At 65.9% G+C, this 112807-nt stretch carries 102 protein-coding genes, 8 tRNA genes and 4 pseudogenes (2 of these 114 only partly in view); 76 read left to right on the forward strand and 38 right to left on the reverse strand.

The window, feature by feature from the left end; genetic code table 11:
• Nucleotides 1–724 carry the final stretch of a dihydrolipoyl dehydrogenase gene (gene lpdA, locus RZR99_RS15425; RefSeq protein ID WP_323120648.1) on the forward strand. 1043 nt of this gene lie to the left of the window's left edge, so the window shows 724 of its 1767 coding nt (coding positions 1044–1767); its start codon lies beyond the left edge, outside the window; its stop codon occupies nucleotides 722–724.
• Between the two features lie 158 nt (nucleotides 725–882).
• Here lpdA and RZR99_RS15430 read toward each other — a convergent pair whose 3' ends face one another.
• The gene (locus RZR99_RS15430; protein WP_323120649.1) at nucleotides 883–1455 is read right to left on the reverse strand and encodes a phasin family protein; all 573 of its coding nucleotides are present in this window, start codon (nucleotides 1453–1455) and stop codon (nucleotides 883–885) included.
• Nucleotides 1456–2108: 653 nt separating this feature from the next.
• Between RZR99_RS15430 and pbpG the strand changes: the two genes are divergently transcribed.
• Nucleotides 2109–3236 (forward strand): D-alanyl-D-alanine endopeptidase, encoded by a 1128-nt coding sequence (gene pbpG / locus RZR99_RS15435; protein WP_323120650.1) that lies wholly within the window; start codon nucleotides 2109–2111, stop codon nucleotides 3234–3236.
• Nucleotides 3237–3343: 107 nt separating this feature from the next.
• Here pbpG and RZR99_RS15440 read toward each other — a convergent pair whose 3' ends face one another.
• Nucleotides 3344–4156 (reverse strand): IclR family transcriptional regulator, encoded by an 813-nt coding sequence (locus RZR99_RS15440; RefSeq protein WP_323120651.1) that lies wholly within the window; start codon nucleotides 4154–4156, stop codon nucleotides 3344–3346.
• Between the two features lie 181 nt (nucleotides 4157–4337).
• Between RZR99_RS15440 and RZR99_RS15445 the strand changes: the two genes are divergently transcribed.
• The 12 genes from RZR99_RS15445 to iscX all read left to right on the forward strand — a co-directional run bounded on the left by RZR99_RS15445 (nucleotide 4338) and on the right by iscX (nucleotide 13556).
• Entirely contained in the window at nucleotides 4338–5060 is a 723-nt protein-coding gene (locus RZR99_RS15445) for a (Fe-S)-binding protein (protein ID WP_323120652.1), read from the forward strand.
• A gap of 32 nt (nucleotides 5061–5092) precedes the next feature.
• Entirely contained in the window at nucleotides 5093–6514 is a 1422-nt protein-coding gene (locus RZR99_RS15450) for a lactate utilization protein B (protein ID WP_323120653.1), read from the forward strand.
• A gap of 171 nt (nucleotides 6515–6685) precedes the next feature.
• The gene (locus RZR99_RS15455; RefSeq protein WP_323120654.1) at nucleotides 6686–6913 is read left to right on the forward strand and encodes a hypothetical protein; all 228 of its coding nucleotides are present in this window, start codon (nucleotides 6686–6688) and stop codon (nucleotides 6911–6913) included.
• A 91-nt stretch (nucleotides 6914–7004) separates the two neighbouring features.
• Nucleotides 7005–7487, forward strand: a complete 483-nt coding sequence (locus RZR99_RS15460) for a low molecular weight protein-tyrosine-phosphatase (RefSeq protein ID WP_323120655.1) — start codon at nucleotides 7005–7007, stop codon at nucleotides 7485–7487.
• 108 nt (nucleotides 7488–7595) lie between these two features.
• Nucleotides 7596–8135, forward strand: coding sequence for a Fe-S cluster assembly transcriptional regulator IscR (gene iscR / locus RZR99_RS15465; RefSeq protein WP_323120656.1), 540 nt, complete (start codon nucleotides 7596–7598; stop codon nucleotides 8133–8135).
• A gap of 68 nt (nucleotides 8136–8203) precedes the next feature.
• Nucleotides 8204–9427: an IscS subfamily cysteine desulfurase gene (locus RZR99_RS15470; protein ID WP_323120657.1), complete on the forward strand. Its 1224-nt coding sequence runs from the start codon at nucleotides 8204–8206 to the stop codon at nucleotides 9425–9427.
• A gap of 60 nt (nucleotides 9428–9487) precedes the next feature.
• Nucleotides 9488–9895 (forward strand): Fe-S cluster assembly scaffold IscU, encoded by a 408-nt coding sequence (gene iscU / locus RZR99_RS15475; RefSeq protein WP_323120658.1) that lies wholly within the window; start codon nucleotides 9488–9490, stop codon nucleotides 9893–9895.
• A gap of 88 nt (nucleotides 9896–9983) precedes the next feature.
• A complete protein-coding gene (gene iscA, locus RZR99_RS15480) occupies nucleotides 9984–10307 on the forward strand; it encodes an iron-sulfur cluster assembly protein IscA (protein ID WP_323120775.1) in 324 nt (107 codons plus the stop codon).
• Between the two features lie 109 nt (nucleotides 10308–10416).
• Nucleotides 10417–10944 (forward strand): Fe-S protein assembly co-chaperone HscB, encoded by a 528-nt coding sequence (hscB, locus tag RZR99_RS15485; protein WP_323120659.1) that lies wholly within the window; start codon nucleotides 10417–10419, stop codon nucleotides 10942–10944.
• 60 nt (nucleotides 10945–11004) lie between these two features.
• Entirely contained in the window at nucleotides 11005–12873 is a 1869-nt protein-coding gene (hscA, locus tag RZR99_RS15490; protein ID WP_323120660.1) for a Fe-S protein assembly chaperone HscA, read from the forward strand.
• A gap of 89 nt (nucleotides 12874–12962) precedes the next feature.
• Nucleotides 12963–13304 carry an ISC system 2Fe-2S type ferredoxin gene (fdx, locus tag RZR99_RS15495; protein WP_323120661.1) on the forward strand — a complete coding sequence of 114 codons (342 nt, stop codon included), beginning with the start codon at nucleotides 12963–12965 and terminating at the stop codon, nucleotides 13302–13304.
• 42 nt (nucleotides 13305–13346) lie between these two features.
• Nucleotides 13347–13556, forward strand: coding sequence for a Fe-S cluster assembly protein IscX (gene iscX, locus RZR99_RS15500; RefSeq protein ID WP_323120662.1), 210 nt, complete (start codon nucleotides 13347–13349; stop codon nucleotides 13554–13556).
• 158 nt (nucleotides 13557–13714) lie between these two features.
• Here iscX and RZR99_RS15505 read toward each other — a convergent pair whose 3' ends face one another.
• From RZR99_RS15505 to RZR99_RS15525, 5 genes are all read right to left on the reverse strand, one after another.
• Nucleotides 13715–14428: a glycine zipper 2TM domain-containing protein gene (locus RZR99_RS15505; protein ID WP_323120663.1), complete on the reverse strand. Its 714-nt coding sequence runs from the start codon at nucleotides 14426–14428 to the stop codon at nucleotides 13715–13717.
• 270 nt (nucleotides 14429–14698) lie between these two features.
• Nucleotides 14699–16225: a lysine--tRNA ligase gene (gene lysS, locus RZR99_RS15510; RefSeq protein ID WP_323120664.1), complete on the reverse strand. Its 1527-nt coding sequence runs from the start codon at nucleotides 16223–16225 to the stop codon at nucleotides 14699–14701.
• 67 nt (nucleotides 16226–16292) lie between these two features.
• A protein-coding gene (gene prfB, locus RZR99_RS15515) for a peptide chain release factor 2 (RefSeq protein ID WP_323120665.1) occupies nucleotides 16293–17397 on the reverse strand; the annotation gives its coding sequence in 2 pieces (ribosomal slippage) (nucleotides 16293–17315 and nucleotides 17317–17397; 1104 coding nt in all).
• Between the two features lie 92 nt (nucleotides 17398–17489).
• Nucleotides 17490–19184 carry a single-stranded-DNA-specific exonuclease RecJ gene (gene recJ / locus RZR99_RS15520; RefSeq protein WP_323120666.1) on the reverse strand — a complete coding sequence of 565 codons (1695 nt, stop codon included), beginning with the start codon at nucleotides 19182–19184 and terminating at the stop codon, nucleotides 17490–17492.
• A gap of 13 nt (nucleotides 19185–19197) precedes the next feature.
• Nucleotides 19198–20262, reverse strand: a complete 1065-nt coding sequence (locus RZR99_RS15525; RefSeq protein ID WP_323120667.1) for a regulator — start codon at nucleotides 20260–20262, stop codon at nucleotides 19198–19200.
• Between the two features lie 255 nt (nucleotides 20263–20517).
• Here RZR99_RS15525 and RZR99_RS15530 point away from each other — a divergent pair, with 255 nt between their 5' ends.
• From RZR99_RS15530 to ftsB, 9 genes are all read left to right on the forward strand, one after another.
• Complete coding sequence (locus RZR99_RS15530; protein WP_323120668.1) at nucleotides 20518–21771, forward strand: lipoprotein-releasing ABC transporter permease subunit; 1254 nt, start codon at nucleotides 20518–20520, stop codon at nucleotides 21769–21771.
• 19 nt (nucleotides 21772–21790) lie between these two features.
• Nucleotides 21791–22516, forward strand: a complete 726-nt coding sequence (gene lolD / locus RZR99_RS15535) for a lipoprotein-releasing ABC transporter ATP-binding protein LolD (RefSeq protein WP_323120669.1) — start codon at nucleotides 21791–21793, stop codon at nucleotides 22514–22516.
• Nucleotides 22517–22520: 4 nt separating this feature from the next.
• Nucleotides 22521–23309: a TatD family hydrolase gene (locus RZR99_RS15540; protein ID WP_323120670.1), complete on the forward strand. Its 789-nt coding sequence runs from the start codon at nucleotides 22521–22523 to the stop codon at nucleotides 23307–23309.
• A gap of 54 nt (nucleotides 23310–23363) precedes the next feature.
• Nucleotides 23364–25916, forward strand: a complete 2553-nt coding sequence (locus RZR99_RS15545) for a DNA internalization-related competence protein ComEC/Rec2 (RefSeq protein ID WP_323120671.1) — start codon at nucleotides 23364–23366, stop codon at nucleotides 25914–25916.
• Nucleotides 25913–26743 (forward strand): alpha/beta fold hydrolase, encoded by an 831-nt coding sequence (locus RZR99_RS15550; protein ID WP_323120672.1) that lies wholly within the window; start codon nucleotides 25913–25915, stop codon nucleotides 26741–26743. The genes RZR99_RS15545 and RZR99_RS15550 overlap by 4 nt, the downstream gene beginning before the upstream one ends.
• Before the next feature lie 413 nt (nucleotides 26744–27156).
• Entirely contained in the window at nucleotides 27157–28818 is a 1662-nt protein-coding gene (locus tag RZR99_RS15555; protein WP_323120673.1) for a CTP synthase, read from the forward strand.
• Nucleotides 28815–29669, forward strand: a complete 855-nt coding sequence (gene kdsA, locus RZR99_RS15560) for a 3-deoxy-8-phosphooctulonate synthase (protein WP_323120674.1) — start codon at nucleotides 28815–28817, stop codon at nucleotides 29667–29669. The genes RZR99_RS15555 and kdsA overlap by 4 nt, the downstream gene beginning before the upstream one ends.
• A gap of 106 nt (nucleotides 29670–29775) precedes the next feature.
• A complete protein-coding gene (gene eno, locus RZR99_RS15565; RefSeq protein ID WP_323120675.1) occupies nucleotides 29776–31059 on the forward strand; it encodes a phosphopyruvate hydratase in 1284 nt (427 codons plus the stop codon).
• A gap of 82 nt (nucleotides 31060–31141) precedes the next feature.
• A complete protein-coding gene (gene ftsB / locus RZR99_RS15570; RefSeq protein ID WP_323120676.1) occupies nucleotides 31142–31573 on the forward strand; it encodes a cell division protein FtsB in 432 nt (143 codons plus the stop codon).
• Nucleotides 31574–31704: 131 nt separating this feature from the next.
• Here ftsB and RZR99_RS15575 read toward each other — a convergent pair whose 3' ends face one another.
• From RZR99_RS15575 to RZR99_RS15585, 3 genes are all read right to left on the reverse strand, one after another.
• Nucleotides 31705–32061, reverse strand: coding sequence for a hypothetical protein (locus tag RZR99_RS15575; RefSeq protein WP_323120677.1), 357 nt, complete (start codon nucleotides 32059–32061; stop codon nucleotides 31705–31707).
• Nucleotides 32062–32139: 78 nt separating this feature from the next.
• The gene (gene hslO / locus RZR99_RS15580) at nucleotides 32140–33090 is read right to left on the reverse strand and encodes an Hsp33 family molecular chaperone HslO (RefSeq protein WP_323120678.1); all 951 of its coding nucleotides are present in this window, start codon (nucleotides 33088–33090) and stop codon (nucleotides 32140–32142) included.
• Nucleotides 33091–33132: 42 nt separating this feature from the next.
• Entirely contained in the window at nucleotides 33133–33657 is a 525-nt protein-coding gene (locus RZR99_RS15585; RefSeq protein WP_323120679.1) for a gamma carbonic anhydrase family protein, read from the reverse strand.
• 136 nt (nucleotides 33658–33793) lie between these two features.
• Here RZR99_RS15585 and RZR99_RS15590 point away from each other — a divergent pair, with 136 nt between their 5' ends.
• The 10 genes from RZR99_RS15590 (at nucleotide 33794) to RZR99_RS15635 (ending at nucleotide 42916) form a co-directional block, all read left to right on the forward strand.
• Entirely contained in the window at nucleotides 33794–34732 is a 939-nt protein-coding gene (locus RZR99_RS15590; protein ID WP_323120776.1) for a ferritin-like domain-containing protein, read from the forward strand.
• A 141-nt stretch (nucleotides 34733–34873) separates the two neighbouring features.
• Nucleotides 34874–35764, forward strand: coding sequence for an alpha/beta fold hydrolase (locus tag RZR99_RS15595; protein ID WP_323120680.1), 891 nt, complete (start codon nucleotides 34874–34876; stop codon nucleotides 35762–35764).
• An 82-nt stretch (nucleotides 35765–35846) separates the two neighbouring features.
• A complete protein-coding gene (locus tag RZR99_RS15600) occupies nucleotides 35847–36677 on the forward strand; it encodes a 3',5'-nucleoside bisphosphate phosphatase (RefSeq protein WP_323120777.1) in 831 nt (276 codons plus the stop codon).
• A 75-nt stretch (nucleotides 36678–36752) separates the two neighbouring features.
• Nucleotides 36753–37388, forward strand: coding sequence for an L-threonylcarbamoyladenylate synthase (locus RZR99_RS15605; RefSeq protein WP_323120681.1), 636 nt, complete (start codon nucleotides 36753–36755; stop codon nucleotides 37386–37388).
• A gap of 58 nt (nucleotides 37389–37446) precedes the next feature.
• On the forward strand, nucleotides 37447–38109 hold the full coding sequence (locus RZR99_RS15610; protein WP_323120682.1) for a site-2 protease family protein: 663 nt from the start codon (nucleotides 37447–37449) through the stop codon (nucleotides 38107–38109).
• An 8-nt stretch (nucleotides 38110–38117) separates the two neighbouring features.
• The gene (locus tag RZR99_RS15615; protein ID WP_323120683.1) at nucleotides 38118–39320 is read left to right on the forward strand and encodes a tryptophan--tRNA ligase; all 1203 of its coding nucleotides are present in this window, start codon (nucleotides 38118–38120) and stop codon (nucleotides 39318–39320) included.
• Between the two features lie 4 nt (nucleotides 39321–39324).
• Entirely contained in the window at nucleotides 39325–39924 is a 600-nt protein-coding gene (locus RZR99_RS15620; RefSeq protein WP_323120684.1) for a class I SAM-dependent methyltransferase, read from the forward strand.
• A gap of 43 nt (nucleotides 39925–39967) precedes the next feature.
• Nucleotides 39968–40873: a 4-hydroxy-tetrahydrodipicolinate synthase gene (gene dapA, locus RZR99_RS15625; protein WP_323120685.1), complete on the forward strand. Its 906-nt coding sequence runs from the start codon at nucleotides 39968–39970 to the stop codon at nucleotides 40871–40873.
• A gap of 117 nt (nucleotides 40874–40990) precedes the next feature.
• The gene (gene bamC, locus RZR99_RS15630) at nucleotides 40991–42136 is read left to right on the forward strand and encodes an outer membrane protein assembly factor BamC (protein WP_323120686.1); all 1146 of its coding nucleotides are present in this window, start codon (nucleotides 40991–40993) and stop codon (nucleotides 42134–42136) included.
• A 3-nt stretch (nucleotides 42137–42139) separates the two neighbouring features.
• Nucleotides 42140–42916 (forward strand): MBL fold metallo-hydrolase, encoded by a 777-nt coding sequence (locus tag RZR99_RS15635; RefSeq protein ID WP_323120687.1) that lies wholly within the window; start codon nucleotides 42140–42142, stop codon nucleotides 42914–42916.
• A 274-nt stretch (nucleotides 42917–43190) separates the two neighbouring features.
• Here RZR99_RS15635 and RZR99_RS15640 read toward each other — a convergent pair whose 3' ends face one another.
• Together RZR99_RS15640 and RZR99_RS15645 are read right to left on the reverse strand one after the other, a co-directional pair.
• Entirely contained in the window at nucleotides 43191–43436 is a 246-nt protein-coding gene (locus tag RZR99_RS15640; protein ID WP_323120778.1) for a hypothetical protein, read from the reverse strand.
• A 56-nt stretch (nucleotides 43437–43492) separates the two neighbouring features.
• Nucleotides 43493–44716, reverse strand: coding sequence for a cupin domain-containing protein (locus RZR99_RS15645; RefSeq protein WP_323120688.1), 1224 nt, complete (start codon nucleotides 44714–44716; stop codon nucleotides 43493–43495).
• Between the two features lie 32 nt (nucleotides 44717–44748).
• On the opposite strand from RZR99_RS15645, the gene RZR99_RS15650 reads away from it, so the two are divergent.
• Nucleotides 44749–45300 (forward strand): FKBP-type peptidyl-prolyl cis-trans isomerase, encoded by a 552-nt coding sequence (locus tag RZR99_RS15650; RefSeq protein WP_323120689.1) that lies wholly within the window; start codon nucleotides 44749–44751, stop codon nucleotides 45298–45300.
• Here RZR99_RS15650 and RZR99_RS15655 read toward each other — a convergent pair.
• Both RZR99_RS15655 and mutS read right to left on the reverse strand, forming a co-directional pair.
• Nucleotides 45280–46530, reverse strand: coding sequence for a hypothetical protein (locus RZR99_RS15655; protein WP_323120690.1), 1251 nt, complete (start codon nucleotides 46528–46530; stop codon nucleotides 45280–45282). The genes RZR99_RS15650 and RZR99_RS15655 overlap by 21 nt on opposite strands.
• Nucleotides 46517–49192 carry a DNA mismatch repair protein MutS gene (mutS, locus tag RZR99_RS15660; RefSeq protein WP_323120691.1) on the reverse strand — a complete coding sequence of 892 codons (2676 nt, stop codon included), beginning with the start codon at nucleotides 49190–49192 and terminating at the stop codon, nucleotides 46517–46519. Before mutS ends, RZR99_RS15655 begins: the two co-directional genes overlap by 14 nt.
• A gap of 983 nt (nucleotides 49193–50175) precedes the next feature.
• Here mutS and RZR99_RS15665 point away from each other — a divergent pair.
• Both RZR99_RS15665 and RZR99_RS15670 read left to right on the forward strand, forming a co-directional pair.
• Nucleotides 50176–51429 (forward strand): hypothetical protein, encoded by a 1254-nt coding sequence (locus RZR99_RS15665; protein WP_323120692.1) that lies wholly within the window; start codon nucleotides 50176–50178, stop codon nucleotides 51427–51429.
• A gap of 408 nt (nucleotides 51430–51837) precedes the next feature.
• Nucleotides 51838–52182 carry a hypothetical protein gene (locus RZR99_RS15670; RefSeq protein ID WP_323120693.1) on the forward strand — a complete coding sequence of 115 codons (345 nt, stop codon included), beginning with the start codon at nucleotides 51838–51840 and terminating at the stop codon, nucleotides 52180–52182.
• A gap of 459 nt (nucleotides 52183–52641) precedes the next feature.
• Here RZR99_RS15670 and RZR99_RS15675 read toward each other — a convergent pair whose 3' ends face one another.
• Complete coding sequence (locus RZR99_RS15675) at nucleotides 52642–54264, reverse strand: NAD(P)/FAD-dependent oxidoreductase (protein WP_323120694.1); 1623 nt, start codon at nucleotides 54262–54264, stop codon at nucleotides 52642–52644.
• 603 nt (nucleotides 54265–54867) lie between these two features.
• Entirely contained in the window at nucleotides 54868–55155 is a 288-nt protein-coding gene (locus RZR99_RS15680) for a hypothetical protein (RefSeq protein WP_323120695.1), read from the reverse strand.
• A 422-nt stretch (nucleotides 55156–55577) separates the two neighbouring features.
• Between RZR99_RS15680 and RZR99_RS15685 the strand changes: the two genes are divergently transcribed.
• A complete protein-coding gene (locus RZR99_RS15685; RefSeq protein ID WP_323120696.1) occupies nucleotides 55578–56426 on the forward strand; it encodes an alpha/beta fold hydrolase in 849 nt (282 codons plus the stop codon).
• A 572-nt stretch (nucleotides 56427–56998) separates the two neighbouring features.
• On the opposite strand, the gene RZR99_RS15690 is transcribed toward RZR99_RS15685, so the two are convergent.
• The gene (locus RZR99_RS15690) at nucleotides 56999–58288 is read right to left on the reverse strand and encodes an MFS transporter (RefSeq protein WP_323120697.1); all 1290 of its coding nucleotides are present in this window, start codon (nucleotides 58286–58288) and stop codon (nucleotides 56999–57001) included.
• A 522-nt stretch (nucleotides 58289–58810) separates the two neighbouring features.
• Nucleotides 58811–59725: a LysR family transcriptional regulator gene (locus RZR99_RS15695; protein WP_323120698.1), complete on the reverse strand. Its 915-nt coding sequence runs from the start codon at nucleotides 59723–59725 to the stop codon at nucleotides 58811–58813.
• A 119-nt stretch (nucleotides 59726–59844) separates the two neighbouring features.
• Here RZR99_RS15695 and RZR99_RS15700 point away from each other — a divergent pair, with 119 nt between their 5' ends.
• On the forward strand, nucleotides 59845–60405 hold the full coding sequence (locus RZR99_RS15700; protein ID WP_323120699.1) for a cysteine hydrolase family protein: 561 nt from the start codon (nucleotides 59845–59847) through the stop codon (nucleotides 60403–60405).
• A gap of 182 nt (nucleotides 60406–60587) precedes the next feature.
• Here RZR99_RS15700 and RZR99_RS15705 read toward each other — a convergent pair whose 3' ends face one another.
• Nucleotides 60588–61391 (reverse strand): inositol monophosphatase family protein, encoded by an 804-nt coding sequence (locus RZR99_RS15705; RefSeq protein WP_323120700.1) that lies wholly within the window; start codon nucleotides 61389–61391, stop codon nucleotides 60588–60590.
• Nucleotides 61392–61702: 311 nt separating this feature from the next.
• Here RZR99_RS15705 and RZR99_RS15710 point away from each other — a divergent pair.
• Both RZR99_RS15710 and cysE read left to right on the forward strand, forming a co-directional pair.
• A pseudogene (locus RZR99_RS15710) lies at nucleotides 61703–62509 on the forward strand (RNA methyltransferase); the annotation flags it as partial.
• 198 nt (nucleotides 62510–62707) lie between these two features.
• Nucleotides 62708–63475, forward strand: a complete 768-nt coding sequence (gene cysE / locus RZR99_RS15715) for a serine O-acetyltransferase (protein WP_323120702.1) — start codon at nucleotides 62708–62710, stop codon at nucleotides 63473–63475.
• 115 nt (nucleotides 63476–63590) lie between these two features.
• On the opposite strand, the gene RZR99_RS15720 is transcribed toward cysE, so the two are convergent.
• The 4 genes from RZR99_RS15720 to RZR99_RS15735 form a co-directional block, all read right to left on the reverse strand.
• On the reverse strand, nucleotides 63591–64391 hold the full coding sequence (locus tag RZR99_RS15720) for a UDP-2,3-diacylglucosamine diphosphatase (protein ID WP_323120703.1): 801 nt from the start codon (nucleotides 64389–64391) through the stop codon (nucleotides 63591–63593).
• Between the two features lie 22 nt (nucleotides 64392–64413).
• A complete protein-coding gene (locus RZR99_RS15725) occupies nucleotides 64414–64905 on the reverse strand; it encodes a peptidylprolyl isomerase (RefSeq protein ID WP_323120704.1) in 492 nt (163 codons plus the stop codon).
• 100 nt (nucleotides 64906–65005) lie between these two features.
• The gene (locus RZR99_RS15730) at nucleotides 65006–65581 is read right to left on the reverse strand and encodes a peptidylprolyl isomerase (RefSeq protein ID WP_323120705.1); all 576 of its coding nucleotides are present in this window, start codon (nucleotides 65579–65581) and stop codon (nucleotides 65006–65008) included.
• 51 nt (nucleotides 65582–65632) lie between these two features.
• On the reverse strand, nucleotides 65633–66358 hold the full coding sequence (locus tag RZR99_RS15735; protein ID WP_323120706.1) for a tetratricopeptide repeat protein: 726 nt from the start codon (nucleotides 66356–66358) through the stop codon (nucleotides 65633–65635).
• 235 nt (nucleotides 66359–66593) lie between these two features.
• On the opposite strand from RZR99_RS15735, the gene cysS reads away from it, so the two are divergent.
• The 4 genes from cysS to tilS all read left to right on the forward strand — a co-directional run bounded on the left by cysS (nucleotide 66594) and on the right by tilS (nucleotide 71506).
• On the forward strand, nucleotides 66594–67991 hold the full coding sequence (gene cysS, locus RZR99_RS15740) for a cysteine--tRNA ligase (RefSeq protein ID WP_323120707.1): 1398 nt from the start codon (nucleotides 66594–66596) through the stop codon (nucleotides 67989–67991).
• A 47-nt stretch (nucleotides 67992–68038) separates the two neighbouring features.
• Entirely contained in the window at nucleotides 68039–68974 is a 936-nt protein-coding gene (locus RZR99_RS15745) for a DNA-3-methyladenine glycosylase family protein (protein ID WP_323120708.1), read from the forward strand.
• A 102-nt stretch (nucleotides 68975–69076) separates the two neighbouring features.
• The gene (locus RZR99_RS15750) at nucleotides 69077–70048 is read left to right on the forward strand and encodes an acetyl-CoA carboxylase carboxyltransferase subunit alpha (protein ID WP_323120709.1); all 972 of its coding nucleotides are present in this window, start codon (nucleotides 69077–69079) and stop codon (nucleotides 70046–70048) included.
• Between the two features lie 42 nt (nucleotides 70049–70090).
• Nucleotides 70091–71506, forward strand: a complete 1416-nt coding sequence (tilS, locus tag RZR99_RS15755) for a tRNA lysidine(34) synthetase TilS (RefSeq protein ID WP_323120710.1) — start codon at nucleotides 70091–70093, stop codon at nucleotides 71504–71506.
• Between the two features lie 108 nt (nucleotides 71507–71614).
• On the opposite strand, the pseudogene RZR99_RS15760 reads toward tilS, so the two are convergent.
• Nucleotides 71615–71851 (reverse strand): annotated as a pseudogene (locus RZR99_RS15760) (hypothetical protein); the annotation flags it as partial.
• Here RZR99_RS15760 and RZR99_RS15765 point away from each other — a divergent pair.
• The 3 genes from RZR99_RS15765 (at nucleotide 71834) to RZR99_RS15775 (ending at nucleotide 74513) form a co-directional block, all read left to right on the forward strand.
• On the forward strand, nucleotides 71834–73084 hold the full coding sequence (locus RZR99_RS15765; protein WP_323120711.1) for an aspartate kinase: 1251 nt from the start codon (nucleotides 71834–71836) through the stop codon (nucleotides 73082–73084). The pseudogene RZR99_RS15760 and the gene RZR99_RS15765 sit on opposite strands and share 18 nt — an antisense overlap.
• Before the next feature lie 114 nt (nucleotides 73085–73198).
• A tRNA-Ser gene (locus tag RZR99_RS15770) sits at nucleotides 73199–73292 on the forward strand.
• A gap of 291 nt (nucleotides 73293–73583) precedes the next feature.
• On the forward strand, nucleotides 73584–74513 hold the full coding sequence (locus RZR99_RS15775) for a class I SAM-dependent methyltransferase (protein WP_323120712.1): 930 nt from the start codon (nucleotides 73584–73586) through the stop codon (nucleotides 74511–74513).
• 262 nt (nucleotides 74514–74775) lie between these two features.
• On the opposite strand, the pseudogene RZR99_RS33335 reads toward RZR99_RS15775, so the two are convergent.
• From RZR99_RS33335 to RZR99_RS15785, 3 genes and pseudogenes are all read right to left on the reverse strand, one after another.
• Nucleotides 74776–75024: pseudogene (locus RZR99_RS33335) on the reverse strand (integrase core domain-containing protein); the annotation flags it as partial.
• A 160-nt stretch (nucleotides 75025–75184) separates the two neighbouring features.
• Complete coding sequence (locus RZR99_RS15780; RefSeq protein WP_407655456.1) at nucleotides 75185–75712, reverse strand: lipocalin-like domain-containing protein; 528 nt, start codon at nucleotides 75710–75712, stop codon at nucleotides 75185–75187.
• A 61-nt stretch (nucleotides 75713–75773) separates the two neighbouring features.
• Nucleotides 75774–77048: an MFS transporter gene (locus RZR99_RS15785; RefSeq protein WP_323120713.1), complete on the reverse strand. Its 1275-nt coding sequence runs from the start codon at nucleotides 77046–77048 to the stop codon at nucleotides 75774–75776.
• Nucleotides 77049–77138: 90 nt separating this feature from the next.
• On the opposite strand from RZR99_RS15785, the gene RZR99_RS15790 reads away from it, so the two are divergent.
• The gene (locus RZR99_RS15790; protein ID WP_323120714.1) at nucleotides 77139–78053 is read left to right on the forward strand and encodes a LysR substrate-binding domain-containing protein; all 915 of its coding nucleotides are present in this window, start codon (nucleotides 77139–77141) and stop codon (nucleotides 78051–78053) included.
• A 589-nt stretch (nucleotides 78054–78642) separates the two neighbouring features.
• Here the strand turns inward: RZR99_RS15790 and RZR99_RS15795 are convergent.
• Nucleotides 78643–79809, reverse strand: a complete 1167-nt coding sequence (locus RZR99_RS15795; RefSeq protein ID WP_323120715.1) for a lytic transglycosylase domain-containing protein — start codon at nucleotides 79807–79809, stop codon at nucleotides 78643–78645.
• Nucleotides 79810–80353: 544 nt separating this feature from the next.
• On the opposite strand from RZR99_RS15795, the gene RZR99_RS15800 reads away from it, so the two are divergent.
• Nucleotides 80354–80983, forward strand: coding sequence for a Rossmann-fold NAD(P)-binding domain-containing protein (locus tag RZR99_RS15800; RefSeq protein ID WP_323120780.1), 630 nt, complete (start codon nucleotides 80354–80356; stop codon nucleotides 80981–80983).
• A gap of 162 nt (nucleotides 80984–81145) precedes the next feature.
• Nucleotides 81146–81736, forward strand: a complete 591-nt coding sequence (locus RZR99_RS15805) for a flavin reductase family protein (protein ID WP_323120716.1) — start codon at nucleotides 81146–81148, stop codon at nucleotides 81734–81736.
• Nucleotides 81737–82529: 793 nt separating this feature from the next.
• Here the strand turns inward: RZR99_RS15805 and RZR99_RS15810 are convergent.
• Complete coding sequence (locus tag RZR99_RS15810; RefSeq protein ID WP_323120717.1) at nucleotides 82530–83459, reverse strand: EamA family transporter; 930 nt, start codon at nucleotides 83457–83459, stop codon at nucleotides 82530–82532.
• A 92-nt stretch (nucleotides 83460–83551) separates the two neighbouring features.
• Here RZR99_RS15810 and RZR99_RS15815 point away from each other — a divergent pair, with 92 nt between their 5' ends.
• The 6 genes from RZR99_RS15815 to RZR99_RS15840 all read left to right on the forward strand — a co-directional run bounded on the left by RZR99_RS15815 (nucleotide 83552) and on the right by RZR99_RS15840 (nucleotide 88867).
• Nucleotides 83552–84463 (forward strand): LysR substrate-binding domain-containing protein, encoded by a 912-nt coding sequence (locus tag RZR99_RS15815; protein ID WP_323120718.1) that lies wholly within the window; start codon nucleotides 83552–83554, stop codon nucleotides 84461–84463.
• A gap of 429 nt (nucleotides 84464–84892) precedes the next feature.
• Nucleotides 84893–85900, forward strand: coding sequence for an NAD(P)-dependent oxidoreductase (locus RZR99_RS15820; protein WP_323120719.1), 1008 nt, complete (start codon nucleotides 84893–84895; stop codon nucleotides 85898–85900).
• Complete coding sequence (locus tag RZR99_RS15825; RefSeq protein ID WP_323120720.1) at nucleotides 85897–86715, forward strand: amidohydrolase family protein; 819 nt, start codon at nucleotides 85897–85899, stop codon at nucleotides 86713–86715. The genes RZR99_RS15820 and RZR99_RS15825 overlap by 4 nt, the downstream gene beginning before the upstream one ends.
• A 156-nt stretch (nucleotides 86716–86871) precedes the next feature.
• Nucleotides 86872–87753, forward strand: coding sequence for an NAD(P)-dependent oxidoreductase (locus RZR99_RS15830; protein WP_323120721.1), 882 nt, complete (start codon nucleotides 86872–86874; stop codon nucleotides 87751–87753).
• 188 nt (nucleotides 87754–87941) lie between these two features.
• Nucleotides 87942–88361, forward strand: a complete 420-nt coding sequence (locus RZR99_RS15835; RefSeq protein ID WP_323120722.1) for a DUF2628 domain-containing protein — start codon at nucleotides 87942–87944, stop codon at nucleotides 88359–88361.
• A gap of 149 nt (nucleotides 88362–88510) precedes the next feature.
• Entirely contained in the window at nucleotides 88511–88867 is a 357-nt protein-coding gene (locus tag RZR99_RS15840; protein WP_323120723.1) for a hypothetical protein, read from the forward strand.
• A gap of 125 nt (nucleotides 88868–88992) precedes the next feature.
• Here RZR99_RS15840 and fabI read toward each other — a convergent pair whose 3' ends face one another.
• Nucleotides 88993–89784, reverse strand: coding sequence for an enoyl-ACP reductase FabI (gene fabI / locus RZR99_RS15845; protein WP_323120724.1), 792 nt, complete (start codon nucleotides 89782–89784; stop codon nucleotides 88993–88995).
• A gap of 120 nt (nucleotides 89785–89904) precedes the next feature.
• Here fabI and RZR99_RS15850 point away from each other — a divergent pair, with 120 nt between their 5' ends.
• The 5 genes from RZR99_RS15850 (at nucleotide 89905) to RZR99_RS15870 (ending at nucleotide 96445) form a co-directional block, all read left to right on the forward strand.
• Nucleotides 89905–91827: an extracellular solute-binding protein gene (locus tag RZR99_RS15850; protein WP_323120725.1), complete on the forward strand. Its 1923-nt coding sequence runs from the start codon at nucleotides 89905–89907 to the stop codon at nucleotides 91825–91827.
• Nucleotides 91828–91881: 54 nt separating this feature from the next.
• Nucleotides 91882–92925: a microcin C ABC transporter permease YejB gene (locus RZR99_RS15855; protein WP_323120726.1), complete on the forward strand. Its 1044-nt coding sequence runs from the start codon at nucleotides 91882–91884 to the stop codon at nucleotides 92923–92925.
• 1 nt (nucleotide 92926) lies between these two features.
• Nucleotides 92927–94027, forward strand: coding sequence for an ABC transporter permease (locus RZR99_RS15860; protein ID WP_323120727.1), 1101 nt, complete (start codon nucleotides 92927–92929; stop codon nucleotides 94025–94027).
• The gene (locus tag RZR99_RS15865) at nucleotides 94024–95646 is read left to right on the forward strand and encodes an ABC transporter ATP-binding protein (protein WP_323120728.1); all 1623 of its coding nucleotides are present in this window, start codon (nucleotides 94024–94026) and stop codon (nucleotides 95644–95646) included. The genes RZR99_RS15860 and RZR99_RS15865 overlap by 4 nt, the downstream gene beginning before the upstream one ends.
• 127 nt (nucleotides 95647–95773) lie before the next feature.
• Nucleotides 95774–96445 (forward strand): C40 family peptidase, encoded by a 672-nt coding sequence (locus RZR99_RS15870; protein ID WP_323120729.1) that lies wholly within the window; start codon nucleotides 95774–95776, stop codon nucleotides 96443–96445.
• 84 nt (nucleotides 96446–96529) lie between these two features.
• On the opposite strand, the gene RZR99_RS15875 is transcribed toward RZR99_RS15870, so the two are convergent.
• A complete protein-coding gene (locus RZR99_RS15875) occupies nucleotides 96530–97528 on the reverse strand; it encodes a patatin-like phospholipase family protein (protein ID WP_407655457.1) in 999 nt (332 codons plus the stop codon).
• A 355-nt stretch (nucleotides 97529–97883) separates the two neighbouring features.
• Nucleotides 97884–97977: pseudogene (locus RZR99_RS15880) on the reverse strand (ion transporter); the annotation flags it as partial.
• Between the two features lie 257 nt (nucleotides 97978–98234).
• Between RZR99_RS15880 and gltX the strand changes: the two are divergent.
• The 9 genes from gltX to RZR99_RS15925 all read left to right on the forward strand — a co-directional run bounded on the left by gltX (nucleotide 98235) and on the right by RZR99_RS15925 (nucleotide 101420).
• On the forward strand, nucleotides 98235–99641 hold the full coding sequence (gene gltX / locus RZR99_RS15885) for a glutamate--tRNA ligase (protein WP_323120730.1): 1407 nt from the start codon (nucleotides 98235–98237) through the stop codon (nucleotides 99639–99641).
• A gap of 134 nt (nucleotides 99642–99775) precedes the next feature.
• Nucleotides 99776–99851, forward strand: a tRNA-Ala gene (locus RZR99_RS15890).
• 147 nt (nucleotides 99852–99998) lie between these two features.
• Nucleotides 99999–100074 (forward strand) — tRNA-Glu (locus tag RZR99_RS15895).
• 78 nt (nucleotides 100075–100152) lie between these two features.
• Nucleotides 100153–100229 (forward strand) — tRNA-Asp (locus RZR99_RS15900).
• Nucleotides 100230–100292: 63 nt separating this feature from the next.
• Nucleotides 100293–100368 (forward strand) — tRNA-Glu (locus RZR99_RS15905).
• Nucleotides 100369–100446: 78 nt separating this feature from the next.
• Nucleotides 100447–100523 (forward strand) — tRNA-Asp (locus RZR99_RS15910).
• Nucleotides 100524–100586: 63 nt separating this feature from the next.
• Nucleotides 100587–100662, forward strand: a tRNA-Glu gene (locus tag RZR99_RS15915).
• Between the two features lie 78 nt (nucleotides 100663–100740).
• A tRNA-Asp gene (locus RZR99_RS15920) sits at nucleotides 100741–100817 on the forward strand.
• 138 nt (nucleotides 100818–100955) lie between these two features.
• A complete protein-coding gene (locus RZR99_RS15925) occupies nucleotides 100956–101420 on the forward strand; it encodes a GNAT family N-acetyltransferase (RefSeq protein WP_323120731.1) in 465 nt (154 codons plus the stop codon).
• Nucleotides 101421–101442: 22 nt separating this feature from the next.
• On the opposite strand, the gene RZR99_RS15930 is transcribed toward RZR99_RS15925, so the two are convergent.
• A complete protein-coding gene (locus RZR99_RS15930; RefSeq protein ID WP_323120732.1) occupies nucleotides 101443–102312 on the reverse strand; it encodes an AraC family transcriptional regulator in 870 nt (289 codons plus the stop codon).
• 119 nt (nucleotides 102313–102431) lie between these two features.
• Here RZR99_RS15930 and rraA point away from each other — a divergent pair, with 119 nt between their 5' ends.
• Together rraA and RZR99_RS15940 are read left to right on the forward strand one after the other, a co-directional pair.
• Nucleotides 102432–102926: a ribonuclease E activity regulator RraA gene (rraA, locus tag RZR99_RS15935; protein WP_323120733.1), complete on the forward strand. Its 495-nt coding sequence runs from the start codon at nucleotides 102432–102434 to the stop codon at nucleotides 102924–102926.
• A 47-nt stretch (nucleotides 102927–102973) separates the two neighbouring features.
• On the forward strand, nucleotides 102974–103381 hold the full coding sequence (locus RZR99_RS15940) for a gamma-glutamylcyclotransferase family protein (RefSeq protein ID WP_323120734.1): 408 nt from the start codon (nucleotides 102974–102976) through the stop codon (nucleotides 103379–103381).
• Between the two features lie 123 nt (nucleotides 103382–103504).
• Here RZR99_RS15940 and aceB read toward each other — a convergent pair whose 3' ends face one another.
• Together aceB and RZR99_RS15950 are read right to left on the reverse strand one after the other, a co-directional pair.
• Nucleotides 103505–105097 (reverse strand): malate synthase A, encoded by a 1593-nt coding sequence (gene aceB, locus RZR99_RS15945; protein WP_323120735.1) that lies wholly within the window; start codon nucleotides 105095–105097, stop codon nucleotides 103505–103507.
• Between the two features lie 68 nt (nucleotides 105098–105165).
• Nucleotides 105166–105924, reverse strand: coding sequence for a haloacid dehalogenase type II (locus RZR99_RS15950; protein ID WP_323120736.1), 759 nt, complete (start codon nucleotides 105922–105924; stop codon nucleotides 105166–105168).
• A 159-nt stretch (nucleotides 105925–106083) separates the two neighbouring features.
• Here RZR99_RS15950 and RZR99_RS15955 point away from each other — a divergent pair, with 159 nt between their 5' ends.
• Nucleotides 106084–106986: a LysR family transcriptional regulator gene (locus RZR99_RS15955; RefSeq protein WP_323120781.1), complete on the forward strand. Its 903-nt coding sequence runs from the start codon at nucleotides 106084–106086 to the stop codon at nucleotides 106984–106986.
• A 153-nt stretch (nucleotides 106987–107139) separates the two neighbouring features.
• A complete protein-coding gene (locus RZR99_RS15960) occupies nucleotides 107140–107574 on the forward strand; it encodes a universal stress protein (RefSeq protein WP_323120737.1) in 435 nt (144 codons plus the stop codon).
• 226 nt (nucleotides 107575–107800) lie between these two features.
• Here the strand turns inward: RZR99_RS15960 and aceA are convergent, their stop codons facing one another.
• From aceA to RZR99_RS15975, 3 genes are all read right to left on the reverse strand, one after another.
• A complete protein-coding gene (gene aceA, locus RZR99_RS15965; RefSeq protein WP_323120738.1) occupies nucleotides 107801–109108 on the reverse strand; it encodes an isocitrate lyase in 1308 nt (435 codons plus the stop codon).
• 379 nt (nucleotides 109109–109487) lie between these two features.
• Nucleotides 109488–111101, reverse strand: coding sequence for a DEAD/DEAH box helicase (locus RZR99_RS15970; RefSeq protein WP_323120739.1), 1614 nt, complete (start codon nucleotides 111099–111101; stop codon nucleotides 109488–109490).
• A 403-nt stretch (nucleotides 111102–111504) separates the two neighbouring features.
• The gene (locus tag RZR99_RS15975; protein ID WP_323120740.1) at nucleotides 111505–111774 is read right to left on the reverse strand and encodes an acyl-CoA-binding protein; all 270 of its coding nucleotides are present in this window, start codon (nucleotides 111772–111774) and stop codon (nucleotides 111505–111507) included.
• Nucleotides 111775–111930: 156 nt separating this feature from the next.
• On the opposite strand from RZR99_RS15975, the gene tsaB reads away from it, so the two are divergent.
• Complete coding sequence (gene tsaB, locus RZR99_RS15980) at nucleotides 111931–112689, forward strand: tRNA (adenosine(37)-N6)-threonylcarbamoyltransferase complex dimerization subunit type 1 TsaB (protein WP_323120741.1); 759 nt, start codon at nucleotides 111931–111933, stop codon at nucleotides 112687–112689.
• A protein-coding gene (gene rimI / locus RZR99_RS15985; protein WP_323120742.1) for a ribosomal protein S18-alanine N-acetyltransferase crosses the window boundary here: on the forward strand, nucleotides 112686–112807 show its 5' end (the start). It continues 376 nt past the right edge of the window; the window shows 122 of its 498 coding nt (coding positions 1–122); its start codon is at nucleotides 112686–112688; its stop codon lies off the right edge, out of view. The genes tsaB and rimI overlap by 4 nt, the downstream gene beginning before the upstream one ends.

The raw sequence follows: 112807 nt of genomic DNA on the forward strand, positions 1-112807 counted from the left end.
GATGCTGAAGACCAAGACGGTCGGCGCCGAAGCGAAGGAAGACGGCATCTACGTGAAGTTCGAGGGCGAGAAGGCCCCGGCCGACGCGCAGCGCTACGACCTCGTGCTGGTGGCCGTGGGGCGCAGCCCGAACGGCAAGAAGATCGGCGCGGACAAGGCCGGCGTTGCGGTGACGGATCGCGGTTTCATCGACGTCGACCGGCAACTGCGCACGAATGTGCCGCACATCTTCGCGATCGGCGACATCGTCGGTCAGCCGATGCTGGCCCATAAAGCGGTGCACGAGGGCCACGTCGCGGCGGAAGCCGCGCACGGCGAAAAGGCGTATTTCGACGCGCTGCAGATTCCGTCGGTGGCCTACACCGATCCGGAAGTGGCATGGGCGGGTAAGACGGAAGATCAGTGCAAGGCCGAAGGCATCAAGTACGGCAAGGCGGTGTTTCCGTGGGCCGCGTCGGGCCGCGCGATCGCGAATGGCCGCGACGAGGGTTTCACGAAACTGTTGTTCGACGAGGAGACGCATCGCGTGATCGGCGGCGCCATCGTCGGGCTGAACGCGGGTGACCTGATCAGCGAAGTGTGCCTGGCGGTCGAGATGGGCGCGGACGCGGAGGACATCGGCAAGACGATCCACCCGCACCCGACGCTCGGGGAGTCGATCGGCATGGCGGCGGAACTCTACGAAGGGGTCTGTACCGATCTGCCGCCGCAGCGCAAGAAATAAGCGGGGCGCGGCCAACCGCCGCTCGAGACAAACGGCGCTTCCCGCGGGACGGGGAAGCGCCGTTTTTATTGGGTCGCCTCGATGGGTTTTCCTCGCCGCAAAAGAAAAAGCCGCGCTGGCCAGCGCGGCTTTTTGACAGCGGGACAGCGAAAGCGGACTTAGGCTGCCGGCTTGCTGCTGCGACGCGAAGCGGCGGCGGCGCTGTTGGCGGCCTTGGTCGCGACGGCGGCAGCGGCGTTGAAGTTCGTTTCGGCGATTTCAACGGCTTGCTTGGCGGCCTTCTGCACCGTTTCGTAGGTCGTGCTGGCGGCGTTGAGCGCCGACTTCAGCGCGGCAACGGCGGTTTCCGAGCCGGCCGGCGCGTTCTTCGCGACGTTGTCGACGAGCGCCTGCACCTTGCGGTTCTGTTCTTCATACTGGGCTTCGGCGACCTTCGCGAATTCGGCTTGCGTGGCCGATGCGATTTCATACAGGTGGCGGCTGTACGACAGCACCTTTTCGGCGATCGGCTGCGTCAGGCTCGCTTGCAGCGCGAGCAGTTCCTGCGCGTCCTTCACGGACAGCACGCGTTGCACGTTTTCCTGGCTTTCCGCGAGCGTCGACTTCACTACTTGCAGATTCAGCTCGACCAGCTTCTCAACGCCTTCGAACGCCTTGGTCGTCAGACCGAACAAGCTTTCGAGGTGGGCTTTCTGTGCAGCGGCGATTTGCTCGGGGGTCAGCAAAGACATGTTCATGCTCCTGAAATTCGATCGAAGATCGCTGAGGGGGAAGGCACAACTTTAGGGAACAGGCACTGAAGAAACGCTTTGTGCATCGCAACAATGATTGCTATTTTAGGGCGTCAGAAATGAATGTCAAGTGAATTTTGTGCGCCGCACAATACCGGTAAATTATCGATAAAACAATGAGTTAAGTCGTACCAATGGGATCGGTTTCAGGGGAATTCCCACATAGTGCGCAGGCGGTGCCGTTTTGCTGAAGTGCACCACGATGGCGCGCCGGTAAACCTAACAGGCCCATGGAACGTTTATATGCGATGCTTGTCGAACCGCTCGCTATTTGCGGGTTGCTGGGCGTGCGCGTTGTCCGCCCAGCTTGTCTGGCGGGCCGTTCGGCCGGCTGGCGGCAGCATTCGTAAGATCTCCGCTTCAATTTGTCTGCGCGGTGCCGATAAGCCGATCAAGGGATCGGCGGGTCGATCGAACCGGGTGGAATCCTTGCATCCCATCGTATTTTTAGATGGAAAAGGGGAGCGCGATTGTCTTTTGGCGATCGATTCTTACATTCCGGTTTAACGAAGGCCGGTAAGTGCCTAATATTGCTTATTTTTTCCGCTTTTACTACACTTGCGGAACCCTCTCGTCGCTTTGTCCAGACCCCAATGAAAACCCAATTGTTTTCACCGCTCAAAATGATGCAGGGCATGGCCCTCGGTACCGCGGTATCGGTGGCCGTCTCCATGCTCATGGCCACGGCCGCCGTCGTGCCTGCCGAGGCCTTTGCCGCGACTGCTGCGAAAACCGCGCAGACCGCCAAGGGCAAGAAGAAGTCCGCCGCATCGGCCAAGAAATCCGTGCGCACGATCGCCGCGAAGGACGAGCCGCGGGCGAAAGTCGGCCGCAAGCGCGTGACGCTCGCGGCGAACGGGCACCACGCCGTGCGCCGGGTGGCGTTCCAGCCGCGCCCGCAGTCGGTCGGCCAGGCCTTCGGTCTGCACGAGACACCCGACGCGCTCGCGCTGCGTTCGAGCGTTGCGTATGTGGTCGATCAGAATTCGACCGAGCCGCTGTTCGACAAGAATTCGCGCGCCGTCGTGCCGATCGCGTCGATCTCGAAGCTGATGACGGCAATGGTGGTGCTCGATTCGAAGATGCCGCTCACCGACCAGATCGATGTGACCGACGAGGATCGCGACTATGAGAAAGGCACCGGCTCGCGCCTGTCGGTAGGCTCGGTGCTGTCGCGCGAGGACATGCTGCACATCGCGCTGATGGCGTCGGAGAACCGTGCGGCGGCCGCGCTGTCGCGCTACTACCCGGGTGGCCGTCCGGCGTTCATCTCGGCCATGAACGCGAAGGCGAAGTCGCTGGGCATGAACGACACGCATTTCGAGAATTCCACCGGGCTGTCGAGCCAGAACGTGTCGAGCGCGCGTGATCTGGTGAAGATGGTGAACGCCGCATACCAGTATCCGCTGATCCGCCGATTCTCGACCGATCGCAGCTACGACGTGTTTACCGGCAAGCGGACGCTCGCCTATAACAGCACGAACGCGCTGGTGCGCAATCCGTCGTGGGACATCGGCTTGCAGAAGACCGGCTTCATCAACGAAGCGGGCGAGTGCATGGTGATGCAGACGACGATCCACGGCCGCCCGATCGTGATGGTGCTGCTCGATTCGTTCGGCAAGTATTCGCGTTTCGCCGATGCATCGCGCGTGCGCAACTGGCTCGACAACGGCGGCGGCGAACGCCTGACCGCGGCGAACGCGCCCGCCGGCGGGACCTGATCTCGCTGCGCGATACGCGACGCCTGAAACACAAAGCCCCGCAATTGCGGGGCTTTGTGTTTCAGGCGTCGTCTGGCGGTGTGAGTCGGGCGTACCGGGCCGAAGGCTCACGCATGCTTGTGCAGCGCGGCCGCCTCGGTATCCCTCGGGGCGGTGTGATAGCCGAGCGATGCCGAGATGGTCAGCGCGGTATGGCTCAGTTGACCGAGCCATGCATCCTGCAGGCGGTCGGCCGGTGCCGACAGCGACAGCCCCGCGACCAGCTTGCCCGAGTCGTCGTAGATGCCGGCGGCGATGCAGCGCACGCCGAGTTCCAGTTCCTCGTTGTCGCGTGCGCACGATTGCTGACGCACCAGCGTGAGTTCGCGCTCGAGCTTCGTCAGATCGGTAATGCTGTTCTGCGTATGGCCGGCCAGGCCGGTGCGGGTTGCGTAGGCGCGCACCCGCGAGGTTTCGTCCGCGGCGAGGAAGAGCTTGCCCACGGAGGTCAGGTGCAGCGGCGCGCGGCCGCCGATCGCCCGCACCACCTGCATGCCGGAGCGTTCCGAATACGCGCGCTCGATATAGACGATCTCGTCGCCCTGGCGTACCGAGAGGTTGACCGTCTGACCCGTCAGTCGATGCAGCTCGCGCATCGGCATCAGTGCCGCGTCGCGTACCGACAGGCGCGCCTTGACCAGATTGCCGAGTTCGAGCAGGCGCATGCCGAGCCGGTAGGTGCCCGGATCGGAGCGGTCGACGAGGCGGCATGTGACCATGTCGTTCAGGATCCGGTGCGCCGTGGACGGATGCAGTTCGGTGCGCAGCGCGAGTTCTTTCAGGCTGACCGGATCGCTGTGGCCGGCGAGTGCGTCGAGGAGCCGCATCATGCGCTCGATCACTTGGATCGACGTTTTGGATTCCGGGTTCGGGTTGCTCATCGTGGGAAATCGATCGACGCATCAGACACTGGGGAAATCGATTGTATCTCGTATAGTGAAAAAAGCGAACGGCGTTCGAGGAACTCCTCGTTTGCCGGAACCGCGATTCCGACGGGCATTTCGCGTTGGTCGTGCGCTGCAAAGCGCGGATAATGAGCGCAGTTTTCTCGAAGGAGCTTCCATGCGAGTCGGTTTGTTCGTCACGTGCCTCATCGATCTGATGCGGCCCGAAATCGGTTTTTCGGCGCTCAAGTTGATCCAGCAGGCCGGGTTCGAGGTCATCGTCCCGCCCGCGCAGACGTGTTGCGGCCAGCCCGCGTACAACTCGGGCGACCGGGCGCTCGCGCGCGATCTGGCGGAGAAGGCGCTGCGCGAATTCGAGCAGTTCGATTACGTGGTGGTGCCGTCGGGTTCGTGCGGGGGGATGCTGAGCGTGCACTACGGCGACCTGTTTCGCGACGATCCCGATCTGATGGGCCGCTACGGCCGTTTGCGCACGAAGGTGTACGAGTTGACCGACTTTCTCGTGAACGTCGCGAAGGTCGCGCTCGAGCCGGGCGAATTCGCCGGCCCGGTGACCTATCACGATGCCTGCTCGGGGCTGCGCGAACTGGGCGTGAAGGCGCAGCCGCGCGCGCTGCTCGCGCAGCGCGGCGTCGAGGTGCGGGAGATGAAGGACTGCGAGCACTGCTGCGGATTCGGCGGCACCTTCGCGGTGAAGTACGGCGACATCTCGACCGCGATCGTCGACGAGAAATGCGCGAACGTTCGCGCGAGCGGCGCGCAGACCGTCGTACTGGGCGATCTCGGCTGCATCCTGAATATCGAAGGGCGTCTGCGCCGGACCGGCGATCGCGACACGCGCGTGCTGCATGTCGCGCAGGTGCTGGCGGGCGACGTCTGAGCCGCCGATTCACGCATTCACCACGAGCCGCCATGCAAGTTCAATCGATGCAGTTCAAGGCGCGCGCGGGCCAGAAGCTCGCGGATCAGCGCCTGCAGGAAAACCTCAAGAAACTGTCGACGAAATTCGTCTCCGCCCGCGCCGATTCGATCACGCAGATCGATTTCCCGGCGACGCGCGCCGAACTGAAGGCGCGTCGCAATCGCGCGCTCGACAATCTCGATGTCTGGCTCGACGCATTCGAGCGCGCCGCCGAGCGACGCGGCACGACGGTGCTGTACGCGGAGTCGATGCGCGACGCGGCCGGGCTGGTCGCCGACATTGCGCGCCGCCACGATGTGAAGAAGGTGATCAAGACGAAGTCGATGGTGTCGGAGGAGATGCGGCTGAATGCCGTGCTGGCCGAAATGGGCGTGCAGTCGATCGAGACCGACCTCGGCGAATACATTCTCCAGATCAACGACAACGAGGCGCCGAGCCACATCATTGCGCCTGTCGTGCACAAGGACAAGGACGAGATCGCCGACCTGTTCGCGAAAACCCACGGCCGGCCGCGTCTGTCGGAGATTCCCGACATGACGCGCGAGGCGCGCGAGGTGCTGCGGCCGCATTTCCTGTCGGCGGACATGGGGGTGACGGGCGGCAACTTCGTGATCGCCGAAACGGGCTCGGTCGCGCTCGTCACCAACGAGGGCAACGAGGGAATGTGCACGGTGATGCCGCGCGTGCATGTCGCGGTAACGGGGATCGAGAAGGTGCTGCCGACGCTCGAGGATCTGGCGACCGCGATGCGGCTGCTGCCGCGCTCGGCGACCGGGCAGAAGACGTCGAACTACCTGTCGCTGCTGACCGGCCCGCGCGGGGAAGGCGACCACGACGGCCCCGAGCACATGTACGTGGTGCTGGTCGACGGCGGCCGCAGCGGCCTCATCGGCGGAGCATTCCAGGAGATGCTCCGCTGTATCCGCTGCGGCGCATGCATGAATCATTGCCCGGTGTACCAGAAGGTCGGCGGGCATGCGTACGGCTGGGTGTACCCGGGGCCGATGGGCTCGGTGCTGACGCCGAGCTACGTCGGGCTCGACAGCGCACTCGACCTGCCGCAGGCGGCGACGCTGTGCGGCGAATGCGACAGCGTATGCCCGGTCGGCATCCCGTTGTCGGGGCTGCTGCGCACATTGCGCGAGAAGCAGGTCGAGCGGCATCTGCGTCCGTGGCGGGAGCGGGCGGCGCTGACGGCGTGGGGGTTCTTCGCCCGGCGGCCGGCGCTCTACGCGCTCACCACCAAGCTCGCGGTGCGCATCCTCGAGCGGGCGGGCGGCGGCGCGGGACAGCGGCGCGGCATCCGGCGGTTGCCGCTCGCGGCCGGCTGGACCGATACCCGCGACCTACCCACTCCCGCGGGCCGGACCTTCCGCGAGCTTTACGCGGCTTCGCGCAGCCATCTCGGTTGAGTTGCATCAGGCCGGCCGGGCGCCGGACGGGAACCTCCCGGCCGGACTGTTCATCCACGAGCAACACTCCATTCACTATTCAAGCATTTATCTCGATAGATGCGGTCTATAGAATGTCGATATGTCAGCGTCGGGTATGGATCCGGCGCCCCTGTCGAGAGAGGTTGCATCATGAAAAAGACCATATCGATGTATTGGCCGCTGGCGATTGTTCTGCCCCTGGCGGCGGCTGCCTACCTGCATACGCTGGGCAACAGTCAGCCGCGCGAGCCGCTCGCGGTTCACGAGGCGTCGGCCGAGTTGGCCCGTACGGTGTCGTTCGGGCTCGTCGACGATGCCGCGCCGCTCCGCCCGGCGATGACGAACGACGCGTCGAATCCTGCGGCCAAGGCGCTTTGAAGCGCAGGCCGTCGGCAGCGGGATTGGACGCGTCTTTGTATAATGTCGTGTTGTCCACCTGCGCGGCTCGTTGCCGCATTCCGGTTGCGTGATGAAATCCGTCGGGATCTGTTTCGTTTGTCTCGGCAACATTTGCCGATCGCCCACCGCCGAAGGGGTCATGCGCCATCAGGTTGCGGCGGCGGGGCTGACGGATCGGATCGAGATCGATTCCGCAGGGACGGGCGACTGGCACATCGGCGAGCCGCCCGACGGACGTGCGCAGCAGGCGGCCAAGGCGCGCGGCTACGATCTGTCGGCGCTGCGCGCGCGGCAGATCGGTCCGGCCGATTTCGAGCGTTTCGACCTCGTGCTGGCGATGGATGCCGCCAACCTGGCGGAGCTGCGCAAGCGATGTCCGCCGCAGTATCGCGAGAAGGTCCGGTTGCTGGTTGATTTCGCGAGCGATGCCACGGCTCGCGAAATCGCGGACCCGTACTTCGGCGGCGCACAGGGCTTCGAGCGGGTACTCGACCAGTGCGAAGACGCCTGCCGAGGTCTGCTCGGCAGCTTGCGCGAGCCCGGCGCCGGCTGATTTCCTGAATCGCTCCGCGAATACCCTTTTCAAGACAGGGATACTTGACTAAAAACGTCAATTATTTATACTTGACCAAAATCGTCAAGATTGCTGCCCCCAAACATCATGAGACTCACCACGAAAGGTCGTTTCGCCGTCACGGCGATGATTGATTTGGCACTGCGCCACGAGCAAGGCCCGGTGACGCTGGCAGGCATCAGCCAGCGTCAGCGGATCTCGCTGTCCTACCTCGAACAACTGTTCGGCAAGCTGCGCCGGCACGAGATCGTGGAATCGGTCCGCGGGCCCGGTGGCGGGTATAACCTCGCGCGCCGCGCGCAGGACGTGACGGTGGCCGACATCATCATCGCAGTCGACGAACCGCTCGATGCGACGCAGTGCGGCGGCAAAGGCAAGTGCGAAGGCACGAAGCTGCCCGACGGCCACTGCATGACCCACGAGCTGTGGTCGACCCTGAACCAGAAGATGGTCGAGTACCTCGATTCGGTGTCCCTGCAGGACCTCGTTGATCAGCAGCGTTCCCGCGAAGGCGCCCCTGCGGTGCTGCGCGACCGGCGTGCGCCGGAACCCGCCGCACCGAGCGTCGAGCCGGTCCGCACGATGCCGCTCGGACCGAATTCGGTCTTCAACATCGCGAGCTCATGATTTTCGCCGCGTGCCCGCGGCCAGTACAAAAAATAGTCCCTGCATTGAACGAATACCCGGAGCGACAGATGAACAACGAGATTCCCCACCTGCCCATCTATATGGACTACAGCGCAACGACCCCGGTCGACCCGCGCGTCGTCGACAAGATGGTGCCGTATCTGCGCGAGCAGTTCGGCAATCCGGCGTCGCGCAGCCATGCGTACGGCTGGGATGCGGAGCGGGCCGTCGAAGAGGCGCGCGAGCAGGTGGCGGCGCTGGTGAATGCCGACCCGCGCGAAATCATCTGGACGTCGGGCGCAACCGAGTCGGACAACCTCGCGATCAAGGGCGCCGCGCACTTCTACCAGGGCAAGGGCAAGCACATCATCACGGTGAAGACCGAGCACAAGGCCGTGCTCGATACCTGCCGGGAGCTGGAACGCGAAGGCTTCGACGTCACCTACCTCGACGTGAAGGACGACGGACTCATCGATCTCGACGTGTTCAAGGCCGCGCTGCGTCCGGACACGATCCTCGTGTCGGTGATGCACGTGAACAACGAGATCGGCGTGATTCAGGATATCGCGGCGATCGGCGAGATCTGCCGCGAGAAGGGCATCATTTTCCACGTCGACGCGGCGCAGTCGACGGGCAAGGTCGAGATCGATCTGGCCAAGCTGAAGGTCGATCTGATGTCGTTCTCGGCGCACAAGACCTACGGTCCGAAGGGCATCGGTGCGCTGTACGTGCGCCGCAAGCCGCGCGTGCGGATCGAAGCGCAGATGCACGGCGGCGGCCATGAGCGCGGCATGCGCTCGGGTACGCTCGCGACGCACCAGATCGCCGGCATGGGCGAGGCGTTCCGGATCGCACGCGAGGAAATGGCGACCGAGAACGAACGCATTCGCGCACTGCGCGACAAGCTGCTGCGCGGACTGTCGGAAATCGACGAAACCTATGTGAACGGCGACATGGAACAGCGTGTTCCGCACAATCTGAACATCAGCTTCAACTTCGTCGAAGGCGAATCGCTGATCATGGCGATCAAGGACGTTGCGGTGTCGTCCGGATCGGCATGCACGTCCGCGTCGCTCGAACCGTCGTACGTGTTGCGCGCGCTCGGTCGCAACGACGAACTCGCGCACAGCTCGATCCGCTTCACGGTCGGCCGCTTCACGACGGAGCAGGATGTCGACTACGTGATCAATCTGCTCAAGAGCAAGCTTGCGAAGCTGCGCGATCTGTCGCCGCTCTGGGAAATGCACCAGGAAGGCGTCGACCTGTCGACGATCGAGTGGGCCGCGCACTGAATCATTTCGCGGGCGCCCGGCTGGGCGCCACGCTGACGAACGAAGCAAGGAGTCTCAGTCATGTCATACAGCAACAAGGTTCTGGATCACTACGAAAACCCGCGTAACGTCGGTTCCTTCTCGAAGGACGACGACGCGGTCGGCACCGGCATGGTCGGTGCGCCCGCCTGCGGCGACGTGATGAAGCTGCAGATTCGCGTCGGCGCGGACGGCGTGATCGAAGACGCGAAATTCAAGACCTACGGCTGCGGTTCGGCGATCGCGTCGAGCTCGCTCGTCACCGAGTGGGTGAAGGGCAAGACGCTGGATGAGGCGCTGACGATCAAGAACACGCAGATCGCCGAGGAACTGGCGCTGCCGCCCGTGAAGATCCATTGCTCGATCCTCGCGGAAGACGCGATCAAGGCGGCGGTGGCCGACTACAAGAAGCGCCACGACGGCGAGCAGAACGGCAAGGCCGCGGCCTGAGCCGGTTGGGCGAACGACGCAGCAGGTTTTCAGAGGCAAGACGCGGGTGCGCGCCGCGATGGCGGCATGCACCGCGACCAAGGACATCATGGCAATTACACTGACCGAAAAAGCAGCGCAGCACGTGCAGAAATACCTGACGCGGCGCGGCAAGGGGCTGGGCCTGCGGCTCGGCGTGCGCACGACCGGCTGTTCGGGCCTTGCGTACAAGCTGGAATATGTCGATGCCTTTGCCGATGAAGATCAGGTGTTCGAAAGCCACGGCGTGAAGGTGGTCGTCGATCCGAAAAGCCTCGCTTATATCGACGGCACGGAGCTGGATTTTGCGCGCGAAGGCCTGAACGAAGGCTTCAAGTTCAATAACCCGAACGTGAAGGACGAGTGCGGCTGCGGCGAATCGTTCCGCGTGTGACGGCGATCCGCGCAAGGCGGGCGAGAGGCGGCGCGGGCCGCCTTTTTAATGTGCGGCGCGCGATATCCGGTGCGTCGCGGGCATATCACCACAGGTTGGGCGCTACGCGATGGTCTCGCTGAAAGACAGCCATTTCGATCTCTTTCATCTGCCGGCACAGTTCGCGCTCGACGCGGCCGCGCTGGACAGCGCGTATCGCACCGTGCAGACGCAGGTGCACCCGGACCGGTTCGCCGCCGCGGGCGACGCGCAAAAGCGCGTGGCCATGCAATGGGCGACGCGCGCGAACGAGGCTTACCAGACGCTGCGCGATCCGCTCAGCCGCGCGACGTATCTGCTGACGTTGCGCGGGGTCGACATCGGCGCGGAGAACAACACCGCGATGGAGCCCGCCTTCCTGATGCAGCAGATGGAATGGCGGGAAGGCATCGAGGACGCGGCGGCCGCGCGCAACACCGCTGCGCTCGATGCGCTGCTCGCGGAGCTGCGCGACGAGCAGCGCCGGCGTCTCGACAAGCTCGGCGCGCTGCTCGACAGCGGTGCCGATCAGGGCGCGGCGGAAGCGGTGCGGCAGCTGATGTTCATCGAGCGCGTCGCAGCGGAAATCGGCGCTCAGATCGAGCGCCTCGAACATTAACCGCGTGCGCTGAGCGCACGCGACGCAAGCGGGGCGAATCGCCCTTCAACGAAGAAACAGATGGCTTTACTGCAAATCTCCGAACCCGGCATGGCGCCCGCGCCGCATCAACGGCGGCTCGCCGTCGGCATCGACCTCGGCACGACGAATTCGCTTGTCGCCGCGGTGCGCAGCAGCATCCCCGAAGTTCTGCCCGACGAAGCCGGTCGCGCGCTGCTGCCGTCGGTAGTCCGCTACCTCGAGAAAGGCGGCCGGCGCATCGGCTACGCCGCGAAGGACGAAGCGGCGAGCGACCCGCGCAACACGATCGTATCGGTCAAGCGCTTCATGGGGCGCGGCCGCAGCGAGGTCGAGGGGGCGGCGAACGCGCCCTACGATTTCGTCGATGCGCCCGGGATGGTGCAGATCCGCACGATCGACGGGGTGAAGAGCCCGGTTGAGGTGTCCGCGGAGATTCTCGCGACGCTGCGCCAGCGCGCGGAAGACACGCTGGGCGACGATCTGGTCGGCGCGGTGATCACCGTGCCCGCGTATTTCGACGATGCGCAGCGGCAGGCAACCAAGGACGCGGCGCGTCTCGCGGGCCTCAACGTGCTGCGCCTGCTGAACGAGCCGACCGCCGCCGCGATCGCCTACGGCCTCGACAACGGTTCGGAAGGCCTTTATGCCGTCTACGACCTGGGCGGCGGCACGTTCGATCTGTCGATCCTGAAGCTCACGAAGGGCGTGTTCGAAGTGCTCGCGGCGGGCGGCGATTCCGCGCTAGGCGGAGACGACTTCGATCACGCGCTGTTCGCACACGTGCTCGCGCAGGCCGGCATCGATGCGAAGGCGCTCGCGCCCGAAGACGTCCGCCTGCTGCTCGATCGTGTACGCACCGCGAAGGAAGCGCTGTCCGACGCGCCCGATGCGGTGCTCGACGTCGTGTTGTCGAACGGCGCGCATCTGACGCAGACGATCAGCGCTCGGACGTTCGCGTCGCTGGTCGAACCGCTCGTGCAGCGTACCCTGGGCCCGACCCGGAAGGCACTGCGCGACGCGCAGGTGGCGCCGGCCGACATCAAGGGCGTGGTGCTGGTCGGCGGCGCGACCCGGATGCCGGTGATTCGCGCGGCGGTCGAACAGTACTTCGGCCAGCCGCCGCTCGTCAATCTCGATCCCGACCAGGTCGTCGCGCTCGGCGCAGCGATCCAGGCGGACCTGCTCGCGGGCAACCGCGGCAGCGGCGACGACTGGCTGCTGCTCGACGTGATCCCGCTGTCGCTCGGTGTCGAGACGATGGGCGGGCTGGTCGAGAAGATCATCCCGCGCAATTCGACGATTCCCGTCGCGCGCGCGCAGGAATTCACGACCTTCAAAGACGGCCAGACCGCGATGGCGATCCACGTCGTGCAGGGCGAGCGCGAACTCGTGGCGGACTGCCGTTCGCTTGCTCGCTTCGAGCTGCGCGGCATCCCGCCGATGACGGCGGGTGCGGCACGGATCCGCGTGACCTACCAGGTCGACGCGGACGGCCTGCTGTCCGTGTTCGCGCGCGAGCAGCACTCCGGTGTCGAGGCGTCGGTGGTGGTGAAGCCGTCGTACGGGCTCGCGGACGACGACATCGCGAAGATGCTCGAGGACAGCTTCAAGACTGCGGAAATCGACATGCGCGCTCGCGCGCTGCGCGAGGCGCAGGTCGATGCGCAGCGTTTGATCGAGGCGACTGACGCGGCGCTTGCCGCCGACGGCGAATTGCTCGATGCGGACGAACGCGCGTCGATCGATGCGTTGCTTGCCGCGCTGCGCGCGCAAGCTTCGAGCGATGCGACGGATGCGATCGAAACCGCCACGAAGGCGCTGGCCGAGGGCACCGACGAATTCGCCGCGCGCCGGATGGACAAGGGCATCAAGCGCGCGCTCGCGGGCCGCAAGCTCGACGAGATCTGAGCCCGAGATGCGTTTCGCGCGGCCGTCGGCCGCGCGGAGCAACGATAGACGGCGCGGCTGCCGCGCACCTGCTGAACAACGGAACGAACATGCCTCAAATCGTAGTGTTGCCTCACGTCGAACTGTGCCCGGACGGCGCGGTGATCGATGCGACGCCTGGCAAGAGCATCTGCGACAACCTGCTCGACAACGGCATTGAAATCGAGCATGCATGCGAGAAATCGTGCGCATGCACGACGTGTCACGTGATCGTGCGAGAAGGATTCAACGAACTCGATCCGTCGGAAGAGGACGAGGACGATCTGCTGGATCGCGCGTGGGGCCTCGAGCCGACCTCGCGCCTGTCGTGCCAGGCGATCGTCAAGGAAGATTCGGAACTGGTGGTGGAGATTCCGAAGTACTCGATCAACCACGCGAAAGAGAATCACTGACCGCGGGCCGGATCGGCAACGGAAAGCAACAGGAGCGCGACGATGAAATGGACCGATTCACGCGAGATTGCGATTGCGCTGGCGGACAAGTACCCGGATATCGATCCGAAGACGATCCGCTTCACCGAACTGCGTCAGTGGGTGCTCGATCTCGACGGCTTCAGCGACGACCCGAATCATTCGGGTGAAAAGATCCTCGAGGCGATCCAGTTGCACTGGATCGACGAGTCGGATTTCGACGACGAGGATTGACGAACGGCGAGGATTGACGAACGGCGAGGGCGGTGCCGGCGCCGGCGCGATGCGCCGGCCTCCATGCAAAACGGCTCGTGAGCGATCACGAGCCGTTTTTTTGCGGGCGCCGGATGACGGGTGCGCTATGCGTGGTATCGCCCCCGTCCCCCAGAATGTCAGGCAGCGACGAGCGAGCCGTTCTCGATCCGCACACGCTGTCCCTGGCCGAACGGCGGCGCGCTGCGATACGTGAACGTGCGGGTCGAACCGTTTTCCATCTGCACGCGCACTTGATAATCCGTTTCGCTACGGACCTGCTTTTCGACCGAGTTGCCGGCAAGGCCGCCGCCCAGCGCGCCGAGGACCGTCATCGCGGCACGGCCGTTGCCGTGGCCGAACTGGTTGCCGAGGAAGCCGCCTGCGGCCGCGCCGCCGATCGCACCGAGGCCGGTGCTCTGGCCGGCCGTACGGATCGGATCGATCGCGACGACGGTGCCGCAGCTCTGGCAGTACGCCTGCTGCGGCTGGTACGGCTGCTGCGTGTACTGCGGCGGTTGCGGCGGCGCGGCCGGCCGGCGGTGGACCACCTTGGGCGCGGGCTTCGGCGCCGGCTGCGCGGCGGCTTGCTGCTGCTGAAGCTGTTGCTGCTGTTGTTGCGCCGCCTGTTGCTGAGCCTGTGCCGCGAGCGCGGCGCTGGCGGCCGCGGCCGTATCGACAGCGGGCTGCGAAGCCAGCGTCTGGGGGGGCTGAGCGTCGGTACCGTTCGCTTTCGGGAACAGTCCGGTGACGGCGGCCGTCGCGGCAAGGCTCGCGACGATCACGGCACCCGCCGCGGTGGCGATGAGCGGATGAAGGCGCTGGCGTTTCGGTGTGGTGTTTTGGTCGTCCATTTTTGACTCTCCTGGCGCACGCGACGCGTGCGTTATTTTGTGCGGCTAGTGTCGATCAAACCCCCGTGCCCGAGGGTTTCAAGTTGTAACCAATTGGTTGCGCGGTAGCCCCGTTCGCGACGCGGCCGGGCATGCGCAAGCCGATCCGGCAAGGCGGACAAACGGGGTGGGATAGGGAAGCGGCGCGTCGCGCCAGGCGGGATTTACGGTCGGTTACAAAGCTTTCGGGCTGCGCGCCGCGTTGCACGGCGCGCAGCGTGCCCGGATGCGTCAGTCTTCGCGGCGCAGGTGCGGGAACAGCAGCACGTCGCGGATCGTCGGGCTGTCGGTCAACAGCATCACGAGGCGGTCGATGCCGATCCCGCAGCCGCCGGTCGGAGGCATCCCGTACTCGAGCGCGCGGATGTAGTCGGCGTCGAAGAACATCGCTTCCTCGTCGCCGGCATCCTTCTGCTCGACCTGCTTCTTGAAGCGGGCGGCCTGATCTTCCGGATCGTTCAACTCCGAGAAGCCGTTGGCGATTTCGCGGCCCGTCATGAAGAGCTCGAAGCGCTCGGTGATGCCCGGCGTGGTGTCCGATGCGCGCGCGAGCGGCGACACCTCGACCGGATAGTCGATGATGTAGGTGGGCTCCCACAGCTGGGCTTCGGCGGTTTCCTCGAACAGCGCGAGCTGCAGCGCGCCCACGCCGGCGTTCAGGAATGCCGGTTGCGCCACGTCGACGCCGAGCCGCTTCAATTCGGTGCGCAGGTAGGCCGGATCGGCGAGTTGCGTGTCGGTGTAGTCGGGCGCGTACTTCTGGATCGCCTGCGCGATCGTCAGGCGATGGAACGGTTTCGCGAGATCCAGTTCACGGCCCTGGTACTGGATCGTCGCGGTGCCGAGCGAGTCGATCGCGGCCTGGCGGATCAGCTGCTCGGTGAAGTCCATCAGCCAGCGGTAGTCGGTGTACGCCGCATAGAACTCCATCATCGTGAACTCCGGATTGTGGCGCGGCGACACGCCCTCGTTGCGGAAATTCCGATTGATCTCGAACACCCGCTCGAAGCCGCCGACGACCAGACGCTTCAGGTACAGCTCGGGTGCGATGCGCAGGAACATTTGCATGTCGAGCGCATTGTGGTGCGTGACGAACGGTTTCGCGCTCGCGCCGCCCGGGATCGGGTGCAGCATCGGGGTCTCGACTTCCATGAAGTCGGCGTCGCCCATGAACGTGCGGATCGACGCGATCGCCTTCGTGCGCGCACGGAACGTGTTGCGGGTCTCGGGCGTGACGATCAGGTCGACGTAGCGCTGGCGGTAGCGGGTTTCCTGATCGGCGAGGCCGTGGAACTTGTCCGGCAGCGGGCGTAGCGCCTTCGCCAGCAGGCGCAGTTCGGTGCACTTGACCGACAGCTCGCCCTTGTTGGTGCGGAACAGCACGCCGCGGGCCGCCACGATGTCGCCCAGATCCCATTTCTTGAACGCTTCGTAGGTGTCCGCGCCGACGTCGGCGGGCGTGACGAAGAACTGGATCTGGCCCGACCCGTCCTGGACCGTCGCGAAGCTCGCCTTGCCCATCACGCGCTTGAGCATCATCCGCCCGGCAAGCGACACCGCCAGCGCTTTCGCCTCGAGCGCTTCCTTGTCTGCGTCGGCATGCGCCGACTGCAGGTCGGCCGCATGGTGGGTGGGCTGGAAGTCGTTCGGGTAGGCGATGCCTTGCTCGCGCAGCGCGCGCAGCTTGTCGCGGCGTTCGGCGATGATCTGGTTTTCGTCCGCCGACGGAGCGGCCTGCGGTTGGGTGGGTTCGGTCATGGTGGTCGGAGTTCGGTGGTAATGCGTCGGGCGTAGCGGCGGCGCGGCGATGCCGCGCCGGGGGCGGTTACACGCCCTGTTTCAGGCTCGCGCTGATGAAATCGTCGAGATCGCCGTCGAGCACGGCCTTCGTATTGCTCATTTCGACGTTCGTGCGCAGATCCTTCACGCGGCTCTGGTCGAGCACGTACGAGCGGATCTGGTGACCCCAGCCCACGTCGGTCTTGCTCGACTCGAGCTTGTCCTGCTCGGCCTGGCGCTTGCGCATTTCGGCTTCGAACAGGCGCGATTTCAGCATCGCCATCGCTTCCGCGCGGTTGCGGTGCTGCGAGCGGTCGTTCTGGCACTGCACGACGATACCCGTCGGCATGTGGGTGATCCGCACCGCCGAATCGGTCTTGTTGATGTGCTGGCCGCCCGCGCCCGAAGCGCGGTAGGTGTCGATGCGCAGGTCGGCCGGGTTCACCTCGACCTCGATCGAATCGTCGATTTCCGGATAGACGAACACCGACGAGAACGACGTGTGGCGGCCGCCCGACGAGTCGAACGGCGATTTGCGCACGAGGCGGTGAATGCCGGTCTCGGTGCGCAGGAAGCCGTAGGCGTATTCGCCCGTGACCTTGATCGTCGCGTTCTTGATGCCGGCGACGTCGCCGTCGGACTCTTCGAGCACCTCGGCCTTGAAGCCCTTGCGCTCGCAGTAGCGCAGGTACTGGCGCAGCAGCATCGACGCCCAGTCGCACGCTTCCGTGCCGCCGGCGCCCGCCTGGATATCGATGAAGCAGTTGTTCGGATCGGCGGGATTCGAGAACATCCGGCGGAATTCGATGTCGCCGACGCGCTGTTCCAGCGCGGCCGCTTCGCCTTCGCTCGCGACGAGGGTGTCTTCGTCGTTTTCTTCGCGGGCGAGCTCGAAGAGATCCTGCGCGTCGCGCAGATCGTTATCCAGCACGGTCAGCGTCGCGACGACGCCGTCCAGCAGCTTCTTTTCGCGACCGAGCGCCTGGGCGTTCTTCGAGTCGCTCCAGACGTTCGGATCTTCGAGTTCCTTGTTGACTTCGACTAGACGTGCAGCCTTGACGTCGTAGTCAAAGATACCCCCGAAGCTCGCCCGCGCGCTGGCGCAGGTCGAGCAGGGAGCTTTCGATCGCGTTGAGACGTTCCGCTTCCATGATCTTGTTCGCTTTTCCGGCTTCGTAAAAAGAGGAAATTATAGCCGATCGGGAGCGGCGGCCGGGCGGGAAAGCCGTCCGGCCGCGGGCGCTCAGGCGGCGTGCTCGACGATCAGCTGCACGCGCGCGACGCCGTTCCAGACGTCGCGGGTCAGCCGGTAGGCAACCGTCGCGTGCGCGGGCAGCGGCTCGGTGTGGTTGAACCAGATCGCGTTGAAGCGCTGGCGGCCGCGCAGCAGCTGCAGCTTCAGGTGCTTGTCCTTGACGAGCGCCTGCGACGCGACCTCGAATTCACCGGAGAAAAGCGGGGCCGGAAAGCCCTGGCCCCAGACCGCCGCGTCGAGCAGTTCGACGAATTGCGGCGTGAAGTAGGCATCCTCCAGGTCGCCGTCGGTCTCGATCACGCGGGCGAGCGCGTCGGCGGACAGCCATTCGCGCGCGACCGCCTCGAACGCGGCGGCGAAGCGCGGGACGTTGGCGGTGTCGAGCGTCATGCCCGCCGCCATCGCGTGGCCGCCGAACGTGACGATCAGGTCCGGCTCGCGCTTCGAGATCAGGTCGATCGCGTCGCGCAGATGGAAACCGGGAATCGAGCGGCCGGAGCCTTTCACGCGCGTGCCGCTGTCGTCCGCGTGCGCGAACGTGAAGGCCGGGCGGTGGAATTTTTCCTTCAGGCGGCCGGCGACGATGCCGATCACGCCCTGGTGCCAGTCGGGATTGAACAGCGTGATCGTCGCCGCTTCGGCGGGATCGACCGACGCGAGATCGGCGAGCGCCTGCTGCTGCATGCCGGCCTCGATTTCGCGGCGTTCGCGGTTCATCGTGTCGAGCTCCTGCGCGAGCGCCCATGCGCGGCCGACGTCGTCGGTGGTCAGGCACTCGATGCCGAGGGACATGTCCGACAGGCGGCCCGCCGCGTTCAGGCGCGGACCGAGGCCGAAGCCCAGATCGAAGCCCGAGGCGGCGCGCGCGTCGCGGGCCGCGGCGCGGAACAGCGCGGCGATGCCGGGCTGCATGCGGCCGTTGCGGATCCGCTGCAGGCCTTGCGCGACGAGCACGCGGTTGTTGCCGTCGAGCCGCACGACGTCGGCGACCGTGCCGAGCGCGACCAGATCGAGCAGGCCGTCGAGCCGGGGCTCGGGCCGCGCCGCGTCGAAGGCGCCGCGCTGCCGCAGTTCGGCGCGCAGCGCGAGCAGCACGTAGAACATCACGCCGACCCCGGCGATGTGCTTGCTCGGAAATCCGCAGCCGGGCTGGTTCGGGTTGACGATCGCGCGGGCGGCGGGCAGCGCGTCGCCCGGCAGGTGGTGGTCGGTCACCAGCACGTCGATGCCGCGCGCGTTTGCGGCGGCGACGCCGTCGACGCTGGCGATGCCGTTGTCGACGGTGATCAGCAGGTCGGGCTTGCGTTCGGCGGCCAGCGCGACGATCTCGGGCGTGAGCCCGTAGCCGTATTCGAAGCGGTTCGGCACCAGATAGTCGATCTGCGCGCCGAACATCCGCAGGCCGCGCACGGCGACCGCGCAGGCGGTCGCGCCGTCGCAGTCGTAGTCGGCGACGACCAGCATCCGGCGGCCCGCCGCGAGGGTGTCGGCGAGCAGGGCGGCGGCGTCGCCGCAGCCCTTCAGCTGCGCGGGCGGGATCAGCCGCGCGAGCGCGGTTTCGACGTCGTCGGGCGACGTGATGCCGCGCGCCGCGTACAGGCGGGCCAGCACCGGGTGAAGGCCGTGGCGGGCGAGCGCGGCGGCGTCGGTGGGGGAGGCGGAGCGGTGGACGATGCGGGTCATGCGTGACGGAGTGTTATTCGAACAGGGAGGCGAGCGTACGGCGGCGCCAGAATTTGCGCAGGTCGCCACGGTTGACGGCCAGCGTGACGGAGCCGGTATCGCCGCACAGCGTGAACGCGAGTTCGCCGAGCCGGCCGCCGGCGAGCGCCTGCAACGCGGGGGCGAACCAGTCGCGCTCGAGCGCGGTCAGCGCCGCGCTCCAGTTGCCCCAGTCCTGTTCGAGGAACGGGAGGGTCAGCGGGTCGAGCTCGATCAGGGTGGTACCCGCCGCGGCGAGCCGCGCGTCGAACCCGGCGGGCGGTGCGCCGGCGGCGGTTCGCGCGGCGCGCGCGAGTCCGAGCGCGGCGGGCGCGGTCGACAGCACCCGAGCGAACGGACTTGTGACCGGCCGGAATGCGCCTTGCGCATGAAACCAGATCGAATTGACCGCGGGGTAGCCGCGTGCCTCGCGCGCGGTGTTGACCGGGTGCTCGAACCAGGCCATCTGGATTTCGTTCTGCAGCTTCATCCACAGCCGCGAGCGTTCGCCCGTCCGGGCCTCGTGCGGCAGCCAGATCTCGATATTGCGGCCGCTCGCGCGCAGCGGCGCGGCGCCCGCGAGCGTGCTCAACTGCGGACTCGACAGGTACCAGCGCGCGGGGTGCGGCGCCTGCAGCGCGACCCCCAGTTCCTCGATCAGCGGCCGCGCGACGGCCAGCAGCGTGGCGGCCTCGTCGTCGGACAGGTCGAGCGACGCGGGGTCGATCAGCACCAGATGGTCGCGGGCGATCTGCACGTGAACCGGCTGTACGCAGGCCCACACGGCGTCGCCGGGCGCGCCGCCGTCCGCGGCCAGCATGTACGGCGCGAGCGGCGCGTCGTCGAGCGCGTCGCCGGCGATCGCGCCGAACTGCCGGGCGAGCCAGCGCTCGTGCGGCAGCGTGCGCTGGAAATCCTCGCCGGCGGTGCGTTCGACGAGGCTTGCGCGGGCGAGCAGTCTGTCGAGCGCGGGGCAGTCGGGCGGAAGGCGGGACAGCGCGGCGTCGGCGGCCGACGGCAGCGCGAAGGGCAGCAGAAAATGGAGGCGTTGGACAGGCATGATGGTGCGCATTGTAGGGCAAAGCGGGGGGCTCGCCGCGAACGCGCGGTTGGTAGAATCGGACGTCGTTCCGCCGCGGGCCGGCCGGTCGCGGTTGCGCCTCGGCGATCCGGCACGCTTTCAGGGTCGGTTAAGTATTGTGTGGCACACTTCGCGCGTGATCGGGAGCGGTCCGGTCCGCCCGGACCGCATCCGGCGGTCGGACCGCCCGCTGGCGGCGGCCGCATCCGGTGCAACCAGCAAGAAAGGATTCGCTTGAAACTTCCGTACGAATGGCAGATCGGCTGGCGCTATACGCGCGCCGGCAAACGCACGACCGGCAACGGTTTCATTTCCTTCATCGCGCTCGTGTCGATGCTCGGGATCGCGCTCGGCGTCGCGGCCCTCATCGTCGTGCTGTCGGTGATGAACGGCTTCCAGAAGGAGGTGCGCGACCGGATGCTGTCGGTGCTCGCGCACGTCGAGGTGTTTTCGCCGACGGGCTCGATGCCCGACTGGCAACTGACCGCGAAGGAAGCGCGGCTCAATCCGGCGGTGATCGGCACCGCGCCGTACGTCGAGGCGCAGGCGCTGCTGACGCGCCAGGACGCGGTGAGCGGCGTGATGCTGCGGGGGATCGAGCCGTCGCTCGAACCGCAGGTGTCGGATGTCGGCAAGGACATGAAGGCGGGTTCGCTCGGCGCACTGGTGCCGGGCCAGTTCGGCATCGTGCTGGGTGATGCGCTCGCGGGCAATCTCGGCGTGACGGTCGGCGACAAGATCACGCTGGTCGCGCCGGAGGGCACGATTACGCCGGCGGGCATGATGCCGCGCCTCAAGCAGTTTACGGTGGTGGGGATCTTCGAGTCCGGCCACTACGAGTTCGACAGCACCCTCGCGATGATCGACATCCAGGATGCGCAGGTGCTGTTCCGGCTGCCCGCGCCGACCGGCGTGCGGCTGCGGCTGAAGGACATGCAGCAGGCGCCGCAGGTGGCGCGCGAGCTGTCGCGCTCGCTGTCGGGCGACCTGTATATCCGCGACTGGACCCAGCAGAACAAGACGTGGTTCTCGGCGGTGCAGATCGAGAAGCGGATGATGTTCATCATCCTCACGCTGATCATCGCGGTGGCGGCCTTCAATCTGGTGTCGTCGCTCGTGATGACCGTGACCAACAAGCAGGCCGACATCGCGATCCTGCGCACGCTCGGCGCGCAGCCCGGTTCGATCATGAAGATCTTCGTCGTGCAGGGCGTGACGATCGGCTTCGTCGGCACCGCCACGGGCGTCGCGCTCGGCTGCCTGATCGCATGGAGCATCCCGTGGCTGATCCCGATGATCGAGCATGCGTTCGGTGTGCAGTTCCTGCCGCCGTCCGTGTACTTCATCAGCGAACTGCCGTCCGAGCTGGTGGCGGCCGACGTGGTCAAGATCGGTCTGATCGCGTTCGCGCTGTCGGCGCTGGCCACCCTCTATCCGAGCTGGCGCGGTGCGAAGGTTCGCCCGGCGGAGGCGCTGCGTTATGAATGATCAGGTTCTGGAATACACGATGGATCAAAACAAACCGCGCCGCGCGGGCGGGCACGACTACGTGCTCGAAGCGCGCGGCATCACGAAGGCGTTCGTGCAGGGCGGCCTCGACGTATCGGTGCTGAACAATGCGGAAGTGTCGGTCCGGCGCGGCGAGAAGCTCGCGATCGTCGGCGCGTCCGGCTCGGGCAAGAGCACGCTGCTGCATGTGCTGGGCGGCCTCGACGAGCCGAGCGCGGGGCAGGTGTCGCTGCTCGGCAAGCCATTCACGCAGCTCGCCGAACGCGAGCGCAACGACCTGCGCAATCGCGCGCTCGGATTCGTCTATCAGTTTCATCACCTGCTGGCCGAATTCACCGCGCTCGACAACGTCGCGATGCCGCTGCGGATCCGACGCCTGACCACCGAGGAATCGCGGCATCACGCGCAGGAGATGCTGGAGCGCGTCGGTCTCGGCGGGCGGGCGAAACATCGTCCGGGCGAGCTGTCGGGCGGCGAGCGCCAGCGCGTCGCGGTGGCGCGCGCGCTTGTCACGAAGCCGGCCTGCGTGCTGGCCGACGAGCCGACCGGCAACCTCGACGGCTCAACCGCCGACACGGTGTTCAACCTGATGCTCGAGCTGTCGGAGACGCTCGACACGAGCTTCGTGATCGTCACGCACGATCCGGATCTCGCCGCGCGCTGCGACCGCATCCTGCGCCTGCGCGACGGCGTGCTGCACGAGGAGCCGGTCGTGCCGGTCTGACGCGATGTGGATCGACACGCACTGCCATCTCGATGCCACGGAGTTCGACGCCGATCGCGACGTCGTGGCGGCGGAGGCCCGGGCGGCAGGCGTGTCGCGCATCGTGATCCCGAGCGTCGGGCGCGGCAATTTCGCCGTGGTGCGCGAACTGGCGCATCGCACCGGCGGCTGTGCCTACGCATTGGGCATCCATCCGATGTGCACCCCGCGCGCGAACGAGGCGGATCTCGATCTGCTGCGCATGGAGATCGAGGCGAGTCTCGACGACCCCCGTTTCGTCGCGATCGGCGAGATCGGCCTCGACTATTTCGTGCCGGGCCTTGACGAGGCCCGGCAGCAATTCTTCTATCAGGCCCAGCTGAAGCTTGCGCGCGATTTCGATCTGCCCGTGCTTTGCCATGTGCGCAAATCGCAGGATCGCGTGCTGGCGGGGCTGCGGCGCTTCAACGTGCGGCGCGGCATCGCGCATGCGTTCAACGGCAGCTTTCAGCAGGCGCAAGCCTATCTCGCGCAGGGCCTGCATCTCGGCTTCGGCGGCAACGTGACGTTCGGCCGCGCGCTGCAGATCCGGCGGCTGGCGGCGCAATTGCCGCTCGATGCGCTCGTCGTCGAGACGGACGCGCCCGACATCGCGCCCGAGTGGCGCTACAAAGGCCGCAATACGCCGGACCAGGTGCCCGGCATCGGCGCGGCACTTGCCGAACTGCGCGGCATCGGCGCCGACGCGCTCGCTCTATCCACTTCGGCCAACGCGCTCGCCGCGCTGCCTCGGCTCGCCCTTTCGTCCGCATAATCGATCGCGTGATTCGGGCACCCGCCGCCGCGGAGCCCGTGAACGGGAGGCGCGATGCGGGCGATATCGGGCGCGTTCGCGCTCGGGGTTTTCACGTTGCAGCAACAGTCGGCATTGCCGGGGGCGGCGGCGTGGGTGGCCGGCGCCGCGCTGTTCGCCGTGCTGGCGGCGGGTGCGATGCGGGTGCGCGCGGGGCAGACATCGAGTGCGATCCGGTGCACGGCCGCGCACACGGCGCTGCTCGTCGCGGCGGGGCTGGCCGGATTCGGCTATGCGGCGGGGCGAGCGCAAGCCCGCCTGAACGTCGAATTGCCGACGCGCTGGGAAGGGCGCGACATCGTCGTGACCGGCACCGTGCGCGGCATACCGTCGCGTCAGCCGGACGGCGTGCGGTTCCTGTTCGACGTCACGGCGAATAGTACGGAGCTGGCGCGATTTCCGGGCACGCTGCGGCTCGCGTGGGTTGCGCGCGGCGCCGCACATGCGCCGCCCGCACTCGCGCCCGGCGACCGCTGGCGTTTGACCGTGCGGCTCAAGCGGCCGCACGGCAATGCGAATGCCGGCGTGCGCGACGCGGAAGCGGGCTGGCTGGCGCGCGATATCCGGGCGCTGGGCTACGTGACGGCGCCGCAGGAGGCTCGGCGTCTGCCGGCTGTCGCGGGCGGTCCGGGGGGCGCGATCGACCGGCGCCGCGCCGCGCTAGGCGGCCGGATCGGCGAGGTGCTGGATGGCGCACCGCATCGCGGTATCGTCGCCGCGCTGGCGATCGGCGCGCAGCACGATATCAGCGTGTCGGATTGGCAGGTGCTGCGGCACACCGGCACCAGCCATCTGGTGGCGATCTCCGGACTCCACGTGGGTATCGTCGGCAGCTTGTGCGGGTGGCTCGTCGCGAGCGTCTGGCGACGTTCCGGCTGGCTGGGACGCAACTGGCCGCTCGTGGTGTCCGCGCAGAAGGTTGCAGCGCTCGGCGGGCTGCTCGGCGCCGCCGGCTATGCGGCGCTGGCCGGCTTTAACGTACCGGCGCAGCGCGCCTGGTGGATGCTGGCTGTCGCCAGCGTCGCGTATCTGGGCGGACGCGGCATCGCGCCGTCGTCGGTACTCGCCTGGGCGCTGCTTTGCGTGCTGCTGGTCGATCCGTGGGCGGCCGTGGCGCCCGGATTCTGGCTGTCGTTCGGCGCGGTCGCGGCAATCCTGTTCGTCGTGTCGGGGCGTTTCGGCGGCGGCTGGCGCGACACCGATTCGCTTCGCGACGAAGCCGATGCCCCGCTTTCCCGTTGGGCCGGCTTCCGGCGTGTTGCGGGGCGCGCCGCGCGCGGAGTCTCCCGACGAGTACGCGAAGCGGCGCGCGTTCAATATGCGGTGACGATCGCGCTCGCGCCGCTGACGGTCGTCTGGTTCTCGCAGATTCCGCTGCTGGGGCCGGTGGCGAACGCATTTGCCATTCCATGGGTCAGCGTGCTCGTGGTGCCGCCGGTGCTCGCCGGCATCGTGCTGCCCGCGCCGCTCGATGCGCTCGCGTACCGTTTCGCGCACGCACTGGTGAGCGGCATGATGCAGCTGTGCGCGTGGCTGGCCGAGTCGCCTCGTGCGCTCTTGTGGCTGCCCGAGCCGGGCGGGTTCGCGCTTGCCGCCGCGGTCGCCGGCGCCCTGTGGGCATTGTTGCCGCGCGGCTGGCCGTTGCGCTGGGCGGCGCCGCTCGCGTGGCTGCCGTTGCTCGTGCCCGCGTCGACGGCGCCGCTGCCCGGCGCGTTCCGGCTGACCGCGCTCGATGTCGGACAAGGCGGCGCGGTGCTGGTCGAGACGGCTCGGCACACGCTGTTGTTCGACGCCGGCCCGGGGCCCGAGTCGACGCATGCGGGCGAACGGATCGTCGTGCCGTTCCTGCGGGCGCGCGGCATTCCGGTGCTGGACGCGCTGGTCGTGAGTCACGCGGATGCCGATCACGCCGGCGGAGCGCCTGCGGTGCTGGCGGGGCTGCCGGTCCGGCAACTGGTCGGCGGACTGCCGCCGTCGCATCGTTTGTGGCGGACGGCGCGCGCGGCCGGCGCGGAGCCCACGCCTTGCGCGGCCGGCCAGCGCTGGCGCTGGGACGGTATCGACTTCGCGATGCTGTGGCCGGAAGGCGGGCCGAGGCCGGGCGCGTCGAATCCGCAGTCGTGCGTGCTGCGCGTCTCGGCGGGCGGACATGCGGCGCTCCTGACCGGCGACATCGACGCGCGCGGCGAGCGGACCCTCGTCGCGCGGAATCGAGAGACGCTCGCGGCGCAAGTGCTGGTGGTGCCCCATCACGGCAGCCGGACGTCGTCGACCGAACTTTTCCTCGATTCCGTGGAACCGCGTTTTGCGGTATTTCAGGTAGGCTATAGAAATCGCTTCCGGCATCCCCATCCGACTGTCTGGGCGCGCTACCTCGGGCGCGGCATCGCGTTGCCGCGCACCGACCGCGATGGTGCCGTACGCATCGACGTGAACGGCGTCGCAACGACGGATCGCGCGACGGCACGGCCGGCCTTCGTGCTGGAACGCTATCGCGACGCGCACCGGCGCTACTGGATGGACGGTGGCGCAGCCGGCGGCCCGACGACAGGAGACAGCGGCGCTTGAAGGACATCATCCATTTTTCGCATGCGAACGGCTTCCCGGCATCCACTTACCGGACGATCTTCGCCGAACTCGCCGACGAATACGAGTTGCGCTTCATCGAACGGATCGGCCACGACCGGCGCTTCCCGGTGACGCGAGACTGGCCCTACCTGGTCGACCAGCTGCTCGAGGATATCGGTCGCGTGTACGAGCGACCGGTCTGGCTCGTCGGGCATTCGCTGGGCGGCTATCTGTCGCTGATGGCGGCACTCAAGCGGCCGCAGTGGGTGAGGGGCGTCGTGATGCTCGATTCGCCGGTGATCTCGGGCTGGCGCAGCAGCGCGCTGCGGGCAAGCCAGTGGACCGGGCTCGACGAGCACCTGTCGCCAGCCGCGGCCACCCGCAACCGACGCACCCATTGGGCGAGCCGCGAGGACGTCTGGCGTCATTTCCGCGACAAGGCCGCGTTTGCCCGCTGGGACGAGCGGATGCTGTCCGACTACATCGACCACGGGATTCCGCAGACCAGTCCGGGCGGCGAGCGCTCGCTCGCGTTTGACCGGCAGATCGAATACATGATTTACCGGACGCTGCCGCACACGCTCGGCGCGCGGCTCGCGCACGGTGCGCCGGTGCCGGTCGGCTTCCTGGCCGGCACCCGCTCGCGCGAGGTCCGTCAGATCGGTATCGACGCCACCCGCCGCGCCGCGCGGGGGCATGTCGAGTGGCTCGAGGGCAGTCACCTGTTTCCGATGGAGCGGCCGCTGGAAACGGCGCGCGCGCTGCAGCGCATGCTGAATGCGCTGCGGGTCGCGGAAGGACACGGGGCGAAGATCAAGCGCGCCTGACGGGGCAGGCGCGCGTTCATATGACTGCAACGGACATGCGCATGCGCTAAGCAGGTCGCGGGCAGGGGGCGAGGCGCACCGTTGGGGCGTGCCGAACAGCCGGCGAAGCACGCCGTCGCGTGGTCGGTTTCAGGCGGGTCTCCTCGGCGCGGGTCCGGGCTCCGGGTGCCTCGGTCCGCAGGAAGACCTTCCGTGGGCGGGCAGGTCGCGCGTCGCGCGGTGCCCTTTGCCAGCGCGGCGGCATTGGCGGCGTCGCGCGCACCGAGAGCGGCTTTTCCGGGGGCGGCCCATCCCCGTTCAATATGTGAGCGGACCCCGCCCGCGAGGCTGGCGAAAGGGCGCGATCGAGCATCGATTGCTGAGAGAAACGCGGCCTTTACGGTATAATCCGTTTTTCCCGCGAGCACTCAGCGATGACCAAATATGTTTTCGTCACCGGCGGCGTAGTTTCTTCCCTCGGCAAGGGTATTGCCGCCGCCTCCCTCGCCGCGATCCTCGAATCGCGCGGTCTGAAAGTCACCCTCCTCAAGCTCGATCCGTACATCAACGTCGATCCCGGCACGATGAGCCCGTTCCAGCACGGCGAAGTATTCGTGACGGAAGACGGCGCGGAGACGGATCTGGATCTCGGCCACTACGAGCGCTTCATCAGTACGAAGATGCGCAAGGCCAACAATTTCACGACGGGCCAGATCTACGAATCGGTGATCCGCAAGGAGCGCCGAGGCGATTACCTCGGCAAGACCGTGCAGGTCATTCCGCACATCACGAATGAAATCCAGGCGTTCATCGAGCGTGGGGCGGCGTCCGCCACCTGCGGCGAGCCGGATGTCGCGATCGTCGAGATCGGCGGCACGGTGGGCGATATCGAATCGCTGCCGTTCCTCGAGGCGGCGCGTCAGATGAGCCTGCGCCTCGGCCGCAACAGCGCCTGCTTCGTACACCTGACGCTGGTGCCGTTCATCGCGACGGCGGGCGAGCTGAAGACCAAGCCCACGCAGCACAGCGTGCAGAAGCTGCGCGAGATCGGCATTTTGCCGCACGTGCTGCTGTGCCGCGCCGACCGCCGGATCCCGGACGACGAATCGAAGAAGATTTCGCTGTTCTCGAACGTGCCCGAGGATGCCGTGATCTCGGTGTGGGACGTCGACAGCATCTACAAGATTCCGCAGATGCTGCACGACCAGGGCCTCGACAAGATCATCTGCGAAGAACTCAAGCTGTCGCCGCGGCCGGCGCAGCTCGACATGTGGGCGTCGCTCGTCGACAAGCTCGAGAACCCGCAGCACGAAGTGACGATCGGCATGGTCGGCAAGTATGTCGATCTCACCGAGTCGTACAAGTCGCTCATCGAGGCGCTGCGCCATGCGTCGATCCACACGTCGACCAAGGTCAACATCGAATACATCGATTCCGAGGAACTCGAGACGAACGGCGCCGCGAGCCTTGCGCATCTCGACGCGGTGCTGGTGCCGGGCGGTTTCGGCCGGCGCGGCACCGAAGGCAAGATCGCCGCGATCCGCCATGCGCGGGAGTCGAAGGTGCCGTATCTCGGCATCTGCCTCGGCATGCAGCTCGCCGTGATCGAATTCGCGCGCGACGTGGTCGGCATGAAGGCCGCGAACAGCACCGAATTCGACCCCAACACGCCGGAACGCGTGGTCGCGCTGATCACCGAGTGGTACGACCGGGAAGGCAAGGTCGAGAAGCGTACCGAGGATTCGGATCTGGGCGGCACGATGCGACTCGGTTCGCAGCGCTGTCCGATCAAGCCGGGGACGATGGCCGAAGAGATTTACGGCAAGGATGTGAACGAGCGCCACCGCCACCGTTATGAAGTCAATAACCGTTTCGTGCCCCAGCTCGAAGCGGGCGGCCTTATCATCAGCGCCCGTACCCCGAGCGAAGACCTGCCGGAAATGATGGAATTGCCGCGTACGATGCACCCGTGGTTCGTCGGCGTGCAGTTCCACCCGGAATTCACGTCGACGCCGCGCGACGGTCATCCGCTCTTCAAATCGTTCGTCGAAGCCGCGCTGGCCAGCCAGCAGGCGCGCGCCGGAGTGAAAGCATGAAACTGGGCGATTTCGAGGTCGGCCTCGACCGGCCGTTCTTCCTGATCGCCGGCACCTGCGTGGTCGAATCGGAGCAGATGACGATCGACACGGCGGGCCGGCTGAAGGAAATCTGCGCGAAGCTGAACGTGCCGTTCATCTACAAATCGTCGTACGACAAGGCCAATCGCAGTTCCGGCACGTCGTTCCGCGGGCTGGGGATGGACGAGGGCCTGCGGATCCTGTCCGAGGTGAAGCGTCAGCTCGGGCTGCCGGTCCTGACCGACGTGCATGCGATCGAGGAAATCGATGCGGTCGCGTCGGTGGTCGACGTGCTGCAGACGCCCGCGTTTCTGTGCCGCCAGACCGATTTCATCCATGCGTGCGCACGCTCGGGCAAGCCGGTCAATATCAAGAAAGGCCAGTTCCTCGCACCGCACGACATGAAGAACGTGATCGACAAGGCACGCGCCGCCGCGCGCGAAGCCGGCCTGTCCGAAGACCGCTTCTTCGCGTGCGAACGCGGCGTGTCGTTCGGCTACAACAACCTCGTCTCCGACATGCGTTCGCTCGCGATCATGCGCGAGACGGGGGCGCCCGTCGTGTTCGACGCGACCCATTCGGTGCAACTGCCGGGCGGGCAGGGCACCAGCTCGGGCGGCCAGCGCGAATTCGTGCCGGTGCTCGCGCGCGCGGCCGTGGCGACGGGTGTCGCGGGGCTCTTCATGGAAACCCATCCGAACCCGGCCGAGGCGAAGTCGGACGGCCCGAACGCGGTGCCGCTCAACCGCATGGGCGCGCTGCTCGACGTGCTCGTCACGCTCGATCAGGCGGTCAAGCGCACGCCGTTCCTGGAAAACGATTTCAATTGATGAACTCGGCGGCCGGTTCGCGGGTCAGTCGCAGAGGCGACCTTCGAGCGCATGCCGGCCGTCGCAGGTTGTAAGGCAGAATCCATCGTCATCCTCAGAGGAAACCATGAGTGCAATCGTAGATATCATCGGCCGCGAGATTCTGGATTCGCGCGGTAACCCCACCGTCGAATGCGACGTGCTGCTCGAATCGGGCACGATGGGCCGCGCGGCGGTGCCGTCGGGCGCGTCCACCGGTTCGCGCGAAGCGATCGAGCTGCGCGACGGCGAAGCCGGCCGTTACGGCGGCAAGGGCGTGCTGAAGGCGGTCGAGCATATCAACACCGAAATCTCCGAAGCGATCATGGGCCTCGACGCGTCGGAACAGGCGTTTCTCGACAAGACGCTGCTCGAACTCGACGGCACGGACAACAAGTCGCGTCTCGGCGCGAACGCGATGCTGGCCGTTTCGATGGCGGTCGCGAAGGCGGCCGCCGAGGAAGCCGGCCTGCCGCTGTACCGCTACTTCGGCGGCTCGGGCGCGATGCAGCTGCCGGTGCCGATGATGAACATCGTCAACGGCGGCGCGCACGCGAACAACAGCCTGGATATCCAGGAATTCATGATCGTGCCGGTGAGCCAGCCGACCTTCCGCGAAGCGCTGCGTTGCGGCGCGGAAGTCTTCCACGCGCTGAAGAAGATCCTGTCGGATCGCGGCATGAGCACGGCGGTAGGCGATGAAGGCGGCTTCGCGCCGAACTTCGGCAGCAACGACGAGTGTCTGTCGACGATCCTGCAGGCGATCGAGAAGGCCGGCTACCGTGCCGGCGAAGACGTGCTGCTCGCGCTCGACTGCGCGGCGTCGGAGTTCTACCACGACGGCAAGTACCAACTGGCGGGCGAAGGCCTGCAGCTCTCGTCGGCGGAATTCACCGACTACCTCGCTACGCTGGCCGACAAGTTCCCGATCGTGTCGATCGAGGACGGCATGCACGAAAGCGACTGGGCCGGCTGGAAGCTGTTGACCGAGCGCCTCGGCAAGAAGGTGCAGCTGGTGGGCGACGACCTGTTCGTGACGAACACGCGCATCCTGAAGGAAGGCATCGACAAGGGCATCGCGAACTCGATCCTCATCAAGATCAACCAGATCGGTACGCTGACCGAAACGTTCGCGGCGATCGAGATGGCCAAGCGCGCGGGCTACACGGCAGTGATCTCGCACCGCTCGGGTGAAACCGAAGATTCGACGATTGCCGATATCGCGGTCGGCCTGAATGCCGGCCAGATCAAGACGGGTTCGCTGTCGCGCAGCGACCGCATCTCGAAGTACAACCAACTGTTGCGCATCGAGGAAGATCTCGGCGATATCGCCAGCTACCCGGGCAAGTCGGCGTTCTACAACCTGCGCTAACGCGTTACTATCGGTCTTTGTCATCCGTGACGCCGCTCCGCGAGATTCGCAGAGCGGCGCTTCTTATATCTGCGACTCATTCATGCGGCTTGTTACCGTCGTCCTGATCGCCTTGCTGGTGTTGATTCAGTACCCCCTGTGGTGGGGGCATGGCGGCTGGCTGCGAGTCCACGAATTGCGGCAGCAGCTTGACGATCAGTTGCAGAAGAACGCCGACGGGAAGCTGCGCAACGAGCGTATCGCCGGCGAAGTGCAGGATCTCCAGAGCGGCACGGCGGCGATCGAGGAGCGCGCGCGTTACGAGATGGGGATGGTCAAGGACGGCGAAGTGTTCGTGCAATTCGTCTCGCCGAATTCACCTGCGCCGGCGGCAAACGGTACGCCCGCGGCTGTCACGTCTACCCGCGGCGATGTATCGGCGGCGCCCGTTCGGGTGGTGCCGAACCCCGTGTCGCGGGCAAAATCCGAGAAGCGGCACCCCGACAAGACGGCGGCGAAACCCGCTCATCATTGATCGCATGCGTGCCTCGTCATCGTCTCCGGGCAGGAAGCGGATGGTTCGGATCACATGATAAAAAAGCGCGGCCTGTGAAGTCCGCGCTTTTTTGTTTCCCGATGGTTTTTAATCGGAGTGAATCGAGTGGTTTACCACCACCAGCCGGGGTAGCCGTAGCTGAACCCGGTATTCCAGCCGTTGCCCCAGCCTCCGCCGTAGTAGCCGCCGTAATAGGTGATGGGCGGCGGCGCGGAATAGCTCCAGGCGCGCGCGGCCGCTTCGGCGGCGATCGCCTGATTCTGTTCCGACAGAACCTGCCGATCGATCGTGTCGTAGCGCTTGCGCTCGTCCGGCGTCAGCGTGTGCACCGGGCCGGCCGCGCCGGGCTGGTTGTCGGGCAGGCGACTCAGGATCGTCGCCGACGGTTCGACCGCGCAGCCGGCAAGCGCGAACGTACCCGCGAGAACCGCCGCGAACGGGGCGGTGCGAAAAAAGAACGATTTCATTTCTGGTCCTCCAACGACATCCTGGTGCATCGATCCGGCCGGACCGGAATGGTTGCGCGCGCGGGGCGCGCGCAACGCTCAGTGCCGTTGATCGGCGGCGGGGGAAATGCCCGTGCCGAGCGCGGCCGTCGCGAACAGTTGCGCGACATCGACCGGATCGAATTCGTAACGCTGATTGCAGAATTCGCAGTGAATTTCGACATGACCGCGCTCCTCGATCACGCCGTCGACTTCCTCGCGCCCGAGCATGCGCAGCATCGCCCCGACCTTCTCGCGCGAGCAGGTGCACTGGAAGCGCGTCGCAGTCGGTTCGAAGTGCTGCACGTTCTCCTGCCAGAACAGACGCCGGAACACGGTCTCGGGTTCCACTTCCAGCAATTCTTTTGCCGACAGCGTGCCGCCGAGCGTACAGACCCGCTCCCAGGTATCCGCATCGGTTTCGCCTGCGCGCGGCACGATGCCGCCGTCGCCCGGCAACTTCTGCAGCAGCATGCCGACCGCGCGATCGTGATCGGCGGCGAGCCACAGCCGGGTGTCGAGCTGCTCGGAATGGTGCATGTACTGTTCGAGCACTTGCGCGATCGATTCGAGCGGACCCTGTTCGCCGTTGAGCGGCACGATGCCCTGGTACGGCTGCTGCCCGGGTAGCTTGTCGGACGGGTCGAGGGTGATCACGCAGCGGCCGTGGCCGCTCGCGTTGATCAGCTCTGCGAAGGTCATGTCGTCGCCGATCGTCTGCGCGACGTCGCCCGAGAACTTGGCGGTCGCGCGCATCGACAGATCTGAACCGCACTGCACGACCAGCATCTTGACCGGGCCGTCACCGAAGATCTGCATGATGAGCGTGCCGTTGAACTTCAGGTTCGCGGACAGCAACGCGCAAGCCGCCATCATTTCGCCGAGCATCGTGCGAACCGGGGCCGGATAGTCGCGGCGCGTCAGGACTTCCTGCCACGTGTTGCGCAGCGAAACGATTTCGCCTCGCACAGGGGCCGCGCTGAACATGAATTTCTGTAACTGGTCGCTCACTCTTTTTCCTCGATAGTCGGACAATCCGTGCGTTGCGTCGGCTCAACCGATCCGCACGAGCTGCTCCTTGAAATAGGCACGCCGTTCGGCGTAGTTGCGGGTGTTCGCATGCATGCGCGCGATGTCCTCGTCGGACAGCGTGCGCACGACCCTGGCGGGCGCCCCGAGAATCAGCGAATTGTCGGGGAAAGTCTTGCCCTCCGTGATCACCGCGCCGGCGCCAACCAGACAGTTGCGGCCGATAACCGCCCGATTCAAGACCACCGCCTGGATCCCGATCAGCGAACCTTCGCCGATCGTGCAGCCGTGCAGCATCGCCTGATGGCCGATCGTGACGTTCGGTGCGATCGTGAGCGGGCAGCCCGGATCGGTGTGCAACACCGCGCCTTCCTGCACGTTGCTGCCCGCGCCGACCGTGATCGGTTCGTTGTCGCCGCGGATCGTCGCGCCGAACCAGACACTGGCGTTTTCCTCCAGTACGACCTTGCCGATGATCGCGGCGGTGTCCGCGACGAACACGCTTTCGTGAATGGTCGGGGCAGTGTCGCCGAGCTTGTAGATGGTCACGAAGTCTCCCTTGGGTCTGGTATGGGGCGCCGGTACAATGGCGCGGATTGCATGGCCGCGCGTGCGTCGCGGCCTGACCGTCTATTGTAAAGGGTTGCGCGCGGGGCTTCCCCGTGTGCTCCAATGCCGGCTCTCCATGTCTGACCCGAATTCCCCTCCCGAATCCGCGCGCTGTGTACGCCGCGAAGCCCTCGCGGCGCTGGGCGAAGCCGATCCGGTACGCAAGCGCGAGCAGGTGCGCGCGCTGCATGCCGATTGGCTCGCGGGCCGCGCGGTTGTCGAACCGGCGCACGTTCTGGCCGAGCCGCCCGGTCTGCCGGGGCGGCCCGCACGGCCCGAACTCGTCGAACCGCGCAGGCTCCAGCGGCGCAGCATGCGCTCGGAGGCGGGGCGGGCGGTACTGCTGCACGCGCTGGCGCACATCGAGTTCAACGCGATCAACTTGGCGCTCGATGCCGTTTGGCGCTTTGCCGGGATGCCTGTCGCGTTCTATGCGGACTGGCTTCAAGTGGCGGCGGAGGAGGCGCACCACCATGCGCTGCTGGTCGCGCGCCTCGACGAATTCGGACACGCATACGGCGATTTTCCCGCTCACGACGGCTTGTGGGAGATGTGTGAGCGCACATCCGTCGACGTGCTCGCCCGGATGGCGCTCGTCCCGCGCACGCTGGAGGCACGCGGACTCGATGCATCGCCGCCGATTCGCGCGCGGCTCGCCCAGGCGGGGGACCCGGCGTCGGCCGAGATTCTTGACGTGATCCTGCGCGACGAGATCGGGCACGTACTGATCGGCAATCGGTGGTTCCGGTATCTGTGCGCGCAGACCGGCGCCGATCCGCACACCACCTATCTTCGGTTGGCGGACCAGTATCACGCGCCGCGCCTGCGCGGCCCGTTCAATTTCGAGGCCCGACGCGAGGCGGGCTTCGATGCGGTCGAGTTGGAAGCGCTGTGGCTCCAGGAGCAGCAGGAGCGCGAGCCGCCGACGGGCGAAGCCGGCAACTGGACGGCTGACGAATCCTTGCCGCCGGGTGGCCGAGCCGAAAGCCGCCAGCGATCGACGGGCAGGATGTAAGGGGTCGAATCCCGCGCGATTCGACTGCCGGGTTGTGGCCATAGAGAAGTGCCTCGATACGCCCATCCGCCGGACGGCGCCCCTGCACGCCGGCTCATCGCCCGATATAATCGAACGACCATTCTTTTTTGAGTTGCCGCGATGAACCGCACCGATTCCATTTCCGATTTCGTCGCCGTGCGTGGCGTCAAACTGCACGTGCGGCGCTGGGGGCGGCCCGATGCACCGACGCTCTATATGCTGCACGGCTGGATGGATGTCGCGGCGTCGTTTCAGTTCGTCGTCGATGCGCTCGCCGGCGACTGGCAGGTGCTCGCGCCCGACGCGCGCGGTTTTGGGCTGTCCGATTGGCCGGTGGCGGCGCAGGGCGGCGGCCATTACTGGTTTCAGGAATACCTGTCCGATCTGGACGCGCTGATCGATCACTACACGCCCGACGGCGAAGTGAATCTGGTCGGGCACAGCATGGGGGCGAACGTCGTGTGCCTGTATGCGGGGGTGCGGCCCGAGCGGGTGCGCCGGGTGGTCGACCTGGAGGGCTTCGGTCTCGCGCCGGCGCGCGCCGAGCAGGCGCCGAAGCGCTTGCGGGCATGGCTGGACGACTTGCGCACGCCGCCGACGCTGAAACCCTACGCGTCGCTGGACGAGGTTGCCGCGAGGCTGACCCGCACCAATCCGCGCCTCGATCCGCGCCGCGCTGCATTTCTGGCGGAGCACTGGTCGGCGCGCGACGACGACGGCCGCTATCGCCTGCTCGCCGACCCCGCGCACAAGCAGCTCGGGCCGACGCTGTACCGTCTCGATGAAGTGATGGCGATCTGGACGAAGGTGCGCGCGAAGGTACTGCACGTCGAGGCCGTCAATTCGCCGACGCTCGCGATGCTCGCGGGCGCGATTCCGCTGCCGGAATTCAAGGCGCGTTTCGGCGCGTTTCCGGACTGGCGCGAGAAGCTCGTCGAAGACGCGGGCCACATGGTGCATCACGATCAGCCCGAGCAGATCGCCGCGCTGATCGAAGCTTTCTGCGCGTAATACGCGGCGTGCGGGATACGACGAGGGAGGCGGCGAATTTGTCGCATTGCAGTAGAATGAGCAGGATTCTCCGATCCCGATGATGAACGCCGATCTCCACTGCCATTCCAACGTTTCCGACGGTCAGCTGTCGCCCGCCGAAGTCGCGCGCCGCGCGCAGGCGGGCGGCGTCACGCTGTGGGCGCTGACCGACCACGACGAGGTGAGCGGCCAGCGCGAAGCGCGCGAAGCTGCCGAGGCGCTCGGCATGCGCTATCTGAGCGGGGTCGAGATTTCGGTCACGTGGGCGGCGCGCACGGTGCACATCGTCGGTCTGCATGTCGATGAGTCGAGCCCGGCGCTGGTCGACGGCCTGTACCGTACGCGTCACGGACGCGCGGCGCGCGCGGTCGCGATCGGCGAGCAACTGGAGACGCTCGGCATTGCCGGCGCGTACGAAGGCGCGCTCAAGTACGTATCGAATCCCGACCTGATTTCGCGCACGCATTTCGCGCGCTTCCTGGTCGAGAAGGGCTATGCCGCTTCGACGGCCGACGTGTTCGACCGCTATCTCGGCGACGGCAAGCCGGGTTACGTGCCGCACCGCTGGGCGAAGCTCGCCGATGCGGTGTCGTGGATCAAGGCCGCGGGCGGCGAGGCGATCGTCGCGCACCCCGGCCGCTATGCGTTCACGCCGATCGAGTTCGACGCGTTCTTCGCCGAGTTCATCGATCTCGGCGGCAAGGCGATCGAAGTGGTGACGGGCAGCCACACGCCCGATCAGTACCGCGAATACGCGGACGTGGCCCGGCGCTTCGGCTTCGAGGCGTCGCGCGGCTCGGATTTTCACGGGCCGGGCGAAGGCCGTATCGAACTCGGCAGCCTGCCGCCGCTGCCGTCCGATCTCACGCCTGTCTGGGAACGCTGGCTGTAGCGCCGCGTCGGCGGCGCGCTCCGGCTCCGCCCAGAGAATGGCGGGGCGTTTGTCTACCCATTCCTATCGTCCCCCATGTCCCAGTTCTTCAGGATTCATCCGGATAATCCACAGCCGCGCCTGATCAAGCAGGCCGTGGAGATCATCCGCCAGGGCGGCGTGATCGCGCTGCCGACCGATTCCAGCTACGCGCTCGCCTGCCATCTCGACGACAAGGACGCGGTCGAACGCGTGCGCCGGATCCGTCAGCTCGACGACAAGCAGCATCTGTCGCTGCTGGTGCGCGATCTGTCCGAACTGGCCAATTTCGCGATGGTCGACAACCGCCAGTACCGGCTGATCAAGTCGGTGACGCCCGGTCCTTATGTGTTCGTGCTGCAGGCGACCAAGGAAGTGCCGCGTCGGTTGTCGCACCCGTCGCGCAAGACGATCGGGCTGCGCGTGCCGGATCATGCGATCACGCTCGCGCTGCTCGAATCGCTCGGCCAGCCGCTGCTCGGTACGACGCTGATCCTGCCGCCCGACACCGACCCGCTGAACGACCCCGACGAAATCCGCGAGCGACTCGAGAAGCAGCTGGATCTCGTGATCGACGGCGGCGCGTGTCCGCGCGAGCCGTCGACCGTCATCGACCTCACCGGCGATGCGCCGCAGCTCGTTCGGGCAGGGCGCGGCGCGCTCGAGCCGTTCGGTCTGACGGCGGACGCCTGACCCTCCGATGCCGAACCGTTCCGGTTCGGTCCGATCCCGCTTGTTACAATAGCGTGCTATGGATGCTTCCCTGATACAAACGATCGCCGTCTACGCGCTGCCCGTGATCTTCGCCATCACGCTGCACGAAGCCGCCCACGGCTACGCCGCCCGCCTGCTCGGCGACAATACCGCCTACGTGATGGGCCGGGTGTCCTTCAATCCGATGCGCCACATCGATCCGATCGGCACGATCGCGATTCCGCTCGTGCTGTATTTCCTGACGAGCGGCGCGTTCCTGTTCGGCTACGCGAAGCCGGTGCCGGTGTCGTTCGGCAACCTGCGCAATCCCCGCTGGGGCAGCCTGTGGGTGTCGCTCGCGGGGCCCGGCTGCAACTTCGTGCAGGCGCTGCTGTGGGGCTTCGTCCGCATCGGGCTGTCCGCCGCCGCGATCGACGAGCCGTTCTTCACACGAATGGCCGCGGCCGGCGTCGGCGTGAATCTGGTGCTCGGCGTGCTGAATCTGTTTCCGCTGCCGCCGCTCGACGGCGGACGCATCCTGACCGCGCTGCTGCCGACGAAGCAATCGATCCTGTTGTCGCGGATCGAGCCGTACGGCTTCTTCATCGTGCTCGCGCTGGTCGCGACGGGCCTGCTGACGAAATTCTGGCTGCGCCCGCTCGTCGGCGTCGGGTACGACATCGTGACGGCCATCCTGACTCCCTTCGCCTCGCTTTTCTAACGACAATCATGTTCCCAGACCGTATTTTTTCCGGCATGCGACCTACCGGGTCGCTCCACCTCGGCCACTACCACGGCGTGCTGAAGAACTGGGTGAAGCTGCAGTCCGAATACCCGTGCTTCTTTTGCGTGGTCGATTGGCATGCGTTGACGACGCACTACGAAACGCCCGAAGTGATCGAGAAGAACGTCTGGGATGTGCTGATCGACTGGCTCGCGTCGGGCATCGATCCGTCGCAGGCGACGCTGTTCATCCAGAGCAAGGTGCCCGAGCACGCGGAGTTGGCGTTGCTGCTCGGCATGAGCACGCCGCTCGGTTGGCTCGAACGGGTGCCGACCTACAAGGAGCAGATGGAGAAGCTGAAGGACAAGGATCTGTCGACCTACGGCTTTCTCGGCTACCCGGTGCTGATGGCGGCCGACATCCTGCTGTACCGCGGCTCGCTCGTGCCGGTCGGCGAAGACCAGGTGCCGCACGTCGAGATGACGCGCGAGATCGCGCGCCGCTTCAACTATCTGTACGGTCGCGAGCCGGGCTTCGAGGAGAAGGCGCTCGAGGCTGCCAAGAAGCTCGGCGGCAAGCGCGCGAAGCTCTATCGAGAGCTGCGCAATGCCTACCAGCAGGAGGGCGACGACGAGGCGCTCGAACAGGCGCGCGCGATGCTCCAGGAGTCGCAGAGCCTGTCGATGAGCGATCGCGAGCGCCTGTTCGGCTATCTCGAGGGCGCGCGCAAGATCATTCTCGTCGAACCGCAGGCGCTGCTGACCGAGGCATCGCGGATGCCCGGCCTCGACGGCCAGAAGATGTCGAAATCTTACGGCAACACGATCGGCCTGCGCGAGGACGCGGAGACGATCTCGAAAAAGGTCCGCACGATGCCGACCGATCCCGCGCGCGTGCGCCGCACCGATCCGGGCGATCCGGACAAGTGCCCGGTGTGGCAGCTGCATCAGGTCTACACCGACGCGCCGACGCACGACTGGGTCCAGCGCGGCTGCCGGTCGGCGGGCATCGGCTGTCTCGACTGCAAGCAGCCGGTGATCGAAGGGATTCTGCGCGAGCAGCAGCCGATGCTCGAGCGCGCGCAGAAATACATGGACGATCCGTCGCTGTTGCGCGCGATCGTTGCCGACGGCTGCGACAAGGCGCGCAAGCACGCGACCGAGACGATGCGCGACGTGCGCGAGGCGATGGGCCTCTCGTACAGCTGAACCGATGCCGCCGAGCGCTTCCGTGCCGGGCGACGCACATGGGCTGACGGCCGAGCCGTCGAGCTGGGTGCGCGCTTGGTCGCATCTCGTGCCTGCGGGCGGTGCGGTGCTGGATGTGGCTGCCGGCCATGGCCGGCATGCGCGCTGGTTCGCCGGGCGCGGCCATCCGGTGCAGGCGCTCGAGCGCGATCCGGCGGCGCTGGCGTCGCTGGCCGCGGTGCCGGGTGTCGCGGCGCTCGCCGCCGATCTGGAGGACGCGCCGTGGCCGCTCGCGGACAGCGCACGTTTCGCCGGGGTGGTGGTGACGAACTATCTGCATCGTCCGTTGCTGCCGCGGCTGGTCGCCGCGCTGGCGCCGGGCGGCGTGCTGCTGTACGAAACCTTCGCGCGCGGCAACGAAACGGTCGGCAAGCCGTCTAATCCCGCGTTCCTGCTCGCGCCGGGCGAATTGCTGGACGCGGTGCGCGGGCAATTGCGCGTGGTCGCGTTCGAGGAGGGTTTCCTGCCGGCGCCGCGCGCGGCGTTCGTGCAAAGAATTTGCGCGGTGCGTGAGTGCACTGCACAAGAAGGGGCGGGATTTCCGCGTTACGGACTGACTGCCTAATCCGCTACAATCGACGTTTACTGGTTTAAATTCATTGCGTTTCATGGCTAACGGCACTCAAGGCGGTATTCAAATCCGCGGCAGCATCCCCGCGATCGTCACCCCGATGCTCGAAGACGGCAGCCTCGATCTGCCGGCCTTTCGCAAACTGATCGACTGGCATATCGAAGAGGGGACGGATGCCCTCGTCGTGGTCGGCACGAGCGGCGAATCGGCGACGGTTTCGGTCGAAGAACACATCCTGATGATCAAGACCGCGGTCGACCACGCCGCGAAGCGCATCCCGATCATCGCGGGCGCGGGCGGCAACTCCACCGCGGAAGCGATCGAGCTGTCGAAACAGGCGAAGGCGGTCGGCGCCGATGCGACGCTGCAGGTCGTGCCGTACTACAACAAGCCGACCCAGGAAGGCATGTACCGTCACTTCAAGGCGATCGCCGAAGCGGTCGACCTGCCGGTGATCCTGTACAACGTGCCCGGCCGGACGGTCGCGGACATGTCGAACGAAACGATCCTGCGGCTCGCCGATGTCCCGGGCATCGTGGGCGTGAAGGAAGCGACCGGCAACATCGATCGTGCCGCCCAGTTGATCAAGGCCGCGCCGAAGCATTTCGCGATCTACAGCGGCGACGATCCGACCGCGATCGCGCTGATGCTGCTCGGCGGCCACGGCAACATCTCGGTGACGGCGAACGTCGCGCCGCGCGCGATGAGCGAGCTGTGCCGCGCGGCGCTTGCCGCCGACGCGAAGACGGCCCGCGAGATCCATCTGAAGCTGCTGTCGCTGCACAAGAATCTGTTCATCGAGGCGAATCCGATCCCGGTGAAGTGGGCGCTGCAGGAAATGGGCAGGATTCAGGGCGGCATCCGACTGCCGCTGACGCCGCTCGACGCGCGCTGCCACGAGGCCGTGCGTAGCGCGCTGCGCGAATCCGGCATCCTGAACTGATCCGGACGCGGCCGCCCTCGGGCGGCCGCACTGGTATTGCACCGATTAATTTCGACACTGACCCGGCGATCTTCCGGCGTCGCTCATGACACGCGTTCTAGCAAGACGAAGGACTTCATGAAACATTCCGCCTTTTCCTCTCGCGCCATTCAGGTTTCGATCGTGGCGCTTGCGCTGGGCGCGCTCGCCGGCTGCGACACGCTGAACGACTATCTCGCCCCCGATCGGGTCAATTACCGTTCGACCGGCTCGGCTCCGCCGCTCGCAGTGCCGCAGGATCTGACGGCCGTGCCGCTCAGCCCCGGCTATGTCGCGCCGCCGACGAACTCCGGCCTCGGCACCGCCCCCGTGCGCGCCGTGACCGCCGCGGGCAATGCGACGGAAGGCCAGCCGAGCGCGCAGGATCCCTACGGGATGCATATCGAGCGCGACGGCGATCACCGCTGGCTCGTCGTCGACGGCCGCACGCCCGAACAGCTGTGGCCGCAGCTGAAGGAATTCTGGCAGGACAACGGGTTCTCGCTGAAGACCGATGCGCCGTCAACCGGCATCATGACGACCGACTGGGCCGAGAACCGTGCGAACATCCCGGACGACTGGTTCCGCCGCACGATCGGCAAGGTGATCGACTTCGCGTACTCGTCGGGTACGCGCGACCGGTTCCGCACGCTCGTGACGCGCACCTCGGACGGCAACACCGACATCTCGATCACGCACAGCGCGATGGAAGAAATGATGACGGGCGCGCAGGGCGGCACGTCGTCGCGCTGGGAAGAGCGGCCGCGCAATCCGGTGCTCGAGGCGGTATTTCTCGCGAAGCTGATGGAGAAGTTCGGGCTGACCGATGCACAGGCGAAGCAGTTGCTCGCCGACGCGCGTCCGGCGACGGCGCCCGCAACGGTCGTCGACACGAACTCGGGCGCGGCGACGCTCGATCTGTCCGAGTCGTTCGATCGCGCGTGGCTGCGCGTCGGTCTCGCGCTCGACCGCACCAACTTCACGGTCGACAACCGCGACCGGGAAAAAGGCCTCTACTACGTGCGCTACGCCAATTCGATGGAAGAGCTGAAGCGCGACGGCCTGTTCGGCAAGCTGTTCTACGGCGGCCCGACGGCGGCGAAGCCGGGCAAGGAATTCCTCGTCAACGTGCGTCCTCAGGGCGATGCGAAGACGCAGGTGGCGGTCGTCGATGCGAGCGGGCAGGTCGACAACTCGTCCGATGCGCAGCGCATCATTTCGCTGCTTCACGCGCAGCTGAACTGAGCGGTGCGATTCACCAGCCTGGGCAGCGGCAGTGAGGGGAATGCGTTGGTCGTCGAAGCCTCCGACGGCACCACGACCACGCGCGTCCTGCTCGACTGCGGCTTCTCGGCGAAAGAGATCGAGCGGCGGCTGGCGCGTGTCGATCTGCGCGTCGACCAGCTCGACGCGATCCTCATCACCCACGAACACAGCGACCACATCGGTAGCGCGCTGACGCTCGCGCGTCGCGCATCGCTGCCGCTGTACATGAGCTGGGGTACGGCGCGCGCAGTGGGCGCCGATACCGCCGACGTCGATCTCCACGTGTTGTGGGGCGACGAAGCGGCGCCGCTCGGCGATCTCTGCCTGCAGCCCTATACCGTGCCTCATGACGCGCGTGAGCCGCTTCAGTTCGTCTTTACGGATGGTGCGCGCCGCTTAGGGATCCTGACGGACGTCGGCGTCGCCACGCCGCATATCTGTGCAATGCTGAGCGGATGCGACGGGCTCGTACTCGAATCCAATCACGATGTCGCGATGCTGGCCGGGGGGCGTTATCCGCCGTCGCTGAAGGCGCGGATCGGGGGCAACCACGGCCACTTGAGCAACGACGCCGCGGCGGGCATCCTCGCGTCGCTCGACCGCAGTCGGTTGCGGCACCTGGTAGCGGCCCACCTGAGCCACCAGAACAACCTCCCCGAGCTTGCACAGGCCGCGCTGGCCCAGGTGCTGGGCGCGCGCCCGCAGGAAGTGCGGGTGGCGTCGCAGGACGAGGGCTTCGGCTGGCTCAGCCTGCTCTAGGCTTTCGATCGTTGACGCGCGTCCATGACGAATCCGCGCGCGCATAAAAAAACCGGCCCGAAGGCCGGTTTTTTTTCAGCTGATGCTGACGACTTACTGGCTTGCGCCCGAAGCCGGAGCAGCCGTCGCTGCCGAAGCAGCCGACGCCACAGCAGCAGCTGCATCGCTCGCAGCAGCAGTCACGCTCGATGCTGCGTCCGTAGCTGCAGCAGCAGCCGTCGAAGCAGCCGAAGCAGCGGCAGCCGAAGCGTCGCTAGCAGCCGAAGCAGCTTGATCAGCGCTCTTGTTGCAAGCAGCCAGAGCAACAGCAGCCAACAGGGAAGCTACGAGGAGGGATTTCTTCATGATCACGTCCTTTTATGGTTAAAGGTAAGCAACAGCGCGAAACAATACCGGTAATGTGCTCCAACACCGACCTGGGCCGCTGGTGGAGATGCACTTCAAGAGCGTGAATCTTCCCTACGGCTTGGGCGGAAATTATATGCACTTTCCTATCGACCGTCGACAAATCCGGGGTCAATACGTTGTCTTTCCCATACAAATTGTGTCTTGCAGGGACATACAGGCCAAGCAACTTTACTCCAGCTCACCCACCCGTATCCAGCCCGCACGATACCACTCGTGCAATAACGCTGTCATTGAAGGGTCGCGGGAGAGTGTTACAAAGCGTTTCGCCTCCATCCGGCGTGTATTGGCCAGCTCCGGCAGCCATTTTGAGGCAGTTCCAAGCGGATTTTCCTCGCCGTTGATGAAGTACGAGCGCGCGTTATACAACAATGCGGCCTTTCTGTCGAGCCGGACGCCGCGTCGGGCCGCCTGGGCGGTAAAAGAGGCCTCGCCCAGTTGCCGGACAGGGGGCTCGAACACGACGTTCGATTTGGGTTCGCTCAGATAGCAACCGAGGAATTCACCGATGTCGCGTTCGGTCCATTTGATGCTGTTGACGATCGCGGCGACACGCTCGACCATCGCGGGCGGCAGTTGGGCCGGGGTCGCGACCGCGGGCTGCGCGGGATCGCGATACAGCGCATCGCTGCGCGCGCCTGCACGCAGGCTGCCGCGTTCCGCCAGATGGTAGAGAAACTGCGCGCTCAACTCCCCGGCGGACGGCGCCCGGAAGCCGATCGAGCAGGTCATGCATTCGCCTTCGGCAATCCCGTCGTGCGCGATGTGCGGCGGGAGGTATAGCATGTCGCCCGGTTCCAGCACCCATTCGTCGGTCGGCTCGAAGTGTTCGAGGATCTTGAGCGGGACGCCTTGCTGCAGCGACAGGTCGCGCTGGGCGCCGATGCGCCAGCGTCGCTTGCCGTGCACCTGCAGAAGGAACACGTCGTAGGAATCGAAATGCGGCCCGACGCCGCCTCCGTCCGTCGCATACGAAATCATCAGATCGTCGAGACGGGCGTCGGGGATGAAGCGAAAGCGCTCAAGCAGTGCACGTGCGCGGTCGTTATGCAGATCGAGGCCCTGGATCAGCAGCGTCCATTCGCGGCGCTTGACGGACGGTAGCTGGTCGAGTTCGAAGGGACCGTGTTCCAGTTGCCATCTGTTACGAAAATGCGTGATGAGGCGCGCCTCGGCGTCGTAGTCGCCGGCCAGTTCGAACAGTTCGTCGCGCGACAGCGGCGCGCGGATGCCGGGCACGGCCTGGCGGATGAGCAACGGTTTTTTTTGCCAATACCGGCGCATGAATTGCGCGGGTGTGAGTTGACCGAGCAGCGCCGTCGGCAACTCGGGCAGCGGCGCGCCGGAATCGTCGCGGACAGGGCCGGACGGTTCGGCTGGGGACCGTTTGAGCATCGTATAATGAGATTTGTAATTGGGAGAATTGGATGAAAATCGCAAAAAACACTGTGGTCTCGGTCACTTACAAGCTGTCGGACTCACAGGGCAATCTGATCGAGGAAAGCGACGAGCCGATGGTTTATCTGCACGGCGGCTATGATGGCACGTTCCCCAAGATCGAGGAACAGCTCGACGGCCATGAGCCGGGCTTCGAGACGCAGGTTCAGCTCGAACCGCAGGACGCCTTCGGCGATTACGATCCGGAGCTGGTGAAGATCGAGCCGCGCGACCGCTTTCCGGAGCCGCTCGAAGTCGGCATGCAGTTCGAAGGCACGCCGGAAGACGGCGACGAGGAAATGGATTCGCTGATCTACACGGTGACCGACGTGGCGGAAGACAAGGTCGTGCTCGACGGCAATCATCCGCTGGCCGGCATGGCGCTGCGCTTCGCGCTGACCGTCAAGGACGTGCGCGAGGCGACGGAAGACGAGATCGAGCACGAGCATGCGCATGGTGCGGAAGGTCTCGAGATCGTCGACGAAGACGATGAAGAAGGCGAAGCAGGGGACGACCGCAACTCAGGGCGCACTCTGCACTGAACCCGACGAGGCGGCGCCCGGCATGGAGTCGGGCACGCGATAGTCGTGATCGTGATGATCGTAACCGGGCGGCACCGCGCCGCTCGCGCCGGAGTCGGGCAGATCCGGCCAGGACGGGATTTCCGGCATCGGCGGCAGCGGCGTATCGTCGCGCGGCGTGACGGGCAGGGCGGGCGGCTGAGGCAGATGCTTCGGCACCTCTTGCAAGCTGATGCTGAACATCGGCTGGCGCGCCGGATTGACGCCGATCCTCAGCCATTGGGCGAGTCTCTGATGCGGCGCAACAACCACCCGGGTCAGATTGCCCACCAGATCCCCCTTGTCGTTGTGCAGCGGCCGGTCGATCCGGAACCCGTCGGGCAGCGCATCGCTGCCCGCATGCACGACGAGAATCGAGCCGCGGAAAATCGTCGAGGCCTTGACCAGCGAGCGTTTCATTTCCCGAAAGCCGTCCCGTGTGCGCGGCCGGTTGAAGCGCAGCCACGCAAAACGGTCGGATCGCTCGTAACGCTCGAATTGCGGATCGCCTTCGAGGAGGATCACGAGCGCGCGCGCGTCGCGGCGTTTCGCATACTCGGCCGCATGGTCGATCCAGAAAGCGTTGGCGATCACGCGGTCTTCGAACTCGCCGTTGCGACCGCCCGCGGTCAGGTAGCGGTTGTTCGGCGCAGGAGCGTTGAGACCGATGAAGACCGTGTCGCCCTGCACCCAGCGGACGTTCTCCCGATAGGGCCGAAAGCGCGGAACCTCGCTCTCGCGGGTCAGTTGCAGCGGCGTCTGGCCGAACGACGTGGGATCGGAGAGCAGATCCTGCCGCAGGAAGTCGAGCCGCTCGACAGGGTCGTAGCCACCGAGCGACGGTGCGCCGCAGATCGCCCAGTCGGACTGCCCGGGGAGAAACACGAGCGGTGCGCGCGATGCGTTGAGCAGCGCCATCCGCTGCTCGTACAGCGAGTCGCGACAGGGCTCGCGCGGGCCTTTCAGGTTGCCGTCATAGACGATGAACGACACCGTGCGATCGCGGCCGATCGCATCGAACAGGCGTTGTGCGGGGGCCTCGTCCGCGGGGGCTTCCATGACGCCGGTGAGGACTGCGAACGAGTAAGGCGCGGTGCCGCGCGAATCCGGCGCGGCAACGGCGTGGCCCGCCATCGCGGCCGCGAGCAACGCGGCGAGCGCGTGCGTGCGCAGCCTGCCGCGCGGCGGCCGGCGGCCGTCAGCCCTTTGCATCCGTTCCGCCTGCCCGGGCGAGCGCGTGCAGCTCATAGAGCAAGTCGAGCGCATCGCGGGGCTTCAGATCGTCCGGGTCGAGTTCGAGCAGGCGCTCGAGCGCAGGATGCGGCGCCGCGGCGGCCGGGGGCTCGTCGGCGTCGTCGTCCGTGTCGCCGTGCGCCGGCGGCGCGGCGAACAGGTCGAGCTGCGGCGTGACCTGCGCGGCGGACTGCTGTTCGAGATAGGCGAGATGCTTGCGGGCGGCGCGGATCACCGGTGTCGGCACGCCGGCCAGCTGGGCGACCTGCAGGCCGTAGCTCTGATTCGCCGGCCCTTCGTCGACCGCGTGCAGGAACACGATGCCATGACCGTGTTCGACGGCGGACAGGTGGACGTTGGCCGCGTGCGGAAACTCCGTGGGCAGTTGCGTCAGCTCGAAGTAGTGGGTCGCGAACAACGTGTAGCACGCGTTGTGCGACAGCAGGTGGCGTGCGATGGCCCAGGCGAGCGCGAGGCCGTCGAAGGTCGACGTGCCCCGGCCGATTTCGTCCATCAGCACGAGGCTTTGCGGCGTCGCGTCGTTGAGGATCGCGGCGGCTTCGGTCATCTCGACCATGAAGGTCGAGCGGCCGCCGGCGAGATCGTCCGCGGCGCCGATCCGCGTGAAGATGCGGTCGATCGGGCCGAAGCGGGCCGCTTTCGCCGGGACGTAGCTGCCGACGTAGGCCATCAGCGCGATCAGCGCCGTTTGACGCATGAATGTCGACTTACCGCCCATGTTCGGGCCGGTGATCAGCAGCAGCTTGCGCTCGGGGTTCAGCCGGCAGTCGTTCGCGATGAACTGTTCGACCTGTGCTTCGACGACCGGATGGCGGCCCTGTTCGATCTCGATGCCGATCTCGTCGGAGAACTCGGGGGCGACCCAGTCGAGCGCGCGGGCGCGTTCGGCGAAGGCCGCCAGCAGATCCAGCTCCGCCAGGCCGCCCGCGACGCGCTGGCATTCGGCGATGAACGGCAGCAGCGCCTGCAGCACGCCGTCGTATAGCGCGCGTTCGCGCGCGAGCGCGCGCTCCTGCGCGGACAGCGCCTTGTCCTCGAAGGTCTTCAGCTCGGGCGTGATGTAGCGCTCGGCGTTCTTCAGGGTCTGGCGGCGGCGGTAGTCGTCCGGCACCTTGTCGGTCTGGCCGCGCGTGACCTCGATATAGAAACCGTGGACCTTGTTGTATTCGACGCGCAGATTCGCGATGCCGGTGCGCGCGCGTTCGCGCGATTCGAGATCGATCAGGAACTGGCCGCAGTTCTCCGAGATGTCGCGTAGCTCGTCGAGATCGGCATCGTAGCCGCGCGCGATCACGCCGCCGTCGCGAACCATGGCGGCGGGTTCGGCGGCGATTGCGTGGGTCAGCAGATCCAGGCATTCGGCGGGCGGTTCGAGCGCCGCTTCGAGACGGCCGAGCGCGGCCGCGTTCGGCGCGATCTCGGCGACGCGCCGGCGCAGCGCCGGCAGCGCGGCGAAGGTGTCGCGCAGGCTGGACAGGTCGCGCGGACGGGCCGACAGCAGCGCCAGGCGGCCGGTGATCCGCTCGACATCGGAAATCTGCCGCAGCGCGGCGCGCAGGGGATCGAGGCCCGTGTGCGCGGGCGCGTCGAGCAGCGCGCCGATCGCCTGCTGGCGCGTGCGCGCGGCGACCGACGCGCGCGGCGGATGATGCAGCCAGTGGCGCAGCAGCCGGCTGCCCATCGTCGTGCAGCAGGTGTCGAGCAGGGAGTAGAGCGTGGGCGACTCGGTGCCGCGCAGCGTTTCCGTGAGCTCCAGGTTGCGCCGCGTCGACGGATCGAGCCCGATATATTCGGATTCGTTCTCGACCTTGAGGCTGCGCACGTGGCGCAATTGCTGGCCCTGCGTCGCGGCCGCATAGAGCAGCAAGGCGCCCGCGGCGCCGCACGCGCTCGTGAGCGAATGCGCGCCGAAGCCGTCGAGGCCCGCGACGTCGAGCTGGTCGCACAGGCGCTGGGTGCCCGAGGCGATGTCGAAGTGCCAGGCCGGTACGCGCGTCATGGCGCCCGCGCCGGCGGGTACGGCCCCGACATCGGCGTCGGCCGCCAGGATCTCGGCCGGACGGATTCGCTCGAGCGCCGCGCCCAACTGGTCGGGCGCGAGTTCCGCGAGCCGCAGCGCGCCGCTGGCGAGGTTGAGCCACGCGAGCCCCAGATTCGCGGGGACGCCGCGCTTGTTATGGCCGACGCACAGCGCGAGCAGGTAGACGTCGTTCTTGTCGGAGAGCAGCGCGGCGTCGGTGAGCGTACCCGGCGTGACGACGCGGACGACTTTGCGTTCGACCGGGCCTTTCGACGTGGCCGGGTCGCCGATCTGTTCGCACAGCGCGACCGATTCGCCGAATTTCACGAGCTTCGCGAGATATTGCTCGACCGCGTGGTGCGGGACGCCCGCCATCTTGATCGGCGTGCCGGCCGACGCCCCGCGCTGCGTGAGCGTCAGGTCGAGCAGGCGCGCGGCTTTTTCCGCGTCGTCGTAGAACAGTTCGTAGAAATCGCCCATCCGGTAGAAGACGAGCGTGTCGGGGTGGTCGGCCTTGATGCGCAGGTACTGCTGCATCATCGGCGTGTGGTTCGCGAGCGAGGCGGCTGTTTCGGCGGGTGCTGCTGTCTGAATGCTCATCTTGAAAATGATTGGATGCGTATACGAAATTGAGTGTGAGTTTACCTTGTTGGGAGACGGGCAGGAGTTGGCTAAATGGCTAATTGGGGCGGGAGAGGGAGTGCCGGGGGAATCCTGGATGCCGATTGGACTGCCTAGGGGAGTTTGCCTGGTTGCGCGCGTGGGTGAGCGGGTCGTCGGCCCACATGTTCGTCGGGCGGCGGAAAGGCTCTCCCCGTTAAGTGCAAGGCGATTGCCTCACGCGACGCTCGCGTCCGCGTGTTCTGGCGGGCGGTGCTGGGCAGGCGAGACTACACCGCAATTCGAGCCGCGATCGGATCAGCGTCGCGTGTTCTGCGGATCCACGTGGACGTCGTGCCGATCCCACACTTAGCCACGACGGAACAGGCGTCGATCGTGCGTGAGCGGATCACTTCCGCCGGGATAGTCGGGCCCTTCCGACCATCCGATTCGCGAATCGGTGCGGGGTGGTCATGCGAACCGTCCGTGAAAGATTCAACGTCGAGTGTCGACGTATTTCGGGAGCGAATCTCGATCGCCGAACCGCATTGGGACGCGATTCTCGGCTTCTACATAATCCGGGTTACCGATCGAAAGCGGATCGTTTGCTACGTGGACGTGCTCGGGACTCGAAAATGATATTCATCCGGAAAATACATTCACAATGCCGGGCACTGTTCGTGGTTGCTTGTTTAATTGGTAATGATATTGAAATTTATTTTGCTTGTGTGATTTGTCGGTAATTTAATTTTAATTAATAAAAAAATGATATTTGATTGATCTTGATATTTGAATTTGACGTTCTACGATTCATTGCGTGTTCCGGAGTGATTGCTTGGTTGGGTGTTGATATGTTGGCGTCGATTATTAATTGTCATTTATTGACTGTCAATATGTTGGGCGAGAGACACGAATAAGGCTGCGTCTTTTGCGGGCCATAACGATTTCTACCAGATGTGAGAAGAGAAAATTCCGGAGGGGAAATGAAAGCGAACATCCGTTTCAAGGCGGTGCTCGGCTTGTATGTCGTCGGCGCCGCCTTCACCGGTTTGTGCACACCGGCCTATGCCTGGACCGATGGCAATCCAAGTGGTGCTAGCCAATGCGCGGCCGTGGATATCAACGATGCGGGTACTGTGATCGCGAACTGTGAGGTCAACAATACCGCCGTGACTTATGTCACCGTCGCCGGTACCGAGACACAGTTGTCCGCGCTGCCGTCAACCCCGGGCGGTGTGCCTTGCGCCAGTCAGGCGATCAACAATGCGGTCGCCGGAACAGAAACCATCATCGGCGCCTGTCAAGATGGGAACGAGGTCTGGCAAGCGGTATCGTGGGTGGCCGGCTCGCCCGCGTCGCCCAGGCAGTTGATGCCCTATCCAGGGACGCTTGGAATTTTGGACCCGGGGGTCCGGACGAGCGCGGCCGATGTCAACGCCCAAGGCATCACGGTGGGCGTCAGCGTGGACGGCAACGATATCGCGCTCCCGGTGTACTGGTCGGGAAGCGGTACGGCTACGCCGTTCAATACCGCTTTACTCGCCCCTCTAGCCAATTGCGCACCAGCCAGCATCAACGATGCCGCGACGCCGTCCGTGGTCGGGAACTGCCCCGCCGGCAGCAGCGGCAAGTCCGTGGCGGTGCTGTGGCCGACGCTGTCGTCCAGCTATGCGAGCTTGCCGGTTCCGAGCGGTGCGAGCTATTGCGCGGCCAGCCAGATCAATCTGAGCGGCCAGATTCTGGGCGAATGTATTTACGGGACCGATACGCGCCGCGCAGTGCAGTGGGGACCCGGTGGCACGGGCCCCGCAGTCTTGATGACCGTCAACGGTGGAACGATCTTGCATACGACCCGCATCGCCCAGAACGATTCGGGCGTCGTGGCCGTCAGCTTTCTGGCGGGCGGATCGCTGGCGGGGTTCTCGGAACCCGCTGTCTGGAATCCGGCCGGCGGCAATACGAATGCGAGCGGGCTGACGCTTCCGTCGGGCGCGATACATGGGGGCATCGGTGCGATCGGGAACAACGGAAAAATGGTAGGCAACTTTGAAACCTGGGCGGGTGATACGCATCCGATGCACGTCGAGTCCGGCAGTAGCACGGTCGTGGACGACGGCTCGCCGGAGGGTGGGCCCAATGCAGTCGTCACGGCGCTGTCCAAGTCGGGCACGAAGGAGGCGGGGGTCGGAGAGAGCGGTGCCGAAAATGCCCAGGCGATTTATCAATCCGTGCCTTAAGGATCAAGACGCTCCGTATCAGCGAGCGGCGTTCGTGCAGGACACCGCTCGCCGGGTCGAGGACGTCATGGGTCCAGTGGACCTGCGGCGGGAGAACAATCTAACCGCACCGGACGACACGTTCGTCGTTCAATAGGATTCACTATGGATCGCCTTCGTCTAATTTCGCAGGCCAGCGTTATGGCGGGCATCGTGTGTTATCCGCCGCGCGTTGCATCGTGATCAATCGATGTCGGCACCCAGGTCGGCTCAGGCTGCTCGGCGGCCGTGGTCGGCGACCATGAGCGGATCGTCGGAACTTGCCAGAACAGGGTCTGCCGGAACAGCCGCCGCGATCGGGCGGGTACCGAAGTCATCGCCTTCTACGAGGTTCCGCTCCGCTTCGGGAGGACGCCAAGGGAGAAGCTTATGAAATCCGTGTCGCTGGGCATATTGGTTTTCGCCGCACTTGCAACATCGATCTTCACTTCCAACGCGGGCGCCTACCCAATTAAAGGTGATTATGTGGCTGCTGCGGAAAGCTGGCAGCAATCCAATGCTTCGCTGGCGAAACGCATGATGGACGCGGACTACGAGGCGTGGCAGAGGAGTGAAAAGAGGCGGGCCGCCGGTTGTGTGCTGAGCTCCGCAGAAACAAAGGCGGCGTTCCAAGGTTTTCGGGAAAGTCAGGAAGCGCGATTTGGTATCGACGGGCTGATGGTGTTTTTCGACAGCATTCTCCGGAAGAAAACTGAATGCGCGGGATTTTTCTAACCATCATGCCGATCGGGAGCCTTGTCCCATACTCAATTTACCGAACCCATTTCCTGAATAAGGGGGAAATCATTCACTCAGTTCGGGATGCTTGATGCGGGTATGGCGACTAAGCGAAGTGAACATGTCCGCATAAGTGGCGGCATAGAAGCCTTGTCAGGAAAGATGCGGGTGCGGCAGCCCGAATGCTCATCTCGATGCAGGGGCGCAAGGAAGCAGTCGATCGATGAAGCCAGGGTTGCCGATACCGGAGGCAGGTCGGCGCGGGCGAATGGGGCTCAGCCGGGCTGATGTCGTGCAGCCGGTCGTCTTGCTCTGACGGAAACTGATCCGACGGCAGAATGTACGGGTCGTCGAATCAGTTCCGGCAGCTATCTCGTCGGCGCGAGCCCCGGACGGTACGACACGGCGGCAGGGCTGCGTTGAAGCCACGTCCCCGCGAAATCCCGGGGGGCGCCCTCAGGACGCGTGCGCCGACGCCAGACTGAGCGCCACCGCTTGCGCGACTTCGATGCCGTCGATGGCTGCCGAGTAGATGCCGCCCGCATATCCCGCGCCTTCGCCGGCCGGATACAGGCCTTCGACGTTCATGCTCTGATAATCGTCTTTGCGTCGAACCCGGATCGGCGACGAAGTGCGCGTCTCCACGCCGGTGAGCACGGCATCGTGCATCGCGAAGCCGGCGATCTTCTTGTCGATCTGGGGCAGGGCTTCGCGGATGGCCTCGATCACGTAGTCCGGGAGCGCGGTGCTGAGATCGGTCGGGCGCACGCCAGGCTTGTACGAGGGCTCCACGGAGCCGAGCGACGTCGACGGCCGGCCCGCGATGAAATCCCCGACCAGCTGGCCCGGCGCGCGGTAATCGCTGCCGCCGAGTTCGAATGCGCGCTCTTCCCACTTCCGCTGGAACGCGATGCCCGCCAGCGGACCGCCGGGATAGTCTTCCGGCGTGATGCCGACGACGATGCCCGCATTCGCGTTGCGTTCGGCCCGGGAATACTGGCTCATGCCATTGGTGACCACACGGCCCGGCTCGGAGGTCGCCGCGACCACCGTGCCGCCAGGACACATGCAAAAACTGTAGACGGCCCGCCCGTTACTGGCGTGGTGGACCACCTTGTAATCGGCCGCGCCGAGTTGCTTGTGGCCTGCAAACTTGCCGAAGCGGCTGCGATCGATCAACCCTTGCGGATGCTCGATGCGAAAACCCAGCGAAAACGGCTTGGCTTCGATGTACACGCCGCGATCGTTCAGCATCTGGAAGGTGTCGCGCGCGCTGTGGCCCACGGCCAGCACCACATGGTCGCACTGGAGCGTTTCCCCGTTCGACAGCTTGAGCGACCGTACCTTGCCCCGATCGATTTCGATGTCGTCGACCCGGGTTTCGAAGCGGACTTCGCCGCCCAGTTCATGAATGGTCGCGCGCATTTTTTCCACCATGCTGACGAGGCGGAACGTGCCGATGTGAGGCCGGCTCAGATACAGGATGTCTTCCGGTGCGCCCGCCTTGACGAATTCGTCCAGCACCTTGCGGCCATAGTGGTTGGGGTCCTTGATCTGGCTGTACAGCTTGCCGTCGGAAAACGTCCCGGCCCCGCCTTCCCCGAACTGCACGTTGGATTCCGGATTGAGTACGCCCTTGCGCCACAGGCCGAAGGTGTCCTTCGTCCGCTCACGCACGGCTTTGCCGCGCTCGAGGATGATGGGGCGGAATCCCATTTGCGCCAGGAGAAGCCCTGCGAAGAGGCCGCACGGCCCCATGCCAATGACAACCGGGCGCAGGGAGGCGATGTGCTCGGGGGCCTTCGCGACAAAGCGGTACGCCATGTCGGGCGTCAAGCTGCAATGCGGTTTGCCGGCGAGTTGGGCGAGCGCGGCCGCTTCGTCCTTGACTTCGACATCGACGATATACGTCAGCTTGATGTCGGAGCGCTTGCGTGCATCGTGCGCACGGCGGAACACGGTGTAACGGACGAGCCCGTCTTCCGCCACGCCAAGGTCCGCGAGGCGCGCGCGAATCGCGGCTTCGAGCGCGCTTTCGGGATGGTCGAGGGGGAGTTTAACTTCGCTTAACCGTAACATGAGTACTCGAATGCAGTCGCCACGGAACCGTGGCGGTGTTGATACAGTGGGGGTCGACATGCGGGTGGCGGTACTGTTCGCCCTGCGGGCATCTCGGATGCAAATCATTCGTCGCCGGAAAAGCTGCACGAGGCGCTGCGCACCGACCAGACCGGACCACTCGGGCGATTGCAGGGCCGAGCACGAAGCAACCCTCATGCGGGGAAGATTTCTCCGCTCTCGGGCAATCGGAAAGCGAAAAGCGCTCCGGCATGACCCTGCCGGCGGGTGATTTGCGCGCAAGCCACGCCATGCGGGCTTGGCCGCCCATGTCGCTCAAGCTGGCCAACATAGCACATCGATATCCATGCCCACAAAAATGCGGGTGCCTGAGGAAAAGGGCGGTGGCGCCGTGCTCCGCACGCAGCGTCGCTTTTCGTGGCGCAGCGATTATAGGAAAGCGCTCCCCGCGCTGCAAACCTATTTCGGTCTGATCTGCAACACGGGGACGCCGCTGCGCCATCGAAGCCGATCGGCGGGTGCTGTCCGGGATCCGCGATAAACGAGAATGGCCGGCCACCGGCCGGCCACGCACCAGGAAAAGGCGACGACACCGACGTGGCGTCAGTCATTCACCGTGACGCCATTGCCGTGCACGCCGATCCGCACGTGCTCGCTCTCCAGATCGGCTCGCCTGACGACGAAGCTGTCGCCGGTGCGCAGGCGTTTCGGATTGGGGATGCCGGATGCGCCCGTCAGCGCACTGCTCCAGACGGGCGCCGCGGCGGTGCCGCGGTTGTAGTCGACGTGTACGTCCGCGTCGTTCGGCCCCGGATTGCGAATCGTCACCGGGGAATTCACGCCGAAGTCGAACAGAAGCGTTGCTTCGGCGGCGATGTTTTGCTGAGGCATGCTGGGCTCCTCGAAAGAGTGGTTGCATCTTCATCGCGGCGGCGACGCACGCATGCGCGTCGGCCCGACGACGTTCAGACGACGCCACACCCGTTTGCGCGGGTCTGGTGGCATCAGGTTAAGCAGGGGCGTCGCGCGAGAAAATGCACCGTTCGTTACGGGAGGTTCGTCCCGGAGAATCGACGGATATTCCGGGCGATGCCCGGACTCATGCCGCGATTGAAGATCGCTCGGCGGTTCCTGATCGTGCCTGCCGCTTCTGCAAAATCGATTCGCCGTTTCATGATCGACGGCCTGTTCCGTAGGATGTCTTCCGCCACATCGCGGATTGCTTCGTCGTTGACGGCCGAACCCGACAAAGCCGTGTTTTCCCGGTACATCCGTTAGTATGGTTGCCTCCTCTTCTCGTGACGAAGCCCGCCATGCCGCCCGACTTTGCCGCCCGCGCGGGGTTGCCCGACATGTCCGACGAACCCGTACGTACCGTCTGTCTTCGCCACGGACGAATCGCCTATGTGCTGTCTGGGGCGGGCGAGCCGACGGTCGTGCTGGAAACTGGACTTGGCGCGGAAAGCGCCGAATGGCGCGTGGTCCGTGCCGCGCTCGCGCGGCGCTACGGCGTACTCAGCTATGACCGGCCTGGACGAGGTCGCAGCGATCCGCCGCCAGCCGTGCGCAGCGCGGCCGGCCTGGCCGACGAGTTGCGAGACCTGTTGCGGGCCGTGAGCGCGCCCGGCCCCTACCTGCTGGTCGGCCATTCGTTCGGCGGTCTTCTGGTGCGGACGTTTGCCGAACGCTATCGCGCCGACGTGTGCGGGCTGGTCTTGGCGGAGTCGATGCACGCGCGTCAGTTCGACCTGTTCGCCGGTGCATTCGACGACGCGGATGTCCCCGAATCGCCCGAGCGATCCCGGATGCGCGCGTTCTGGACCGGAGGCTGGCGCGATCCGGAGGCGACGCCTGAACGCATCGATCTGGAGGCGAGTCTGCGCGAATCGGCCGGATTTTCTTCGCTGGGAGAATTGCCCGTCACCGTGGTCACAGCGAACGCGTTCGCGCGCTCACGGCTCTTTCCCGACGCATCGCGCGGCTCATTGCAGGCGCGCTGGGACGGTCTTCAGCACGATCTGCTGCGCTGCTCGGCGCGGGCCGTGCACATCAGCGTTCCGGCCAGCGAGCACTTCGTGCAGCGTGATGCGCCGCAGGCACTCGTGGAGGCGATTGTGGCGACCATCGGGCGGATGCGCGCCTCTCGCGGCGAGGGCGTCTGAACACCTTGCCGGTGGAACTTGAGCGTAACGCGCCGTGCTTGGATTGCCTTCGGATTCCTGATCGCCATTCGGGAGTCGCTTCCGGCATGGGATATCTTCCCGGCATCCAGATGCCGGCACGGTCATCACGGACACGATGGTCCAAGATCCTGACCGACCGTCGACCGGATCCGCGATTCTCATTCGGGCCGTGTTCCTCCGGGACCGAGTCGATCGCGCGCTGCGTCAGGGTTTCGCATCGGCTCCCGATACGGCATGCAGGGTCTCCGACGGCCGCTCGTCAAAGTCTTTCCGGGAGTGCCCGGCGAAACGCCCGGGACGGGCGAAACCGCAAGCCGGCGCGACGTCGCCCTCCCTTATCGCTCGCCATCGCGCACCTTTCCCGCACGCGCATGTTCAGCGAGTAATCGAGCGGCGCGCAGCCGATTCGCGCATGGAACCCGGTGCGCGGCTTTCGTTCGGCATAGTCCTGCCTTCCGGGGTTCGCCGAGCTCGCGGAAATCCGGCGGGACGCTCGGTCGCGAAACGGGCCACTTCCGTTGCAGGGGATGCCCGGCCTGCGTCGGCTTCGGCTACGGCGCCAGCGCGCGGACGGAGCCGCTGGGCACGCGCTCCTCGGCAGGCTTCACGAGCGTCCACAGCAGCACGACGCCGATCAGGTCGCCGAAGCCCAGCATGACGAAGAACGGCGTGTAGCCGATCGTGGTCACGAGCGCGCCCATCATCAGCGTGAAGATGAGGTTGCCGGCACCCGCCGACAGCCCGCCGAAACCGGTGATCGTCGCCACTTCATGACGGGGAAACAGATCGGCCGACATCGAGATGACGGTGATCGACAAGGTCTGATGCGCGAAGCCGCCGAGGCAGAGCAGGAGGATTGCCGTTGCGGGATCCTTCACGTAGCCGACGCCCGCCATCGCGGTCATGATCAGCGCGCCGAACGTGAACACCAGCCGCTTGCCGTTCAGGATCGTGATGTTGAAGCGCCGGTTCAGATAGAGCGAGACGGCGCCGCCCATCATGCAGCCGACATCCGCCGCGACGAAGGGGAGCCACGCGGTCATCGCGATCGCCTTCAGGTCGAAGCCGCGTGCCTGGTGCAGATAGAGCGGCATCCAGAAGACCAGCGTCATCCAGACGGGATCCGCGAAGAACCGCGGCAGCACGATCCCCCAGAAATTGCGCTGCGCGAAGATCCGGCGCAGCCGCGGGCGGGGCGCATCGCGATCCGGGGCGGCGGGCTCGTCGACGTTGATGTGCGCCATTTCCTCGGACGACAGCTGCGGATGCTCGTTCGGGTGCCGGTAGTAGCGCAGCCACAGCGCGGACCACACGAGGCCGACCGCGCCGGCGACGACAAAGGCGACGTGCCAACTGTAGCGCAGGATCGACCATGCGATCAGCGGCGGCGCGGCGATCGCGCCGATCGATGCGCCGATGTTCACGATGCCGGCCGCGAGTCCGCGTTCCCGAGGCGGAAACCAGTACGCCGCCGCGCGCATCCCGGCGGGCTGGAACGACGCCTCGGCAAGCCCGAGGGCGCCGCGCAGCACGAACAGTCCGATCCAGCCGTCGGCCAGCCCGTGCGCCATGCAGGCGATCGACCAGCCGACGCCGCACAGCAGGAAGCCGAAGCGAAGCCCGATGCGATCCATCATGTAACCCGTCAGCGGTCCGCCCAGCGGATAGGTGACGAGGAACGCGCCGGTGATCCAGCCGTACTGCGCGGTGCTGATGTGGAGATCCTGCATCACCGTCGGTGCGGCGACGCTCAGCGAACTGCGGGCCAGGTAGTTCGCCACCGTGCCCAGCGTCAGCAGCGCGATCATCCACCAGCGAAGGCCTTTTATTTTCGAGGTCATTGCGGCTTGTCTCCGAGAATTTGGGTGTCATGAGACCGGTGCGTCGGCGCGCGACTGCCACGAAGGGCGGTGCGGTGCGTGCGGACCAATCCTGGGTGCGACGGGGATTTCGGTCGCAGCAAATTAACACGAATCATACGATGTCTGTTCATCGTAGAATCGACTGAAGGGTTTGCAGGGATGCCGACCTACCTATTAGGCCGCTCGATAGATGTTTTAGTGAATGTTCTGTATTGACTGAGTGTGTTTTATTGATTGAATGGCGATTTTTAGTTTCTTTGATATAAGACGTCGTATAAATTGTGTGATATTTGATCCGATGGTCGAGAGCGGGTGAGCGTGACGGCGCGCCCCTCATGAAGGGGGGGCTCGGTGAAAGGCGTCGCCGCGCCGCGGCGTTCGCGGGAGAGGCCACCACCTGCGCCTGAAAGGGGCTGCCTGGAGGAAAAAGACTGGTCAGCCCGAGGCGGTTACACGGGTCCAACCTGCGCGCCTGCGCCGAGGGGGGGATGCGGGCTGTCGCTACCAGCCGACCCGCCCGGCGCGGAATGCATCGCCGCGCGCGACGACGCGTTGATCGCGAAGGCCCTGCATGACGATCTGCACGGCCTTCAGGCGCGCGATGTCGGGCAAGGCGATCAGCGCAAATGCCCGCTTCGCGGGAATCGGCAGATCGACGACCTGGACGCCGTCCGGAACGGGAAACACCGCGAGACGCGGCAGGATCGAATAGCCGATCCCATGCCTGACCATTGCCGTGATGCCGGTGTCGGTCGCGAGGGTGCGCGACGGTTCGGCGGAGAAGCCGGCCGCGCGGCATGGTTCGAGGATCGAGCGGGCGCCGGAGCAGTCGAGCTGGAGATACGGCAGGCCGTCGAATTGGGCCCACGAGATCGGCGCGCGCAGCGGCAGCGACGCGGGCGCGACCAGCGCGTAGGTATCCGCCACGTAGGAGTGGGCTACCAGACCTTGACTCACCGGCAAGTGCGCGACGCCGATCCCGGCGCGGCCCGTTTCGACGGCGTGCGTCACATCCTCGCGCTCCTCGCATCCGTCGTCGATGTCGATGCGTATGCCGGGCGCGGCGGCGGCCAGCGCCTCCAGCGCATGCGGCAGCACATGGGTGCTGATGCTACGGAAGCAGGCGATGCGCACCCGGCCGACGATCTCCGCCGGACGGTCCGCGAAATCCGCCAGGCTGTCGGCCAGGCGTACGATTTTCCGCGCTTTCGCCAGCACGCCGTGGCCGGCCTCGGTCGGCGCGCAGCCGTTGCGCGAGCGTGTCAGCAGCCGCGCGCCGAGGCTTGCCTCGAGCGTCGTGATCGCGTGGCTGATCCGCGACTGGGTGCATCCCAATTGGACGGCGGCCGCGCCGAATCCGCCGGTGTCGGCTACGGCGATCAGCATTTCCAGCTGGCTGAGCTTGGGTTTGGGCATGACGTCCATCGAAATTTTTCATGGATGAGCGCCCACTATCGGGGATTTCGGTTGTCGCGGAATCGATCGCGGCCGGATCATGCGGCCTTGACCATCTCTTTTTTTGAAAGGAACCCAGGATGAGTTCGCTGCCGCGGGATACCGTGCTGATCGTGATCGACGTACAACGAGCGTTCGACGACCCGCGTTGGGGTCAACGCAACAATCCCGGCGCGGAGCGCCATATCGCGGCACTGCTGTCGGGCTGGCGGCACGCGGGGCGGCCGGTGGTGCATATCCGGCATCGCTCGACGGAGCTGGACAGTCCGCTCCGCCCGGATCGCCCGGGCTTCGAGGTCAAGCCCGAAGCGCAATCGCAGCCGGGCGAGCCGGTGATCGACAAGGCGGTCAACAGCGCGTTCATCGGCACGGATCTCGAGCGGCGCCTGCGCGACGGCGGTGCGACGACGCTCGTGATCGTGGGCCTCACGACCGATCACTGCGTGTCGACCACGACGCGCATGGCCGGCAATCTCGGGTTCACGACCTATCTTGTCGCGGACGCTACGGCGACGTTCGAGCGCCGCGGCCCGGACGGCCGGCATTTCAGCGCGGAGCAGATGCACGAGACCGCGCTGGCGAGCCTGCACGGCGAGTTCGCGACAGTGGTTGACACCACCGACATTCTGGCCCGACTCTGAACGAAGGGAGACGCGCTTCGACGGCGGTTGTACGTGCCGCCGGATGCGGTCGTGAGTGCCGCCGTCGGAGGCGCGAGGCGGGCGCGGTGCACGGCGGCGTTCGCGCGTCCCCATGAAAAACGGCCCGCGTCGCGGTGGCGACGCGGGCCGTGTCGGCGCCGTCGGGGCCTGGCGCGGAACGCTTATTCCGCGGCCGGACGCAGGTGCGAGTAGCGGTTCAGGATCGGGATCATTTGCGCGTACAGTTTCGGATTCGCCGCGACGATCTCATGGCGATCGAGGAAGTCGGAGTCGCCCATGTAGTTGCCGACGAGGCCGCCCGCTTCGGTGATGAGCAGGCTGCCCGCCGCCATGTCCCACGCGTTGATGCCTTGTTCGAAGAAACCGTCGAGGCGGCCCGCCGCGACGTTCGCGAGATCGAGCGCGGCGGCGCCCGGGCGGCGCAACCCGGTGCAGGCCTGGGTCATTTCGATGAACAACTGGCTGTACGCTTCGAGGCCGTCCTTTTCGCGGAACGGGAAGCCGGTGCCGACCAGCGCGTCGGCAAGGCGGTCGCGGCGGCCGACGCGGATGCGGCGGTCGTTCAGGTACGCACCGCGACCGCGCGTGGCGGTAAACAAATCGTTGTTGTTCGGGTCGTAGACGACGGCCTGCGTGATCACGCCCTTGTGCGAGAGCGCGATCGACACGCAGTAGTACGGGAAGCCGTGGATGAAGTTGGTCGTGCCGTCGAGCGGGTCGATGATCCACTGGAATTCGGATTCGTTGTCCGACTGGCCCGATTCTTCCGCGAGGATCGCGTGGTCGGGGTAGGCGGTTTTCAGCGTCTCGATGATGGCGTCTTCCGACGCCTTGTCGATCTCCGTCACGAAATCGTTGTGCTGCTTCTTGCGGATCTCGATCAGATCGAGATCGAGCGATGCGCGGTTGATGATCTGTCCGGCGCGGCGCGCAGCCTTGACAGCGATATTGAGCATGGGATGCATGGGCCTGAATCCTGAAGCAGGCGGCGCGGGGCCGCCACAATATAGGGTGATCGAACCGGGCGAAGAGCGGTGCTCGGGTAGATGCACGGCGCATCGGGAGCACGCATTTCGTCGACGGAGGACGCGAATTGGCAAAGAACGGCGTGCGCGCCGTGACTCCGGCGGCGCACGCAAAAACGTGATTTTACCTGAGTCGCGGCGCCTTTTTGCGAATCGGGGGCGGGGAAACCCCCTGATTCGTCCGGATGAGTGCGGCGGCCGGCGGAGTTAGCGATACCATACCGGCTTCCGATCTATTGAACCGAACCGTTTTGGAAGACTCGCAGAAACCGTCCGCGCCTTTGTCGGGCGCGGCTTCTCCCCATCCGGCCCGACCCGGGCGCGGCGGCTTTACGTCCACCCGCTTCGTGCTCGTCGAGCCCAGCCATCCCGGCAACGTCGGGGCGGCGGCGCGCGCACTGAAGACGATGGGGTTCTCCCGGCTGGTGCTGGTCGCGCCGCGCGTGCCGCATGTCCAGAGCGATCCGGAAGCGATCGCGATGGCGAGCGGCGCCGACGACGTGCTCGCATCGGCACATGTCGTGCCGACGCTCGCCGACGCGCTGAACGGCGTGCACTGGTCGATCGCGCTGACCGCCCGGTCCCGCGAGTACGGGCCGCCTAGGCTCGCGCCGCGGGCCGCGGCGGGCGAGGCGTGCCGGCAGGTGGCGACGGGCGACATCGCGCTGGTGTTCGGCAACGAGCGCACCGGCCTGTCGAACGAGCACGTCGAGCGCTGCAGCGCGCTCGCGCATATCCCGGCGAACCCCGCGTACAGCTCGCTCAATCTGGCGCAGGCCGTGCAGGTGCTGTCCTACGAACTGCGCATCGCGTTTCTCGACCCGTCCGGCGAGCGCGTGCCGGACGCCGATGCGGGCACGCTCGCGCCGAGCGACGAAATCGAACGGATGTATGTCCATCTGGAAAACGCGCTGATCGCGCTCGAATTTCTCGATCCCCGCCATCCGAAGAAACTGATGTCGCGTCTGCGACGGCTGTTTGCCCGCACCGGCCTCGAGCGCGAGGAGGTGAATATCCTGCGCGGCATCGCCAAGCATGCGCTGCTGAAGGCGCGCGGCCCGGACAACAACGAATAGGCGTCGCCGCGCCGCCGGACGAATACCCCCTGCGGCGTCGGGGTGAACGCGGCGCGTCCAGCGCGCCCGCGCGAGTGGTCCTACAATCGACCGCACATCATGAAACGTCATAAGCAAAGCAGTCAAACCGATATCGGCCATGCCCGGCAGCCTCGTGCCGGGTTCCCTTTCCGCGACCCCATGTTCACGAGACTTCGCGAAGACATCGCCACGATCCGCGAGCGCGATCCCGCCGCCCGCAGCGCCTGGGAAGTGCTGACGTGTTATCCGGGCCTGCACGCGCTCGTGCTCCATCGCGCTGCGCACGCATGCTGGCGCCGCGGCTGGCACTGGCTCGGCCGTTTCGTATCGCAGTCGGGCCGGTTCCTGACCGGCATCGAGATCCATCCGGGCGCGGCGATCGGCCGGCGCGTGTTCATCGATCACGGGATGGGCGTGGTGATCGGCGAGACCGCCGTGATCGGCGACGACTGCACGATCTACCAGGGCGTGACGCTCGGCGGTACCTCGCTCACGCGCGGCGCGAAGCGTCATCCGACGCTGGCGCGCGGCGTGATCGTCGGCGCGGGCGCCAAGGTGCTCGGCGGATTCACGGTCGGCGAGGGCGCGAAGATCGGCTCGAACGCGGTGGTCGTGAAACCGGTGCCGCCGGGCGGCACCGCGGTCGGCAATCCCGCGCGGGTCGTCATGCCGGCCGATGCGCAACGCGCGCCGGAGCGCGCCGCATTCTGCGCATACGGGATCACGCCGAATGCCGACGATCCGATGTCGCTCGCGATCCACGGGCTCATCGATCATGCGGCGAAGGAGACCCAGCGGGTCGACGAGATCGTCGCCGCGCTCGAGCGTCTCGGTACTCGGCTGGAAGCGCTGCAGGGCGCGGACGGCGCGCAGCTGGATCTGCGCCGGCTGTCGGCCGCGCTGGAGGGCAGGGCGCTCGAACGTTGAGCCGGATGCGGGCGCCCGGTCGGCCGCGCGCGCCTGTCGTTGCGCCGGAAGGCAGCGTCGCGCGGGGCCGGGCAGTCGGTCGCTGGCGGAGCCGTTCAGCTCGGCGCCCGCCGCGTCAATCGAGCGGCAGCGCGCGAATCCCGTCCGCGTCCACGCACAAGTAGCCGCCGCGGTGCGGGCCGTGATCGAGTTCCCAGTCGGGCAGCACCCAGCGTGCGCCGCCAGCGTCGTCATGACGCGCGGGCCGATGCGTGTGTCCATGGATGAAGGTTTGCGCGCCGCTGAGCCGGAATAATGCGGCGACACCCCGCGCGGTCACGTCGTAGCGCGGCGAGGCGGGGCGGATTCTGCCCGCCTCGCTGTTGGCGCGCATCCGTTCGGCGAGGCGGCGGCGCCAGCGGAACGGACACGCGAGGAACAGCCATTGCGCGAGCCGGTTGCGCGCGAAACGCCGGAATATCTGATAGCCGCGGTCCGCCGTGCACTGCGCGTCGCCATGCGCGAGCACGATGCGTTTGCCGAACGCCATGATCACCGACGGATCGGGCAGCAGCATTGCGCCGGCGGCCTTCATGAAGCGCCTGCCGAGCAGGAAATCGCGGTTGCCGTGCATGACGTAGAGCGCGATGCCCCGTTCCGAGAACGTGTGCAGCAGCGCGGCCATGCGGGCGGCGAACGGATCGTCGTCGAGGATGTCGTCGCCGATCCAGTATTCGAACAGGTCGCCGAGAATGAACACGGAGTCGGCGCTGTCGGCGGTGAAGCGGACGAAATGCTCGAACGCCGCGACGGTGTTCGGGATCGACTCGCTCAGATGCAGGTCGGAAATGAACAGAAACGGGCGTGCCGCATTCGCGAGCTGATGCTCGCCCGGCACGCCCGCGGAGACGCTTCGCGGTGGTGTTTCCTGCAGCATCGAAGGGTCTCCTCGCGCCGCGTCAGACCGCGACGGCTTTTTCGATCACGACGTCGTCGTTCGGCACGTCCTGGTGGAAGCCCTTGCTGCCCGTCTTCACGGCCTTGATCTTGTCTACCACGTCCTGGCCTTCGACGACCTTGCCGAACACCGTGTAGCCCCAGCCCTGCGGCGTCGGCGACGAGTGGTTGAGGAAGTCGTTGTCGTTCACGTTGATGAAGAATTGCGCGGTGGCCGAGTGCGGATCGTTGGTGCGGGCCATGGCGACCGTGTAGGTGTCGTTCTTGAGGCCGTTGTTCGCCTCGTTGTCGATCGGCGCGTCGGTCGGCTTTTGCGTCATGCCCGGCTCGAAGCCGCCGCCCTGGATCATGAAGCCGTTGATCACGCGATGGAAGACGGTGCCGTCGTAGTGACCCTTCTTCACGTAGTCGAGGAAGTTCTCCACCGTCTTCGGCGCTTTCTCGGCGTCGAGTTCGAGCTTGATGACGCCGTGGTTCGTATGCAGTTCAACCATGATGATTCCTTCGATGAGGTGGTTTAAATGGCGCGCGGCCGGTCTGGACGACGCGGCCGCGCACGGGAGCCGGGCCTCGCAGCCTGCGGCTGGATGAGGCTTACTTCGAAACGATCGTCGCCGATTCGATCACGATCGGCTTTTCCGGCACGTCGCGCATCGGGCCGCGCACCGTCGTCGTCGTGGCTTCGATCTTCTTGACCACGTCGAGACCCGACACGACCTTGCCGAACACCGCGTAGCCGTTGCCGTCCGGGTTCGGATAGTCGAGCCCCGCATTGTCGACGGTGTTGATGAAGAACTGGGCGGTGGCCGAATCCGGGTCGCTCGTGCGTGCCATCGCGATGGTGCCCGTGAGGTTCTTCAGGCCGTTCTTGCTTTCGAGCGGAATCGGCGCGCGGGTCGGCTTCTCGTCGAAGTTGGGCTTGTAGCCGCCGCCCTGGATCATGAAGCCCTTGATCACGCGATGGAAGATCGTGCCGCTGTACTGGCCGGACTTCACGTAGTCGAGGAAGTTGGCGACGGTCTTCGGCGCTTTCTCCGGGTACAGCTCGACGCGGATGTCGCCCTGCGTGGTCTTGAACTGCACGACGGGATGCGCGGTAGCCGTTTGGGCGAACGCGGGCGCGGTCGCGAGGAGGGCGGCGCTGCCAAGCGCCAACAACAGACGTTTCATAACGATCCTCTGGGTGGGTGAAAGCAAGACGCGAATGCCGCGCGCCGCGGCTTACTGCGACGGCGTGGCGTAGTAGGGCGGGGTCGCCAGCGCGGCGCCCTGGCCGCCGCCGAACTGGAAGGTCGGCGACAGCGGCAGCGTGGTGGCCGACACGTTCGAGGCGGCCTGCTCGGCGCGCGCGCGCGTCGACGACGACGGGGCCGGCGCTTTCGCCTTCGGCGGCGACACGATCTTCTGCAGGTCGGCGAGGCGCTGCGCGGTGGTGCCGCTCGTGCGGCCGAGCGTCTGCGCGCGCTTGTACGATTCGGCCGCGAGCCGCAGGTACAGGTCGCCGAGATTCTCGTACGCCAGGCCGTAGCTCGGATTGGTCTGCGTGGCCGTGACGAGCGCGGCGCGCGCCTCGTCGTAGCGGCCGTGCTTCGCGTAGAGCGCCGCCAGGTTGTTGTAGGGCTCGGGAAGCTCCGGGTACGCCTGGGTCAGCTCGACGAACTGCTTGATCGCGTCGTCGTCGCGATTCATCCGGGCGAGCACGGTGCCGCGCTTGAACTGCGCCTGCACGTCGCGCGGGTTCGCCGCGATGCGCGCATCGAGCTGGGTCAGCGCCTGCGCCCAGTTCCGGTTCGAGATCGATGCGTCGATCTCGGGCGTGCCGTCGGTGGTCGACACGGCCTTCTGGGCATGGGCCGACACGGCCGGAAGGAGCATGAGCGCGGCGCCGAGGACGGCGGTCGCAACGAGGGTCGCAGCGCTCGGCGCGCGGCCGCGGGAAGGTTTCATAGGCTCAAATCGGAATGTTATACTGCGACCCATTCTAACAAAACGTCTGCGCGTTCCGGCGAGCCGCAGATAGTCTTTTGCCTCTCGTGGCCGTCACCGCTGTGCTGTAGTCTTGACCGCCGCATGTCACACCGAGGAAGCGCGCGGCCTGCGGCCGCGTTCGAGGTTCCGATCGGGCTTCACATGCAGGGCGAACATCGCCAAGGCGGTTTCCTTCGGCTCACGTTTCATCTCTATGGAATCACTGCGCATCTACAACACGCTCGCGCGTGACAAGCAAGTTTTCGTGCCGCGCCAGCCTGGCGAAGTACGGATGTACGTCTGCGGCATCACCGTGTACGACTATTGCCACGTCGGCCACGCGCGCATGATGGTCGTGTTCGACCTCGTGCAGCGCTGGCTGCGTGCGCTCGGCTATCGGGTCACGTACGTGCGCAACATCACGGACATCGACGACAAGATCATCCGCCGCGCGGTCGAGAACGGCGAGACGATCAAGGCGCTGACGAGCCGCTTCATTGCCGCGATGCACGAAGACACCGACGCGCTCGGCATCGAGCGGCCCGACCTCGAGCCGCGCGCGACGGAATTCATTCCGCAGATGCTCGGGATGATCGAAAAGCTCGAGGCGAACGGCTACGCTTATCAGGCGAAGGACGGCGACGTCAATTTCTCGGTGCGCAAGTTCGCGGGCTACGGCAGGCTGTCGGGCAAGTCGCTCGAGGACCTGCGGGCGGGCGAGCGGGTCACCGCGAACGACGCGAAGGAAGATCCGCTCGATTTCGTGTTGTGGAAGAGCGCGAAGGCGGGCGAACCCGACGACACCGGCTGGGCGTCGAAGTACGGGCGCGGGCGCCCCGGCTGGCATATCGAATGCTCGGCAATGGGCTGCACGCTGCTCGGCAACCATTTCGACATCCACGGCGGCGGTCAGGATCTGCAGTTCCCGCATCATGAAAACGAGATCGCGCAAAGCGAAGGCGCGACCGGGCAGACATTCGTCAATTACTGGATGCACAACGGTTTTGTGCAGGTGGATAGTGAGAAGATGTCGAAATCGCTCGGCAACTTCTTCACGATTCGCGAAGTGCTCGCGAAGTTCGATGCGGAAGTCGTGCGCTTCTTCATCACGCGTACGCATTACCGTTCGCCCCTCAATTACAGCGACGTGCATCTCGACGATGCGCGCGCGTCGCTGACGCGCCTGTATACGGCGCTGAAGGACGTGGCGCCGGATGCGGCCGCGCTCGATCGGGACGAAGCACATGCGCGGCGTTTTGCCGCCGCGATGAACGACGATTTCAACACGCCGGTCGCGGTGGCCGTGTTGTTCGAACTGGCAGGGGAGGTCAATCGCTCGCGCGATCCGGCACTGGCCCGTCAGTTGAAGCATCTCGCGGGGCTGCTCGGCCTGTTGGGCCGCGAGCCGCGCGCATTTCTGCAGCAGGCGGCGGGGGAGGCCCAGGCGGGCGCGCTCGCGGTCGAGGATATCGAGGCGAGGATCGCCGCGCGGGTCGCGGCGAAACAAGCAAAGGACTATGCCGAAGCGGACCGGATCCGGGCGGAATTGCTCGATGCGGGCGTCGCTCTTGAAGACAAACCGGGCGGATCGACCGAGTGGCGTCGCGTATGAGCGCGCCTCGTCTGTCCCACTGATCGACTCGCCAGGTAGGAGGCAAGATGGCAACGGCCAGAAAGGCGCCGGCTAAACGCGCGACGCCGCAATCGTTGGCGGCGGTGAAGACCGCCGGCAAGCGCACGCCGGCCGCGCAGAAAACGGCGGCGAAGCACGCCGCGCCGAATGGCGCGGTCAACGGTGCCGCCCATTCGCCGCGTCCGCGCGGCGCGGCGGCGAAACCCGCGCGCGCAAAGCTGAACGGCGAACTCGTCGCCGCGGCCGAGCGTGCAGCGGCCGCCGACATCGACACGTCGGGCCGTAAGGCACGCGTGTCCGAGGCCGCCGTGCCCGTGCAGGTGAGCGAGGCCGACATGGTCGCGCGCCCGCCGTACTGGGACAAGGCCTGCGCGGATCTCGTCAAGCGCGACCGGATTCTCAAGAAGCTGATCCCGAAGTTCGGCCCCGCGCATCTGGTCAAGCGCGGCGATCCGTTCGTCACGCTCGCGCGCTCGGTGGTCGGCCAGCAGATTTCGGTGGCGGCGGCGCAGTCGGTGTGGGAAAAGATCGAGGCGGCCTGTCCGCCGAAGATCGCGCCGCAGCCGGTCATCAAGCTCGGCCCGGACAAGCTGGTTGCGTGCGGGCTCTCGAAGCGCAAGTCCGACTACATCCTCGATCTGGCACAGCATTTCGTGTCGGGCGCGCTGCACGTCGACAAATGGACGTCGATGGAAGACGAGGACGTGATCGCCGAACTCACGCAGATCCGCGGCATCGGCCGCTGGACCGCGGAGATGTTCCTGATCTTCAATCTGTCGCGGCCGGACGTGCTGCCGCTCGACGATCTCGGCCTGATCCGCGCGATCAGCGTCAATTATTTCAGCGGCGAGCCCGTCACGCGCAGCGAAGCGCGCGAAGTGGCGGCGAACTGGGAGCCCTGGCGCACCGTCGCCACCTGGTACATGTGGCGCAGTCTCGACCCGCTGTCCAACGATAGCTGAAACAGGCTATTGCATTCCGTAAATCGATAGTTGCGACTCGGTTTTGATGCCGTCGCGCGCGGTTAGAATACGCGCTGCCGCAAGACCCAAGGATCCAAACACATGAAAACCACCTTTCTGGATTTCGAACAGCCGATCGCCGAACTCGAGGCAAAGATCGAAGAACTGCGTTTCGTGCAGGACGACTCGGCTGTCGATATTTCGGAAGAAATCGAGCGGCTGTCGAAGAAGAGCCAGCAGCTGACGAAGGATCTGTACGCGAACCTGACGCCTTGGCAGGTTTCGCAGATCGCTCGTCATCCGCAGCGCCCGTACACGCTCGACTACATCGGCGAGCTGTTCACCGATTTCCATGAGCTGCACGGCGATCGCGCGTTCGCGGACGACCAGTCGATCATCGGCGGTCTCGCGCGGTTCAGCGGCCACGCCTGCATGGTGATCGGCCATCAGAAGGGCCGCGACACGAAGGAGCGCGCCGCGCGCAACTTCGGCATGCCGCGTCCGGAAGGGTACCGGAAGGCCGAGCGCCTGATGCGTCTCGCCGAGAAGTTCGGCTTGCCGATCTTCACGTTCGTCGACACGCCGGGCGCGTATCCGGGCGTCGGCGCGGAAGAGCGCGGCCAGTCGGAGGCGATCGGCCGCAATCTGTACGTGATGGCCGAACTCAAGACGCCCATCATCACGACGATCATCGGCGAAGGCGGCTCGGGCGGCGCGCTCGCGATCGCCGGCGCGGACAACGTGCTGATGCTGCAGTTCTCGACCTATTCGGTGATCTCGCCGGAAGGCTGCGCATCGATCCTGTGGAAGAGTGCGGCGAAGGCGCCGGAAGCCGCGGAGGCGCTTGGCCTGACCGCGCATCGCCTGAAGGCGCTCGGCTTGATCGACAAGATCGTCAACGAGCCGCTCGGCGGCGCGCATCGCGATCCGAAAGGCATGGCTGCGCTGCTGCGCCGCGCGCTCGCCGATACGCTGCGTCAGTTCCAGGGCATGAGCATCGACGCGCTGCGCGAGCGCCGCTTCGAGCGTTTGATGGCCTACGGCAAGTTCAAGGAAACGACGCCGGGTGCGTAAGCACCGCTGGGTCGTCCGTCAGGCGCTTCGCGCCACGCTGCTGTGATTCCCCCCAACGAGTTCTCCGCCGAGCGCGTCGTGATCGACGCGGTCGGCGCGGCGTTGTCCGCGCTTCCCGCCGACGCGACGATCGCGCTCGCGTACAGCGGGGGACTCGACTCGACCGTGCTGCTCGATGCCGCGGTGAACGCGGCGGGGGCATCGCGCTGCGTCGCGCTGCACGTGCATCACGGCCTGAGCCCGAACGCCGACGCATGGCTCGCGCACTGCGCGGCCGAAGCGGCGGCGCGGGGCGTGCGGTTCGACGCGGCGCGCGTCGAGGTCGCGCGGCTGACCGGTCAAGGGGTCGAGGCGACCGCGCGCGAGGTGCGCTACCGCGCGCTCGAGACGCTGGCCGAGCGGTACGGAGCGACCGTGCTCTGGCTCGCGCAGCATGCGGACGACCAGGCCGAAACGGTATTGCTGCAGCTGCTGCGCGGCGCGGGGATCGCGGGGGTCGCGGCGATGGCGCCGGCGTACCGGCCCGCCGCGTCGGCGCTCGTGCGCACCCGTCCGCTACTGCATCTGCTTCGCGCGCAGCTCGAACGCTATGCGACGCATCGCGCGCTGCGTTGGATCGATGACGAATCGAACGCGGACACCCGCTATGCGCGCAACGCGCTGCGCATCGACGTGTTGCCGGTGCTCGCGGTGCACTTCCCCGGTTTTCGCGACGCGCTCGGTCGCACCGCGCAGCATGCGGCGGCCGCGCAGCGTCTGCTCGACGAACTGGCCGCGCTCGACCTGCGGGAGACGGTGCGCGACGAAGGGCGCGCGCTGTCGCGGGCGGCGCTGAGCGCGTTCGACGATGAACGCGGCGCGAATCTGCTGCGCTATTGGATGCGTTCGCTGGGTTTGCCCGGCGCATCGGCCGCGCGTTTGGCCGAGATGATGAAGCAGCTGCGTGACGCGCGCGATACGCATGCGTTGCGGGTCGACCATGCAGGGCAGTGCCTGCGCCTGTATCGCGACGACGTTTACTGGGAAGCGGGCGACAGTGCCGAGCCGGCCGACGAGCAGGCGTTGACGGTTCGCGAGGACAGCACGCTCGCGTGGCACGGCGAAGAAATCTGGCATTTGCCCGCGTGGCGCGGGACCTATCTGTTTCACCCGGCCGTCGCCGACGCGCGCGACGCCGTGCCGGAGGCCGTGCTGGCGCGCGGCGGGCTGACGGCGCGATCGCGCGTGGGCGGCGAACGGATGCGCACGTCGCCCACCGGCCCGGGACGGACCCTCAAGAATCTGTTCCAGGAGCGCGGCGTGCCGGCGTGGCAGCGCGATGTGCCGCTGCTTTACGCGGGCGGGCAGCTGTTGTTCGTGCCGAATCTCGGGGCGAATCGCGACGCGGCGGTCGTCGGCGCGGGCGAGGCGGGCGGATACCGGCGCATCGAATGGCGGCCCGACCTGCTGATCGCATGAAAACCGTCGCGCTTGCCGCGCCGTTTCCGGCACCGGGAACGCGTATGAAAAAGGGCCGCAATCGCCCGCCTGGCTTGTCAAGCAGACATTGATCGGGTACGCTCGGAAGTTTGCTCGGCTCGATTTTCGAGCGTTTTGTGCAGGTTTTCCGCGTGACGTACCCGGTTTGCGCGGCCTGATCCGCCTTCCGGGCAAATTCGCCACGCCTGCGTGCTGCGTTCCAGCCGTTCCCCTCGTCGTCCGTCCACAGCCAAAAGCCGCGTGACTGAACGGCACTGCGGTCTGTCCAGTTCGCCCGCGCGGCCTTTCCTTCAGTTCAGAACGACAATGGCACTCATCGTACATAAATACGGCGGCACTTCGATGGGCTCGGTCGAGCGCATCAAGAACGTCGCGAAACGCGTCGCGAAATGGCATCGGGCCGGTCACCAGATGGTGGTCGTCCCGTCGGCGATGTCCGGCGAAACGAACCGTCTGCTCGGTCTCGCGAAAGAGATCTCGAGCCAGCCGAGCCCGCGCGAGCTCGACATGATCGCGTCGACGGGCGAGCAGGTCAGCGTGGGTCTGCTGTCGATCGCGTTGCAGGAAATCGGCGTCGACGCGGTGAGCTACGCGGGCTGGCAAGTGCCGGTCAAAACGGACAGCGCCTTCACGAAGGCTCGTATCCACTCGATCGACGACGCGCGCGTGAAGCGCGATCTCGATGCGGGCAAGGTCGTGATGATCACGGGCTTCCAGGGCGTGGATCCGGACGGCCACATCACGACGCTCGGCCGCGGCGGCTCCGATACGTCGGCGGTGGCGGTGGCGGCGGCGCTGTCGGCGGACGAATGCCTGATCTATACCGACGTCGATGGCGTCTATACGACCGATCCGCGCGTCGTCGAAGAGGCGCGCCGGCTCGATCGCGTGACGTTCGAGGAAATGCTGGAAATGGCGAGCCTGGGCTCGAAGGTCCTGCAGATCCGCTCGGTCGAGTTCGCCGGTAAATATCAAGTGAAGACGCGCGTGCTGTCGAGTCTCACGGATCCGCAGATTGCGCTCGACGAGGAAATGCGCTCGGGCACCCTGATTACTTTTGAAGAAGACGAGACCATGGAAAAGGCAGTCATTTCCGGCATCGCGTTCCAGCGCGACGAAGCCCGTATCGGAGTGATGGGTGTGCCCGACAAGCCGGGCATCGCCTATCAGATCCTGGGCCCGGTGGCCGATGCGAACATCGACATCGACATGATCATCCAGAACCAGAGCGTTCAGGGCAAGACCGACTTCACGTTCACGGTCGGCCGCGGCGATTACCAGAAGGCGATGGATATCCTCACCAATCAGGTGAAGGGCCATGTGAATGCCGAGCAGGTGCAGGGCGACCCGAAGGTGTCGAAGGTGTCGGTGGTCGGCGTGGGCATGCGCTCGCACGTCGGCGTCGCGAGCACGATGTTCCGCACGCTGTCGGAAGAGGGCATCAATATCCAGATGATCTCGACCTCCGAGATCAAAATCTCGGTGCTGATCGACGAGAAGTACATGGAACTGGCGGTGCGCGCGCTGCACAAGGCATTCGAACTCGACCAGGGCTAATGAAATTTCTGTGACGCGTCCGAAGAAAGTGCGTCGCAGAAATTGACCTCGGCCCCGTAACCCTATATTATCTTGGTTTCGTCGCACTGCCTCCCTGGTGCGAGCGAAGGTTTGGGAGACGTGGCCGAGAGGTCGAAGGCACTCCCCTGCTAAGGGAGCATCTGGGCCAAAACCTGGATCGAGGGTTCGAATCCCTCCGTCTCCGCCAAAAGCGGTGAGAAAGCCCCGTAAGTTTAAGGACTTACGGGGCTTTTTGTTTTTCGGTTGTATCGGACAGCCAAAGAACCCGCCAAACGATGAACACCTGGATAGCGCATCGTTGCTGCATCGATGTCTTGCTCATGTGATCGTGAACCGACGATTGCCAAGGCAGTCCGATCACCGGCGCGCACAACTGCTCAGGATCGAGTGCGGCCGCAGGTCGTCACTGGGCGCCCTCTATAATGGCGTCAGCAAATTCCGGCTTCCTCAAGCTGGACCGTGGGGGAACGCAACACGTATGACGGTCGCGTTCCGCGCAGCACGGAAATCAGCACAGTTCATAACTTCAGAGGTCAAAATGTTGAAGTGGCTATTCGGTGCCAATCAGTCCGCTAGAGCAGCCGAGGAGATTCCGGTCGAACGGCCCGCGGCCCTCGCCATTTCACCGGCATCGTATTTGAGCCCTGGTCTAGCGGTCGTCGAGAATTGGGATTGGCCGTCGCCGGATGAGATTCGCGGGAGTCTGCTGAGCAATGATTGCGGCGACGTGTGGCGACGAATTCCGAACGGCCACAAGTGGCTCAACTACTTCGATTCCTATGAGGCGCTATTTTCCCGTTTCCGCGGCAAGGCGCCCAGGGTGCTCGAGATAGGAGTGGACCGTGGTGGCTCGCTGGTCCTGTGGCAGAAATACTTCGGCGCCGATAGCCAGATCGTCGGCATCGACATCAACCCCGACTGCGCGGCATTTAACGATCCCGCGAATGGCGTCCATGTACGCATCGGCTCACAAGACGACCCCAAGTTTCTTGGAGCGGTTGTCGATGAGTTCGGCCCGTTCGACATTATCATCGACGATGGCAGCCATGTCGTTTCGCATCAGATCGCGTCGTTCAATGCCCTCTTTGATCGGGGGGTCAAGACGGGCGGGATCTACATGGTCGAGGACCTCGAAACGTCCTATTGGGGCAAGCGCAGTGGCCAAGCCGACCTTCCGGTAACATTCATCGATTTCGCGCGCTCGGTGCTTGATCTCATGCATCAACCCTATGTCGACCATGACTACATGACCTTCCGAATTGAGGCGACGCCTGGAACGTCGCTCAAAGTGCCGCGCATCGCCAAGCTTGTCGACCAAATCCGATTCTTCGACTCGATCGCTGCGTTTTATCGCACCGATCGATTGCCACCGGTGGTGGAGTACTTGTTTGAAGCGCCGCAAGCGTAAATTCTTTGTCGTGCCAGTTGCCGCGCGTCGCGAGGCGCGCCAGCCAGCTGTCCTTGCTGTTTCGGGTACTCACGACTTGCCTGCTTCCTCCCATGTGACCCACTTCGGTGTTCCAGGCCAAATCTAGAGCGAATTCTGAGGCGTTTCGGGTTCCGCCTGATTCGGCGAAAGTACCGGCTGACGGACGAATTCGCCTGGCGCCAACTCTTTGGGAGCAGCGTGAGGTTGGCTCTCGTTGTAACCCCGATGCCTCGACGATCGGCTTGGCTTCACCCAACATCTCGAACCCATGCAGGGTCAAGCACTCGTCGTGGAATGAGTCGTTAAACGCTTCGATGTGGCAATTGTCTGTCGGCTTACCTGGCCTGACGAAGTCGACTTTTTGCTCTGTCGCGATACACCCACACGTCGAGCAGGCGCCCAGAAAATGTGCTGCCGTCGTCGACAAACAGATGCCGAGGAGCCCCGCCCCGAGCGGCGATTCGACTCGGTGCAGACGCCACGTGTTCACCTTTCAACCGTTGTCCCAAAGCGGATCAGGGGCGGCGTGATCAGTCACGGGGCACGTTACGGATCACGCCGTTTCTCATGGACCGACGATCGCAGTCGACCGGTGCCATTGCCGACATCGACGACATCGATGGCCGGACCGCCCTCCGATCCCGACGCCTTTACATCGAGCGCACCCGCTTCCAGACCGAGATTGGAATATCACCGTTCGGGCGGGGCACCACGCGATAACTCAACTCGTCGCCCTTCAGTTCATAGTGGCGGACCTGCCGCTCGCCTTCCCAGTTGGGGTACAGCGACTTCCGAATCGAAAACGTGAGCGTTCCGGCCATGGTGTCGGCGCTGATCATGCCGAAGTGCGAGCTTGCTCCCATCACCGCCTCCTTGAATTCGTCCGGCGTTCCCATGGGCTTGTCACCCGACGCGAAGCGGGGACGCTCGGTCTTGTAGATCTGCAAGGTATAGCGCCCCTCGCGGTCGATCATCAGCAACCCGGCGGGCGCGGCGCCGAAATCCCGGCCCCGGGTGCCGTCGGGGTGAAGGACGTCGGCGGCCACCAGCGACCAGGTGCCGACCAGCATGGGATCGATCATCATCGAATCGGCGGCGTTCGCGCCGGGTGCGCCGAGTGTGCCGGTCACGCAAAACGTACCGATCAGCGCGGCTTTGAGCAGGGTGGTTGCTTTCATGTTCGGAGGGTCTCCAGGGGGGGGCGGGAAAACGTCGTGTCACGACGTGCGGTAGCGTCGCTCAGGCCGACGATGAAACCGTCTCGACATCGGCGCGAAGCGGCGGGTGCTCGGATTGGAGGAACTGGCCGACGCCGGCGCGTCGGCTCGCGAAGGCGACGACCGGAATGAGGATCAGCATCGACGCGGCTTGCCAGAGATACAACTGGCGATACAGATGCCGTCCGGCACTCATCGCGACGATGCCGTAGACGACCAAGCCCGCGACACCATTGAGCACGTTGAACGTTGCGCCGACGCGCCCCTGGTAGAGCGGGTCGGTCGCGCGTTGCGCGGCGCTCAACGCGATCACGCTGCTCTGAAAACTGACGCCGAGGCCGACATAGGTCGCGAACGCGACCGCCAGCCCGTGGCATTGCGCGAAGACCAGCAGGCTGAGCGCGGCGACAAGGAACGCCAGCATCAGGACGGTGCGGCGGCCGAGCCGATCGGCCAGCCGGACCACGAAGAACCCGCTCGCGATCGCGCCGAGTGCATAGCCCGCATCGATCTTGCCGAACGCCGCGGCGTCGAGATGCAGTTCCTCGCGCACGAACGGAGCCAGCATGGCATTGATGCCGAAGATCACGGTCAGGTTGGCGAGCATGAGTCCGTAGAAGAAGGCGATCGCGGGGCGTTGCGCAATGTGGCGCAACCCTTCGCGCAGATCGCTCGCATGTCGGCGCGGACGGCTTGCGGCGGCGCGGGACAGCGGCGGCGCGGCGTGCATTCGGCGTGCGACGACGAAGCCGGTCAGCGCCGACAGCAGATAGGTCGAACTGGCCACGCCGATCGTCGCGGCCGCCCCGATGGTGGCGAGCGCCAGGCCGGAGGCGGCGGCACCGAATATCTGGCCTGTCTGGCCGGTGACGACGGTCAGTGCGTTGAGACGGAAGATTTCCTGCGAGGTGGCCTCGCGTGCGAGCGCCGCCCGCCACGACAGCGTCTGGATCTCGTTGCCGAGCGCGATCAGAAAGCTGACCGAATACGCGAGGCTCGCCGTTGCATACCCCATGGCATAAAGCCCGCCGTAGCCGGTCAGCACGATCCACCGGAGCACCTCCGCCCGCCACGCGAGGCGTGCCGGCTGACTGCGATCCACGGCCAAGCCGATGGCGGGCGACAGCAGCAGGCTGGGAAGAATGGTCATGACGAGGGTGATCGCGGCGCTCGACGCGCGTCCCGTGATCTCGATGATCAGCCAGGTGTTGATGAGGAAGAAAAAGCCCGTGCCGATCTTGGCGCTGGCGATCGTCGCTCCGTAGAGACGTACGGTCTGGGGTGTCACGCCGCCCATCCTGAAAGAACCGAATGGGCCGACAATAAGCGCTTTAGAATGGTAAGAAAATTCGATAATCCTGAAGCGACATATTCGGAAAACTGAACCATGGGCCGAATCAATCTCGACATGGACGTGCTGCGCACGGTCGTTACCGCGCAACAGCTGGGGAGCTTCAATCGTGCGGCCGACCGGCTGGGCCGTTCGCAGTCGGCGGTCAGCCAGCAGGTTCGCAAGATCGAGGAGCAGGTCGGCGAGCCGTTGTTCCAGAAGCAGGGACGGGGGCTCGTGCCGACGGCGGCCGGCGAGATCGTGCTCGCCTATGCGCGCCGGATTCTGGATCTCAACGACGAAGCCGTTTCCGCGGTGCGTGGTTTCGCGATCGATGGGCAGGTGCGCGTGGGTCTGCCCGCCGATTTCGCCGAAACGTGGTTGCCCGCCGTGCTGGGGCGCTTCAAGCGGGCGCATCCGGCGGTTCGCGTCGAAGCGGTGGTGGACGGCAACGCGAGCTTGCTCGTGAGCCTCGACAAGGGCGACCTGGATCTGGTTCTCGCGCTCGGCAACGAAGCCCGCCAGGATGCCGAACAGGTGGGCGTGCTGCCGCTGCACTGGATCGGCCCGCTCTCGGTCGAGACGCTGTGGGCGCGGGGAGAGCCGATTCCGCTCGCGATGTATCAGGCGCCGTGTTTTTTTCGGCGGCACGCGCTCGCGGCGCTGGACGGCGCCGGTCTGCCGTGGCGGATCGCATTCACGAGTCCGAGCCTGCATGGCTTGTGGGCAGCGGTGGAAGCGGGCCTGGGCGTGACGCTGCGCACGGCCATCGGCTTGCCGGATCGGGTGGGCATCGTCCGCGACGCGACGCGATTGCCGCAGGATCTGCCGAGCCTCGCCGTCTCGCTGCACGACGGCGGCCGACCCCTGCAACCGGCGGCTGCCCGGCTGCGGGACGTCGTCCTCGAGATCCTGGCGGATACGCTGCCGGAACTGGCGGGTCCGCAAGCGGTACGGACTGCGGCGCGTTAAGCGCGCGCGGGGGATCGCTCCGGAGTGGGGGGCCGTGTGCGTTGCGTGTCCCGGCGCAGATGCCCGATGCCGGCGCATCCGGCGCCGACTGGGTGTCGCCAAGGGAGTGCCCGCCGGACGATGAGCGGCGGCGGTCTTGAGTCGGTCGTCGGCGGAGCCAAGAGCCTTGCACAATATCGCCGCGTCGACGACGAGATCGCGATAGGGTTCGGAAACTCACGGGGCTGCCGATAGCGGTCCGACTGGTAGCCGATATTGATCCAGTGGAGAGTTTCGCATCGACGGCATCCATGCGCGATGCGTGAAGCAGGGCGTTGCACGCGGCGAAGGCGGTCGAATGACGATACGGTGTGGCGCCTATGTCCAGCCGCTCGCAGCCAGACAATCAGACGGCCATGCAACCGCGTCGCCGGCTTGCAGCGCATTGGCGAACACGGTAGCCGACGGTATGCCGGAGCTTCCTGGGTCGCGAGCGGGTCCGTGCGCGGCGGCACCGTATGCGCATGAGCCTGCATCGATCCGGGCGTCACGAGGGAGATGGTGTGCGTTCGCGTGCCGCTGTATTCGCACCGAACCGATGCGGCGCCCGCTAATGCGAGATGTACCAGAGCGCGTCGGTGGAGGGCGGGGATTTGGCCGGAGCCGGAGCGGACGTCGCAACCGGAGCCGCCGGCGGCGCTACCGTTGCGGGGGCAGCGGCCGGTCGCGCCATTGACGACGTTGACGATTGCGTCGCATACCAGAGCGCATCCGTTGTCGCCCCTCGGGTAGCGCGCTGAGCCGAGCCCGCTTGCGCGGCCGAAGGCGTGACGGCCGCCGCGCCCGCCCGCGCAGTGCCTGCGGGCGGGTTCGCCGGGGCCGACATCGTGACCGCGCCACGCACCGCGCGGGCTTCGTAGGCGCCGAGCTGGAAGATCAGCGCGCGTTCCGGCCGGTCGATCACCAGATAGGGGAATTGCGGTGCCGCGTACAGCAGCACGCGGCCGGCGGGCGTCTCCGCGAAGATCGCGGGCACCTTCTTCATGTCCTCGAACTGCAGGTACACCTTCGCACCGTCGTCGAACACCTGGAACGGTTTCGCTTGGTCCGCGCCGCTGACCGTCCAGCCGAAGTTGTAGCTGCCGGGCGCGGCCGGGGTCGCCGCCGCGCGCGGATCGACGGCCGGGGCCGCGCGAGGGCGGCCCGCGGGGCGGGCGGCCGGCGAGAGGAGGCTCGCGAACGGATTGTAGGTCGGCGTGGGCGCCGGCGTGTCGGCGGGCAGGCTGTATGACGGCGGCAGCGGCGGCGGCAGCGCCGACGAATCGGCGACCGTCATGATCGCGCCGTAGACCTTGCGCGCATAGGCGAGCCGCTTGTCGGGATCGCCGGCGTTGTACGCGCCTACCGCGGTCCAGGTCGGGCCGAACTGGCGGATGTTTTGCGCGAGGATCCAGGTGCCGATATAGGCGTTGACGCACGGGTCGTAGAGATTCTGCTCGTGGACCCCGTAACGCGCGAGCGTCGGCAGCCAGATGCTGTTGATCTGCATCAGCCCGATGTCGTAGGTGCCGTTGGTGTTGGTGTTGATGCTGTCCGCGCGCATGCCGGATTCGACCCGGGCGATCGCGCGCACAAGGCTGATGTTCACCTTGTGGAACGCCGCGGCGTCGTCGAGGCAGTCCGCGCGCGCGGTTCCGCACAAGCCCAGCGCCGCGACGAGCACCTGGCCGATTTTCGACGGAAGTCCCGCGATCAGACTGCGTTCCTGCGACTGCATGGCGCCCTCGACTCTCTCATATTGATCGTCCCGATCTTGTGGCCGCTCGGCTCGGTGTGCCGGCGCGGGCGTCGAATACCGACGCGGGACGGGACGCCATCGTGCACTCGCGGCGTTCGTCCCGTCCGGGAGCCGGGCGTTTCGATTGCGTTGGCGTCCAGGCGTGGATTTTGTCACGTCGGGCGGGAAGCGTGTCAAGCGCGATTGTCGATAGATCGTTCGGCCGGGCCGCCTTTCAATTGGAAAGGATTCGTGACGGATAGACTTGGCCCTATTTCGATGCGGCGTTGAACGGTCGTTTTCCCGAGCCGAAGCGGGCGGCTTCGCGTTGCGTCTACCCGGGATGCAGCGCGAAAGCCGCCGTGACATCGACGCGCGGAACGCCCACCCCCCGAGCATGGCGGCACGTCGTGCGCCGGTGCCGGTCGAGTGGGTAAACTGCGCGCATCGGGGCATCGTCGGCGAACCGCGACAATGTCGCGCCCCCCGATCGGTGGCCGCGATCGATGCGGATGCCGCTGCGGCGGACAGGGAGGAATTCGAGATGAAACTGCTTCTGGTCGGATCGACCGGACTCGTCGGGCGTCAAGTGTTGGACCTGGCGCTCGCCGATCAACGGGTCAGCGGCGTGGTGGCGCTCGCGCGCCGCGCATTGCCGGCGCATCCGAAGCTGCTGGCACCGGGCGTGGACTTCGATCGCCTGCCTGACGACGCGCACTGGTGGCGAGCGGATGCGGTGATCTGCACGCTCGGGACCACGATGCGGGCCGCCGGATCCAGGCCGGCGTTCCGCCGGGTGGACTACGACTATCCGCTCGCGGTCGCGCGTCTCGCGAAGCAACACGGCACGCCTGCCTATGTGCTGAATTCGGCGCTCGGCGCCGATGTGTCGTCGCGGGTCTTCTACAGCCGGGTGAAGGGCGAGCTCGAGCGCGATCTGACCGCGCTGGAATTCGCGTCGCTGGTGCTGGTCCGGCCGGGCCTCATCGGCGGCGCGCGCGACGAGGCTCGCCCGGGCGAGCGCGCATCGATCGCTGCGCTGACGCTCTTCGGGTCGCTGCTGCCTCGCCGCTGGCGGATCAATCCGGCGCCCAAGATCGCGCGCGCACTCGTCGATGCCGCCTGCAACCCGGCGCCGGGTATTCGCGTCGTCACATCCGAGCATCTCGTTTGACGTTCCGGCGATCGCGTGGCCGATGCGCGACCCGAAACGCCGCACGGCCGATCGGGAAACCCGGCAACATGACGGACTGCGCGCGGCGGGTACGACCCGACCGTGCGCGGGCCGGTCACGATCGGCGCCTGCCCGGATCGCATTTCTTGTCGAGGAACCTGAATGGACAGTCATATCGCCCCGATAGAACTGGCAAAGGCCTACCGCCTCATCAACCACGGCCCGACAGTGCTGGTATCCGCCCGCCACCGCGGCGTGGACAACGTGATGGCCGCCGCGTGGTCGTGCGCGCTGGATTTTTCGCCGCCGAAGCTGACGGTCGTGCTGGACAAGATGACGAAGACACGCGAATTCATCGAGCATAACGGTGCGTTCGTGATACAGGTGCCGACGGCAGCGCAGGTGCAGCTCACGCACGAGGTCGGCACCCTGAGCCTCGTCGACGAGCCGGACAAGCTGCCGCGATCCGGCGTCGAACTGTTCGACATGGCCGGCCACGATCTGCCGTTCGTCGCGGGCTGCTCGGCCTGGCTCGCCTGCCGGCTCATTTCCGAACCGCACAACCAGCAAGCCTACGATCTATTCATCGGCGAAATCGTCGGCGCCTGGGCCGATACGCGTGTGTTCACGAACGGCCATTGGCACTACGAGGACGCCGATCCGGCTTGGCGCAGCCTGCACCATGTTGCCGGCGGCCACTTCTACACGATCGGCGATGCGTTGTCGGCCAAGACCGGCAAGGGGGGGGATTAGGCGCGTTCGGCGCGCATCGCTGATCGATGTACCTCGGTTGGAATGGATACTTGGAGGGGGAGTGGGACGTTGCGAGCGCCTCGAATGAGCGCTTCAGGTTCCGGGACTTCGTGATTTCGGCGCGGCAAGCCAGGATCCCGTGGGCGTTGATATGTCGAAGGGGCGCCACGCATCGCCGGGAAGTCGGATGTTTCGAGAGGGCGCGCGGTGAAGGCAATCGAAAACGTAATCGCCGTCATTCGAGATTCTTTTGACATCTGGGTGACCGGTCTCTTCTCGGCGTTCAGTGGACGGCATTCCATCCCGTCGTTCGTAGAGCATGGCAGTATCCGGGGCCGCTTGAGAAGTTGTTCCGAGACGGAGAATCGGACTCGCCGCGCCGGAAACAGACCGCTCCCTATCCGCGAGTAGCGCTCGGCCATGCTTCACGATTCATGGCTGGGCGGCTCAATGACACGGGATGCCTGAGCAGATCATGGAGCAATGTTTTGCTCCGTGGCCGCAGCGAGTGAGCGATGAAAACGATCTGTATCTCGTGGCCGACTGTTGCGGCACCCGGTCATTTGCGGCGTCGAAGACGGAACGCTCGCGGCGCCGTGAGGGACGGGCGGTTGTTTTCGGCGAGTCTGTCCGATGGCTCAGTCCTTCAACCCGCCGTACACACGAGATGACGGATGCCTTTACGCGATGCTTCGGTGAATCCGAGCTTGCCGCGGGTGCCCGGTTGGCGTGGATAGAGACGCGGCATGTCACGGCTTAATCGTGCGACCGGGCCGGCTATTTGCCGGCGTCCTCACCCCTGCCTGACCGCCGCCACGCTTGCTCCCACCACCAACATCACGCCGACAATCTGCATCCCCGACAGCGCCTGCCCCAGCACCGCAAACCCGATGCCCGCGGCGATCGCCGGCTCAGCGCTCATCAGCATCCCGAACGCGGAAGCCTTCATTCGCCGCAGCGCGGTCAATTCGAGCACATAGGGCAACAGCGGTACCAGCACCGCAAGATAGGCGACCGATACCCATTGCCCGCGCGGAATATGTCCGCCGCTTTGCATGATCCCGAACGGCGTAGCGACCAGCGCGGCGGCGATCAGCGACATCGACAAGCCCTGCAGCCCCTTGAACTGCTTACCCACCCGCTTCATCAGCACGATATAGGCGGCCCACCCCAGTGCCGCGCCGGCCGGCAGCATCAGCAGGTCGGGCGACGCAACCCACATGCCGTCCTGACGCGCGAGCAGCACGACGCCCGCCGCGGCCAGCACCGGCCAGACCAGCATCGACGGTTTGCGCACGCCGAACGCGGCGACCGCCAGCGGACCCATGAAATCGATCGCGACCGCCAGCCCGAGCGGCACATGCCGCAGCGCCGCGAAGAAGCACAGCGTCATCATGGCCATCGCGCCGCCGAGCGCAATCGCCGACATCCATTGCGCTCGCGTATAAGTGCGCAGCGGCGGCCGCACGATCGCCGCCAGCACCAGCGCGGCGAAGCAAAGCCGCAGCCAGGTCGTGCTGAATATGCCGTAGGCCTCCATCACCGGCTGCGACAGCGCCGCGCCGAGCTGGATGCTGCACATCGAGCCGATCGCGAGCAGCGGGGCGGCCCATGCGGCCGCGCGATCCGCATGCGCGTCTCGCGCGGGATATTCCGCCGGGCGGTCGGACGGCGACGCGGCCGCGATCCGATCGGCTTTCACTGCGCACACGTCATCATTCATTCCGGCATCCCCTGATCGGCCAGCAGGAATGCTAACGGCTCGTTTCGACCTGGTATAAGCTCGTTTTTTTTATGCGGGCATCAACAAATCTTATGGTCCGAGATCTCGACAGCAGCTTGCTGCGTACTTTCCTGGTCGTTGCCGAAACCGGCAGCATCAGCGAAGCGGCCGACGTGCTGCACCGGACCCAGGCGGCGGTCAGCATGGCGCTGCGCAGGCTGGAGGAGGAGTTGGGCCGGCGCTTGCTGGACCGTTCGTCGCGAGGCGTCAAGCTGACGGCCGCGGGCGGCATGCTGCTGCCGTACGCGCAGAAGATGCTCGGCATCGGGATCGCGGCGCGCGCTGCGCTGGATGCCGGGCAGGTGTCCGGGACGGTGCGGCTCGGCGTGCTCGAGGACATCGCCGTCGGCCACCTGCCGCACGCGTTGCGGCGCTTCGCCGCGGCGTTCCCGGACGTCGCGCTCGAAATCGTCGTGGCGGCCAGCCCTGCGTTGTCGCAAGCGCTCGCGAACCGGGCACTCGATCTCATCATCGGCGATCCGGGGCTCGTTGCCGCGACGCCGATCGCGGCGTGGCGCCATCCGCTGCATTGGGCGGCGGGGCCGACTTTTGAACACGACCCGAATCGCGGCCCGCTGCCGCTCGTCGCATTCGGCGGCACCTGCCTGTGGCAGGACCGGTGGCTTGCCGGCCTGAGGCAGGCGGGGATTGCCTGGCGGGTGGTCTGCACCAGCACGAGCCTGTCGGCGATGCAGTCGGCCGTCGAAGCCGGGCTGGGCGTCGCGATCCTGCTGGAGCGCAACATCCGCAGCGATTCGATGCGGGTGCTCGAACCGGCGTCCGTGGGCTTGCCGGTGCCGCCGTTCGCCGAATTCGGGCTGTTCAGCCATGGCGATCTCGCGGGCTGCGCATCGGCCGTGCAGGCTTTGCAGACATACCTGTTCCACGAACTCAGGCTCGGTTCGGCGGATATCGCGATGCGCGACGCCACAGCGCATGCGTGATCCGGTTCGTGACAGCGGGGCGGCCGGAATCGCGAGGCGGCGGCGGAAGCCGAATACGACCGTATGGTAATGTTATCTGTCGTCGTATCAGATATCAATCAGCTGAGATATCGTCGCATCGGGCCTCCACGGCCGTATTCAATGCATGAGAGGTGCATCGAAAGCGTCAGGCTGCGACTTCGGTCAGTGGTAATCGGGCGAGGGTAATCCCTCTATCGCATGCTGATTACGTGATTTATAGTCTGTCGTCATATGACATAGGGTGTGCGGTCAGCGCTGCAGGTTCGTGAATGGCCCGGACCTCGGGCAACAGGGCTCCGGTTGTTTCTTCCGGAATCCCGATCCGACTCTCCGCCCGAGGCGGCCCGCACCGCTCTGCGCAACGCATATGCGTCGCCGCCCGCCTATCCTTGTGAGCCGATCCGATCGATGCCAACCCGTTCCCCGATCCTGTTGACCCATGCCATCACGATGCGCCGGCACTTCTTCGGCGAGCAGGCGGAGACGGAGCTTGCCAACCTCGGGCCGCTCGCCACCAATCCCGGTGACGAAGCGTTCGATGCCGCCGCGCTGATCGCGGCCGCGCAGCGCGCTCGCGTGATCGTCGCCGACCGCAACACGCCGGTGCCCGCGGCCGTGTTCGACGCGCTGCCCGAACTCGTCGCGGTGGTGCGCGTCGCGATGGACATCCGCAACATCGACGTCGCCGCCGCGTCGGCGGCCGGCGTGCTGGTCACGCACGCCGGGCCGGGCTTCGTTGCCGCGGTGGCGGAGCTGATCGTCGGCTTCATGGTCGACCTCGGGCGCGGTTTCGGCGCGTGCGCGCAGGCCTATCACCGCAACGAACGGCCGACGCCGCGCATGGGCCGCCAGTTGGCGGGCGCGACGCTCGGCATCATCGGCTACGGACACATCGGCCGCTATCTGGCTCGCCTGGGCCTGGCGTTCGGCATGCGCGTGCTGATTCACGATCCGTACCAAACGCCTGCGCCGCCCGAGGAGGCCGTGTCGTTTGCCGCGCTGCTGGAACAGGCCGATTTCGTCGTATGCGTCGCGCCCGCGACGCCGCAGACCGAACGGCTGATGAACGCCGACGCATTCGCTCGGATGCGTCCCGATGCGTATTTCATCAACGCGTCGCGCGGCGAACTGGTCGACGACGATGCGCTTCACGCCGCGCTGGTCCGGAACCGGATCGCGGGCGCGGCGCTCGATGTCGGTCGCGACAGCGACCAGCGGCCGGCGCTGGGCCTCGCGGCGTTGCCGCAGGTGATCGCCGCGCCGCATATCGGCGGCCTGACGCCGCAGGCGAGCGCCTATCAGGCGCATGAAGCGGTCAGGCAAACCGCCGCCATCCTGCGCGGCGACGTGCCGGATGGGGCGGCGAATGCCGCATCGTGGACGCGTCGCGCGGTGCTACCGGGAGCGCCCGCATGAGCGAGCCGCTGCCGGCGGGCGCCTGCGATTGCGCGATTCACGTCTACGACCCGGCGCACGGCCCGGATGCGCACCGGCTCGGCCGGGTGTTTCCATGGGCGACCGTCGCCGCCTATCGCAAGGTGCAGGCGCGACTCGGCACGGCCCGCACGGTGGTCGTGCAGGCCAATGCCTACACCTTCGACCACCATGTCCTCGAACATGCGTTGGCGGCCTTCGGCGACAGCGCGCGCGGCGTCGCGATCGTCGGCCCCGAAACGCCCCGCGCGGAATTGATCCGGCTGCATGCGGCCGGCGTGCGCGGTGCCCGTCTGCATTTGCTCGGCGAGCGGCTGCTGATGGGCTGGGACGCGGTGCCGGCGGTGGCGTCGCGCATCGCCGAACTGGGCTGGCATCTGCAGATCCAGCTCGACGGGCGGACGCTGCCGGAGCACGAAGCAATGCTCCGGCAGTTGCCGTGCCCGCTGGTGATCGATCACATCGGCAAGTTTCTCGAACCGGTGCCGCCCACCCATCCGGCGTTCCGGTCCTTGCTGCGGCTGCTGAACGGCGGGCGCTGCTGGCTCAAGTTGTCCAGCCCGTACGAGGTATCGCGGTGCGGGCCGCCCGACTGGCCCGATGTCGGCGAGCTGGCGCGGGAGGCCGCGCGCGCGGCGCCCGCGCGCATGCTCTGGGGCAGCAACTGGCCGCATGTCGGAACCGATACGCCGCCCGACGATCCAGCGCTGCTGGACGCGTTGACGCATTGGGTGCCGGACGCGCGCCAGCGCCGCCGGATCCTCGTCGACAATCCCGCCGAACTGTACGGCTGGTAACGCCGCCGGTTGCCGCGCCGGCGCGGCCGGACGGCCTTCGGTGTCCTCCCCCGCGCCGCGCGGGAACAAAGAGTAAAGTGTCGCAACCGGCGCCCGCGGCTGGCGTCAGCTGCGTCGACGGGTTCGACGGCGCTGTCATTCGGGAGGTGGGGAGACATGGAAATCGGCTTCATCGGTCTGGGCGTGATGGGGTGCCCGATGGCACTCAACCTGGCGTATTCGGGCACGCCGCTGGTGGTCTGGAACCGCTCGCGCGACAAGAGCGAACACCTGCGCGACGCGGGCGCCCGCATCGCGGAGAGCCCAGCCGACGTTTTCGCGCGAACCCGCATCGTGATCCTGATGCTGGCGAGCGACGCGGCGATCGATGCGGTGCTCGGCCGCGGCACGCCCGGGTTCGCGCCGCTGGTCGACGGACATACGGTCGTCCACATGGGCACGACGTCCGCCGATTATTCGCGCGGCCTCGAGGCGGATATCCGCGCGGCGGGCGGCACCTATGTGGAAGCGCCCGTGTCCGGCTCCCGCAAACCCGCCGAGGCGGGGCAACTGGTCGCGATGCTGGCGGGCGACCCCGACGCGGTGGACGAAGTCCGGCCGTTTCTCAAGCCGATGTGCCATGAGGCGATCGTGTGCGGTCCGGTGCCGTCGGCGCTGCTGATGAAGCTGGCCGTCAACCTGTTCCTGATCACGATGGTGACCGGCCTGGCCGAGTCGGCGCATTTCGCCGACCAGCACGGCCTCGACATGAAGCAGTTCCTGGCGGTGCTCGATGCGGGGCCGATGGCAAGCGCGGTGTCGCGCGGAAAGGCGCTCAAGCTCGTCGAACGCGATTTCGACGTGCAGGCGTCGATTGCCGACGTTTTCAAGAACAATCGTCTGGTCGCGGAGGCGGCGCGCGCGTCGGGGGTGGCGTCGCCGCTGCTCGACGTGTGCCACGCGCTGTACGGCGAAACGGTGGCGCTCGGACACGGCCAGGCCGACATGGTGGCGGTCGTGCGCGCGATCGAGGCGCGGACCGACGCCGGCCGGACGTAGTGCCGGGCGAAGGGCCGGCGGCCCGGCGGCGTGCCGGGAATGAATCCCGGCCATCCCGTTCGCCGAACGCAAACGAAGAAAATCCCGGCAAGCGACATCCCGGCGTCAGAATCGGCGGGTACGTTACGCGTCGCGCCGGCGGCGGCCGCACGCGGGTGCGATCCCGCCGCATCGAACAGGAACCCAACATGACGGACAAGCGGGAGACCGCCGACCTGACGCCGAAGTGGCGCGAGCGTTTCGCTTTCTTCGACGCGCACGGCGCGCCGTCGTCGGCCGGCTATCGCGTCGCTTTCAAGGCGCTGCCGTTCGGCAAACGGATGCTGATCGGACTCAACGGCCTGGGCATGCTGTTCGGGCCGTTCTATTACTTCGCGCTCGGACTCTGGCGCAAGGGGCTCGCGCTCGGCGCGCTGGTGCTCGCGGTCAATGTGGCTGAAGGTCTGTTCATGATGACGACCGGTATCGATGTCCCGCTGGGCATCGATACCGGCCTGAGCGTCGCCTGTTCGCTGCTGTTCGGCATCTGCGCGAATTACGCGTATTACCTGAAAGAGACGCAGGGAAGCAACGGCTGGAACCCGTTCGAGGGGATGCGCTTGATGTGATGCGGTGCCGGACCGCCCGAATGTTACGAAAAGTGGGCCATTCGTTTCGGTTGCGATGCGGCGCATCAGTTCTTACAAAGTGGAAATATGCGCAGCGCCGGGTTGCCGCTATAGTCGAATCACCAACGAATCAACCAGAAGGGGAGTCCATGAAAACCTTGCGTGTTGCCTCGCTCGTGACCGGCATGGCCGCGTTGCTCGTATCCGGTGCCGCGATGGCAGGCGTCAGCGTCGGCATCAATCTCGGCGTGCCCGCGCCGGTATATGTCGCTCCCGCGCCGGTGTATGCACCGCCGCCCGTCTATGCGCCGCCGCCCGTCGTGTATCAGCCGGCGCCGGTGTATGCGGCGCCCGCGATCGTGATCGGCTGGCATGGCGATCGCTACTGGGACGGGCGCCGCTACTGGGGCCGCGACGAATGGTATCGCCGTCACCCGCCCGGCCGCGGCGGCTGGAACCACGGCGGCCCCGGCTGGAACAACGGCCACAACGGCTGGCGTCATTGAGCGCATCCGGCCGGCGCCGCGCGGCACGGCCGCGCGTATCGAACACCGGCCGCATGTCCCGCGCCCAATGAAAAACCGCCCGGCATCCGGGCGGTTTTTTTGATGCGCCGGATGCGGCCGCGGGCTTACTCTTCCAGCCCGGCCATGCCACCGACCACCGCGCTGAAACCGCTGTCCACGTGCATGATCTCGGCCGTCACACCGCTCGCGAGATCGGACAGCAGGAACGCGCCGGCATTGCCGACCTGATCGATCGTCACGTTGCGCTTGAGCGGCGCATTGTGCTCGACGAATTCCAGGATCTTGCCGAAGCCCTTGATGCCGCTCGCCGCGAGCGTCTTGATCGGGCCCGCCGAGATGCCGTTCACGCGGATGCCTTTCGCGCCGAGCGACACGGCGAGGTAGCGCACGCTCGCCTCGAGCGCGGCCTTCGCGACACCCATCGTGTTGTAGTTCGGAATCGCCTTTTCGGCGCCGAGATAGGACAGCGTCAGCAGGGCGGCGTCGTTCGACAGCATCGGCAGCGCGGCCTTCGCGAGCGCGGGGAAGCTGTACGCGGAGATGTCGTGCGCGATGCGGAAGTTCTCGCGCGACAGGCCGTCGAGGAAGTCGCCCGCGATCGCTTCGCGCGGCGCGAAGCCGATCGAGTGCACGAGGCCGTCGAGGCTGTCCCAGTGTTGCCGGAGCGACACGAACAGCGCGTCGATCTGCGCGTCGTCGGCGACGTCGCAAGGGAACACCAGCGTGCTGTCGAATTCGGCGGCGAACTCGGTGATGCGATCCTTGAAACGGTCGCCGACGTAGGTGAAGGCGAGTTCGGCGCCTTCGCGCCTGCATGCTTTCGCGATGCCGTAGGCGATCGAGCGGTTCGACAAGACGCCCGTCAGCAGAATGCGTTTACCGGCGAGGAAGCCCATGAATTCTCCTATTGAAGCGCGCGCGCCCGCGTGCTTCGGCGGGCGGCGGATGGCTGTGATCGGTTTTGAGTGGGTAGAATTCTCTCACATTGCGATTCCCAACCGACCGACAAGGCCCTTATGACGACTGGTTCGCCCGCGGCTCCGTGGCCGCGCCCGCCGCGCCGAGCGGCATCGCCACGAACCGCGGGCGCGCTGCGCCACTTCGCCCGCCGCATCGCCTGCGCTGCGGCGGGCGGCCTCGTGCTCGCGCTGTCGGCCGCGCAGCCCGCGCACGCCGTCTATGCGATCGCGCAATACGGCGAGCCGAAATACCCGCCCGGTTTCAAGCATTTCGATTACGTGAACCCGGATGCGCCCAAGGGCGGCACGCTGGTGCTGGCCAATCCGAACCGGCTTACGTCGTTCGACAAGTTCAACCCGTTCACGATGCGCGGCAACCCGGCGCCCGGCCTCGATTTCCTGTTCGAGAGCCTGACGACCGGCAGCAGCGACGAGCCCGCGAGCGCGTACGGGCTGCTGGCCGACGACATCCGGATCGCGCCCGACGGCCTGTCGGCGACGTTCCATCTGAATCCGAAAGCACGCTTCTCGAACGGCGATCCGGTCACGGCGGCGGACGTCCGGTATTCGTTCGACACGCTGAAGAGCCCGCAGGCGGCGCCGCAGTATCCGGCCTACCTGGCCGCCATCGCGCGGGTGGTGGCGGTCGATCCGGCGACCGTGCGCTTCGAGTTCAGCCGTCGCGACCGCGAACTGCCGCTGATCGCGGGGGGCATCCCGGTGTTCTCGCGCAAGTGGGGGCTCAAGCCGGACGGCACGCATGTGCCGTTCGACCAGCTCGCGTTTCAGGAGCCGATCGGCAGCGGGCCGTACGTGATCGAGCAATACGACGGCGGCCGCACGATTTCATACAAGCGCAGCCCGGCCTACTGGGGCGCGGCGCTGCCGGTGCGGGTCGGCACCAACAACTTCGACCGGATCGTCTACAAGCTGTACGGCGATCCGGTCGCCCGCCTCGAAGGGTTCAAGGCGGGCGAGTACGACGTGATGGTCGAGTACATCGCGCGTAACTGGGTCCGGCGCGATGTCGGCAAGGGCTTCGACACGGGCGAGCTGGTCAAGCGCGAATTCCGCCAGCACAACGGTTCGGGGATGCAGGGCTTCCTGATCAACCTGCGTCGGCCGAAGTTCCAGGACGTGCGGGTACGCAAGGCGCTCGATCTCGCGTTCGATTTCGAATGGCTGAACCGGCAGCTGTTCTACGGCGGCTACACGCGCCTCAACAGCTATTTCGCGGATACCGACCTGCAGGCGACCGGCATGCCGAGCGAGGGTGAGCTTGCGCTGTTGAATCCGCTGCGCGCGCAGCTCGATCCGGCCGTGTTCGGGCCGATGACGGTGCAGCCGGACACCGATCCGCCCGGCTCGCTGCGCGCGAACCTGCTGCAGGCGCGCGCGCTGCTCGCGCAGGCCGGCTGGACCTACCGCGACGGCGCGCTGCGCAATGCGAAGGGCGAGCCGTTCGTGTTCGATATCCTCGACGATTCCGGCGCGGGTGCGGGGTCGACGATGGAGGCCGTCGTCAATGCGTATGCGCGCAATCTCGCGAAGCTCGGCATCGTCGCGCGGCTGCGCGTCGCCGATTTCGCGCTGCTGCAGAAACGGCTCGACGCATTCGACTACGATATGACGTCGATCGTCTACAGCGCGGTGCAGGTGCCGGGCTCCGAGCAGGCGCTGCAGTTCGACAGCCGCTACGCGGACCAGCCGGGCTCGAACAATCTGATCGGCCTGAAGTCGCCCGCGATCGACGCGATCCTGAAAGCGCTGATCCAGGCGCAGACGCGCGAGCAGCTGCTCGATGCGACCCATGCGCTCGATCGCGTGCTGATGCACGGCTACTACGCGATTCCGCAGTGGTTCAGCACGAAGCACCGCGTGGCGTTCAAGCGCACGCTGGGCTATCCGGCCACGCTGCCGCTGTACTATCTGGCCGAAGGCTGGATCGTGTCGACCTGGTGGATGAAACCCGCCCCGTGATCCGGGCCCGACCGCACTCAACCGAGCCCCGCTCGACTACCGCCGAAGACGCCTATGTGGAGCTACATCCTCAAACGCCTGCTGCTGATGATTCCGACGCTGCTCGGCGTGCTGACGGTCACGTTCGTCGTGATCCAGTTCGTGCCCGGCGGGCCGGTCGAGCAGGCGGCGCAGGAATTGCGCAAGGGCGCGTCGCTGCAGGGCGGCGCGCCGCTCGGCATGCGCAGCTATTCCGGCGTCGATGCGCAGCAGCTGGCGCAGTTGAAGGCGCTCTACGGCTTCGACAAGCCGCCGCTCGAACGCTACGGGCTGATGCTCAAGCGCTTCGCGCGCTTCGATCTCGGCCAGAGCTATTTTCATCATCAGAGCGTGTGGTCGCTCGTGGTGTCGAAGCTGCCGGTATCGATCAGCATCGGCGTCTGGACATTCCTGCTCACTTATCTGATCTCGGTGCCGCTCGGCATTGCGAAGGCGGTGCGCAACGGCTCGACCTTCGATCTCGCGACGAGCCTGATCGTGCTGGTCGGCTACGCGATTCCCGGCTTCGTGCTCGGCGTGCTGCTGCTCGTGCTGTTCGGCGGCGGATCGTTCTGGCAGATCTTTCCGCTGCGCGGGCTCACGTCGGACAACTTCGCGCAACTGAGCCTGCTCGGCAAGCTGACCGACTACCTGTGGCACATCGCGCTGCCGATCATCGCGTCGGTGGTGGGCAGCTTCGCCGTGATTACGATGCTGACCAAGAATGCGTTTCTGGACGAGATCCGCAAGCAGTACGTGCTGACCGCCCGGGCGAAAGGGCTGTCCGAGCGCCGCGTGCTGTGGAAGCACGTGTTCCGCAACGCGCTGCTGCCGCTGATCGTCGGTTTTCCGGCCGCGTTCATCGGCGCGTTCTTCACCGGGAGCCTGCTGATCGAGACGCTGTTCTCGCTCGACGGGCTTGGGCTGCTGTCCTACGAGTCGGTGGTGCGCCGCGATTATCCGGTCGTGCTCGGCACGCTGTATCTGTTCACGCTGATCGGACTCGCGACCAAGCTGATCTCCGATCTCTGCTACGTGTGGGTCGACCCGCGCATTCAATTCGAACACCTGGAGCGCTGATTTGAGCCGAGCCGCCGTCTCTTCCGCACGCATGGACGCCGCCCGCGCGCGGCTGTCGCCGTCGCCCGCCCGGCGCGTCTGGCTGCGTTTCAGGCAACAGCGCCTCGGCTACTGGAGCCTCGTGGTCTTCTTGATCGCGTTCGCCGCGAGCCTTGCCGCGCCGCTTTGGTCGAACGACAAGCCGCTCGTGGTGCGCTACGACGGCCACTATTATTTCCCGGTGCTCGCGGACTATCCGGAAACGATGTTCGGCGGCGATTTCCCGACGCCGGCCGACTATCTGGACCCGTACGTGCAGCGCAAGCTCGCGGCGCCCGGCAACTTCGTGCTGTATCCGCCGAATCGCTACTACTACGACACGCTCAATTATTTCTCGACCAGCCCGAACCCGGCGCCGCCGTCGCGCGCGAACTGGCTCGGCACCGACGCGCAAGGGCGCGATCTGCTCGCCCGGCTGGTCTACGGATTTCGCGTATCGGTCGAATTCGCGCTGATCCTCACCTTCATCGGGACGCTGATCGGGATCGCGACGGGCGCCGTGCAGGGTTTCTTCGGCGGGCGTATCGATATCGTCGGACAGCGGCTCATCGAGATCTGGAGTTCGATGCCGGAGCTGTACCTGCTGATCATCTTCGCGTCGATCTTCGAGCCGAGCTTCCTGCTGCTGATCGTGCTGCTGTCGCTGTTCGGCTGGATCGGGCTGTCCGACTACGTGCGCGCCGAATTCCTGCGCAACCGGAGCCAGGACTACGTGCGTGCGGCGCGGGCGATGGGACTGTCCAACTGGCAGATCATCTGGCGGCATGTGCTGCCGAACAGCCTGACGCCCGTGATCACGTTCCTGCCGTTCCGGATGAGCGGCGCGGTCCTCGCGCTGACGAGCCTCGATTTCCTCGGGCTCGGCGTGCCGCCGCCGACTCCGAGCCTCGGCGAGCTGCTGGCGCAGGGCAAGGGCAACCTCGATGCGTGGTGGATCTCGCTCGCGACGTTCTGCGTGCTGGTCGGCACGCTGCTGCTGCTGACGTTCATGGGCGATGCGCTGCGCAACGCGCTCGACACTCGCATCGCGGATACGACGCGGGCGGCGGGAGGCGGCCGATGACCGACCTGTATCCGGACGGCGCGGACGTGCCGCTGCTGTCGCTCGAGGATCTCAGCGTGCGCTTCGGCGACGCGCTGGTGGTCGATGGCGTGTCGCTCTCGATCGGCCGTGGGGAGCGCGTCGCGCTTGTCGGCGAGTCGGGTTCGGGAAAGAGCGTCACCGCGCTGTCGATCCTGCGGCTGGTGCGCGACGCCGAGGTGAGCGGCACGATCCGCTTCGCCGGCGAGGATCTCGCGGACAAGAGCGAGCGGCAGATGCGAGGGCTGCGCGGCGCCGACATCGCGATGATCTTCCAGGAGCCGATGACGGCGCTCAATCCGCTGTACACGATCGGCGAGCAGATCGGCGAGACGATTGAGCAGCACGACGGCGTGACCCGGGCCGAGGCGCGCCGGCGCGCGATCGCGCTGCTCGATCGCACCGGCATCGCGGAGCCCGGCCGGCGCATCGACAGCTATCCGCACCAGTTGTCCGGCGGCCAGCGGCAGCGCGCGATGATCGCGATGGCGCTGGCGTGCCGTCCGCGGCTGCTGCTGGCGGACGAGCCGACCACGGCGCTCGATGTCACGATCCGCGCGCAGATCGTCGAGTTGCTGCTCGAGCTGCAGCGTGTCGAGGCGGAGCAGCGCGGGATGGCGATCCTGCTGATCACGCACGACCTGAATCTGGTGCGGCGCTTTGCCGAGCGTGTCGCGGTGATGGAGAAGGGCCGGCTCGTCGAGAGCGGGCCGGTCGAGCGGATTTTCGCGGCGCCCGAGCATCCGTATACCCAGCGGCTGCTGCACAGCCGCCCGCAGCGCACGGTGATGCCCGTGCTGCCGATCGCGCCCGTCGTGCTCGAGGCGCGCGGGGTAACCGTGCGGTTCAGGCAGAAACTGCCGGGGCTGGCCGGCTGGTTCCGTTCCGGGCACTTCACCGCGGTGGAGGCGGTGAGCGTGTCGGTGCGGCAGGGCGAGACGCTCGGCATCGTCGGCGAGTCGGGTTCCGGCAAGTCGACACTTGCGATGGCGCTGCTCGGTCTGCAGAAAGCCGCGGAGGGCGAGATCGAGTTCCAGGGACGGGCGCTCGCGAGCTATCGCGGCCGCGAACAAGCCGCATTGCGCTCGACGATGCAGGTCGTCTTTCAGGATCCGTTCAGTTCGCTTTCGCCGCGGCTGACGATCGAGCGGATCGTCGCGGAAGGGCTCGCGCTGCATCGCCCGGAGCTGTCCGCCGACGCGCGCCGCGACAAGGTGATCGCGGTGCTGCGTGAGGTCGGCCTCGATCGCACGGTGCTGCAGCGTTATCCGCACGAGTTTTCGGGCGGACAGCGGCAGCGCATCGCGATCGCCCGTTCGCTGGTGCTCGAGCCGCGCGTGCTGATCCTCGACGAGCCGACCAGCGCGCTCGACGTGTCGATCCAGCAGCAGGTGCTGAAACTACTCGCGGGACTGCAGCAGAAATACAACCTGGGCTACGTCTTCATCAGTCACGACCTGGAGGTGATCGGCGCGATGGCGCACCGGGTCGCGGTGATGCAGGGCGGGATCATTGTCGAAACGGGGGAGGTGACGCAAATCTTCACGGAACCGACACATCCTTACACTCGAAAGCTGCTGAAAGCTGTCTGGCGAGCGTAAATGCCCCAATGGAGTGCGTATCTTGATTGAAAATTTCAATTTATTTTGACAAACAAATACTTCGTGGCTAGTATCGACCGAAATTTTCCGCCAATCAGCTGATTTTTAGGCACAAGTCATCGACCCAATGCAGCACCGATATCTAACCCAGGCTTGCACGCGCGTCGTCGCCGGGATGTTTATTGGCGTCCTGATCGCTGCAGCTCCCGGCGTGTTCGCCGACGAAGTCAGCGGTTTTAGCCAGAATGCCGCATTTTCGACTCAATCCGGGTCGAATTCCTCCCCCCAGAACGTCCAAACCACTGCATCGTCCTCGAATGAGGGGGGTGCGAAGTCATTCCTGTCCGGTATGGCCGGCAAGGCGGGTGACGTGGTGGTCGGCGCGCTGAACATGATTGGCGTGCGTTATCGCTGGGGCGGCAATTCACCGGATTCGGGGCTGGATTGCAGCGGGTTCGTCCGCTATGTGTTCCAGGACACGCTCGGCATGTCGCTGCCGCGCCGCGCGGAGGAAATGAGCCGCGTCGGTGAAAAGGTCCGGATGAGCGAGCTGAAGCCGGGCGATCTCGTGTTCTTCAACACGATGCGCCGTACGTTCTCGCATGTCGGTATTTACATCGGCGACAACAAGTTCGTGCATTCCCCGTCGACGGGCAGCACGATCCGCGTGGACGATCTGGACAGCAGCTACTGGGAAAAGCGCTTCACGGGCGCGCGTCGCATCGAGACGCAGTTCACGACGAAGCCTGATGAATTGCGTCAGCGCGTGAGCGCGACGATCGGCAACGGCAACAACTAAGCCGACCGCCGTTCTTCGCAGGATCGAAACCCCGCCTCCTTCAGGATGCGGGGTTTTTGTTTTTGCGGGGTCCGCCCTGGGGACTCAGGCGGCCGTGCGGGCGGCGGTCAGCTTGCGCTGCAGTTCCGGCATGATGCGTGCCACGGCTTCCTCGCCGGCGAGGATTGCGGTGTTGCGCTGGTTGAAGTCGCTGCCGCCCATGGCCGCGAGGTTCGGCCGGATCACGACGTCGGCGTATTTGTCGAGTTCGTAGGTCTTGATCGTCTGGCCCATGATCGTGAAGGTTTGCAGCAGCATCTCGATCGGATTCTGGGTGGGGCCGCCTTCGGGGCGGGCGGAGATGTCGACGGCGATCACGAAGTCGGCGCCCATCTTGCGGGCGAACGAGGCGGGGACCGGGCTGACGAGGCCGCCGTCCACGTATTCGCGCTCGCCGATCTTCACCGGTTCGAAGATCGACGGCACGCTGCACGATGCGCGTACTGCGAGCCCGGTGTTGCCGCGTTGGAACAGGATGGCTTGGCCGCTGTTCAGGTCGGTGGCGACGATGCCGAGCGGCTTGGCCATTTTCTCGATCGGCCGGTTGCCGAGCGTCTTGTTGAGGAAGTTCTGGAGGGCGACGCCTTGCAGCAGGCCGCGCGATCGGAACGGTGTGGCCCAGTCGCTGATCGACGTTTCGTCCATCGACAGGGCGAGCTTGTTGATCTGCAGCGCGTTCATGCCGGATGCGTAGAGCGCGCCGACCACTGAGCCCGCGCTGGTTCCGCTGACGATTTCGATCGGGATATTGCGAGCCTCGAGCGCTTTCAGTACGCCGATGTGTGCGAAGCCGCGTGCGGCGCCGCCGCCGAGCGCGATGCCGATCCGTAGCGGTTTGGTGCGTGGTTGCGGCGGGGTGGCTGCGGTGTTGTCCGTGGGGGTTTTGCTGCCGAGCGATGTGCAGGCGGCGAGTGTTGCCGATGCGCAGGCGATCGAAAAGGTGCGGCGGGACAGGCGAGGGGACGACATCGGGGGATCTCCGGCTACGCGGCGCGATACGCGCCAATTCAACGGCCGGCACGCGCAACGGATTCGCGCGGCCATGCGCGACGCCGGCGGACGGCTGCGGCGGGCACATCATAAAGCAAGCGGCGCGATGCGCGCGAAACCCGGATGAGACGAATCTTGTCCGACCGGCTGCCGGCTGCCGGCTGCCGGCTGCCGGCTGCCGGCTGAACGCCGGATAGCCGAGCAGGGGCGTATGGAAACTGGAGTGGTGACGTGGGGTAGGGGGGTGGACCAGACGTCCGAGCGTGGCGAGGATGGAGCGGAGTGGGGGCATACCACTTCGTTCTGTGGTGCGATGTCACGGTGCCTGCGCGCGCCTATCCGCGTTCTGAACGTGGTGGACACTTAGGCGCTGGGCCAATGAGTGTGATGAGGGCACCTGAAGCTTGGATCGAGAAAGCGCCTTTCTTTTGGTTACTTTTCTTTGGCAAGACAAAGAAAAGTGACCCCTGCCCCGGGGAGGGGCGACGCTGATAGACCGACAAGTCAGTCAAATGCCGACCAAGGCGATCAAGTCCCCTGAAGAGGAAGATGCCGAAGAGGAAGATGCCGAGAAGCGAAGCCCGAGACAACGACCTCCCCACTGGGCGAGCTCGAACGCCCGACCGAACGACGAGTATAATTTCCCCCTTTCCGTTCCGGGCCCGCCGCGCTTGAAAGCCGGCCGGCGCACCCGCGCACCGCCCGCGATTCCCGCGCTGTTTTATTTCCCGCCCTGCGAAGGGCCACCGAGTTACCGTCTATGACCCGTCCTGTACGCACCCGTTTCGCGCCGAGCCCCACGGGCTTCATCCACCTGGGCAATCTTCGTTCCGCGCTTTATCCGTGGGCATTCGCCCGCAAGACGAAGGGCGCATTCGTGCTGCGGATCGAGGACACCGACGTCGAGCGTTCGACGAGCGAGTCGGTGGACGCGATCCTCGAGGGCATGAAGTGGCTGGACCTGGATTTCGACGAAGGTCCGTTCTACCAGATGCAGCGGATGGATCGCTATCGCGAGGTGCTGGCCCAGATGCTGGAGAAGGGGCTTGTCTACCCGTGCTACATGTCGACCGAGGAACTGGACGCGTTGCGCGAGCGCCAGCGCGAGGCGGGCGAGAAGCCGCGTTACGACGGCACCTGGCGTCCGGAGCCGGGCAAGACGCTGCCCGAGCCGCCGGCGGGCGTGCAGCCCGTGCTGCGCTTCCGTAATCCGCTGACGGGGGCGGTCGAGTGGGACGACGCGGTGAAAGGCCGGATCGAGATCTCGAACGAGGAGCTTGACGATCTGGTGATCGCGCGCCCGGACGGCACGCCGACCTACAACTTCTGCGTCGTGGTCGACGACCTCGACATGGGGATCACGCACGTGATCCGCGGCGACGACCACGTGAACAACACGCCGCGTCAGATCAACATCCTGCGTGCGCTGGGCGGCGAAGTGCCGGTGTATGCGCACCTGCCGACCGTGCTCAACGAGCAGGGCGAGAAAATGAGCAAGCGTCACGGCGCGATGAGCGTGATGGGGTATCGCGATGGGGGCTACCTGCCGGAGGCGGTGCTCAACTATCTCGCGCGGCTCGGCTGGTCGCATGGCGACGCGGAAGTCTTCTCGCGTGAGCAGTTCGTCGAATGGTTCGACCTCGAGCATCTCGGCAAGTCGCCGGCGCAATACGATCACAGCAAGCTCAACTGGCTCAACAATCACTACATCAAGCAGGCGGACAACGCGCGGCTCGCCGAACTGGCGCTGCCGTTTCTGTCCGCGATCGGGATCGACGCGGCGACGATCGCGGGCGGCGCGGATCTGCCGGGCGTGATCGGCCTGATGAAGGATCGCGCATCGACAATCAAGGAGATCGCCGATGGCGCGGCGATGTTCTACCGCATACCTGCGCCCGAAAAGGACGCGCTCGCCCAGCATGTGACGGACGCGGTGCGTCCCGCGCTGGCCGAACTGGCCACGGCACTGAAGGGCTGCGAATGGACGAAGGAGGGCATTGCCGCCGCACTGAAGGCGACGCTCGCCGCGCATGGGCTGAAGATGCCGCAGCTCGCGATGCCGGTGCGCCTGCTCGTCGCGGGCACCACGCATACGCCGTCGATCGACGCGGTGCTGATGCTGTTCGGGCGTGACGCGGTCGTATCGCGTCTCGAATCCGCGCGTTGAACGGACCTGCGGCCACGCATTGCGTGGTCTTGTCGCACCGCCTGCGCTCGGCGATGCAAAATTTTTGCCGGAATGACAAATAGGGTATTTACAAACCTCGAATCAGAACCTACAATCTCGCTTCTGTTCTGCAAGGGGGTATAGCTCAGCTGGGAGAGCGCTTGCATGGCATGCAAGAGGTCAGCGGTTCGATCCCGCTTACCTCCACCATCAGAGCAGAATGCGGTACGGTTTGCGAAGCAGGATGTGACAGAAAATGCTTCACAAACGAGATGAAAGAAGTTAGAATTTCGTTCTCTGCTGTTGACGAAAGTTAAAGGCAGAAACAACGCAGTAAGACAAATCTGCAAAGATTTTGTCCCCTTCGTCTAGAGGCCTAGGACATCACCCTTTCACGGTGAGTACAGGGGTTCGAATCCCCTAGGGGACGCCAGACATCAGCGGCGTTTCAATAGAAGCGAAGCGGGCCTGCAGGAGCGTAACCAACGCCTGCGGGTCACGATGCAAAACTGGAGCGGTAGTTCAGTTGGTTAGAATACCGGCCTGTCACGCCGGGGGTCGCGGGTTCGAGTCCCGTCCGCTCCGCCAAATCGAAGCCCGTTCAGGCTGCATGTGAACGGGCTTTTGCGTTAAAGGTGTAAGCAGTACGTTGTCCCCTTCGTCTAGAGGCCTAGGACATCACCCTTTCACGGTGAGTACAGGGGTTCGAATCCCCTAGGGGACGCCAGACATCAGCGGCGTTTCAATAGAAGCGAAGCGGGCCTGCAGGAGCGTAACCAACGCCTGCGGGTCACGATGCAAAACTGGAGCGGTAGTTCAGTTGGTTAGAATACCGGCCTGTCACGCCGGGGGTCGCGGGTTCGAGTCCCGTCCGCTCCGCCAAATCGAAGCCCGTTCAGGCTGCATGTGAACGGGCTTTTGCGTTAAAGGTGTAAGCAGTACGTTGTCCCCTTCGTCTAGAGGCCTAGGACATCACCCTTTCACGGTGAGTACAGGGGTTCGAATCCCCTAGGGGACGCCAGACATCAGCGGCGTTTCAGTAGAAGCGAAGCAAGCCTGCAGGGTCGTCACCAACGCCAGCGGGTCACGATGAAAGATTGGAGCGGTAGTTCAGTTGGTTAGAATACCGGCCTGTCACGCCGGGGGTCGCGGGTTCGAGTCCCGTCCGCTCCGCCAAAAATGGAAGCCCGTTCAGGAATGCCTGAACGGGCTTTTTGTTTTCCGGCCCGGCCGCCGTACTATTCGTGCAAATCGGCATTGCATCCTCGCTCGGCTGCGCTATCGTGGCGATGACGCGTCATTTGCTCCCACGCCATGCTCGATCCGACCGATGTCCGTCTGCTCTACCTGCTGCGTCCCGCCGAGCTGGGCGATTTCGAGTTCGCCGAGGCGCTGACGCATCGCAACATGGGTGCGTACTACCAGCGCCATGGCCTGCTGTGGCGCGCGGATCTGTTTTTCGCCAGTTGGTGCGATTCGGAGAATTTCATTCTCGAGCTGGACGGCGAACGGATCGGTCTTCTGAGGATCACCGAGGAGGGGGATTCGCTGCACGTTCGCGACGTACAGGTTGCGCAAGGGTACCGGCAGCAAGGCGCGGGTACCCATTTGCTCGACATGTCGCATCGCTGGGCAAAGGTGCGCGGGTTGCGCGAGACGCAGCTGCGGGTGTTCGTCGACAATCCGGCCGCCCGGCTGTATTTGCGGATGGGCTACCGGCCGGCAGGGCCGAGGCTCGCGCAGCTCGGTGCGATTCGGCACATGGCGCGACCCGTCTAGCGGGACTTCCCGGGATGTTCAGCTAGCGCCGGGCACCGCGGGCGGCTTCCGGCATCTCGGCCGCTGCGTCATCCCCCGCGTCATGTTCGGAACCGCGCAGCATGAACGCACGCGGGCTTGCGCCGAATGCGCGTCGGAACATCGCGGAAAACGCACTCTGGCTTTGATAGCCCAATTCCCGCGCGATGTGCGACAACGGTCGGCCCTGATTGAGCAACGGAATCGCGCGCGCAAGCAGCGCCTGCTGACGCCACTGCGAAAAACTGACCCCCAGCTCCTGTTTGAACAGCCGCGCGATCGTTCGCGTACTGGCGCCGACCCCTGCGGCCCAATGCTCGAGCGATTCCGTCTGCGCCGGTTGGGCGAGGACCGCTTCGCACAGCGCGCGCAGCCGCTTCTCGCTGGGCATCGGCACGGCAAGCGGCAGCGGTTCGGCCTGCGTCAGTTCGTCGAGCACGAGCGAGTACAGCAGCGTTTCGCGAGTGCGGTTGGACGGTTGAGCTTCCAGCGCGACGATCAACTCCCGCAGCAGCCCCGAGACCTCCACGACGCGGCATGCATCGAGTCCTTCCGGCACCGCCGATTCGTCGATGTAGAGCGTGCGCAGATAGGCATCCTCGACGATCACGACTTCATGGGTGATATGCGGCGGCACCCAGATCGCGCGCGAGGGCGGGACCATCCACGTCGTGCCGACGGTCGCGATCCGCAGCACGCCACGCGACGCATACGCCATCTGCGCCCACGCGTGGGTATGCAGCGGGATGCGGACGCCGGCGGCCACCGCCCTGGCCCGTACGCGCATCGGATGGGCGGGAGTCGGCGCGAATTCGGGCGGAATATCGACGGTGTCGGATTCTGGCGGCGGCGAAACGGGAACGGACGGACTCATGGGCGATCGATGCGGTGCGGCGGGCGTGCCTTATTGTAGGGGGTCGCGCGGGTGCGCCGCAGCGGGATTTTTTCGGCCGATAATGCCGTGACCCGATCGATCAGTCTGGAGACGACGACATGACCTTTGCCACCACCGACCTCTGCGATGCGCATGAGGACCGGCTTGCCGCCGGCACGCTGCGCGTGCTCGATCCCGTGTTCCGCTCGTTCGGACGCGAAGCGCGCTTCAGCGGTCCCGCTGCCACGCTCAAGCTGTTCGAGGACAACACGCTGGTGCGCGCGGCGCTCGAGCAGGACGGCGCTGGGCGAGTATTGGTGGTCGACGGCGGCGGCAGCACGCGCTGCGCGCTGGTGGGCGGCAATCTCGGCGTGCTTGCCGAAAAGAACCGCTGGGCGGGCATCGTCGTGTACGGCTGCGTGCGCGACACGCAGGAGCTGAGCGTGTGCAACCTTGGCGTGGTCGCGCTGGCCGCGCATCCGCGCAAGAGCGACAAGCGCGGTGCCGGCGTCAGCGACGTGCCGGTGACCGTGCTCGGTACACGCATCGCACCGGGCAACTGGATCTACGCGGATCTCGACGGTGTGCTCGTCAGCGACACGCCGCTCGCCTGATGCGGCGGATCACCGAATCCTCAGCGAGCGACCAGGAAGGGGATGCCATGCGCCACGTATTTGTCTACGGAACCTTGCGAGCGGGAGAGGTCAACGATATCGGCCAGGCGGCCGCACGCCACGGTCTGGCGGCGCCGCAACTGATTGGTGCGGCGGCGGTGACGGGCCTGTTGTACGACTTCGGCAGCTATCCGGGCATGATCGCGGCGCACGACGGCCAGGATCTGGTCTGGGGCGATGTCTACGCGATCGACGAGCAATTGGTGCCGGTGCTCGATGAAATCGAGCACGTCTATCCGGGCCGGGCTGGACTGTTCACATCGCACGAGGCCCCGGTGCAACTGGGCGGCCGTCGTTACGATTGCCTGTTCTACCCGGTGGCGGAACACGCGGTGACGGACCAGCCGCGCATTGCGTCGGGCGACTGGGTGCAATACCGGCGCGAACGGACGTAACGCGGGACGGCGTACCCGGCACGCGACAAAAAGGCGCCGTGCGGCGCCTTTTTGTCGGGACGAGCCCGCCGCGCAGTCCGGCCGGGCAGCGGATCAATCGCTGCTCGACCGGCGCGGCGTCGGTCAGATCTCCTCGTAGAGCGGCAGCGTCAGGAACTCGGTGAACTGTTCCGACGTCGACATCTGTTCGAAGATCGCGGCCGCGCGATCGTAGGGCTGCGTGTCGCCCGCGACGACCTTCTTCACGTTGTCGAGTTCGACCTTTGCATACTCGCGCACGAGATCCGCGGTGACCTTGCGGCCGTCCTCGAGGGTGCCCTTCGACGAGCGGATCCATTGCCACACCTGCGAGCGCGAGATCTCGGCGGTCGCCGCGTCTTCCATCAGGTTGTGGATCGGCACGCAGCCGTTGCCCGCGAGCCACGAGCCGAGGTAATGGATGCCGACGTTGATGTTGTTGCGCAGGCCCGCTTCGGTGATCGGCGCTTCGGGCTGGAAGTCGAGGAGATTCCTGCCCTCGATCTGCACGTCGTCGCGCTGCTTGCCGATCTGGTTCGGCTTGTCGCCCAGCACCTTGACGAACTCGTCCATCGCGAGCGGCACGAGGCCCGGGTGCGCGACCCAGCCGCCGTCATAGCCGTCCGTGGCGTCGCGCGCCTTGTCCGAGCGCACGCCGGCCATCGCCTTGTCGTTCGCTTCCGGATCGTTCTTGATCGGGATCAACGCGCTCATGCCGCCGATCGCCGGCGCGTTGCGGCGGTGGCAGGTCTTGAGCAGCAGCAGCGCGTACGCACGCATGAACGGCACCGTCATCGTGATTTTCGCGCGGTCGGCGAGACAGAAATCGCGGTCGTTCTTGAACTTCTTGATCGCCGAGAAGATATAGTCCCAGCGGCCCGCGTTGAGGCCCGAGCTGTGCTCGCGCAGTTCGTACAGAATTTCATCCATTTCGAATGCGGCGAGGATGGTCTCGATGAGCACCGTCGCGCGGATCGTACCGCGCGGCACGCCGACGCCTTCCTGCGCGGCGACGAAGATATCGTTCCACAGGCGGGCTTCGAGATGGCTTTCCATCTTCGGCAGGTAGAAGTACGGGCCCGAGCCGCGCGCGAGCAGTTCCTTCGCGTTGTGGAACAGGTACAGCGCGAAGTCGAAGATGCCGCCGGACACGCGCTGGCCGTCGACCGTCACGTGCTTCTCGTCGAGGTGCCAGCCGCGCGGACGCACGATCAGCGTCGCGATCTTGTCGTTCAGCTGGTACGACTTGCCGTTCTGTTCGAGCGAGATCGTGCGGCGCACCGCGTCGCGCAGATTGATCTGGCCGTCGATCTGATTGGTCCAGTTCGGCGCGTTCGAATCCTCGAAGTCCGTCATATACGAATCCGCGCCTGAATTCAGCGCGTTGATGATCATCTTGCGCTCGACCGGACCCGTGATTTCGACCCGGCGGCATTGCAGGTCGGCCGGCAGCGGCGCGACCTTCCAATCGCTCTCGCGGATCGTCTTCGTGTCGGCGAGGAAGTCGGGGCGCTCGCCCGCGTCGAGGCGCTGCGTGCGTTCGGCGCGCGCCTTCAGCAGCGCCTGGCGGCGCGGCTCGAATGCGCGGTGCAGCCGCGCGACGAGCTCGAGTGCATCGGGCGTGAGGATCGCCTCGTAACCGGGCTGGATGTCGCCGGTGATCGCCATGCCTTGCGGCAGCTTCAGCGTAGTGGTCATGTGTCTCTCCTTGGTCGGTCAGTTGCGGTTTGCGATGAGGGGTGGAAAATTCGGCAGCGTCGCCGGCCTCAGGCGCCCGGGCTGGGGCGCGTACGGCCTGCGGATCTGCCGGCGGGAGCCGGGGCGGTGAGGAAAGCGAACAGGTCGGCCATGCCGGCGCCGGTGCCGTCGGGCGGTGCGTCGAGTTCCTCGAACGGCGTACCGGTGCGGTTGAGCCAGAACGTCGTGTAGCCGAACCAGCCGGCACCCGCGGCATCCCAGCCGTTCGACGACACGAACACGATGTCGCGCGGCGCGGCGCCGAAGGCGGCGGTGCCGAGCGTGTAGGCGGCCGCCGACGGCTTGTACGCGCGTACCGCGTCGACCGACAGCACATGGTCGAACAGACCGCTCATGCCGGCGCTCTTGACCGCGATGTCGAGCATCTTCGGATCGCCGTTCGACAGGATCGCGAGTCCCGGCTGCGCCTTCAGCGTGCGCAGCTTGCGCAGGATCGGCACGGTGTCGGGATAGGTCGACAGGCACGCGTACTCGTCCATCAGGCGTTTTTCCGACGTAGCCGCGAGCGCGAGGCCGAGCGAACGGGCGGCAAAGCGCAGCGCGTCGAGCGTGATGTCCCAGAACGGCCGGTAGTGCGCGCCGGCCGGATCGGCGAGCGTGCGCAGCTGGGTGTACTCGATCTGCTTGCGCCGCCACAGCTGGGAAAGCCGTTCGCCGTGGCCGGGGAACATCTGTTCCGCGGCGGCCACGACGGCGTGCACGTCGAACAGTGTGCCGTAAGCATCGAACAGGATGGCCTTCGGAGAGAGTGCGGGGGGCGTCGACATCGTGCTGCACTCCGTGATCAGGGGTTGAGCAACATTGTATTAGTGATTGCTTGCGATAAAAAAGACTCTAATCATCACTTGATCTTTTACTTTCATCTACCTAATCTTGGGCGTTCTGCCCGACCTCTTATCGAACGGCGTATACCGTTCATGCTCTCCATGGACCGTTTCAAGCAAATCGAGACTTTTGCCGCCGTCGCCGCGAAAGGCAGCCTGTCGGCCGCCGCGCACGCGGAGGGCGTCGCGCCGGCCATCATCGGGCGCCGTCTCGACGCGCTCGAGGAGCGCCTCGGCGTCAAGCTGCTGGTGCGCACCACCCGCAAGCTCACGCTGACCTTCGAGGGCTCGGCGTTCCTCGAGGATTGCCAGCGGATCATCCATGACATGCAGAACGCCGAGGCGAGCGTGTCGGCGGGCGGGGTCAAGGCGAGCGGCCATTTGCGGGTGTCGGCGCCCGCCGGCTTCGGGCGCCGACACGTCGCGCCGCTCGTGCCGGCCTTTACGGCCGCGCACCCGGACGTGTCGGTCACGCTCGACCTGTCCGACCGGATGGTCGATCTCGTGAACGAGAGCTTCGATTGCGCGGTGCGGCTGGGCGAGTTGCCCGATTCGTCGCTCGTGTCGCTCAAGCTCGGCGAGAACCGCCGCGTGTGCGTCGGTTCGCCTGCCTATCTGGCGCGGGCCGGCACGCCCGTCGCACTCGACGAACTGGTGCGCCACAACTGCCTCGCGCTTGCCGCCAACGCGAACCAGCAGCGCGGCTGGGCATTCCAGGACGGCGGCAAGGTCGTATCGATCCGCGTCGCCGGCATGATGGAGTGCTCGGACGGCGCCGTGCTGCACGAGTGGTGTCTCGACGGCCACGGGCTCGCGTGGCGCTCGTGGTGGGAAGTGGGCGCCGATATCGCGGCGGGTCGCCTCGTCAGCGTGCTCGACGCGTTCGCGGCGCCGCCCATCGGCATTCACGCGGTATTTCCGCAGCGTCGCCACTTGCCCTTGCGGGTGCGGCTGTTCCTCGATTTCCTGAAGCACACCTACGAGCGGCCCGGCTATTGGGGTTGAGTCAGGTAGTGGCTTCCGATATGAGGGCGAACCCTCTAGCGGCCCCGGCGCGGGAGTTTCGCGCACTACAATCAAGCTAGGCAGCGTCCGTCGTGGCGGCGCGGTGCGCGCCGTTGCCGCGAGGGCGTGCTGCTGCCGCCGACGGAGGCTGCCATGTTCAAGCACATCCTGGTCCCGACCGACGGGTCCGATCTGTCGAGGAAGGCGATCGACGGCGCGATCGATCTCGCCCAGACCGTCGGTGCGCGCGTGACCGCCTATGCGTGCCTGCCGCAATATCCGTATTCCCCGTTTTCCGAGGTGGTGATCGAGCCGCCCTCGGATTTCCGCGAGCGCAGCGAACGCGAGGCGCGGCTGCATCTCGACGAGGTCGAAGCGGCCGCGCGGCGCGCGGGCGTGGCGTGCGAGAGCTGTACGAGCGTGCACCCGTCGCCTTACCTCGGCATCATCGAGGCGGCGGAGCGGGGCGGTTGCGACGTGATCTTCATGGCGTCGCACGGCCGGCGCGGACTCGGCAGTCTGCTGATCGGCAGCGAGACGCAGCGCGTGCTGACCCATACGAAAATTCCGGTGATCGTCTATCGGTAGGCGCGGCGCGCAATGCGGCGGGGCCGAGGCCGAAAGTGGCGCGCGCCGGGCAGTGCCGGCGCGCGTGTTGTTATCGGCGGCGTCGCTCGACGCCGCGCGCCCCGAGCAGGCATGGCGAGCCATGCGCGCAATGGGCGATCTCCTCCCTGATGGCACCTGATCGATGCGTGATGCGGACCCCGCCGCCGCTTGTGGCGGCGAGCGGTGTCCGGCATCGCCCGGGATGTCAGGCGACTTTCTTGCCGTCGAAGAACTGTTCGTCTTCGGTGGAACCGTGCAGCGCGGTGGTCGACGCGTCGCGCTCGACCGTCTGCGTCACCGCGTCGAAGTAGCCGGTGCCGACTTCGCGCTGGTGCTTGACGGCCGTGAAGCCCTTGTCTGCTGCCGCGAATTCCGCCTGCTGGAGTTCGACGAACGCGCTCATCTGCGTGCGGGCATAGCCGTGCGCGAGGTTGAACATCGAGTAGTTCAGCGCATGGAAGCCCGCGAGCGTGATGAACTGGAACTTGTAGCCCATCGCGCCGAGTTCCTTCTGGAATTTCGCGATCGTCGCGTCGTCGAGATTCTTCTTCCAGTTGAACGACGGCGAGCAGTTGTACGACAGCAGCTTGCCGGGGAACTGCTTGTGGATCGCCTCGGCGAACTTCTTCGCGTACTCGAGATCCGGCTTGCCGGTTTCGCACCAGATGAGGTCGGCGTAAGGTGCATAGGCGAGACCGCGCGAGATTGCCTGTTCGAGGCCCGGCTTGGTGCGGTAGAAGCCTTCCACCGTGCGCTCGCCCGTCAGGAACGGCTTGTCGTTGTCGTCGATGTCGGACGTGATCAGGTCGGCCGCTTCGGCGTCGGTGCGGGCGATCAGCACGGTCGGCGTACCGGACACGTCGGCTGCGAGACGCGCGGCGGTCAGCTTCGCGACATTCTCGCGGGTCGGCACGAGCACCTTGCCGCCCATGTGGCCGCACTTCTTCACCGAGGCGAGCTGGTCTTCGAAGTGAACGCCCGAAGCGCCGGCCTCGATCATCGCCTTCATCAGTTCGAATGCGTTCAGCACGCCGCCGAAGCCGGCTTCCGCATCCGCCACGATCGGTGCGAAGAAATCGACGTAGCCTTCATCGCCCTGATTCTTGCCTTCCGACCACTGGATCTGGTCGGCGCGCGTCAGCGTGTTGTTGATGCGCTTCACCACGAGCGGCACCGAGTTGGCCGGGTACAGCGACTGGTCCGGGTACATTTCGCCCGCGACGTTGGCGTCGCCCGCCACCTGCCAGCCCGACAGGTAGATCGCCTGCAGGCCGGCCTTCACCTGCTGCATCGCCTGGTTGCCGGTCAGTGCGCCGAGCGCGTTGACGAACGGCTCGTTGTTCACCAGGTTCCACAGCTTTTCCGCGCCGCGCTTCGCGATCGTGTGCTCGATGGGCACCGAGCCGCGCAGGCGCACCACGTCGTCCGCCGTGTAGTTGCGCGTGATGCCCTTCCAGCGCGGGTCGTTGTCCCATTGTTGTTGCAGTTCCTGAGCCTGTTGTTGACGCGACATGGTGTGCTCCTGTGTGGTCGTTGCCTGAATAGATGAATCGAACTCTGCATGGGTCACGAAACAGGGTGGTGGCCGAGGCGTTTCGTTTCGTGAACTCTTGTATAAGAGTCTAGGCAAATCACCGAATGCGAAACAGAGGCTTTCTCAGGAAGTGATCAAAAATTTATATAAATAAAATCAATTGCTTATGCGGTATATTTCGTAATGAGAAATGATGTTTTCTATGCTGCAATCGGCTGGGTTGTGCCACGCAACATGATTTTTTACGACGCAAAAAAATTTTCCACATTGTGAAATTCGGAGCGGAAACAAAAAAAACCGGTGCCGAAGCACCGGTTTCGATGAGCGAGGCGGGGGAGATCCCGCCTGCGGGCGTGGCTTACGACGCCGAGTTGCCGCGGCGCGGGCCGCTGCTGCGGTAGCCGCCGCCTTCGCTACGGCGTGCGCCGTAGCCTTCGCGGTTGCCGCCGGCCGGCTTGCCGCCGCCGTTGCCCGGCTTGCCGCTCCATCCGCCGCCGTTGCCGCCGTGACCTTGACGGCTGTTGCCGCCAGTGCCGTTGCCATTGCCGCTGTAGCCGCCGCCGCTGCCGAAGCGGCGACCGCCGCCGTTGCCGCCCGGACGGCCGCGGCTCGGGCCGCGATCGTTGCGCGACGGCGTCTTGCGCGGCTCGAAGCCCGCGACGACGTTGACTGCCAGCGGCGTGCGCACGAAGCGCTCGATGCGCTTGAGCGCGCCTTGTTCGGCGTGATGCACGAGGCTCACCGCGATACCCGAGCGACCGGCGCGGCCGGTTCGGCCGATCCGGTGCACGTAGTCTTCGGCGAACTTCGGCAGGTCGTAGTTGAACACGTGCGTGATGCCCGGGATGTCGATCCCGCGTGCCGCCACGTCGGTTGCCACCAGCACGCGCACCCGGCGCTCGCGCAGCGCACGGATCGTACGGTTGCGCGCGCCTTGCGGCAGATCGCCGTGCAGTGCGGCCGATTCAAAGCCCGCGTCGGCCAGGCGGCCAGCCAGCTGATCGGCGTCGACCTTGGTCGCCGTGAAGATGATCGCTTGGTCGAGCGCCGAGTCGCGCAGCAGATGGTCGAGCAGACGATCCTTGTGATCGCGGTCGTCGACGTAATGCACGCTCTGCGCGATGTTCGTGCGCGCTTCCATGCGCTGCACGATCTCGATGCGCTCCGGATCCTTCAGCAGACGGCCCGTCAGGGAGCCGATCTTGCCGTCGAGCGTGGCCGAGAACAGCATCGTCTGGCGGGTCGCCGGCGTGGCGGCGACGATCGTCTCGATGTCGTCGATGAAGCCCATGTCAAGCATGCGGTCGGCTTCGTCGAGCACCAGCATCTTGAGTTCGGACAGGTCGATGCGGCCGCGTTCCAGGTGGTCGAGCAGGCGGCCCGGCGTCGCGACGAGAATCTCGGGATTCTTCGCGAGCAGCATCAGCTGCTGGCCGTAGGCGACGCCGCCGAGGATGCTGACCGTACGCAGGCGCTTCAGGTGCTTGCCGTAGGTCGAAGCGGCCGTCGTGACCTGCATCGCGAGTTCGCGGGTCGGGGTCAGGACGAGGAGGCCGGGGCGCGCGACCGGTTGCGGACGGCGCGTGCGGCGATCGCCGCTGGCGTTCGCATCGCGCGGCGGGCGCGGCTGCTGGGCCTGCAGCTTTTGCAGTTGGGCGAAGCGCTCGATTGCCGGCAGCATGAACGCGGCCGTCTTGCCGGAGCCCGTCGGGCTCGACACCAGCAGGTCGCGTCCGGCGATCCCGGCCGGAATCGCGCGTTCCTGCACGGGCGTCGGCTTCACATAGCCGGCGGCTTCCAGTGCGGACACGATCTCCGGCGAAAGCCCGAGCGACGCGAAAGTCGGTCCGTCCAGGACCTCGCTGCGGTCGGCGGCGGCCGGCGCTGCTGCCTCAGCGGGCGCGGCGGCGTCGAGACCGAGCGCCTGATCGGCGATCGCGTTGAGCGGGCTTGAGTTGTTGCTCGAAGTCATAACAATCCTTGATACACACAGTGGGTGAAACGTCGGCGCCAATCGCGCATACCCAAGTCGTCGGATTCATCGAGCAAATCGGGGAAACGGGACATTCGCCCGCATTGATCGACCATGCGGACATTTCGTTAGAAGCTGTTTTGGGTGCGGCGCGCATCGAGTGCGCTGACCGCCAGCCTGATACAAGACGGCCCGTGGGGCCTAGGCAGGAGGGGACAGGTTCTAAACTGGATTGGAGCTAAACGCTACGAGGCGTCAGACAGAAAGGGCGGTTTCGGGCCGCTTAAGGTGTGACGCAGGCCGCATTATAAGGATTTTTGCTGCGCTGCGCCACTATTACTTCTACTGATTTCGCCGAGCCGGCCGCCGTTTGGCCGCCGGTTCGGGCGATACGGCGGCGGTTTTACGATGCCGTGCCGTTCTTCAGCGACTCCACCAGCTCGACGTATTGCTGCTTCGCGGCGTCCTGCGACGTGCCCTTCAGCGCTTCCCAGGCGTCGTACTTGTACTTGCCGACGATGTCGGTGAAGCCCGGCTTATCGCCGTGCACGTCGCCGTCGGTCGCTTGCTTGAAGAGCGCGTAGAGGCGCAGCAGGGTCAGGTTGCCGGGGCGTTCGGTCAGTTGTTTGACATCTTCCTGGGCCTGGTTGAATTCCGCGGTGATGTCGCTCATCGGGTGTCTCCGTAAGGTTTCGAGGTGGGGCGATCTTAGCAAGCGCGCCGCGACGGCGGGTCGAGCGTTTCTTCCAAACCGGACGGTGCCGCTGGCGGCGGCGCGAATCCGCGCGGATCGCCCGTGCGGGCGGGGCGTCGCATTACAATACCGGCCATGACACAAACAGTGCTCCTCGCTATCGACACGTCGACCGAGTTTTGCTCGGTCGCATTGCTGAGCGCGGCCGCATCGGCCGACGGCTCTTTTTCTCTCGCCACCTGGGTCCGCCACGAGCAGACGGGCGCCGTTTCGAGCACCCGCGTACTCCCTGCAGTCCGTGAAGTGCTCGCCGATGCGGGGCTGTCGCTTGCCGACTGCGCGGCGATCGCGTTCGGTTCCGGCCCCGGTTCATTTACCGGACTGCGCACCGCCACGGGCATCGCGCAGGGGCTCGCGTTCGGAACCCAACTGCCGGTGGTGCCGGTCGGCACGCTGCTCGCATGCGCGGAAAGCGCGCGGCTCAATGCGCCGGCGGGTGCCGAACCCGATCGCGTGCTCGCCGCGCTCGACGCCCGGATGGATGAGGTCTACTGGGCCGACTATGCGTGGGATCCGGTACAGCGCGAGTGGCGCACGATACAGCCGGCCTCGCTCGATGCGCCGTCCGACGTGCTGATCCCCGATGCGCCGTTCACGCTCGCGGGCAACGCGGCAGGCGCGTTCGGCGAGCGGTTGCCGGCCGCTGCCCGGGCGCAGGCAATCGACGCGCAGGCACTGCCGCACGCGCTGTCGATCGCGCATGTCGCGCTGCGTGCCTATCGTGCCGGACGCATGGTGCAGGCCGACCAGGCCGCGCCCGAGTATGTGCGCAACAAGGTCGCGCAGACCACCGCCGAGCGGCTCGCGGCGCGGGCGGGCGGAGGCGGCCGATGAGCGGGGTGCTGCTCGCCGACCGCTATCTGTCGCCGATGACCGATGCCGATCTCGACGAGGTCGTGGCGATCGAGCGTGTCGCTTACGAGTTTCCCTGGACCCGCGGCAATTTCGAGGA

Source organism: Burkholderia alba (assembly GCF_034721475.1).
GTDB classification, from domain to species: Bacteria; Pseudomonadota; Gammaproteobacteria; order Burkholderiales; family Burkholderiaceae; genus Burkholderia; species Burkholderia alba.

Bases quoted from the DNA above. Each gene is read 5' to 3' on its own strand.
- RZR99_RS15430 (WP_323120649.1), bottom strand. From the start codon at position 1,455: ATGTCTTTGCTGACCCCCGAGCAAATCGCCGCTGCACAGAAAGCCCAC.
- pbpG (WP_323120650.1), top strand. From the start codon at position 2,109: ATGAAAACCCAATTGTTTTCACCGCTCAAAATGATGCAGGGCATGGCC.
- RZR99_RS15440 (WP_323120651.1), bottom strand. From the start codon at position 4,156: ATGAGCAACCCGAACCCGGAATCCAAAACGTCGATCCAAGTGATCGAG.
- RZR99_RS15445 (WP_323120652.1), top strand. From the start codon at position 4,338: ATGCGAGTCGGTTTGTTCGTCACGTGCCTCATCGATCTGATGCGGCCC.
- RZR99_RS15450 (WP_323120653.1), top strand. From the start codon at position 5,093: ATGCAAGTTCAATCGATGCAGTTCAAGGCGCGCGCGGGCCAGAAGCTC.
- RZR99_RS15455 (WP_323120654.1), top strand. From the start codon at position 6,686: ATGAAAAAGACCATATCGATGTATTGGCCGCTGGCGATTGTTCTGCCC.
- RZR99_RS15460 (WP_323120655.1), top strand. From the start codon at position 7,005: ATGAAATCCGTCGGGATCTGTTTCGTTTGTCTCGGCAACATTTGCCGA.
- iscR (WP_323120656.1), top strand. From the start codon at position 7,596: ATGAGACTCACCACGAAAGGTCGTTTCGCCGTCACGGCGATGATTGAT.
- RZR99_RS15470 (WP_323120657.1), top strand. From the start codon at position 8,204: ATGAACAACGAGATTCCCCACCTGCCCATCTATATGGACTACAGCGCA.
- iscU (WP_323120658.1), top strand. From the start codon at position 9,488: ATGTCATACAGCAACAAGGTTCTGGATCACTACGAAAACCCGCGTAAC.
- iscA (WP_323120775.1), top strand. From the start codon at position 9,984: ATGGCAATTACACTGACCGAAAAAGCAGCGCAGCACGTGCAGAAATAC.
- hscB (WP_323120659.1), top strand. From the start codon at position 10,417: ATGGTCTCGCTGAAAGACAGCCATTTCGATCTCTTTCATCTGCCGGCA.
- hscA (WP_323120660.1), top strand. From the start codon at position 11,005: ATGGCTTTACTGCAAATCTCCGAACCCGGCATGGCGCCCGCGCCGCAT.
- fdx (WP_323120661.1), top strand. From the start codon at position 12,963: ATGCCTCAAATCGTAGTGTTGCCTCACGTCGAACTGTGCCCGGACGGC.
- iscX (WP_323120662.1), top strand. From the start codon at position 13,347: ATGAAATGGACCGATTCACGCGAGATTGCGATTGCGCTGGCGGACAAG.
- RZR99_RS15505 (WP_323120663.1), bottom strand. From the start codon at position 14,428: ATGGACGACCAAAACACCACACCGAAACGCCAGCGCCTTCATCCGCTC.
- lysS (WP_323120664.1), bottom strand. From the start codon at position 16,225: ATGACCGAACCCACCCAACCGCAGGCCGCTCCGTCGGCGGACGAAAAC.
- recJ (WP_323120666.1), bottom strand. From the start codon at position 19,184: ATGACCCGCATCGTCCACCGCTCCGCCTCCCCCACCGACGCCGCCGCG.
- RZR99_RS15525 (WP_323120667.1), bottom strand. From the start codon at position 20,262: ATGCCTGTCCAACGCCTCCATTTTCTGCTGCCCTTCGCGCTGCCGTCG.
- lolD (WP_323120669.1), top strand. From the start codon at position 21,791: ATGGATCAAAACAAACCGCGCCGCGCGGGCGGGCACGACTACGTGCTC.
- RZR99_RS15540 (WP_323120670.1), top strand. From the start codon at position 22,521: ATGTGGATCGACACGCACTGCCATCTCGATGCCACGGAGTTCGACGCC.
- RZR99_RS15545 (WP_323120671.1), top strand. From the start codon at position 23,364: ATGCGGGCGATATCGGGCGCGTTCGCGCTCGGGGTTTTCACGTTGCAG.
- RZR99_RS15555 (WP_323120673.1), top strand. From the start codon at position 27,157: ATGACCAAATATGTTTTCGTCACCGGCGGCGTAGTTTCTTCCCTCGGC.
- kdsA (WP_323120674.1), top strand. From the start codon at position 28,815: ATGAAACTGGGCGATTTCGAGGTCGGCCTCGACCGGCCGTTCTTCCTG.
- eno (WP_323120675.1), top strand. From the start codon at position 29,776: ATGAGTGCAATCGTAGATATCATCGGCCGCGAGATTCTGGATTCGCGC.
- ftsB (WP_323120676.1), top strand. From the start codon at position 31,142: ATGCGGCTTGTTACCGTCGTCCTGATCGCCTTGCTGGTGTTGATTCAG.
- RZR99_RS15575 (WP_323120677.1), bottom strand. From the start codon at position 32,061: ATGAAATCGTTCTTTTTTCGCACCGCCCCGTTCGCGGCGGTTCTCGCG.
- RZR99_RS15590 (WP_323120776.1), top strand. From the start codon at position 33,794: ATGTCTGACCCGAATTCCCCTCCCGAATCCGCGCGCTGTGTACGCCGC.
- RZR99_RS15595 (WP_323120680.1), top strand. From the start codon at position 34,874: ATGAACCGCACCGATTCCATTTCCGATTTCGTCGCCGTGCGTGGCGTC.
- RZR99_RS15600 (WP_323120777.1), top strand. From the start codon at position 35,847: ATGAACGCCGATCTCCACTGCCATTCCAACGTTTCCGACGGTCAGCTG.
- RZR99_RS15605 (WP_323120681.1), top strand. From the start codon at position 36,753: ATGTCCCAGTTCTTCAGGATTCATCCGGATAATCCACAGCCGCGCCTG.
- RZR99_RS15610 (WP_323120682.1), top strand. From the start codon at position 37,447: ATGGATGCTTCCCTGATACAAACGATCGCCGTCTACGCGCTGCCCGTG.
- RZR99_RS15615 (WP_323120683.1), top strand. From the start codon at position 38,118: ATGTTCCCAGACCGTATTTTTTCCGGCATGCGACCTACCGGGTCGCTC.
- RZR99_RS15620 (WP_323120684.1), top strand. From the start codon at position 39,325: ATGCCGCCGAGCGCTTCCGTGCCGGGCGACGCACATGGGCTGACGGCC.
- dapA (WP_323120685.1), top strand. From the start codon at position 39,968: ATGGCTAACGGCACTCAAGGCGGTATTCAAATCCGCGGCAGCATCCCC.
- bamC (WP_323120686.1), top strand. From the start codon at position 40,991: ATGAAACATTCCGCCTTTTCCTCTCGCGCCATTCAGGTTTCGATCGTG.
- RZR99_RS15645 (WP_323120688.1), bottom strand. From the start codon at position 44,716: ATGCTCAAACGGTCCCCAGCCGAACCGTCCGGCCCTGTCCGCGACGAT.
- RZR99_RS15650 (WP_323120689.1), top strand. From the start codon at position 44,749: ATGAAAATCGCAAAAAACACTGTGGTCTCGGTCACTTACAAGCTGTCG.
- RZR99_RS15655 (WP_323120690.1), bottom strand. From the start codon at position 46,530: ATGCAAAGGGCTGACGGCCGCCGGCCGCCGCGCGGCAGGCTGCGCACG.
- mutS (WP_323120691.1), bottom strand. From the start codon at position 49,192: ATGAGCATTCAGACAGCAGCACCCGCCGAAACAGCCGCCTCGCTCGCG.
- RZR99_RS15665 (WP_323120692.1), top strand. From the start codon at position 50,176: ATGAAAGCGAACATCCGTTTCAAGGCGGTGCTCGGCTTGTATGTCGTC.
- RZR99_RS15670 (WP_323120693.1), top strand. From the start codon at position 51,838: ATGAAATCCGTGTCGCTGGGCATATTGGTTTTCGCCGCACTTGCAACA.
- RZR99_RS15675 (WP_323120694.1), bottom strand. From the start codon at position 54,264: ATGTTACGGTTAAGCGAAGTTAAACTCCCCCTCGACCATCCCGAAAGC.
- RZR99_RS15680 (WP_323120695.1), bottom strand. From the start codon at position 55,155: ATGCCTCAGCAAAACATCGCCGCCGAAGCAACGCTTCTGTTCGACTTC.
- RZR99_RS15685 (WP_323120696.1), top strand. From the start codon at position 55,578: ATGCCGCCCGACTTTGCCGCCCGCGCGGGGTTGCCCGACATGTCCGAC.
- RZR99_RS15690 (WP_323120697.1), bottom strand. From the start codon at position 58,288: ATGACCTCGAAAATAAAAGGCCTTCGCTGGTGGATGATCGCGCTGCTG.
- RZR99_RS15695 (WP_323120698.1), bottom strand. From the start codon at position 59,725: ATGCCCAAACCCAAGCTCAGCCAGCTGGAAATGCTGATCGCCGTAGCC.
- RZR99_RS15700 (WP_323120699.1), top strand. From the start codon at position 59,845: ATGAGTTCGCTGCCGCGGGATACCGTGCTGATCGTGATCGACGTACAA.
- RZR99_RS15705 (WP_323120700.1), bottom strand. From the start codon at position 61,391: ATGCATCCCATGCTCAATATCGCTGTCAAGGCTGCGCGCCGCGCCGGA.
- cysE (WP_323120702.1), top strand. From the start codon at position 62,708: ATGTTCACGAGACTTCGCGAAGACATCGCCACGATCCGCGAGCGCGAT.
- RZR99_RS15720 (WP_323120703.1), bottom strand. From the start codon at position 64,391: ATGCTGCAGGAAACACCACCGCGAAGCGTCTCCGCGGGCGTGCCGGGC.
- RZR99_RS15725 (WP_323120704.1), bottom strand. From the start codon at position 64,905: ATGGTTGAACTGCATACGAACCACGGCGTCATCAAGCTCGAACTCGAC.
- RZR99_RS15730 (WP_323120705.1), bottom strand. From the start codon at position 65,581: ATGAAACGTCTGTTGTTGGCGCTTGGCAGCGCCGCCCTCCTCGCGACC.
- RZR99_RS15735 (WP_323120706.1), bottom strand. From the start codon at position 66,358: ATGAAACCTTCCCGCGGCCGCGCGCCGAGCGCTGCGACCCTCGTTGCG.
- cysS (WP_323120707.1), top strand. From the start codon at position 66,594: ATGGAATCACTGCGCATCTACAACACGCTCGCGCGTGACAAGCAAGTT.
- RZR99_RS15745 (WP_323120708.1), top strand. From the start codon at position 68,039: ATGGCAACGGCCAGAAAGGCGCCGGCTAAACGCGCGACGCCGCAATCG.
- RZR99_RS15750 (WP_323120709.1), top strand. From the start codon at position 69,077: ATGAAAACCACCTTTCTGGATTTCGAACAGCCGATCGCCGAACTCGAG.
- RZR99_RS15765 (WP_323120711.1), top strand. From the start codon at position 71,834: ATGGCACTCATCGTACATAAATACGGCGGCACTTCGATGGGCTCGGTC.
- RZR99_RS15775 (WP_323120712.1), top strand. From the start codon at position 73,584: ATGACGGTCGCGTTCCGCGCAGCACGGAAATCAGCACAGTTCATAACT.
- RZR99_RS15780 (WP_407655456.1), bottom strand. From the start codon at position 75,712: ATGAAAGCAACCACCCTGCTCAAAGCCGCGCTGATCGGTACGTTTTGC.
- RZR99_RS15785 (WP_323120713.1), bottom strand. From the start codon at position 77,048: ATGGGCGGCGTGACACCCCAGACCGTACGTCTCTACGGAGCGACGATC.
- RZR99_RS15790 (WP_323120714.1), top strand. From the start codon at position 77,139: ATGGGCCGAATCAATCTCGACATGGACGTGCTGCGCACGGTCGTTACC.
- RZR99_RS15795 (WP_323120715.1), bottom strand. From the start codon at position 79,809: ATGCAGTCGCAGGAACGCAGTCTGATCGCGGGACTTCCGTCGAAAATC.
- RZR99_RS15800 (WP_323120780.1), top strand. From the start codon at position 80,354: ATGAAACTGCTTCTGGTCGGATCGACCGGACTCGTCGGGCGTCAAGTG.
- RZR99_RS15805 (WP_323120716.1), top strand. From the start codon at position 81,146: ATGGACAGTCATATCGCCCCGATAGAACTGGCAAAGGCCTACCGCCTC.
- RZR99_RS15810 (WP_323120717.1), bottom strand. From the start codon at position 83,459: ATGAATGATGACGTGTGCGCAGTGAAAGCCGATCGGATCGCGGCCGCG.
- RZR99_RS15815 (WP_323120718.1), top strand. From the start codon at position 83,552: ATGGTCCGAGATCTCGACAGCAGCTTGCTGCGTACTTTCCTGGTCGTT.
- RZR99_RS15820 (WP_323120719.1), top strand. From the start codon at position 84,893: ATGCCAACCCGTTCCCCGATCCTGTTGACCCATGCCATCACGATGCGC.
- RZR99_RS15825 (WP_323120720.1), top strand. From the start codon at position 85,897: ATGAGCGAGCCGCTGCCGGCGGGCGCCTGCGATTGCGCGATTCACGTC.
- RZR99_RS15830 (WP_323120721.1), top strand. From the start codon at position 86,872: ATGGAAATCGGCTTCATCGGTCTGGGCGTGATGGGGTGCCCGATGGCA.
- RZR99_RS15835 (WP_323120722.1), top strand. From the start codon at position 87,942: ATGACGGACAAGCGGGAGACCGCCGACCTGACGCCGAAGTGGCGCGAG.
- RZR99_RS15840 (WP_323120723.1), top strand. From the start codon at position 88,511: ATGAAAACCTTGCGTGTTGCCTCGCTCGTGACCGGCATGGCCGCGTTG.
- fabI (WP_323120724.1), bottom strand. From the start codon at position 89,784: ATGGGCTTCCTCGCCGGTAAACGCATTCTGCTGACGGGCGTCTTGTCG.
- RZR99_RS15850 (WP_323120725.1), top strand. From the start codon at position 89,905: ATGACGACTGGTTCGCCCGCGGCTCCGTGGCCGCGCCCGCCGCGCCGA.
- RZR99_RS15855 (WP_323120726.1), top strand. From the start codon at position 91,882: ATGTGGAGCTACATCCTCAAACGCCTGCTGCTGATGATTCCGACGCTG.
- RZR99_RS15865 (WP_323120728.1), top strand. From the start codon at position 94,024: ATGACCGACCTGTATCCGGACGGCGCGGACGTGCCGCTGCTGTCGCTC.
- RZR99_RS15870 (WP_323120729.1), top strand. From the start codon at position 95,774: ATGCAGCACCGATATCTAACCCAGGCTTGCACGCGCGTCGTCGCCGGG.
- RZR99_RS15875 (WP_407655457.1), bottom strand. From the start codon at position 97,528: ATGGCCGCGCGAATCCGTTGCGCGTGCCGGCCGTTGAATTGGCGCGTA.
- gltX (WP_323120730.1), top strand. From the start codon at position 98,235: ATGACCCGTCCTGTACGCACCCGTTTCGCGCCGAGCCCCACGGGCTTC.
- RZR99_RS15925 (WP_323120731.1), top strand. From the start codon at position 100,956: ATGCTCGATCCGACCGATGTCCGTCTGCTCTACCTGCTGCGTCCCGCC.
- RZR99_RS15930 (WP_323120732.1), bottom strand. From the start codon at position 102,312: ATGAGTCCGTCCGTTCCCGTTTCGCCGCCGCCAGAATCCGACACCGTC.
- rraA (WP_323120733.1), top strand. From the start codon at position 102,432: ATGACCTTTGCCACCACCGACCTCTGCGATGCGCATGAGGACCGGCTT.
- RZR99_RS15940 (WP_323120734.1), top strand. From the start codon at position 102,974: ATGCGCCACGTATTTGTCTACGGAACCTTGCGAGCGGGAGAGGTCAAC.
- aceB (WP_323120735.1), bottom strand. From the start codon at position 105,097: ATGACCACTACGCTGAAGCTGCCGCAAGGCATGGCGATCACCGGCGAC.
- RZR99_RS15950 (WP_323120736.1), bottom strand. From the start codon at position 105,924: ATGTCGACGCCCCCCGCACTCTCTCCGAAGGCCATCCTGTTCGATGCT.
- RZR99_RS15955 (WP_323120781.1), top strand. From the start codon at position 106,084: ATGGACCGTTTCAAGCAAATCGAGACTTTTGCCGCCGTCGCCGCGAAA.
- RZR99_RS15960 (WP_323120737.1), top strand. From the start codon at position 107,140: ATGTTCAAGCACATCCTGGTCCCGACCGACGGGTCCGATCTGTCGAGG.
- aceA (WP_323120738.1), bottom strand. From the start codon at position 109,108: ATGTCGCGTCAACAACAGGCTCAGGAACTGCAACAACAATGGGACAAC.
- RZR99_RS15970 (WP_323120739.1), bottom strand. From the start codon at position 111,101: ATGACTTCGAGCAACAACTCAAGCCCGCTCAACGCGATCGCCGATCAG.
- RZR99_RS15975 (WP_323120740.1), bottom strand. From the start codon at position 111,774: ATGAGCGACATCACCGCGGAATTCAACCAGGCCCAGGAAGATGTCAAA.
- tsaB (WP_323120741.1), top strand. From the start codon at position 111,931: ATGACACAAACAGTGCTCCTCGCTATCGACACGTCGACCGAGTTTTGC.